The sequence below is a fragment of the Streptomyces sp. NRRL S-31 genome (assembly GCF_000718775.1).
Lineage (GTDB): Bacteria > Actinomycetota > Actinomycetes > Streptomycetales > Streptomycetaceae > Streptomyces.
In genome coordinates this window covers 1-105369 of the sequence record NZ_JOCB01000015.1, presented here as the reverse complement: position 1 = coordinate 105369, position 105369 = coordinate 1, and the positions used below count along the sequence as shown (strand labels likewise).

At 73.5% G+C, this 105369-nt stretch carries 94 protein-coding genes, 1 tRNA gene and 3 pseudogenes; 52 read left to right on the top strand and 46 right to left on the bottom strand.

The features are described from left to right. A pseudogene (locus IF37_RS45220) lies at positions 1 to 558 on the bottom strand (hypothetical protein); the annotation flags it as partial. A gap of 1 nt (position 559) precedes the next feature. After that, positions 560 to 1108, bottom strand: a complete 549-nt coding sequence (locus IF37_RS0109165; protein WP_030739043.1) for a sigma-70 family RNA polymerase sigma factor — start codon at positions 1106 to 1108, stop codon at positions 560 to 562. A 330-nt stretch (positions 1109 to 1438) separates the two neighbouring features. On the opposite strand from IF37_RS0109165, the gene IF37_RS0109160 reads away from it, so the two are divergent. Further along, positions 1439 to 2458 carry an aspartate-semialdehyde dehydrogenase gene (locus IF37_RS0109160; protein WP_030739041.1) on the top strand — a complete coding sequence of 340 codons (1020 nt, stop codon included), beginning with the start codon at positions 1439 to 1441 and terminating at the stop codon, positions 2456 to 2458. A gap of 24 nt (positions 2459 to 2482) precedes the next feature. Here the strand turns inward: IF37_RS0109160 and IF37_RS46575 are convergent, their stop codons facing one another. Beyond that, positions 2483 to 2659: a hypothetical protein gene (locus tag IF37_RS46575; RefSeq protein ID WP_216725834.1), complete on the bottom strand. Its 177-nt coding sequence runs from the start codon at positions 2657 to 2659 to the stop codon at positions 2483 to 2485. A gap of 711 nt (positions 2660 to 3370) precedes the next feature. Between IF37_RS46575 and IF37_RS0109150 the strand changes: the two genes are divergently transcribed. From IF37_RS0109150 to IF37_RS39175, 4 genes and pseudogenes are all read left to right on the top strand, one after another. After that, the gene (locus tag IF37_RS0109150) at positions 3371 to 3610 is read left to right on the top strand and encodes a hypothetical protein (protein ID WP_253915705.1); all 240 of its coding nucleotides are present in this window, start codon (positions 3371 to 3373) and stop codon (positions 3608 to 3610) included. A 188-nt stretch (positions 3611 to 3798) separates the two neighbouring features. Beyond that, on the top strand, positions 3799 to 6378 hold the full coding sequence (gene pepN / locus IF37_RS0109145; RefSeq protein ID WP_030739034.1) for an aminopeptidase N: 2580 nt from the start codon (positions 3799 to 3801) through the stop codon (positions 6376 to 6378). Between the two features lie 144 nt (positions 6379 to 6522). Beyond that, positions 6523 to 7065 (top strand): GntR family transcriptional regulator, encoded by a 543-nt coding sequence (locus IF37_RS0109140; protein ID WP_030739031.1) that lies wholly within the window; start codon positions 6523 to 6525, stop codon positions 7063 to 7065. Then, positions 7062 to 7840 (top strand): annotated as a pseudogene (locus IF37_RS39175) (GntR family transcriptional regulator). The gene IF37_RS0109140 and the pseudogene IF37_RS39175 overlap by 4 nt, the downstream one beginning before the upstream one ends. Positions 7841 to 7932: 92 nt before the next feature. Here the strand turns inward: IF37_RS39175 and IF37_RS0109130 are convergent. Both IF37_RS0109130 and IF37_RS0109125 read right to left on the bottom strand, forming a co-directional pair. Continuing rightward, a complete protein-coding gene (locus tag IF37_RS0109130; protein ID WP_030739028.1) occupies positions 7933 to 8253 on the bottom strand; it encodes a hypothetical protein in 321 nt (106 codons plus the stop codon). Between the two features lie 145 nt (positions 8254 to 8398). Then, entirely contained in the window at positions 8399 to 9367 is a 969-nt protein-coding gene (locus IF37_RS0109125) for an EamA family transporter (protein ID WP_030739025.1), read from the bottom strand. Between the two features lie 148 nt (positions 9368 to 9515). Here IF37_RS0109125 and IF37_RS0109120 point away from each other — a divergent pair, with 148 nt between their 5' ends. Continuing rightward, entirely contained in the window at positions 9516 to 10016 is a 501-nt protein-coding gene (locus IF37_RS0109120) for a MarR family winged helix-turn-helix transcriptional regulator (protein ID WP_030739022.1), read from the top strand. Positions 10017 to 10129: 113 nt separating this feature from the next. Here the strand turns inward: IF37_RS0109120 and IF37_RS0109115 are convergent, their stop codons facing one another. The 3 genes from IF37_RS0109115 to IF37_RS0109105 form a co-directional block, all read right to left on the bottom strand. Further along, positions 10130 to 10411 carry a hypothetical protein gene (locus IF37_RS0109115; RefSeq protein WP_030739019.1) on the bottom strand — a complete coding sequence of 94 codons (282 nt, stop codon included), beginning with the start codon at positions 10409 to 10411 and terminating at the stop codon, positions 10130 to 10132. 124 nt (positions 10412 to 10535) lie between these two features. Continuing rightward, positions 10536 to 12638: a 4-alpha-glucanotransferase gene (gene malQ, locus IF37_RS0109110; protein WP_030739016.1), complete on the bottom strand. Its 2103-nt coding sequence runs from the start codon at positions 12636 to 12638 to the stop codon at positions 10536 to 10538. Next, positions 12639 to 12884, bottom strand: coding sequence for a hypothetical protein (locus IF37_RS0109105; protein WP_030739013.1), 246 nt, complete (start codon positions 12882 to 12884; stop codon positions 12639 to 12641). A gap of 156 nt (positions 12885 to 13040) precedes the next feature. Between IF37_RS0109105 and IF37_RS0109100 the strand changes: the two genes are divergently transcribed. The 5 genes from IF37_RS0109100 to IF37_RS0109080 all read left to right on the top strand — a co-directional run bounded on the left by IF37_RS0109100 (position 13041) and on the right by IF37_RS0109080 (position 17585). Then, the gene (locus IF37_RS0109100) at positions 13041 to 13649 is read left to right on the top strand and encodes an RNA polymerase sigma factor (protein WP_030739010.1); all 609 of its coding nucleotides are present in this window, start codon (positions 13041 to 13043) and stop codon (positions 13647 to 13649) included. Next, entirely contained in the window at positions 13646 to 14575 is a 930-nt protein-coding gene (locus IF37_RS0109095; protein WP_030739007.1) for a zf-HC2 domain-containing protein, read from the top strand. The genes IF37_RS0109100 and IF37_RS0109095 overlap by 4 nt, the downstream gene beginning before the upstream one ends. Positions 14576 to 14872: 297 nt before the next feature. Beyond that, positions 14873 to 15652 carry an ABC transporter ATP-binding protein gene (locus IF37_RS0109090; RefSeq protein ID WP_030739004.1) on the top strand — a complete coding sequence of 260 codons (780 nt, stop codon included), beginning with the start codon at positions 14873 to 14875 and terminating at the stop codon, positions 15650 to 15652. Further along, positions 15649 to 16977, top strand: coding sequence for a hypothetical protein (locus IF37_RS0109085; RefSeq protein ID WP_030739002.1), 1329 nt, complete (start codon positions 15649 to 15651; stop codon positions 16975 to 16977). The genes IF37_RS0109090 and IF37_RS0109085 overlap by 4 nt, the downstream gene beginning before the upstream one ends. Beyond that, positions 16974 to 17585, top strand: a complete 612-nt coding sequence (locus IF37_RS0109080; protein WP_030738999.1) for a hypothetical protein — start codon at positions 16974 to 16976, stop codon at positions 17583 to 17585. Before IF37_RS0109085 ends, IF37_RS0109080 begins: the two co-directional genes overlap by 4 nt. A gap of 60 nt (positions 17586 to 17645) precedes the next feature. Here IF37_RS0109080 and IF37_RS0109075 read toward each other — a convergent pair whose 3' ends face one another. Next, positions 17646 to 18182 carry an HNH endonuclease gene (locus IF37_RS0109075; RefSeq protein ID WP_030738996.1) on the bottom strand — a complete coding sequence of 179 codons (537 nt, stop codon included), beginning with the start codon at positions 18180 to 18182 and terminating at the stop codon, positions 17646 to 17648. A 316-nt stretch (positions 18183 to 18498) separates the two neighbouring features. On the opposite strand from IF37_RS0109075, the gene IF37_RS0109070 reads away from it, so the two are divergent. Both IF37_RS0109070 and IF37_RS0109065 read left to right on the top strand, forming a co-directional pair. Continuing rightward, positions 18499 to 19605 (top strand): mechanosensitive ion channel family protein, encoded by a 1107-nt coding sequence (locus IF37_RS0109070; protein ID WP_030738993.1) that lies wholly within the window; start codon positions 18499 to 18501, stop codon positions 19603 to 19605. Positions 19606 to 19860: 255 nt separating this feature from the next. Continuing rightward, positions 19861 to 20397 carry a Uma2 family endonuclease gene (locus IF37_RS0109065; RefSeq protein ID WP_253915704.1) on the top strand — a complete coding sequence of 179 codons (537 nt, stop codon included), beginning with the start codon at positions 19861 to 19863 and terminating at the stop codon, positions 20395 to 20397. A 17-nt stretch (positions 20398 to 20414) separates the two neighbouring features. On the opposite strand, the gene IF37_RS0109060 is transcribed toward IF37_RS0109065, so the two are convergent. Continuing rightward, the gene (locus tag IF37_RS0109060; protein WP_030738988.1) at positions 20415 to 20981 is read right to left on the bottom strand and encodes a hypothetical protein; all 567 of its coding nucleotides are present in this window, start codon (positions 20979 to 20981) and stop codon (positions 20415 to 20417) included. 392 nt (positions 20982 to 21373) lie between these two features. Here IF37_RS0109060 and IF37_RS0109055 point away from each other — a divergent pair, with 392 nt between their 5' ends. From IF37_RS0109055 to IF37_RS0108985, 14 genes are all read left to right on the top strand, one after another. Continuing rightward, a complete protein-coding gene (locus IF37_RS0109055; protein WP_030738986.1) occupies positions 21374 to 22585 on the top strand; it encodes an ROK family transcriptional regulator in 1212 nt (403 codons plus the stop codon). A gap of 57 nt (positions 22586 to 22642) precedes the next feature. Beyond that, a complete protein-coding gene (locus IF37_RS0109050; protein WP_030738983.1) occupies positions 22643 to 23989 on the top strand; it encodes an ABC transporter substrate-binding protein in 1347 nt (448 codons plus the stop codon). After that, positions 23986 to 24927 (top strand): carbohydrate ABC transporter permease, encoded by a 942-nt coding sequence (locus IF37_RS0109045; RefSeq protein ID WP_030738980.1) that lies wholly within the window; start codon positions 23986 to 23988, stop codon positions 24925 to 24927. Before IF37_RS0109050 ends, IF37_RS0109045 begins: the two co-directional genes overlap by 4 nt. Positions 24928 to 24930: 3 nt before the next feature. Next, a complete protein-coding gene (locus IF37_RS0109040; protein ID WP_030738977.1) occupies positions 24931 to 25824 on the top strand; it encodes a carbohydrate ABC transporter permease in 894 nt (297 codons plus the stop codon). Between the two features lie 7 nt (positions 25825 to 25831). Then, positions 25832 to 27097, top strand: a complete 1266-nt coding sequence (locus tag IF37_RS0109035; RefSeq protein ID WP_030738974.1) for a 6-phospho-beta-glucosidase — start codon at positions 25832 to 25834, stop codon at positions 27095 to 27097. Beyond that, positions 27088 to 28059: an N-acetylglucosamine kinase gene (locus tag IF37_RS0109030; protein WP_030738971.1), complete on the top strand. Its 972-nt coding sequence runs from the start codon at positions 27088 to 27090 to the stop codon at positions 28057 to 28059. The genes IF37_RS0109035 and IF37_RS0109030 overlap by 10 nt, the downstream gene beginning before the upstream one ends. A gap of 33 nt (positions 28060 to 28092) precedes the next feature. Then, entirely contained in the window at positions 28093 to 28365 is a 273-nt protein-coding gene (locus IF37_RS0109025) for a DUF6185 family protein (RefSeq protein WP_030738968.1), read from the top strand. Between the two features lie 332 nt (positions 28366 to 28697). Further along, positions 28698 to 30023: a hypothetical protein gene (locus tag IF37_RS0109020; protein ID WP_037856071.1), complete on the top strand. Its 1326-nt coding sequence runs from the start codon at positions 28698 to 28700 to the stop codon at positions 30021 to 30023. A gap of 14 nt (positions 30024 to 30037) precedes the next feature. Next, on the top strand, positions 30038 to 31069 hold the full coding sequence (locus IF37_RS0109015) for a glutamate ABC transporter substrate-binding protein (RefSeq protein WP_030738950.1): 1032 nt from the start codon (positions 30038 to 30040) through the stop codon (positions 31067 to 31069). A gap of 41 nt (positions 31070 to 31110) precedes the next feature. Further along, positions 31111 to 32388: a hypothetical protein gene (locus IF37_RS0109010; RefSeq protein WP_030738940.1), complete on the top strand. Its 1278-nt coding sequence runs from the start codon at positions 31111 to 31113 to the stop codon at positions 32386 to 32388. Beyond that, positions 32385 to 34862 carry a serine/threonine-protein kinase gene (locus IF37_RS0109000; protein WP_106981734.1) on the top strand — a complete coding sequence of 826 codons (2478 nt, stop codon included), beginning with the start codon at positions 32385 to 32387 and terminating at the stop codon, positions 34860 to 34862. The genes IF37_RS0109010 and IF37_RS0109000 overlap by 4 nt, the downstream gene beginning before the upstream one ends. A 4-nt stretch (positions 34863 to 34866) precedes the next feature. Beyond that, positions 34867 to 36216 (top strand): PP2C family serine/threonine-protein phosphatase, encoded by a 1350-nt coding sequence (locus IF37_RS0108995; RefSeq protein WP_030738911.1) that lies wholly within the window; start codon positions 34867 to 34869, stop codon positions 36214 to 36216. Positions 36217 to 36328: 112 nt separating this feature from the next. After that, positions 36329 to 37678, top strand: coding sequence for a VWA domain-containing protein (locus tag IF37_RS0108990; RefSeq protein WP_030738908.1), 1350 nt, complete (start codon positions 36329 to 36331; stop codon positions 37676 to 37678). Positions 37679 to 37731: 53 nt separating this feature from the next. Continuing rightward, a complete protein-coding gene (locus IF37_RS0108985; RefSeq protein WP_030738905.1) occupies positions 37732 to 39255 on the top strand; it encodes an FHA domain-containing protein in 1524 nt (507 codons plus the stop codon). 6 nt (positions 39256 to 39261) lie between these two features. Here IF37_RS0108985 and IF37_RS0108980 read toward each other — a convergent pair whose 3' ends face one another. Beyond that, positions 39262 to 40257 carry a methyltransferase domain-containing protein gene (locus IF37_RS0108980; RefSeq protein WP_030738902.1) on the bottom strand — a complete coding sequence of 332 codons (996 nt, stop codon included), beginning with the start codon at positions 40255 to 40257 and terminating at the stop codon, positions 39262 to 39264. A 77-nt stretch (positions 40258 to 40334) separates the two neighbouring features. On the opposite strand from IF37_RS0108980, the gene IF37_RS0108975 reads away from it, so the two are divergent. After that, entirely contained in the window at positions 40335 to 40739 is a 405-nt protein-coding gene (locus tag IF37_RS0108975) for a globin (protein ID WP_030738899.1), read from the top strand. Between the two features lie 232 nt (positions 40740 to 40971). Here IF37_RS0108975 and IF37_RS0108970 read toward each other — a convergent pair whose 3' ends face one another. From IF37_RS0108970 to ettA, 3 genes are read right to left on the bottom strand one after another with little or no spacing between them, the layout of a single operon-like run. Further along, positions 40972 to 41649, bottom strand: coding sequence for a hypothetical protein (locus IF37_RS0108970; protein ID WP_030738897.1), 678 nt, complete (start codon positions 41647 to 41649; stop codon positions 40972 to 40974). Further along, positions 41646 to 42083, bottom strand: coding sequence for a thioesterase family protein (locus tag IF37_RS0108965; protein ID WP_030738894.1), 438 nt, complete (start codon positions 42081 to 42083; stop codon positions 41646 to 41648). The genes IF37_RS0108970 and IF37_RS0108965 overlap by 4 nt, the downstream gene beginning before the upstream one ends. A 6-nt stretch (positions 42084 to 42089) precedes the next feature. After that, positions 42090 to 43754 (bottom strand): energy-dependent translational throttle protein EttA, encoded by a 1665-nt coding sequence (gene ettA / locus IF37_RS0108960; RefSeq protein WP_030738891.1) that lies wholly within the window; start codon positions 43752 to 43754, stop codon positions 42090 to 42092. 460 nt (positions 43755 to 44214) lie between these two features. Between ettA and IF37_RS39165 the strand changes: the two genes are divergently transcribed. Then, entirely contained in the window at positions 44215 to 44460 is a 246-nt protein-coding gene (locus IF37_RS39165; protein WP_052845050.1) for a hypothetical protein, read from the top strand. Positions 44461 to 44672: 212 nt separating this feature from the next. On the opposite strand, the gene IF37_RS0108950 is transcribed toward IF37_RS39165, so the two are convergent. The 3 genes from IF37_RS0108950 to IF37_RS0108940 form a co-directional block, all read right to left on the bottom strand. After that, a complete protein-coding gene (locus tag IF37_RS0108950; RefSeq protein WP_052845051.1) occupies positions 44673 to 45440 on the bottom strand; it encodes a DUF2182 domain-containing protein in 768 nt (255 codons plus the stop codon). Then, complete coding sequence (locus IF37_RS0108945) at positions 45437 to 46051, bottom strand: DUF1326 domain-containing protein (protein WP_030738883.1); 615 nt, start codon at positions 46049 to 46051, stop codon at positions 45437 to 45439. Before IF37_RS0108945 ends, IF37_RS0108950 begins: the two co-directional genes overlap by 4 nt. Positions 46052 to 46316: 265 nt before the next feature. Beyond that, positions 46317 to 47357, bottom strand: coding sequence for a hypothetical protein (locus tag IF37_RS0108940; RefSeq protein WP_052845049.1), 1041 nt, complete (start codon positions 47355 to 47357; stop codon positions 46317 to 46319). Between the two features lie 255 nt (positions 47358 to 47612). Here IF37_RS0108940 and IF37_RS0108935 point away from each other — a divergent pair, with 255 nt between their 5' ends. Next, positions 47613 to 48287, top strand: coding sequence for a lytic polysaccharide monooxygenase (locus tag IF37_RS0108935; RefSeq protein ID WP_030738876.1), 675 nt, complete (start codon positions 47613 to 47615; stop codon positions 48285 to 48287). A 310-nt stretch (positions 48288 to 48597) separates the two neighbouring features. On the opposite strand, the gene IF37_RS0108930 is transcribed toward IF37_RS0108935, so the two are convergent. The 4 genes from IF37_RS0108930 to IF37_RS0108910 all read right to left on the bottom strand — a co-directional run bounded on the left by IF37_RS0108930 (position 48598) and on the right by IF37_RS0108910 (position 55431). Continuing rightward, positions 48598 to 49926, bottom strand: coding sequence for a Cys-Gln thioester bond-forming surface protein (locus IF37_RS0108930; protein ID WP_173456757.1), 1329 nt, complete (start codon positions 49924 to 49926; stop codon positions 48598 to 48600). Between the two features lie 330 nt (positions 49927 to 50256). Next, on the bottom strand, positions 50257 to 50838 hold the full coding sequence (locus IF37_RS0108925) for a single-stranded DNA-binding protein (protein ID WP_079165627.1): 582 nt from the start codon (positions 50836 to 50838) through the stop codon (positions 50257 to 50259). 438 nt (positions 50839 to 51276) lie between these two features. Continuing rightward, on the bottom strand, positions 51277 to 53820 hold the full coding sequence (locus tag IF37_RS0108915; protein WP_030738868.1) for a YfjP family GTPase: 2544 nt from the start codon (positions 53818 to 53820) through the stop codon (positions 51277 to 51279). Positions 53821 to 53823: 3 nt separating this feature from the next. Further along, positions 53824 to 55431 carry a dynamin family protein gene (locus tag IF37_RS0108910; RefSeq protein WP_030738864.1) on the bottom strand — a complete coding sequence of 536 codons (1608 nt, stop codon included), beginning with the start codon at positions 55429 to 55431 and terminating at the stop codon, positions 53824 to 53826. A gap of 320 nt (positions 55432 to 55751) precedes the next feature. Here IF37_RS0108910 and IF37_RS0108905 point away from each other — a divergent pair. Then, a tRNA-Arg gene (locus tag IF37_RS0108905) sits at positions 55752 to 55827 on the top strand. A gap of 87 nt (positions 55828 to 55914) precedes the next feature. Here IF37_RS0108905 and IF37_RS45605 read toward each other — a convergent pair. Next, a complete protein-coding gene (locus IF37_RS45605) occupies positions 55915 to 56133 on the bottom strand; it encodes a hypothetical protein (protein ID WP_253915703.1) in 219 nt (72 codons plus the stop codon). Between the two features lie 670 nt (positions 56134 to 56803). After that, positions 56804 to 57430 (bottom strand): hypothetical protein, encoded by a 627-nt coding sequence (locus tag IF37_RS44405; RefSeq protein WP_158727313.1) that lies wholly within the window; start codon positions 57428 to 57430, stop codon positions 56804 to 56806. A 240-nt stretch (positions 57431 to 57670) separates the two neighbouring features. On the opposite strand from IF37_RS44405, the gene IF37_RS0108885 reads away from it, so the two are divergent. Together IF37_RS0108885 and IF37_RS0108880 are read left to right on the top strand one after the other, a co-directional pair. Beyond that, on the top strand, positions 57671 to 57859 hold the full coding sequence (locus IF37_RS0108885; protein WP_253915702.1) for a hypothetical protein: 189 nt from the start codon (positions 57671 to 57673) through the stop codon (positions 57857 to 57859). A 91-nt stretch (positions 57860 to 57950) separates the two neighbouring features. Continuing rightward, positions 57951 to 58442, top strand: coding sequence for an HNH endonuclease (locus tag IF37_RS0108880; protein ID WP_030738855.1), 492 nt, complete (start codon positions 57951 to 57953; stop codon positions 58440 to 58442). Positions 58443 to 58475: 33 nt separating this feature from the next. On the opposite strand, the gene IF37_RS0108875 is transcribed toward IF37_RS0108880, so the two are convergent. Then, complete coding sequence (locus IF37_RS0108875; protein ID WP_030738853.1) at positions 58476 to 58931, bottom strand: hypothetical protein; 456 nt, start codon at positions 58929 to 58931, stop codon at positions 58476 to 58478. A 374-nt stretch (positions 58932 to 59305) separates the two neighbouring features. Here IF37_RS0108875 and IF37_RS0108870 point away from each other — a divergent pair, with 374 nt between their 5' ends. Together IF37_RS0108870 and IF37_RS0108865 are read left to right on the top strand one after the other, a co-directional pair. Further along, the gene (locus IF37_RS0108870) at positions 59306 to 60265 is read left to right on the top strand and encodes a D-2-hydroxyacid dehydrogenase family protein (RefSeq protein WP_030738852.1); all 960 of its coding nucleotides are present in this window, start codon (positions 59306 to 59308) and stop codon (positions 60263 to 60265) included. Between the two features lie 165 nt (positions 60266 to 60430). Then, positions 60431 to 60733 (top strand): chaplin, encoded by a 303-nt coding sequence (locus IF37_RS0108865; RefSeq protein WP_030738850.1) that lies wholly within the window; start codon positions 60431 to 60433, stop codon positions 60731 to 60733. Between the two features lie 79 nt (positions 60734 to 60812). On the opposite strand, the gene IF37_RS0108860 is transcribed toward IF37_RS0108865, so the two are convergent. The 7 genes from IF37_RS0108860 to IF37_RS0108830 all read right to left on the bottom strand — a co-directional run bounded on the left by IF37_RS0108860 (position 60813) and on the right by IF37_RS0108830 (position 65189). Continuing rightward, positions 60813 to 61679 (bottom strand): tyrosinase family protein, encoded by an 867-nt coding sequence (locus IF37_RS0108860; RefSeq protein WP_030738848.1) that lies wholly within the window; start codon positions 61677 to 61679, stop codon positions 60813 to 60815. Further along, positions 61663 to 62151, bottom strand: a complete 489-nt coding sequence (locus IF37_RS0108855) for a tyrosinase family oxidase copper chaperone (protein WP_030738846.1) — start codon at positions 62149 to 62151, stop codon at positions 61663 to 61665. Before IF37_RS0108855 ends, IF37_RS0108860 begins: the two co-directional genes overlap by 17 nt. A 164-nt stretch (positions 62152 to 62315) precedes the next feature. After that, the gene (locus IF37_RS0108850; RefSeq protein ID WP_030738843.1) at positions 62316 to 62831 is read right to left on the bottom strand and encodes a hypothetical protein; all 516 of its coding nucleotides are present in this window, start codon (positions 62829 to 62831) and stop codon (positions 62316 to 62318) included. Positions 62832 to 63018: 187 nt separating this feature from the next. Further along, positions 63019 to 63510, bottom strand: a complete 492-nt coding sequence (locus IF37_RS0108845; RefSeq protein WP_030738841.1) for a DUF5949 family protein — start codon at positions 63508 to 63510, stop codon at positions 63019 to 63021. A 153-nt stretch (positions 63511 to 63663) separates the two neighbouring features. After that, complete coding sequence (locus tag IF37_RS0108840; protein ID WP_030738838.1) at positions 63664 to 63954, bottom strand: hypothetical protein; 291 nt, start codon at positions 63952 to 63954, stop codon at positions 63664 to 63666. Positions 63955 to 64095: 141 nt separating this feature from the next. Beyond that, the gene (locus IF37_RS45600) at positions 64096 to 64785 is read right to left on the bottom strand and encodes a hypothetical protein (protein WP_253915701.1); all 690 of its coding nucleotides are present in this window, start codon (positions 64783 to 64785) and stop codon (positions 64096 to 64098) included. 164 nt (positions 64786 to 64949) lie between these two features. Then, positions 64950 to 65189: a chaplin gene (locus tag IF37_RS0108830; RefSeq protein ID WP_030738832.1), complete on the bottom strand. Its 240-nt coding sequence runs from the start codon at positions 65187 to 65189 to the stop codon at positions 64950 to 64952. Positions 65190 to 65699: 510 nt separating this feature from the next. On the opposite strand from IF37_RS0108830, the gene IF37_RS39155 reads away from it, so the two are divergent. The 8 genes from IF37_RS39155 to IF37_RS0108790 all read left to right on the top strand — a co-directional run bounded on the left by IF37_RS39155 (position 65700) and on the right by IF37_RS0108790 (position 75465). Then, positions 65700 to 66932, top strand: coding sequence for a glycosyltransferase (locus IF37_RS39155; protein ID WP_030738828.1), 1233 nt, complete (start codon positions 65700 to 65702; stop codon positions 66930 to 66932). Beyond that, the gene (locus tag IF37_RS0108820; RefSeq protein WP_253915700.1) at positions 66929 to 68479 is read left to right on the top strand and encodes a sugar transferase; all 1551 of its coding nucleotides are present in this window, start codon (positions 66929 to 66931) and stop codon (positions 68477 to 68479) included. The genes IF37_RS39155 and IF37_RS0108820 overlap by 4 nt, the downstream gene beginning before the upstream one ends. Before the next feature lie 3 nt (positions 68480 to 68482). Next, on the top strand, positions 68483 to 69928 hold the full coding sequence (locus IF37_RS0108815) for an O-antigen ligase (protein WP_079165626.1): 1446 nt from the start codon (positions 68483 to 68485) through the stop codon (positions 69926 to 69928). Between the two features lie 70 nt (positions 69929 to 69998). Continuing rightward, complete coding sequence (gene murJ, locus IF37_RS0108810) at positions 69999 to 71783, top strand: murein biosynthesis integral membrane protein MurJ (RefSeq protein ID WP_253915699.1); 1785 nt, start codon at positions 69999 to 70001, stop codon at positions 71781 to 71783. After that, positions 71767 to 72528: a polysaccharide deacetylase family protein gene (locus IF37_RS0108805; RefSeq protein WP_030738818.1), complete on the top strand. Its 762-nt coding sequence runs from the start codon at positions 71767 to 71769 to the stop codon at positions 72526 to 72528. Before murJ ends, IF37_RS0108805 begins: the two co-directional genes overlap by 17 nt. Beyond that, positions 72525 to 73682 carry a glycosyltransferase gene (locus tag IF37_RS0108800; protein ID WP_030738815.1) on the top strand — a complete coding sequence of 386 codons (1158 nt, stop codon included), beginning with the start codon at positions 72525 to 72527 and terminating at the stop codon, positions 73680 to 73682. Before IF37_RS0108805 ends, IF37_RS0108800 begins: the two co-directional genes overlap by 4 nt. Beyond that, the gene (locus IF37_RS0108795) at positions 73679 to 74335 is read left to right on the top strand and encodes a hypothetical protein (RefSeq protein WP_030738812.1); all 657 of its coding nucleotides are present in this window, start codon (positions 73679 to 73681) and stop codon (positions 74333 to 74335) included. The genes IF37_RS0108800 and IF37_RS0108795 overlap by 4 nt, the downstream gene beginning before the upstream one ends. Continuing rightward, positions 74332 to 75465, top strand: a complete 1134-nt coding sequence (locus IF37_RS0108790; protein ID WP_030738809.1) for a GNAT family N-acetyltransferase — start codon at positions 74332 to 74334, stop codon at positions 75463 to 75465. The genes IF37_RS0108795 and IF37_RS0108790 overlap by 4 nt, the downstream gene beginning before the upstream one ends. On the opposite strand, the gene IF37_RS0108785 is transcribed toward IF37_RS0108790, so the two are convergent. The 4 genes from IF37_RS0108785 to IF37_RS0108770 form a co-directional block, all read right to left on the bottom strand. Next, positions 75462 to 76673: a glycoside hydrolase family 26 protein gene (locus tag IF37_RS0108785; RefSeq protein ID WP_030738806.1), complete on the bottom strand. Its 1212-nt coding sequence runs from the start codon at positions 76671 to 76673 to the stop codon at positions 75462 to 75464. The two genes, IF37_RS0108790 and IF37_RS0108785, sit on opposite strands and share 4 nt — an antisense overlap. Positions 76674 to 76904: 231 nt before the next feature. Next, entirely contained in the window at positions 76905 to 77780 is an 876-nt protein-coding gene (locus IF37_RS0108780; protein WP_030738803.1) for a chaplin family protein, read from the bottom strand. A gap of 125 nt (positions 77781 to 77905) precedes the next feature. Further along, the gene (locus IF37_RS0108775) at positions 77906 to 78133 is read right to left on the bottom strand and encodes a chaplin (protein ID WP_030738800.1); all 228 of its coding nucleotides are present in this window, start codon (positions 78131 to 78133) and stop codon (positions 77906 to 77908) included. A 310-nt stretch (positions 78134 to 78443) separates the two neighbouring features. Beyond that, the gene (locus IF37_RS0108770; RefSeq protein WP_030738797.1) at positions 78444 to 78854 is read right to left on the bottom strand and encodes a rodlin; all 411 of its coding nucleotides are present in this window, start codon (positions 78852 to 78854) and stop codon (positions 78444 to 78446) included. Positions 78855 to 79104: 250 nt separating this feature from the next. On the opposite strand from IF37_RS0108770, the gene IF37_RS0108765 reads away from it, so the two are divergent. Both IF37_RS0108765 and IF37_RS0108760 read left to right on the top strand, forming a co-directional pair. Then, entirely contained in the window at positions 79105 to 79515 is a 411-nt protein-coding gene (locus IF37_RS0108765) for a rodlin (RefSeq protein WP_030738794.1), read from the top strand. A gap of 227 nt (positions 79516 to 79742) precedes the next feature. Further along, on the top strand, positions 79743 to 80150 hold the full coding sequence (locus IF37_RS0108760) for a rodlin (protein ID WP_030738793.1): 408 nt from the start codon (positions 79743 to 79745) through the stop codon (positions 80148 to 80150). Between the two features lie 181 nt (positions 80151 to 80331). On the opposite strand, the gene IF37_RS0108750 is transcribed toward IF37_RS0108760, so the two are convergent. The 3 genes from IF37_RS0108750 to IF37_RS0108740 all read right to left on the bottom strand — a co-directional run bounded on the left by IF37_RS0108750 (position 80332) and on the right by IF37_RS0108740 (position 85357). After that, positions 80332 to 81186: an ABC transporter permease gene (locus IF37_RS0108750; protein ID WP_030738791.1), complete on the bottom strand. Its 855-nt coding sequence runs from the start codon at positions 81184 to 81186 to the stop codon at positions 80332 to 80334. After that, a complete protein-coding gene (locus IF37_RS0108745) occupies positions 81183 to 83837 on the bottom strand; it encodes a CocE/NonD family hydrolase (protein WP_030738789.1) in 2655 nt (884 codons plus the stop codon). Before IF37_RS0108745 ends, IF37_RS0108750 begins: the two co-directional genes overlap by 4 nt. A 128-nt stretch (positions 83838 to 83965) precedes the next feature. Further along, positions 83966 to 85357 carry an APC family permease gene (locus IF37_RS0108740; RefSeq protein ID WP_030738787.1) on the bottom strand — a complete coding sequence of 464 codons (1392 nt, stop codon included), beginning with the start codon at positions 85355 to 85357 and terminating at the stop codon, positions 83966 to 83968. A gap of 429 nt (positions 85358 to 85786) precedes the next feature. On the opposite strand from IF37_RS0108740, the gene IF37_RS0108735 reads away from it, so the two are divergent. Further along, positions 85787 to 86617, top strand: a complete 831-nt coding sequence (locus IF37_RS0108735; protein ID WP_030738785.1) for a hypothetical protein — start codon at positions 85787 to 85789, stop codon at positions 86615 to 86617. A gap of 55 nt (positions 86618 to 86672) precedes the next feature. Here IF37_RS0108735 and mmsA read toward each other — a convergent pair whose 3' ends face one another. The 5 genes from mmsA to iolC form a co-directional block, all read right to left on the bottom strand. Further along, positions 86673 to 88175, bottom strand: coding sequence for a CoA-acylating methylmalonate-semialdehyde dehydrogenase (gene mmsA / locus IF37_RS0108730; protein ID WP_030738783.1), 1503 nt, complete (start codon positions 88173 to 88175; stop codon positions 86673 to 86675). A 16-nt stretch (positions 88176 to 88191) separates the two neighbouring features. After that, complete coding sequence (gene iolD / locus IF37_RS0108725) at positions 88192 to 90072, bottom strand: 3D-(3,5/4)-trihydroxycyclohexane-1,2-dione acylhydrolase (decyclizing) (protein ID WP_030738782.1); 1881 nt, start codon at positions 90070 to 90072, stop codon at positions 88192 to 88194. Continuing rightward, positions 90069 to 90893: a 5-deoxy-glucuronate isomerase gene (gene iolB, locus IF37_RS0108720; protein WP_030738780.1), complete on the bottom strand. Its 825-nt coding sequence runs from the start codon at positions 90891 to 90893 to the stop codon at positions 90069 to 90071. The genes iolD and iolB overlap by 4 nt, the downstream gene beginning before the upstream one ends. A gap of 7 nt (positions 90894 to 90900) precedes the next feature. Then, complete coding sequence (locus tag IF37_RS0108715) at positions 90901 to 91779, bottom strand: hypothetical protein (RefSeq protein ID WP_030738778.1); 879 nt, start codon at positions 91777 to 91779, stop codon at positions 90901 to 90903. Between the two features lie 65 nt (positions 91780 to 91844). After that, entirely contained in the window at positions 91845 to 92795 is a 951-nt protein-coding gene (gene iolC, locus IF37_RS0108710) for a 5-dehydro-2-deoxygluconokinase (RefSeq protein WP_030738777.1), read from the bottom strand. A 343-nt stretch (positions 92796 to 93138) separates the two neighbouring features. Between iolC and IF37_RS0108705 the strand changes: the two genes are divergently transcribed. Continuing rightward, complete coding sequence (locus IF37_RS0108705; protein WP_030738775.1) at positions 93139 to 93339, top strand: AlpA family transcriptional regulator; 201 nt, start codon at positions 93139 to 93141, stop codon at positions 93337 to 93339. A 59-nt stretch (positions 93340 to 93398) separates the two neighbouring features. Here the strand turns inward: IF37_RS0108705 and IF37_RS0108700 are convergent, their stop codons facing one another. Next, positions 93399 to 94442 carry a zinc-dependent alcohol dehydrogenase family protein gene (locus IF37_RS0108700; protein ID WP_030738773.1) on the bottom strand — a complete coding sequence of 348 codons (1044 nt, stop codon included), beginning with the start codon at positions 94440 to 94442 and terminating at the stop codon, positions 93399 to 93401. Positions 94443 to 94639: 197 nt separating this feature from the next. On the opposite strand from IF37_RS0108700, the pseudogene IF37_RS39150 reads away from it, so the two are divergent. Next, positions 94640 to 94789 (top strand): annotated as a pseudogene (locus tag IF37_RS39150) (heavy-metal-associated domain-containing protein); the annotation flags it as partial. A 274-nt stretch (positions 94790 to 95063) separates the two neighbouring features. After that, complete coding sequence (locus tag IF37_RS0108690; protein WP_030738771.1) at positions 95064 to 97361, top strand: cation-translocating P-type ATPase; 2298 nt, start codon at positions 95064 to 95066, stop codon at positions 97359 to 97361. 611 nt (positions 97362 to 97972) lie between these two features. Here IF37_RS0108690 and IF37_RS0108685 read toward each other — a convergent pair. Further along, positions 97973 to 99262: a citrate synthase gene (locus tag IF37_RS0108685; RefSeq protein ID WP_030738769.1), complete on the bottom strand. Its 1290-nt coding sequence runs from the start codon at positions 99260 to 99262 to the stop codon at positions 97973 to 97975. Between the two features lie 197 nt (positions 99263 to 99459). Beyond that, entirely contained in the window at positions 99460 to 101715 is a 2256-nt protein-coding gene (locus IF37_RS0108680; protein ID WP_030738767.1) for an ATP-dependent RecD-like DNA helicase, read from the bottom strand. 1184 nt (positions 101716 to 102899) lie between these two features. Between IF37_RS0108680 and IF37_RS0108665 the strand changes: the two genes are divergently transcribed. The 3 genes from IF37_RS0108665 to IF37_RS45590 all read left to right on the top strand — a co-directional run bounded on the left by IF37_RS0108665 (position 102900) and on the right by IF37_RS45590 (position 105171). After that, a complete protein-coding gene (locus IF37_RS0108665; RefSeq protein ID WP_030738759.1) occupies positions 102900 to 103646 on the top strand; it encodes a GntR family transcriptional regulator in 747 nt (248 codons plus the stop codon). Positions 103647 to 103920: 274 nt separating this feature from the next. Then, on the top strand, positions 103921 to 104793 hold the full coding sequence (locus tag IF37_RS0108660; protein ID WP_030738756.1) for a hypothetical protein: 873 nt from the start codon (positions 103921 to 103923) through the stop codon (positions 104791 to 104793). Positions 104794 to 105018: 225 nt separating this feature from the next. Beyond that, positions 105019 to 105171, top strand: a complete 153-nt coding sequence (locus IF37_RS45590; RefSeq protein ID WP_253915698.1) for a hypothetical protein — start codon at positions 105019 to 105021, stop codon at positions 105169 to 105171. Positions 105172 to 105369 lie beyond the last annotated feature (198 nt).

Sequence of the window (105369 nt, the reverse complement as noted above, 5' to 3'; positions counted from 1 at the left end):
GGCCCGCACCGCCCGGCCGCGCCCGCCCGGCCGGCCCGGTCCGCCCGGGCGGGTGCGGCTCCGGGAGCGACGTCCGGCGCCCACCGCCTCCCGGCCGCCTCCCGCGTCCGCCGCCCGGGAGGAACCCGTCCCCCCGGCCTGTGACGACGAAGTCCCCGCCGTCCCGGCGGCCTCCGTCCGCCCAGCGGTCCCGGTCCTCCCGGCCGCCGGCTCCCCGGGCCCCGCGTCCCCGGGTGCCTTCCCCGCGGGTGGCTGCTCTCCCGTCAGGACCTCTGCCAACAAGGCCAGTTGATCGCGGAGCACCGCCAGATCGGCCTCGGCCGCGCGGTGTTCGGCGCGGAAGCCGGGGTCCCGGCGGGCCTCGTCGGGCAGGGGTTCGCCGGTGATCGCGGCCATCAGGGCGTCCATCCCGCCGTACTCCCCGCCTTCTCCGTGCTCCCCATGCTTCGCGTACTCCCCGTGCTCCCGGTACTCCCCCTGTTCTTTCCCGCGCCTGCCGGCCTCCCCGGGCTCCCCGGGCTCCGTGTGCGCCCCCGTGCCGTCATGGTCGGCGGTCATGTCACACCACCTCGTCCTCGTGCAGCCGGTCGCGCAGCGCGCGGACCGCCGTGTGCAGCCTGCTCTTGACCGTGCCCTCCGGAATGCCCAGCTCCTCGGCGATCCCCCGCACCGGCAGGTCGGCGAAGAAGCGCAGCACGACCACCTGCCGCTGGGCGGCCGGCAAGGCGTCCAGGCCCCGGGCGACGGCGAGGGAGAGCAGGCTGGTCTCCTCGCCGGAGGGGTGCGCGGGCTCGCGTAGCGCGGCCAGCCGCTCCCCCAGCCGTTCCCGGCGCCGCTTGGCCCGGTGCCAGTCCATGGCCAGGTTGGAGGCGACCACCGCGGCCCACGCCGACACGTCCCGCGGCGCCTCGCGACCGCTCGCGGCCCGCTCCAGCAGCCGCAGCCGTACCTGCTGCACCCCGTCCGGCAGGTCCGCCTGCGGCACCCCGCCGAGGGCGAGCACCGCCCGCACCCGCCGTTCCTGCGCCGCGTCCAGCGGATCGTCGCCGGGCCGGTCCGTACCGGCGGCGGACGGTCCCTGGTCGCGGCGCGCCTTTCCGCGCAGCACAAGCCACCCCCTCACGCGTTTGCCCCTACGACGCAGCGGCGGGCCGAAACGTTCGGTCCGCCCCGGCCTGCCGCAGAGGCGTACGTCACACCTTCGTATGGCCGCGGAGCGGACGGGCAGGGACGGGACAGCACAGCTTCCGGCCAGGGTGTGCCACGGAGGGATTTCTTCCAGCTCGGCGCGGTGTCCGGCGGACGTACGGAACCGTCCGCCGGGCGATCGTGTCCCACTCCTCGGGCACGCCCGGCAAAGGATTGGACAGGTGGACCGGGGTCGGCCGCATGATGGAAACGCCCCGGTCGGGCAAGAGAGACAGAAGAGGGAGTCGCTGTGAGGATCGGAATCGTCGGAGCCACCGGTCAGGTCGGCACGGTCATGCGCAGGATCCTCGCGGAGCGCGACTTCCCGGTCACGGAGCTGCGCCTGTTCGCCTCGACCCGCTCGGCCGGCACCGTGCTGGACGGCGTGACGGTGGAGGACGCGGCGACCGCCGACTACACCGGCCTGGACATCGTGCTCTTCTCCGCGGGCGGCGCGACCTCCAAGGCGCTGGCCGAGAAGGTCGCCGCGCAGGGCGCCGTCGTGATCGACAACTCCTCGGCGTGGCGCAAGGACCCCGAGGTCCCGCTGGTCGTCTCCGAGGTGAACCCGCACGCGATCGCCGACCGCCCCAAGGGCATCATCGCCAACCCGAACTGCACCACGATGGCCGCGATGCCGGTGCTCAGGCCGCTGCACGAGGAGGCCGGTCTGGAGGCGCTGGTCGTCGCCACCTACCAGGCGGTGTCCGGCTCGGGTCTGGCGGGCGTGGCCGAGCTGCACGGGCAGGTGCAGAAGGTGGCGGCCGAGGCCGACAAGCTCACCCACGACGGCCGGGCGGTCGACTTCCCCGAGCCGCAGGTCTACCAGCGCACCATCGCCTTCAACGTGGTCCCGCTGGCGGGTTCGGTCGTCGACGACGGCCTGAACGAGACGGACGAGGAGCAGAAGCTGCGCAACGAGTCCCGCAAGATCCTGGAGATCCCCGGGCTGAAGGTCTCCGGCACCTGCGTGCGCGTCCCGGTCTTCTCCGGCCACTCCCTCCAGATCAACGCCCGGTTCGCGCGCCCGCTCTCCGCGGAGCGCGCCACCGAGCTGCTGGCGAAGGCGCCGGGCGTCGCCCTCTCCGACATCCCGACCCCGCTCCAGGCGGCCGGCCAGGACCCGTCGTACGTCGGCCGCATCCGCCGCGACGAGACGGTGGACAACGGTCTCGCCCTGTTCGTCTCCAACGACAACCTCCGCAAGGGGGCCGCGCTGAACGCGGTGCAGATCGCGGAGCTGGTGGCGGCGGAGCTGTCCGCGAAGTAGGCCACGCGCACGGCACGGGGGCGGTCACGGTCGCGTGGCCGCCCCCGCCGTGTCCACGGCCGCCGCGAGCGGCGCGAGCGGTGCGAGCGGCGCGCCCGTGACCAGGACGGCGGCCGGGCCCGGTCCGTCCGCCAGCCGCCCGCCGGCCGGCACGCCGAGCGCGATGGCGGCGTCGAACACCCCGGCGAACAGGGCGGACACGGCCTCCGGGGCCGCGGGCGCGGCGGCCGACAGGGCTCGCCGGCTCGCTGGGCGGACACGGACACACCGCCGTAGGCCAGTCCCCGCACCAGCAGCAGCGCGCCCGGCACGGCCGCGGGGCCGGCGGCGGGGGCCGGCTGCACGGGCCGTCCGCCGGGCGGGCCACCGCCCTCGTCCTCGGTGGGATCGCGGTGGCCTCGGTGCTCGGCGTGCCCGCTGAGCCGCCCCACGACTGCCCAGCACCACCGCGAGGACTCACGTACGTCCCCGTGGACGGCCTGCCGGACTCCGTGCCGGGCCTGGTCCGGCTGCGGGAGACGGAGACGGTCCGACGGTTCGCGGCTTGCGGGTTTCGAGCCTGCGGGCTCGCGGATTTCGGGGCCCGCGGGACCCCCGCTCACCATCCCCGCGCCCCCGCTCCGCTCCCGCTCCGCCCCGGCGGACCCCCCGCTCGCCGCTCCCCGTGCGCCCGTTGCCGAGATGCCGAGACATCGCTGGGCCGTTAGCGTGTTGGAGGCGGCCCGTGATCGGACGGTGTGTCCGCCGGCAGCGAGCGTCCCGGCCACCGGGGCGCGCAGCGCGAGGGCCGCCGCGGGCCGTGCCCCGGCCCCTCGCGACACCACCTACCGCGCCGTGCCCGTTCGCACCGCGGTAGCGGCCTTCGCCCCCGTACCGGAAACCGCCACGAGGGCGTGGAAGGAAGGTAGGCCCATGAAAGCACAACGCGTGAGGCGTCTCTTCGCGGCATCCGCGGCCGGTGTCCTCCTGGCCACCGGCGCCGCGATCAGCACGGCGGGCACGGCTTCCGCAGCCACCGTGGACCAGGTCACCACCAACCGCGGTTGCGGCGGCTGGTGGGGCGGCTGCGGCGGCTTCCGCAACGACTTCTTCGGCAACGGCTTCCGCAGCGGCTTCGGCGGCACCGGTGTCGTGGTGATCGTGGTGCGCTGACCGCCACCGCGGACCACCGGGTACGACCGAGTCCGCCACGCCCCGGCCGGACGGGCCCCGCGGCCCGTCCGGCCTCGGTCTGTCCCGGTGCGCGGTCCGCGCCCGCGGCCCGCGCACCCCGGACATCGCGTTCCGTGTGGATCCCATGGAAGGATGGCGCAACCGACACATAACGAGGAGATGACCGCGTGCCTGGCACAAACCTGACTCGCGAAGAGGCGCAAGCGCGGGCCGAGCTGCTCACTGTTGACTCGTACGAGATCGATCTCGACCTCTCCGGCGCGCAAGAGGGCGGTACCTACCGGTCCGTGACCACGGTGCGCTTCGACGTGGCCCGCGGCGGCACCGATTCCTTCATCGACCTGGTGGCCCCGGCCGTCCACGAGGTGGTCCTCAACGGTGACCACCTGGACCCGGCCGAGCTGTTCGAGGACTCCCGGATCGCGCTGCCCGGACTGCTGGAGGGCCGCAACGTCCTGCGGGTCGTCGCGGACTGCGCGTACACCAACACCGGTGAGGGCCTGCACCGCTTCGTCGACCCGGTGGACGAGCAGGCGTACCTGTACACGCAGTTCGAGGTGCCGGACGCCCGCCGCGTCTTCGCCTCCTTCGAGCAGCCGGACCTGAAGGCCACCTTCCAGTTCACCGTGCGCGCGCCCGAGGGCTGGACCGTCATCTCCAACTCGCCGACGCCGGAGGCGAAGGACAACGTCTGGTCCTTCGAGCCGACCCCGCGGATCTCGACGTACGTCACCGCGCTGATCGTCGGCCCGTACCACTCGGTGCACAGCGTGTACGAGAAGGACGGGCAGTCCGTGCCGCTCGGCATCTACTGCCGGCCCTCGCTGGCGGAGTTCCTGGACTCGGACGCGATCTTCGAGGTGACCCGGCAGGGCTTCGACTGGTTCCAGGAGAAGTTCGACTACGCCTACCCCTTCGCCAAGTACGACCAGCTGTTCGTGCCCGAGTTCAACGCGGGCGCGATGGAGAACGCGGGCGCGGTGACCATCCGCGACCAGTACGTCTTCCGGTCCAAGGTCACCGACGCGGCGTACGAGGTGCGGGCGGAGACCATCCTGCACGAGCTGGCCCACATGTGGTTCGGCGACCTGGTCACCATGGAGTGGTGGAACGACCTGTGGCTGAACGAGTCGTTCGCCACCTACACCTCCATCGCCTGCCAGGCCGCCGCGCCCGGCTCGAAGTGGCCGCACTCGTGGACCACGTTCGCCAACTCGATGAAGACCTGGGCGTACCGGCAGGACCAGCTGCCGTCCACGCACCCGATCATGGCGGACATCCGCGACCTGGACGACGTGCTCGTCAACTTCGACGGCATCACCTACGCCAAGGGCGCGAGCGTGCTCAAGCAGCTCGTGGCGTACGTCGGCGAGGACGAGTTCTTCCAGGGCGTGCAGGCGTACTTCAAGCGGCACGCGTTCGGCAACACCCGCCTGTCCGACCTGCTGGGCGCGCTGGAGGAGACCTCCGGCCGGGACCTGAAGACCTGGTCGAAGAAGTGGCTGGAGACGGCCGGCATCAACGTCCTGCGCCCGCAGGTGGAGACGGACGCCGAGGGGGTCATCACCTCCTTCGCCGTCCGCCAGGAGGCCCCGGCGCTGCCCGCCGGCGCCCAGGGCGAGCCGACGCTGCGCCCGCACCGCGTCGCGATCGGCCTGTACGACCTGGACGCCGGCTCCGGCAAGCTGGTGCGCACCGACCGGATCGAGCTGGACGTCGACGGCGAACTGACCGCCGTGCCGCAGCTGACCGGCAGGCGCCGCCCGGCCGTGATCCTGCTCAACGACGACGACCTGTCGTACGCGAAGGTCCGCCTGGACGAGGACTCGCTGAAGGTGGTCACCGAGCACCTGGGCGACTTCGCCGAGTCCCTGCCGCGCGCCCTGTGCTGGGCGTCGGCCTGGGACATGACGCGGGACGCGGAGCTGGCCACCCGCGACTACCTCTCCCTGGTCCTGTCCGGCATCGGCAAGGAGTCGGACATCGGTGTGGTGCAGTCCCTGCACCGGCAGGTCAAGCTGGCCATCGATCTGTACGCCGACCCGGCCGCCCGCGAGCCGCTGCTGACCCGGTGGACCGACGCCACGCTGGCCCACCTGCGGGCGGCCGAGGCGGGCGGCGACCACCAGCTGGCCTGGGCCCGGGCGTTCGCGGCGACCGCGCGCACCCCCGAGCAGCTGGACCTGCTGGAGGCGCTGCTGGACGGCACGCAGACCATCGAGGGCCTGGCCGTCGACACCGAGCTGCGCTGGGCGTTCGTTGAGCGGCTCGCGGCGGTGGGCCGCTTCGACGAGGCGGAGATCGCCGGCGAGTACGAGCGGGACCGGACGGCGGCCGGTGAGCGGCACGCGGCGACCGCCCGCGCGGCCCGTCCGACGGCGGAGGCGAAGGCGGAGGCGTGGGCCTCGGTCATCGACTCCGGCCAGTTGCCGAACGCCGTGCAGGAGGCCGTGATCGGCGGCTTCGTGCAGACGGACCAGCGGGAGCTGCTGGCGCCCTACACGGACAAGTACTTCGAGGTCGTCAAGGGCATCTGGGAGACGCGCTCGCACGAGATCGCCCAGCAGGTCGCGGTCGGCCTGTACCCGGCCGTGCAGGTCTCGCGGGACACCCTGGCGAAGACCGACGCCTGGCTGTCCTCGGCCGACCCGAACGCGGCCCTGCGCCGCCTGGTCTCGGAGTCCCGCGCGGGCGTCGAGCGGGCCCTGAGGGCCCAGGCGGCGGACGCGGCGGGCTCCGCCGAGTAGCCCCGGATACGGCGATAGGGGCGCCCGGTGCCCGCACCGGGCGCCCCTACGCTTGCGTCAGCTTTTCAGCGCGGGGCCGCGAGGACGCGGCGCGGCCGTGCGGGATCCGGACGGCGAGGTCGGCGACCGACACAGGAGGACAGCGTGAGCGACAGCGCATGGGTCAGCACCTCGATGCCGTACCTGACACCACCGGAGCAGGGGCAGTCCGACGCCTGGAGAGCCGAGGCCGCGGCGCACGGCGGCAAGGGCACCCAGCGCGTCGTGCGGGCCGGTGAAGTGCCCGCGCCGGAAGATGTCGCCGCCCTCCTCGGGGTGCCCGTGGGAGAGACGGTCGTGGTGCGTCGGCGCGTGATTCAGCTCGACGACGAACCCTGCGAGTTGACGGACACGTATTATCCCGCCGAGATCGCCCGTGGAACCCGTCTCGCCGAGAGAGGCAAGATCCCTGGCGGAGCGGTGACCCTCCTCGCGGAACTCGGCTACGTCGGCAGGCGTGTGCGTGAGGACGTGACCGCTCGCTTGCCCAGCGCGGAGGAGCGCGATGCTTTGCGCCTGGAGCCGGACGAGCCGGTCCTCAAGCTCAGCAGGGTCACGCTGGACGGCGGCGACCGGCCCATTCAAGTCGACATGATGGTCATGCCGGCGCACAGACAGCGGTTGCGTTACGAGATGCGGATCGGATGACCGTGGCCACCACCGACAGCGGCACCGAGGACCGGCGGTCCTTGCACGAGCGGATCGCCGCCGACCTCCGGGACGACATCATGAGCGGCGACCTGGCACCCGGCGCCGCCCTGCCCTCCACCGCTCGGTCAAGGCGAGGTTCGACGCCTCCAATGCCACCATCCAGAAGGCGCTTCAACTCCTCAAGGACGAGCGGCTCGTGATCGGACGGGCCGGAGCGTCCGTCACCGTCCGCGAGCATCGCCGGCGCACCATGCGCCCCGCGTCGTACATGGCGCCGGCCGAGCCGGGACAGCCCTACCGCTGGCTGACCGAGGCCGGGAAGCTCGGCTCGGAGGCTCGCAGCACCCTGCTGGACGTGAGCGAGGTCAGGCCTCCCGCCGACGTCTCGGCGGCGCTGGGCATCGCTGACGACGAGACGGTCTTCCTACGGCACCAGATGCTGTCCGTCGACGGAGAGCCGGTCGAACTGGTCAAGTCGTACTACCCCGCGGCCATAGCCAGGGGGACGGCTCTCACGGAGAAGCGGAGGATCAAGGGAGGCACCCCGGCCCTGCTCGCCGGACTCGGTCTGCCGCCTCGCTTGAGCGTGGACCGCGTCTCCGCGCGCGTCCCCACACAGGAGCAGTATCAGGCGTTGCGGCTGCCCAGTGACCTTCCGGTGCTCCGTACTCTGCGCGTGGTCTACAGCGACGACGACCGGCCCGTCGAAGCCACCGTCATGGTCAAGGCAGGTCACCTTTACGAGCTTCAGTACGAGTTCTCGCCGGAGTGAGGTGTTCAGCAGTGGGCCCATGCCGATGCCGGACGGGCTGGGGCCCGTCCGGCATCGGCGTCAGGTTCAGCGGTTCGGGACCGGGTCGGCTCTCAGTTGACGACCACCACCGTGACGCCCCCGCCGAAGCCGGGGACGAAGCCCGGGCCGAAGAAGCCGTCGCGGAAGCCGCCGTTGTCGAAGAAGCCGTCGCGGAAGCCGCCGTTGTCGAAGAAGCCGTCGCGGAAGCCGTTGTGGAACCCGTTGCCGAAGCAGTCGTTCCCGAAGCCGCGGTCGAAGCAGCCGCGGTCGGTCGTGACCTGGTGCGGGGCGGCCGCCGAGGCCGTACCCGCCGTACCGATCGCGGCACCACCCGCCAGGAGGACGCCGGCGGCGGATACCGCGAAGAGACGCCGCGCGCTACGTGCTGTCATGGCTACCTTCCTTCCACGCCCCGGCGGGGTTCCGGTCCCGGGGACGATGGCCGCGGCCGCGGTGCGAACGTGGCAGGGCGCGGTCACAGGTGCTACCGCGAGGGACGAGCGCGGACACGCGGACACACCCCTGATCGACGCCTTTTTATTTCACGCTAACCGGCCCGCGGTGAGTCGGCATCTCGGGCGGCGTCGGAGCGTGATCGCCCGGCCGCCGCCGGTTCCGTCCGGGGAACGGTTCTCGCCCGCCGCCGAGCTGCCCCGCCAGCGTCGCGCCGAACGCCAGCGCCATGCCCGCGGTCTGGACCGGTGTGAGCGCCTGGCCGAGGGCCGCCCAGCCGACGACCGCCGCGGTCAGCGGGGACAGCGGGCCGAGGAAGCCGGCCTGGGTGGCGGTGAGCCGGCCGATGCCGCGGAACCACAGCCAGTAGGCGACGGCCGTGTTGGCCAGGGCGAGGTAGAGGTAGCCGCCGACGGCGGGGGCGTCGAGGGCGGGCGGGGCGCCCTCGACGAGGAGCGCGAGCGGGGCGATGAGCAGGCCGCCGGCGGTGAGCTGCCAGCCGGTGAGCGCCAGCGGGCCCACCCCGGCGGGGCGGCCCCAGCGCTCGGTGAGCACGGTGCCGGCGGCCATGGCGGCGGTGGAGGCGAGGGCCGCGAGGACGCCGACGGGGTCGAGCGCGCCGGCTCCCTTCAGTACGACGAGGCTGACGCCGCAGGCGGCGGCCAGCCCGGTGAGGAGGGTGCGTACGGCCGGCCGCCGGCCGAGGAGCGGCAGGGAGAGGCCGACGACGAAGAGGGGTCCGGCCGAGCCGACGACCGCGGCCATCCCGCCGGGCAGCCGGTACGCCGCGACGAACAGCAGCGGGAAGAACGCGCCGATGTTCAGCGCCCCGAGGACGGCCGCCTTGGCCCACCAGAGGCCGCGTGGCAGTACCCGGGTGGCGGCGAGCAGCAGCAGGCCGGCGGGCAGGGCCCGCAGCAGGGCGGTGAAAAGGGGGCGGTCCGGTGGCAGGAACTCGCTGGTGACGGCGTAGGTGGTGCCCCAGGAGACCGGAGCGAGCGCGGTGACGGCGATGACGGCGGCGGGGGTCGCGCCTGCGGAACGGCCGGCCATGGGGCACCTTCCAGGGGGTCGAGATCGCTCGGATTGGACCGCTTACAGCTAGGTCGATGACAAGTAGCTTAGCTCTAAGCTACTTGTCCGCAAGAGGCTTGGGGGTGACTTTCTTGCGGGCAAGCGGATCTCGGCCGATACTCGGCGCATGCAGTCACAGCCGGCGGACGCCGTGGACACGATCATCGAGCAGTGGGCGCGGGTACGGCCCGACCTGGACACCCGGGCGATGGAGGTCTTCGGCCGGATCTTCCGGCTCGCGCGCGCGATGGGCGACCGGATGGAGCAGGCGTACCGGCCCTACGGCATCTCCCGCGGCGAGTTCGACGTCCTCGCCACCCTGCGCCGCTCCGGCGAACCCCACACCCTCTCACCGCGCGAGCTGTCGGCCGCCCTCATGCTGACCACCGGCGGCATGACCGGCCGTCTGGACAAGCTGGAGCGCGCCGGGCTGCTGCGCCGCTCCCCCGACCCGCACGACCGGCGCGGCCTCCAGGTGACCCTCACCGAGGAGGGGCTGCGGCTGATCGACGAGGCGGTGGGCGCCGGTCTCGCGGAGGAGAGCGCCGCGCTGGCCGGCCTGGACGCCGAACAGGCCGGCCAATTGGCCGGCCTGCTGCGCGAGCTGCTCGACGCGACGACCGGATAGCCGCCGACGGGATCAGACCGAAAGACACCACGGGCGCCGGCCCCGCCCGGGTACGGCGTGCGCGCGTACCGACGGCGGGAGCGGCGCCCCGGGCGAACGGACCGGTTCCGCGGTCAGGCCTTGGCCTGGGCGTCGGACCTGACGTTGATGTTGGACGAGGTGGTGTCCTTCTTGGCCCGGGACCTGTCCAGCACCATGACCAGGCCGGCGATCACCAGGAACAGGACCACCGGGGCAACGACGTACAGGCCCAGCGTCTCGATGACGCTCAGGCCCGTGCCGGGGTCGTCGCCGTCGTCGCGGGTCAGCGCGAGCGCGGGGGACGACATGAGCAGCATCATCAGCGTCGTACCGGCGGCCAGGGCGCCGGCGCGCAGGGCGTTCTTCTTGTCCACGGTCTCAAGTTAGCGAACCGGGCCGGAGGCCGCGCGCCCGGGGTGCCTTACCGGCGCCCGGGGGCCGGTCCGCGGGTGCCCGGGGCCGCCGCCCCGGCACCCGCCGCCCCGGCGGTCCCCGTCCTCACCCGCCGGACGTGCCGTCTCCCCCGAGCACCTCCAGCAGCCCGCGCAGCCGCGGCGAGACCACCAGTTCCTCCAGCGGCACCGGCCGGCCCTCGCGGTCCGCGATCGGCAGCCGCCAGTTGGGATACTCGTCCCAGGTGCCCGGCAGGTTCTGCGGACGACGGTCGCCGGTGCCGTCGGGCAGCCAGACGCCGGTCAGCCGGGCGGGGGTGCGCCGCAGGAAGCGGTGGACGGCGCGGATCTCCTCCTCCTCGTCGGAGCCCGGCGGTCCGGCGGCCGGACTGTCCAGCAGGCCGAGGCTGCCGAGCAGGGCGAGCCACTCGGCGACGTCGGCGGTCGCCTCCGCGCGCTCCTCGGCCGCCGAACGGGTGAGCAGGCCGAGGCGGTCGCGCAGGTCGACGTGGTCGCCGGTGAGCCGGGCGGCGGTCGGCGGCAGGTCATGGGTGGTGGCGGTGGCCAGGCAGTCGGCGCGCCAGCGCTCGGGCGGCAGCGGACGGCCGTCGCCCTCCCAGTCCCGTTCGAACCAGAGCACCGAGGTGCCGAGCACCCCGCGCCGCCGCAGGGCCTCACGCACCCCGGGCTCGACGGTGCCCAGGTCCTCGCCGATGACCAGCGCACCGGCGCGGGCGGCCTCCAGGGCGAGGACCGCGAGCATGGCGTCGGCGTCGTAGCGGACGTAGGTGCCCTCGGTGGGCGGACTGCCCTCGGGCACCCACCAGAGCCGGAACAGGCCCATGACGTGGTCGATGCGCAGCGCGCCGGCATAGCGGAACAGGGCGCGCAGCAGGTCGCGGTAGGGGGCGTACCCGGTGGCGGCGAGCCGGTCGGGGCGCCAGGGCGGCAGGCCCCAGTCCTGGCCGCGGGCGTTGAAGGCGTCCGGCGGGGCGCCGACCGACATCCCGGCGGCGAACACGTCCTGCTGGGCCCAGGCGTCCGCGCCGGCCGGGTGCACGCCGACGGCGAGGTCGTGCACGATCCCGACGGACATGCCGGCCTCGCGGGCGGCGCGCTGGGCGGCCCGCAGCTGGCCGTCGGTGAGCCAGGCGAGCCGGGCGTGGAACTCCACCCGGCCGGCGAGTGCGGCGCGGGCGCGGGCGGTGGCGGCCGAGCGTGGGTCGCGCAGCCCGTCCGGCCAGCGGTGCCAGTCGGGGCCGTGCACCTCGGCGAGGGCGTACCAGGTGGCGTGGTCGTCGAGGGCCCGGCCGTGGGCGGCGCGGAAGGCGTCGTAGGCGGCCTGCCGGCCCGGGCCCAGCGGGACGGCCAGGACCAGCTCCAGGGCCTCCCGCTTCAGTTCCCACACGGCGTCCCGGTCGATGAGGGCGCCCTTGTCCAGGACGGCGGCGCGCAGCCGCGCGGCCCGCTCCAGCAGCCCGTTCAGCCGCTCGCGGTCCTCGGCGTAGGCGAACTCGGGCACGTCCTCGACGCGCAGGTGGACGGGGTCGGGGAAGCGGCGGGAGGAGGGGCGGTACGGGGAGGGGTCGGTGGGGGCGCCGGGTACGGCCGCGTGCAGCGGGTTGACCTGGACGAAGCCGGTGCCGGCGGTGCGTCCGGCCCAGCCGGCCAGCTCGGCGAGGTCGGTGAGGTCACCCATGCCCCAGGAGCGGTGGGAGAGCAGGGAGTACAGCTGGACGAGGAGGCCGTGCGAGCGGCCGGGCGGCGCGGGCAGCCGGTCCGGGGCGACGACGAGGTGCGCCCGGCCGGTGCGTCCGTCCGGGGCGGTCGCGGTCAGCCGGTGGACGCCGGGCGGGAGTGCGTCGGCCGTCGCGCGGACCTCGCCGTCCTCCGTCTCGACGTGCAGCCGGGTGCCGGCGGGCAGCGCGGCGAGGGCGGCGGGCGGCTCCGCGCCGGCCCAGTGGACCAGCGTCGGCGGGAGCAGGCGGTCGCGGAGGGCGCGTTCCCGGTCGGCGAGGGCGGCGCGTACGGCTTCCGGACCGGTCGCGTCGACACCGAGGGCGGCGAGGGCGGCGGTCACGGCGGAGGCGGGGACCTCGACGGTGCGGTCCGGGGCGGGCCGGTAGGAGGTGGCGACCCCGTGCAGCTCGGCGAGCCGGGCGAGGTCGGCGGAGTGGGTGCCGGGCAACTCGTCGGGCGCCGCGGCCATCTACAGCCCCGGCGTGCGGGAGCCCGGGAACGGGTCGGACTCGCTGGTCAGCCAGGTGGCCTCGGCGAGCGGCGGTTCACTGGTCAGCGGCTCGGCGGCGGGCAGCGGCGGCTCACTGGTCAGCGGCGCCTGCGCGCACGCGCCCTCCGCGCTGAGGACGCACAGCGGCGCCTCGCCGGTCTCGGCGGACGGGTCCGCCTCGGGTTTCCACTGGGCCGGGACGGTGAGACGAGCCGGTGCGGCCACGGGGGCCTCCTGTTCGGTGTGCCGGATGCTGCGGCTTTGGACGGGTTACGGCAGGCCTACCCCGTGAGCTGCGGCCCACGCGCGGCAAAACCGGTGCCCCGGTGATCCGGCGCCGGGCCGGCGGCCGATAGAGGGGGTGTGAGACTGTTCCGCCCCGTGGGGGGCCAGCGGGAGAAGGACGACGGGGCCGGCGGGGACGCCGCCCTGTTGCGGGCGGTGGCGCGGGGTGACGCGACCGCGATGGGCACCCTGTACGACCGGCACGCCGGGTGGCTGCACGCGCGGCTGACCCGGCGGTGCGCCGATGCCGAGCTGGTGCGGGAGGTGCTCCAGGACACGTTCGTCACGGTGTGGCGGTCGGCGGCCGGGCACCGCGGCCAGGAGGCGGGCGGCTGGCTGTGGACGATCGCCGCGCGCCGGCTGGTCGACGCGCGGCGGGCGCAGGAGCGGTCCGCGCGGGGCGTGGAGCCGCTGCCGGAATCCGGCCGGCCCGGCCGCTTCGAGCCCGCCGCCGCGCCGTCCGCGGAGGACCGGGTGCTGGCGGGACTGGAGTACGGCGACGTCGGCACCGCGCTGGACCGGATCTCGCCGGAGCTGCGCGAGGTGCTGCGGGCGACGGTGATCGACGGGCTGACCACCCGGGAGGCCGCCCGGCTGCTCGGCATACCGGAGGGCACGGTCAAGTCCCGGGCCCGCCGCGCCCGCGCGGAACTGCGCGAGGCACTGGACCGGCTGGCCCCGTCCCCGCTGGGAGGCACGGCATGACGAAGCCCGACGGGCGGCACTGGCACGCCCCTGACGACCTCGTCACCCGCTATGCGGACGGCACACTGCCGGAGGCGGAGGCGTGGTCCGTGGAGACACATGTGGAGGGCTGCACGGGCTGCGCGTCCCGGGTGTCGGCCGCGGTGCGCGGTACGGCGGCGGGGGCGGTGCTGGCGGGGGTACGGGAGGCGGTGCTGGCACCGGGCGCGGTACCGGAGCCGGTCACGGTGCCGGCACCGGGCGCGGTACCGGAGCCGGTCGTGCCGGTACGGCCGGGGCCCACCCGGGTGTCCGGTCCGTCCCGGGCCGCCCGGCTGCTGTGGGCGGCCGGGCCCGCCGTGCGCGGGGCCTGGCTGCCGGCCGTGCTGGGCGTGGCGGTGGCCGCGCCGGTCCTGTCGTACGGGGCCGGTTTCCCGGGCGCGCGGGCGCTGCTGCTGGCCGTCGCCCCCGTGGTGCCGGTCGCCGGGGTCGCCCTGTCCTACGGTCCGCACGCCGACCCGCTGCACGAGGTGACCGCGGCCACGCCGGGCGGCGGGCTGCGGCTGGCGCTCGTCCGTACGGTCGCCGTGCTCGCGGTGAGCCTGCCGCTGCTGACCCTCACCGGGCTGCTGCTGCCCGCCTCGGGTGCCCCCGCCGCGGCGGCCTGGCTGCTGCCCGGGCTGGCACTGGCGCTGGCCACGCTCGCCCTGGCGTCCCTCGTCGGCTGCCGGGCGGCGGCCGGGCTGACCGGGGGCGGCTGGCTGGCCGCCGTGGCGGCAGCGGTGGCCGTCGCACCGGGCGGGGCGGTGACCACACGGCTGGCCGGGCAGCTCTCCCACTGGCTGGACGGCGCGGCGGCGCAGAGCGCGTGGGCGACGGCGGCCGTCCTGAGCGCCGCCCTGCTGACCGCCCGCCGCCCGGCGTACGACCGGCCGCTGCGTCCTTAGCCCGCGGGAGTCCTGCGGGAGCACCGCGGGAGTCCTGCGGGAGCACCGCGGGTGTCCGCGGGTGTCCGCGGGTGTCCGCGGGTGTCCGCGTGTGTGCGCAGGGGTCCGCGGGTGTCCGCGGGGCGCACGCCCGCCGTGCACCGCGTGGCCCCGCACGGGCACCGCGCCCCCGGGTACCGCCCGCCCGCGCAGCCGTACACGTGCCCCTCCGCAGGCCGTGCGCCCCGCCCCGCCCGCCCCGGCGATCCGATCCGGGACCGCGACCACCGTGGTTCCACCCCCCTGACGTGGAGAGACATGAGTTCGATACGCGTGACCGGCCTGCGGGTCCGGCACCGCAAGACCCTCGCCCTCGACTCGCTCGACCTGACGCTCGGCACCGGTGTGCACGGGCTGCTCGGGCCGAACGGGGCCGGGAAGACCTCGCTGATCCGGGTGCTGGCCACGGTGGCGCGGCCGGACGCCGGCCGGGTGGAGCTGCTCGGCGAGGACACCGCCGGCCACCGCGGGCTGGCCGGGGTGCGGCGCAGGCTCGGCTATCTGCCGCAGGAGTTCGGCTACTACCCGGGTTTCACCGTGCGGGAGTTCGTGGCGTACATGGCCTGGCTGAAGGAGGTGCCGGCCGCGCGGGTGCCGGCGGCCGTGGAACGGGCGGTGACCCGGGTGGGCCTGGCGGACCGCGTCGACGCGAAGGTGCGGACGCTGTCCGGCGGTATGGTGCGCCGGGTCGGCATCGCGCAGGCCGTCGTGAACGACCCCGAGGTGCTGCTGCTGGACGAGCCGACCGCCGGTCTCGACCCGGAGCAGCGGGTGGAGTTCCGTGAGTTGCTGCGCGAGCTGGGCGCCTCGGCGACCGTGGTGGTCTCCACCCACCTGGTGGAGGACGTGGCCGCCGCCTGCACGGAGGTCACCCTGCTGGACGGGGGCCGGATCGCGTACCGGGGCACACCCGGGGCGCTCTCGCTGCTCGGCGAGACGGCGGGCGGTCCGGGCGACCATCCGATCGAGCGCGGGTACACGGCGGCGCTGCGGGCGCACCGCGAGCCGGAGCCGGGCGCGCGGGGGGCGGCGCGATGACCCTCCTGAACGGTGCGCGGGCGTCCGCGCGGGCGCCGCACCCGCTGCGCGCGGAGTGGCTGCGCGGCTTCGCGCCCTGGGCCGGGGCCGCGGTGCCGCTGACCTTGGGCGGGACACTGTGGGCGACGGCGGACCGCTGGCAGGGCGGCTGGTCGGAGACCGCCGTCCAGAGCCACACCGGGATGCTGATCGTGCTGCCGCTGGCCGCCGCGGCGGGCTGCTGGCAGGGCGGCCGGGAGCGGCGGCGCGGCACCGAGGAACTGTGGGCGACGACCGTACGGCCGCCGCTGGCCCGGCTGCTGGCCGCGGCGCTGCCCGGCGCGCTGTACACGGCCGTCGGCTACCTGGTCACGGTCGCCCTGGCCCTGCTCGCCACCTGGCCGTACGCATACGGCGACCGGCCGCACCCGGAGCTGCTCCCGGGGGACGCGGTCGCCGTCGCGGCGGGTGCGCTGGCCGGGCACGTGCTGGGGCGGATCGTGCCCACGCGGCTGGCGGCCCCGCTGCTGGCGATGGCCGGGTACCTCGGGCTCGGGATCGTGGCGGCCGACGCCCCGGAGTACGCCCGCCCACTCAGTCCCGCCGCCCTGGCCCGGGCCGGTGAGCTGCCGGTGTGGTGGCAGCCGTGGGCGATGGCGGTGTGGACCGGCGGTCTCGCGGTCGCCGCCGTGCTGGCGTACGCGGCCCGGCGCCGGGTGACGGCGCTGCTGCCGCTGGCGGCGGCGGTGGCAGCGGGCACCCTGCTCGCGCAGACAGGGGACGGCCTGTGGCGCACCGACCCGCTCACCAGCCGTCAGGTGTGCGACACCTCCACCGTCCCGGCGGTCTGTGTGAACGCCCGGTACGCCGGAATGCTGCCGCAGGTCAGCGCGGCTCTGTCAGGTGTCACGGACAGGCTGGAAGGGGTGCGGAACCTGCCGGCGCGGTGGGCGGACCGCGACGGTGCCCCGCGCGGCGACGAGGCGCGGCTGCCGGGCCTGACGCCGCTGGGCTGGTCGACCGTACGGGGGCGGCTGACGGACCGGCGGCAGTTCGCCTGGGAGGCAGTCGCCGCGCTGTCGGGGCGCGGCGACTGCCCCGAAGACGCCGGGGCCGCGGTCACCGCCCGTGTGCTCGTGGCGGACGACGCCGTGGAGTCCTACCTCGCACCAAACAAGTCGCGTGAGGACGCCGCGGTGCCCGGCGGCGACACCGCCGAGGACCGCCGGCGCCGCGCCGCCCGGACCAGGCTGGCCCGTATGGGTGAGCACGAGCGCCGGGAGTGGCTGTCGGCCTACTTCGCGGCCCGGTCGGGCTGCGACGCGAAGGAGGTTCCCGCACTGTGACGCCGACCCGTGGTCCCCTGCTGTACGCCCGCTCCCGGGCGCTGCCCGGCACGCTGGCCGCGCTCGTCGGCACGGCCGCCTTCGCGCTGTGGGCGGCCGGCCGGCTGGACGCCTACCTCGACCCCGACCGCCGGGTGCCGATCGTCGCGCTGGCGCCGCTGCTGGCGTCGGCGGTGATCGGGACGAGCCTGTACAGCGCCTCGGACGAGCTGGACCGCACCGCCGTACGACCGTGGTGGCCGCGTCGGCTGACGCAGCTGGCGGGGCTGACCGCGCTGGCCGCGCTGCTGGTGGCGCCGTCCGTGCTCGGGCACCCGGAGACCTTCGGACCGCCCACGGTGCTGCGCAACACGCTGGGCTGCACGGGTGTCACCGCGGCGGCCGCCGTGCTGCTGGGCGCCCGGCTGAGCTGGCTCCCCGCGTTCGGCTACGTGACCGCGGTCTATCTGGGCTCCGCCGGCGCACAGGGCCGCGCGGCCGCGATATGGGCATGGCCGATGCAGCCGGGCGGGCAGCCGGGCGCGTGGGCGGCGGCCCTCACGGCGTTCGCCGTGGGCACCGCCGCGTACACGGTGCGCGGCGCCCGCCCGGAGGGCCCTCGCGGCTGACCTCCCGGGCGGCACGGCCACCGGCCCCGCGGCCGGGCGCGGGAACGACAGGGCCCGGACCTAGGCGGATATGCCGTCGATCCGGGCCATGGCGTCGTCCGCGCCGTACGGCTGCAAGTACGGCAACCAGCGCGGGTCCCTGTGTCCCGTGCCGATGATGCGCCAGGCCAGCCCTGTCGGCGGGGCCGGTTTGTGCCGCAGCCGCCAGCCGAGTTCGACGAGGTGGCGGTCGGCCTTGACGTGGTTGCAGCGGCGGCAGGAGGCCACCACGTTGTCCCAGGCGTGCAGGCCCCCGCGGCTGCGCGGGATGACGTGGTCGACGCTGGTTGCGACGCCACCGCAGTACATGCACCGGCCCCCGTCTCGCGCGAACAGCGCACGGCGGGTGAGCGGGACGGGCCCCCGGTAGGGGACCCGGACGAATCGCTTGAGCCGGACCACGCTGGGTGCGGGGAGGGTGACGGTTGCGCTGTGCAGATAGGCGCCGGATTCCTCCAGGGAGACGGCCTTGTTCTCCAGGACGAGGACGAGCGCGCGGCGGAGCGGTACGACGCCGAGCGGCTCGTACGACGCGTTGAGGACCAGGACATGCGGCACGGGTGCCTCCTTGGGCGTCGGCGGCGCGTGGCTCGCGCCGGGACGATCTGTGGCCAGTCTCCCCTCATGCCTGGTGGAAGCGCCACCATGTCCCGGTAACGGGCTGGGAGTGTTTTCGACCACACCTGATGCATCCCCCGGAACACGGTCCGTTCAAGCGCGCGTGAGCCGTGTCTCTCCTGTGCGTCCGCCGGGCGGATCGGCCCGGGGCAGCCGCCTCGTCCCGTTAATGTGGTGGTCCTGTCCGTTCGGTGATCTTTTCGTGACCTTGACCGCCCGCCGGTACGGACCGCGCAGCACCTTGGAGGTACCTGCCGTGTCGACCCTGCCCGCCGTCCTCCTGGCCGTCGGCGCGTCGCCGTCCCCGTCGCCCTCGGGATCGACGGCCCCGGCCGTTCCGACCCTGAAAGACGCCCAGGAGAGCGCGACGAACGCGGCGAGCTGGGTCGAGCAGAACTGGTCGACCTGGCTCGCGATGGGCTTGCAGATCCTGCTGATCGTGTTCGTGGCGGTGGCGCTGCGGGCGGTGGTGCGGCGGGCGATCACCAAGCTGATCGACCGGATGGGCCGTACCGCGCAGGCCGTGGACGGCACCGCGCTGGGCGGGCTGCTGGTCAACGCCGAGCGGCGCCGGCAGCGATCGGCGGCGATCGGCTCGGTGCTGCGCTCGGTGGCGAGCTTCCTCATCCTCGGCACGGCCGCGCTGATGGTGCTCTCCACCTTCAAGATCAATCTGGCGCCGCTGCTGGCGTCGGCCGGTGTCGCGGGTGTGGCGATCGGTTTCGGCGCGCGCAACCTGGTCACCGACTTCCTGTCCGGCGTGTTCATGATCCTGGAGGACCAGTACGGCGTCGGTGACGTGATCGACGCGGGTGTGGCCACCGGCGAGGTGATCGAGGTCGGGCTGCGCGTGACGAAGCTGCGCGGCGACAGCGGGGAGATCTGGTACGTCCGCAACGGCGAGGTCAAGCGGATCGGCAACCTGTCGCAGGGCTGGGCGACGGCCGGGGTCGACGTGACCGTCCGGGCGAGCGAGGACCTGGACCGGGTCAGGGCGACGCTGACCGAGGTCGCCGGGAAGATGAGCCGGGAAGAGCCCTGGAACGAGCTGCTGTGGGGCCCGGTGGAGGTCCTCGGCCTGGACTCGGTCCTGATCGACTCCATGGTGGTGCGGGTCTCTGCGAAGACGATGCCGGGCAAGTCCGTGACGGTGGAGCGGGAGCTGCGCTGGCGGATCAAGCGGGCGTTCGACGCGGCGAGCATCCGCATCGTGGGCGGCGCGACGGCGGTCGAGGACGCCGAGGCCGCCCCGGACCCGACGGCGGCGGTGGCGGCCCCGTCGGCGTTCTCCAACGCGGACTCGCCGCAGTCGGCGGCGGCGTCACCGATCGTCCAGCAGCGCCCGGCGCCACCGGCGAAGTAGCGGAAAAGCAGGGGGCAGTGAAAAGCAGGGGGCAGTGAATCGGTTCAGCACACTCGTTCGAGTGAACAGGTGGGGCATTCCGGCGCCGGGAGCGCACGGGGTGCCCCATCGTTCTGCCGGGGCGCCCGACAGGGGCTTAGCCTGGCATCAGCGTGATGAGGAGGACCAGGGATGAGCGCCGAACCGATCTTGGAGCCGGTGATGACGCAGGTAGACCCTGCCGACCTGTTGAACGCGATCGAAGAGGCGTCACCGATGCCGATTCGACCCGAGTATGTCGAGGGGACGGTCATCGCGCCGCCGCGACCGGACGAGCATCACAACGACGGCGCCCTGGAGCTGGCCTTCCAGTTCCGCACGGCCGGATTCCGTCTCGTGGGCATGGGAAACGGTTACAGGGCGGCGGACAAGGACGGCCATACCCTGGGCCTCCTCATCCCTGACTTCTATGTACGGCGCCGCAAGGCGTCCGAGCTGGACGAGAAATACCGCAGGGCCAATAAGAGCTGGTATCCAGCCGACATGATCGCGCTGGTCGGCGAGATCACTTCGTCGAACCACTGGGCCGACACCGGCCCCAAACTCCGCGCCTACGCCGCCGCCGGTGTCCCCGTCTACGTCCTGGTCGACCGCCACTCCAGGACGGCCCACTGCTACACGAACCCGGTGCTGCCCGACGAAGACCCCACCGAGGCGTACTACACCGACGACACCAAGGTCGCCCTCGGTGAGCCCCTGCCGCTGCCCGCTCCCTACCCCGTCCTCGACACGGCCCCGTTCCTCACCGACTGAGCGGTTCGCGGACCGGCTCACCACGGGCGCCGCGGCCCGACGCGCCCCTGCCCTTCCTCCCCCAGCCGCGCTATCTCGCACAGCGCGACGAAGGCGCCGGCCCGGCGCTGCCCCGGCATGTTCGTCAGCCCCTCGTCCGCGTGCAGCCGGACCCGGACCCCGCCCGACGCCTCGTCCACGGTCAGCGCCCCGGTGACGGCGTGCCCGCCGCGGAACGGACGCCAGCGGAACTCCAGCGCGTCCTCGCCGTCCGTCACGTCGAACGCCCGCGCGGAACCGACGAGCCCCGCCCGCAGCCGCCGCGCCGCCCGAGCCGGGAAGACGCGCTCCTGGGTTGCCGCGAGGGCGTCCGCGGTGACCGGGATGCCGGTGCCACGGGCCCTGCGCGTCAGGGCGGCGTACACGTACAGGGCGGCGAGCAGACTGAAGAGGGCCCAGACGACCGGAGCGAGGACGAGGTCGGCGACCAGCGACCGGGACAGCCCGTCGTCCAGCGCGTCCCGCAGGCACACGACCGCAAGCAGGGGCAGAAAGCCGGACATCGTGGCCGGCCACAGCTTCCACAGCAGATTCCGGTCGGGCATCCTCCACCCTCCGCTCGCCACCGGCCGACCCGTCCCGGCCAGTCGACCGCGGGGTGGCGAGCCGTATATGTAGCCGCCCTGAACAGGGGAAACCATCCAAGTGACGGTCGCGTGCCGTGCCGCGCGGCGCGCCCCTCCCCGGTGACCACGCGACGGCGCGACGGGCCCCGGCACCACCCCCGCACGGACACGCCCCCGAGGTAACGACTCCGTTGCCTCCGGGGCGTTGTCCATTGACGCCTATTGACGCCCCCTTCGTCCTCGGCTTACGTTCCTCCCACCCCAATAGGAAAGTTTCCTAACAGTGATCTCCCGGCGGCCGGTGATCAAGGCTGGACGCCACGCCCGGGTCACTGAAAAACTGGGCGGCTGGAAAGGCAGGTGTCGACCCCATGGCAGGAACCGCCGGTACGCCGGGCACCCCGCGCGTCCTGCGCGCCATGAACGACCGCGCCGCCCTGGACCTGCTGCTGGAGCACGGCCCGCTGTCCCGCACCCGGATCGGCAAGCTCACCGGACTGTCCAAGCCCACCGCCTCCCAGCTGCTGGCCCGCCTGGAGGCGGCCGGACTGGTCCGGGTCACCGGCACCAGCGAGGGCCGGCCGGGGCCCAACGCCCAGCTGTACGCGGTCGACCCGACGGCCGGCTACGCCGCCGGGCTCGACGTCACCCCGGTCCGCGTCCGGGCCGCCGTCGCCGACATCACCGGCCGCACGGTCGGCGAGCACGAGCTGCCCACCCCCGGCCGGCACCCGGCGCAGCCGGTCGTCCAGCAGGTCACCGACGCCCTCGACGGCGCCGTCAAGGCCGCCGGTCTCGCCCGGTCCGACGTGCACCGGCTGGTCATCGGCACACCCGGCGCCTTCGACCCCAACACCGGGCGGCTGCGCTACGCCTCCCACCTGCCCGGCTGGCACTCCCCCACACTGCTCGACGAACTCGCGGCGGCGCTGCCGATGCCGGTGGAGTACGAGAACGACGTCAACCTCGCGGCCATCGCCGAGCAGCGGCTCGGCGCGGCCCGCGGACACGCGGACTTCGTCCTGCTGTGGAACGAGGAGGGCCTCGGCGCCGCCCTGGTCCTCGGCGGACGGCTGCACCGCGGCTGGACCGGCGGCGCCGGCGAGGTCGGCTTCCTGCCGGTGCCGGGCACTCCGCTGGTGCGGCAGGTCACCAAGGCCAACAGCGGCGGCTACCAGGAGCTGGCCGGCTCCCAGGCGCTGCCCGCACTGGCCCGCGAACTCGGCATAGCCGACGTGCCCCAGGGGCCGCACGCCGAAGCCGCCGCCGCGCTGCTGGCCCGCGCCGCCGACCACGCCGACGGCCCGCACCGGGAGCTGCTGCGGACCTACGCCACCCGGCTGGCCACCGGTCTCGCCTCGCTCGTCTCCGTCCTCGACCCCGAACTCGTCGTCCTCAGCGGCTCCGCGCTGACGGCCGGCGGCGAGGTGCTGCGCGCCCTCGTCCAGGCCGAGCTGGAGGAACTGGCCGCCGCCCGGCCCCGGCTGGTCGTCGGGGACGTCCGGGAGCACCCCGTCCTGCGCGGCGCGCTGGAGTCCGCGCTCGCCGCCACCCGCGACGAGGTCTTCGACACCTCGCGCTGAACCCGCCGTACCCCCGCACGCACCGGTAGCACCCACCCGCCCCTGGGAGACCTCGCCATGCCCGAAGTCATACCGTCCGTTGCCCGAAAAACGGCTTTTGCCCTGACCGTGTCCCTGGCCCTGCTCACCACCGCCTGTACCGGCCAGTCCTCCTCGGGCGCCTCGGACGACCCGTCCCGGGAGACGACCCTCAACTTCTGGCATGCCTGGAGCGCGCCGAACGAGGTGAAGGCGGTCAAGTCGCTGGTCGCCGGGTTCGAGCGGGCGCACCCCAACATCCACGTGAACGTCGTCGGCAACATGACCGACGACAAGATCAACCAGGCGCTGCGGGCCGGCGGCGACCAGGCCCCGGACGTGGTCTCCTCCTTCACCACCAACAACGTGGGCAAGTTCTGCTCCTCGGGCGCGCTGGTGGACCTGAACCCGTTCTTCGAGAAGTCGGGCATCGACCCGGAGGCCACGTTCCCGAAGCCGATGAACGAGTACACCACGTTCGACGGCGACCGCTGCGCGGTGCCGCTGCTCGGGGACGCGTACGGGCTCTACTACAACAAGACGGCGTTCGCGAAGGCCGGCATCGACCAGCCGCCGAGGACCTGGTCGGAATTCACCGCCGACGCCCGGAAGTTGACGGTCCGCCGGGGCGACGGCTACGAACGGCTCGGGTTCATGCCGAACTACCACGGCTGGGAGTCCACCACCGAGCACTACCTAGGCCAGTTCTCGCCGACGTACTTCGACCGGGACGGCAAGTCGAACCTCGCCGGGGACCCCGCCTTCGAGAAGGGCTTCACGCTCCAGAAGAAGCTGGTGGACACGCTCGGCGGCTACCGGAGGCTGGAGAAGTACCGGGCCACGCTCGGTGACGAGTGGGGCCCCAAGCACCCCTTCCACACCGGCCAGGTCGCCATGCAGCTCGACGGCGAGTGGCGGCTGGGCATGGCCGAGCAGGCGGACCCCGACTTCGAGATCGGGGTGGCCCCGCTGCCCGTCCCGGACGACCAGGCCGACCAGTACGGCAAGGGCTACATCACCGGCACCATCGCCGGGATCGCCGCCACCAGCCACAAGCAGAACGCGGCCTGGGAACTGGTGAAGTACATGACGACGGACACGGACGCCGTCGTCGGCTTCGCCAACGACATCCACAACGTGCCCTCCACGCTCGCCGCGCTGAAGTCCCCGAAGCTGAAGTACGACCCGCGGTTCAAGACCTTCCTGGACATCGCCGCCAACCCGCACTCCACCACCACGCCCGCCTCGGTCAACGGCGGGGTGTACCTGGTGACGATCCAGCAGTTCGGCTACGACTACGAGAGCGGCAGGGCCGGCGACCTGAAGGCGGGGCTGCGGAAGGCGGCCGCGCAGATCGACACGGACATCGAGCAGGCGCGCGGATGAGCGCGGTCACCCTCGCGTCGAAACGCCGGCGCTCGGCCCTGCGCACGCTCGCCTTCATGGCGCCGTGGCTGATCGGCTTCGCGGTCTTCTTCGCCTACCCGCTGGCCTCCACCGTCTACTTCTCCTTCATGCACTACGACGGCTTCCGGCCGCCGACATGGACCGGCGGGAAGAACTGGGCGTACGTCTTCGAGCACTACCCGCTGTTCTGGCCCGCCCTGCGCAACACGCTGTGGCTGGTGCTGGTCATGGTGACGCTGCGGGTGGTCTTCGGACTGGGCGTCGGTCTGCTCATCACCAAGGTCAAGACCGGTACGGGCGTCTTCCGCACCCTGTTCTACCTGCCCTACCTCGCCCCGCCGGTCGCGGCGACCATGGCGTTCGCGTTCCTGCTCAACCCCGGTACCGGGCCGGTCGACTCGCTGCTGGAGCGGGTGGGACTCCCGGCGCCGGGCTGGTTCAACGACCCCGCCTGGTCCAAGCCGGCGCTGACCCTGCTGGCGCTGTGGGGCGTCGGCGACCTGATGGTCATCTTCATGGCCGCGCTGCTCGACGTGCCGACGGAGCAGTACGAGGCGGCGGAGCTGGACGGCGCCTCGGCGTGGCAGCGCTTCCGTTACGTGACCCTGCCGAACATCTCGCCCATCGTGATGTTCGCGGTCGTCACGGGCGTGATCCAGACCATGCAGTACTACACCCAGCCGCTGGTCGCCGGGAAGGTCGCCTCCGGGGTGATCCAGGGCGCCGGCACCCAGTTCGAGCCCGGCTACCCCGACAAGTCCACGCTCACCCTCCCCCAACTCGTCTACAACCTCGGCTTCCAGCGCTTCGACTACGGCTCGGCCTGCGTGGTGGCGCTGGTGCTGTTCGCCCTGTCGATGGCGTTCACCGCGCTGCTGATGCGGCGCCGGGGCGGCCTGATCCAGGCAGGTGACTGACCCATGACCCGAGTTCTGGAGCAGCCGGTGACGCCGGTGCCGCTCGTCTCCGGGGCCGAACGCACCGCCCGCCGCAGGGCGGCGCTGGAGTGGATCGCGGTCCACGCCCTCGGTGTCGCGGCCGCCCTGTTCTTCACCCTGCCGTTCGTGTTCGTGGCTCTGACCTCGCTGATGAGCGACAGTCAGGCGCTGAGCCGGGACCTGGTCCCGCACACCTGGGAGTGGGCCAACTACCGCAAGGTCTTCGACACCCCCGGCTTCCTCACCTGGTGGCGCAACACCCTGCTCTACGCCGGCCTGGGCACCGCCCTGACCGTGGTGTCCTCGGTGCCGGTGGCGTACGCGCTGGCCAAGTTCCGCTTCCGGGGGCGCGATCTCTCCCTGATGCTGGTGATCTCGATGATGATGCTGCCCCCACAGGTGGTCGTCATCCCGATGTACCTGTTCTGGGCGAAGCAGCTGGACCTGTCCGGCACGCTGTGGCCGCTGATCGTCCCGATGGCGTTCGGGGACGCCTTCTCCATCTTCCTGCTGCGCCAGTTCCTGATGACGATCCCGAACGAGTACCTGGACGCGGCGAAGGTGGACGGCTGCGGCGACCTGCGCACCCTGCTGCGGGTCGTCCTGCCCATGGCGAAGCCGGGCATCGCCGCGGTGGCCCTCTTCCAGTTCTTCTACGCCTGGAACGACTACTTCGGCCCGCAGATCTACGCGTCCGAGAACCCCGGCGCCTGGACCCTGTCCTACGGACTGGAGTCCTTCAAGGGCGCCCACCACACCGACTGGAACCTCACGATGGCCGCGACCGTGCTGGTCATGGCCCCCGTGATCCTCGTGTTCTTCTTCGCCCAGAAGGCGTTCGTCGAAGGCGTGACGCTCACTGGAGTAAAGGGTTGATCTGGCTATGAAACTCACCGTGGTCGGCGGCGGTTCGACCTACACGCCGGAACTCATCGACGGCTTCGCGCGCCTGCGGGACACGCTGCCCATCGAGGAACTCGTCCTCGTGGACCCGGCCGCGGAACGCCTGGAACTGGTCGGCGGCCTCGCCCGCCGGATCTTCGCCAGACAGGGCCACGACGGCCGCATCGTCACCACCTCGGACCTGGACGCGGGCGTCGACGGCGCGGACGCCGTCCTGCTCCAGCTGCGCGTCGGCGGCCAGGCGGCCCGCCGGCAGGACGAGACATGGCCGCTGGAGTGCGGCTGCGTCGGCCAGGAGACCACCGGGGCGGGCGGTCTGGCCAAGGCCCTGCGCACCGTCCCGGTCGTCCTCGACATCGCCGAGCGGGTCCGCCGCGCCAACCCGCGCGCGTGGATCATCGACTTCACCAACCCGGTCGGCATCGTCACCCGGGCCCTGCTCCAGGCCGGGCACCGGGCGGTCGGCCTGTGCAACGTGGCGATCGGCTTCCAGCGGAAGTTCGCGGCCCTGCTGGGCGCGACCCCGGCGGATGTGCACCTGGGCCATGTGGGCCTGAACCACCTCACCTGGGAGACCAGTGTGCGTCTGGGGGGTCCGGAGGGCGCGGACGTCCTCCCCAAGCTCCTGGCCGAGCACGGCGGGGCCATCGCCGACGACCTCCACCTCCCCCGCACCCTCCTGGACCGGCTGGGTGTGGTCCCCTCCTACTACCTGCGCTACTACTACGCGCACGACGAGGTCGTGCGCGAACTGCGCACCAAGCCCTCCCGGGCCGCCGAGGTGGCCGCGATGGAGCGGGAGCTGCTGGCGATGTACGGCGACCCGGCCCTGGACGAGAAGCCCGCGCTGCTCGCCAAGCGGGGCGGCGCCTTCTACTCGGAGGCGGCCGTGGACCTGGCGGCGGCCCTGCTGGGCGGAGGGGGCAGCCCCTACCAGGTGGTGAACACGGTCAACCGGGGCACGCTGCCCTTCCTGCCCGACGACGCGGTGATCGAGGTGCAGGCGGCGGTCGGCCCGGCGGGCCCGGTCCCGCTGCCGGTGCCCCGGCCGGACCCGCTCTTCGCGGGCCTGATCGCGAACGTGACGGCGTACGAGGAGCTGGCCCTGGAGGCGGCGCTGCGCGGCGGCCGGGACCGCGTCTTCCGCGCGCTGCTGGCGCACCCGCTGATCGGCCAGTACGCGTACGCGGACGCCCTCACCGACCAGTTGGTCGCACACAACCGGGAGCACCTGGCGTGGGCCTGACCTCGACCGTGCTCGCGATCGACGCGGGCAACAGCAAGACCGACGTGGCCGTGGTCAGCGCCGCCGGGGAGGTGCTGGCCACGGCCCGCGGCGGCGGCTTCCGCCCGCCCGCGGTGGGGGTGCCGGCGGCGCTGGAGGCGCTGGCCGAACCGGTCGCCCGGGCCTTCGCGGACGCGCGGGTGGCGTCCGTCTCCCACGTGTCGGCGTGCCTGGCCAACGCCGACCTGCCGGTGGAGGAGGAACGGCTGGCGGCGGCACTGCACGCGCGCGCGTGGGGCACCTCGGTGGAGGTCCGCAACGACACCTTCGCGGTGCTGCGCGCGGGCGTCGCCGAGCCGCGCGGGGTGGCGGTGGTGTGCGGGGCGGGCATCAACTGCGCGGGCATGCGCCCCGACGGGCGCACCGCCCGGTTCCCGGCCGTCGGCCGCATCTCCGGTGACTGGGGCGGCGGCTGGGGCCTGGCCGAGGAGGCCCTGTGGCACGCGGCGCGCGCGGAGGACGGCCGCGGCGGGCCGACCTCGCTCGCCCGGACCCTGCCCGCGCACTTCGGGCTGCCCACGATGTACGCGCTGATCGAGGCACTGCACCTGGAGCACGTCGACCCCGGCCGCCGGCACGAGCTGACCCCGGTCCTGTTCGCCACCGCGGCCGACGGCGACCCGGTGGCCCGCGGGCTCGTCACCCGGCTCGCGGAGGAGGTCACGGTGATGGCGACGGTCGCGCTGACCCGGCTGGACCTGCTGGACGAGGAGACACCGGTGCTGCTGGGCGGCAGCGTCCTCACGGCCGGCCATCCGCTGCTCGACGACACCGTCCACGGCCTCCTCGCGGCCCGCGCCCCCAAGGCCGAGGTCCGCGTGGTGACGGAGAGTCCGGTCCTGGGCGCGGCCCTGCTGGGCCTGGACCGGCTGGGCGCGGAGCCGGCGGCGGCCCGGCGGGCGCGGGGGTACTGGGAGCGGTAGCCGGGGCCGGCGGAGCCGGCCGGAGCGGCCCGGATGTTCAGGGAGAGCCGCTCGGAGCCGCGCCGCCTCGGCCAGGGGCAGGCCAGGGACACCGCGCGCACCCGGCGGGCGTACGAGTCCCGCCCGCTCGGCCCGCACCGCTGGAGGGCGCCGTCCGGCACCGCCGACCGACCGGCTGCCCGGCCGCCCGTCGGCATCACCGTCGTCGACGCCGCGCTCGCGCTCGGCCCGCACGACACGTGGTGGGCCGACGGCCGGCCCGCCGCCCGGGCGCGGGGCTCGCCGGCCCGCCCGCGACCGCGCTGATCGGGTGGGCGGCAGGACCCGGCCCTCTACGCCGTGTCCATGCCCCTCGGCCCGACCGGCCGCCGGAACCGAACACCCGCGCCCGGCGTTTACATGGGCGGGACCCGCCGCGATCCGATCAAGATCGCGTGAAGGCCGGTGCGGATGCCGGTCCGGACGGAGATACTGGGCGGCGAACGGATGACCATGGGGGAGGTCGAGTGACACACCCGCCGAAGAGCAGCGCGGCGCCGCCGTCGGCCGGTCCCGCCGGCCCCTTCGGTTTCCCCGGTGTCCCCGGCGTGCCCGGCATCCCCGCCCAGCCCGGACCGCCCGTGCCGCCCGTGCCGGCCGTGCCGCCCGCGCGGCGCACCGCCTTCGCCGAGGGGGCCGAGCGGCTGCGGGCCGCCGCGACCACCGAGCCGGGGCGGCTGCGGATCATCGGTGCGGTGCTGGCGCTGCTGGTCGTCTCGTTCGGGGCGGTCACCGCCTGGCAGACCAGCACGCGCTCGGCCGCCGCCGACGACGTGCTGCGCCGCAGCCAGCCGCTCAGCTCCGGGGCGGCCGGCATCTACCGCTCGCTGGCCGACGCCAACGCGGCCGCGTCCAGCGGGTTCCTGGCCGGCGGCCAGGAGAACGCCGGCTCCCGCGACCGGTACGAGAAGGACGTCCGGGCCGCCGCGACGGGGCTCGTCACCGCCGCCGCCAACGCCGAACCGGGATCGGACTCCGAGACGACCATCGCCAGGCTGAACGAACTGCTGCCCGAGTACAAGGGCCTGATCGAGCGGGCCCGGACGTACAACCGGCAGGGCTACCCGGTGGGCGGCGCCTATCTGCGGTACGCCAACGAGAAGATGCAGAAGGAGATGCTCCCGGCGGCGGAGGACCTCCACACCACGGAGAACCGGCGGCTCGACGCCGACTACGCGGACGCGACGCCCTACCCGTGGGCGGCGATCGGGCTCGGGGTGCTCGCCCTGGCCGCGCTCGGCTGGGCCCAGCACCGCACGTACCGGCGCACCCACCGCGTCCTCAACCACGGTCTGGTCGCCGCCACCGCCGCGACCACCGCCGCCCTGCTGTGGCTGGTCGTGGGGCACGCGGTCGCCCGCTCCGGACTCGAGGGCTCCTACCAGCACGGCATCAGGTCGCTCAACGTGCTGCACGACGCCCGGATCGCCTCGCTGAAGGCGCGCGGGAACGAGAACCTGAGCCTGGTGGCGCGGGGCGCGGAGACCATCACCGTCGACGGGACCACGTACGACGCCTACTACCACCACTTCGACGAGGACATGGTCGTACTCGGCGAGCGCCTGGCCGCGGCGGCGCGGCTCGCCGACGACCGGGCGGGAGCCGCCCCGGTCGAGGCGGCCGAGGACGACATGGCGGCATGGAAGCGGCGCCACGCCTCGGCCCGCGCCGAGGACGAGAACGGCAACTACCAGCAGGCCCTGGACAAGGTGATCGGTGCGAAGGGCGCGACCGGCGAGTGCTTCGACGGCGTCGACCGCGGTCTCGCCCGGGCCATCGCCCACGAGCGGGCCCGGTTCCAGCAGGCGGCCTCGGACGGACGGGACGCCATGACCGGGCTGCCGGCCGGCGCCGTCGTCCTCACGGTGCTCGGCGCGGCCGGCGCCGTCGCCGGCATCGGCCGCAGACTTTCGGAGTACCGGTGACGAGGGACAGGGCGATGTACGTGAGCCGTGCACGGGTCCGCCTGCGGGGCTGGGGCGGGGTCGCCGCGATGGCGGTGCTGTGCGCGCTGGCGCTGGCCTTCGTCCTGCTGCTGCCGTGCACCCAGACGGCGCCGGGCGCGCCCGGCCGGGCCGGGCAGCGGACCGCCGCGGGCACCCAGGCCCGGCTCGACGACTGCGTGGACGCCGAGGCGCACCGGCGGACGCTCGCCCCGTCCGGCGCCGACGGCCCGACGATCGACGCCATCAAGGCCCGGCCGGGCGCCAGGCGCAAGCTGGTCGTCGGCGTCGACCAGAACAGCTACCGCTGGGGGTACCGCAACCCCAACACCGAGGGCGCCCGGCTGGAGGGCTTCGACATCGACCTCGTGCACCGGATAGCGCAGGACATCCTCGGCGACCCGGACGCGGTGCAGTTCAAGGCGATCCCGACCAGCCAGCGCATCCCGGCGATCCAGGACGGGCGCGTGGACATGGTCGTCCGGACCATGACGATCACCTGTGACCGGCTGCGGCACGTGGCCTTCTCCGCGCCGTACTTCAAGACCGGGCAGCAGGTCCTCGCGCCCAAGTCATCCCCCGTCACGGGCTACGACGGCTCGCTGGCGCACAAGAAGGTGTGCACGGCGACCGGTTCGACCGCGTACGCCAAGCTGGACGCCGACCGGAAGGCCGGCCGGCTGCCCGCCTCCACCGACATCTCCGCCACCGTCCCGAACCAGCTGGACTGCCTGGTCCGGCTGCAACTCGGCGAGGTGGACGCGGTGGTGACCGACGGCGCCCTCGCCGCGAGCCAGGCCGCCCAGGACCCGACCGTCGAACTGAAGGGCGAGGCGTTCACGACCGAGTACTACGGCGTGGCGATGAAGCAGGACGCCGACGATCTGGTACGCCGGGTCAACCGCGTCCTGGTGGACTATCGCGCGCACGGCTGGCAGTCGTCGTACGACGACTGGCTGTCGGCGACACTGGGCAGGGATCCGGCGCCGTCGGAACCGCCCGCGCCGCGGTACCTGCGCGGCAGTTGAACCGCGGCCGACCGGAACAGACAGCGAGCGAGAGGTGATCGATGGGCGTCACGGACCCCGCCGGGCCGGTGATGGACCGGGACGAGGTGGACCGTGCGCTGGCGCGGCTCGGCCAGGAGCACGAGGCGATCGAGACCTCGCTGCTGGCCCTCCAGGACCACGCGGGCCGCAGACTCCTCGAAGGCGCCGAACTGACCGGTGTCACCCGGGAACGCTGGCGGGCCGCGGAGGAGCGGATCACCCGGCTGTGGACGTACTTCGACGCCTACACGGCCGCCCTGCGCGACGCCCGCGAGATCCGCGCCCGGCGCCGCTGGTCCAGCCGTGAGGACCTCGCGGAGCTGACCGGGCTGCTGCGCGGCGCGTGCGTGACCCTCCCCGGGGGCGCGAACGGCCGGCTGAGCGAGACGTTCTCGCTGTCGGCGCTGGTCGACCGGATGAACGAGCTGTACGCGACCAGCCTGGACCTGGTCGTCGCCGCCGACGCGGTGTGGTCGGCGCTGCCCGCGCGGATCGATCTGCTCGCCGCGGAACTCCAGCGCACCCGGGGCCTCGCGCACTCCGTCGGCGTGCGTCCCGGCGAGCACCCGGCCGGTGACGACCTGGAGCGGATCACCCGCACGCTGACCCGGCTGCGCGAGGACGTCGTCTCCGACCCGCTCGCCTTCTGGGTGCCGGCCGAGGGCAGTTCGGCGCCCGGCGGCGGACGCCCGGACACGACGGTGTACGACCGCGAGGCGCGCGCCCTGGAGGACGTGCGCCGGGAGATCGACGCCGTGCTGACGGTCCGCCAGGACGCGGAGGCGCGGCTGATCCGGCTGCGGGACGTCCTCTCGCGCGCGGATCGCACCCTCGCCGAGGCCCGGACCGCGCGCGGCGAGGTGCTGGCGAAGATCGCCGCGACCGAGGTGCCGGTGGTGAGCGGGCCGCCGACCGTGCTCCAGGAGCAGCTGGCGACCGCCGCCGAGTACCGCAGGCAGGCCCAGTGGCACCGGCTCTCCCCGCTGCTGGAGTCCCTGGAACGCAAGGCGGAGGACGAACTGCTGCGCGCCCGCGAGTCGTTGAGCGAGGTCACCGCTCCGCTCGCGGTCCGCGCCGAGCTGCGCGGCCGGCTCGACGCCTACCGGGCGAAGGTCGCCCGGCACGGCCTCGCCGAGGACCCGCTGCTGATCGAGCGGTACGACGCGGCCCGCCGCATGCTGTGGAGCGCGCCCTGCGACCTGCGGGTGGCCGAGCAGGCCGTGCTGCGCTACCAGCGGGCGGCGGCCGAGCTGCTCGGCGGCGGGGGCGCGCCGCAGGACCACGAGGGGGACCGGTGAAGGGTCGGCCGGGGCAGACCTGCCAGCGACCGGGCTGCGGGGGCGGCTACGAGGACGTCGGCGGCGGCGAGCTGTACTGCGGCACGTGCGGTCTGGCGCCGGTGGTGTCCGCGAACGGGACGGTGGCCTCGCCGGCCACCGGGATCACCGGGAGCCCGGGGGGCGGCGGCTCCGGCACGTCGTCGTCGGTGTCGAGGTCGCGCCGCTCGGTCTCCGGGCGGCTGTCCCGGTCGGTGTCGGGGAAGCCCACGGGCCGCTCGGTGTCGGTGCGCGGCTCGGGTGCCTCGTCCGGCGCCTCCACGCGCGGCCGGCTGGGCGCCGGGCTGGTCTCCGTGCCGCAGGTGCCGCGGCCCGACCCGCGGGCGATGGTGCTCGCCGACCCGGAGGTGCCCGAGCGCAGGCGGTTCTGCTCGCGGGCGGACTGCGGGGTGCCGGTGGGCCGGGCCCGGGGCGACCGGCCGGGCCGTACGGAGGGCTTCTGCACCAAGTGCGGGCACCCCTACTCCTTCGTGCCCAAGCTGAAGGCCGGGGACATCGTGCACGGCCAGTACGAGGTCGCGGGCTGCCTCGCGCACGGCGGACTGGGGTGGATCTACCTCGCCGTGGACCGGGCCGTCTCCGACCGCTGGGTGGTGCTCAAGGGCCTGCTGGACACCGGCGACCAGGACGCGATGGCGGCGGCGATCTCCGAGCGGCGCTTCCTCGCGGAGATCGAGCACGCCAACATCGTGCGGATCTACAACTTCGTGGAACACCTGGACCAGCGCACCGGCTCCCTCGACGGCTACATCGTCATGGAGTACGTCGGCGGCAAGTCGCTGAAGGAGATCGCCAACGCCCGGCGGGCGCCGGACGGCCGGCGTGACCCGCTGCCGGTGGAACAGGCGTGCGCGTACGGCATCGAGGCCCTGGAGGCGCTCGGCCACCTGCACAGCCGGAACCTGCTGTACTGCGACTTCAAGGTCGACAACGCCATCCAGAGCGAGGACCAGCTCAAGCTGATCGACATGGGTGCCGTGCGCCGGACGGACGACGAGGAGTCGGCCATCTACGGCACGATCGGCTACCAGGCGCCGGAGGTCGCCGAGACCGGCCCGTCGGTCGCCAGCGACCTGTACACGGTGGGCCGCACCCTCGCGGTGCTCACCTTCGACTTCCAGGGCTACACGACCGTCTACGCCGACTCCCTGCCCGACCCCGACACCATCGAGGTCTTCCGCCGCTACGAGTCCTTCTACCGGCTCCTGGTGCGCGCCACCGAGCCGGACCCAGCCCGTCGGTTCGCCTCCGCGCAGGAGATGGCCGAGCAGCTGACGGGGGTGCTGCGCGAGGTCGTCTCGCTCCGGACCGGGCAGGCGCGGCCCGCGCTGTCGACGCTGTTCGGGCCCGAGGTGCGGGTGACCGACACCGAGCTGTTCCCGCGGCTGACCGGGGACGTGTCCCGGCTGGGGGCACGACCGGCCGGGAAGGCGAGGAAGGCCGGGAAGGCGGGAGAGACGGGGAGCGCCGTCGCCGCGCCTGCCCCGGCGGCGCTCGTCGAGCCCGTCGGCATCGCGTCCGCCGCGCTCGCCCTGCCGGTCCCGCTGGTCGACCCGGCCGACCCCGATGCCGGTTTCCTGGCGGGCCTGCCGGCCTCCGCGCCGGCCGAGCTGATCGGCGCGCTGGCCGCGGCGCCCGAGCAGACCGTGGAGACCCGGCTGCGGCAGGTCCGCGCCCGGTTGGAGGCCGGCGACCACCGGGGCGCGCTGAGGGGCATGGCCCGGCTGGACGAGGAGCGGCCCGACGACTGGCGCGTGGTGTGGCACCGGGGCGTGACCGCCCTGGTCACCGGCGACTTCGAGGGCGCCGCGTCGGCCTTCGACGCGATCTACGACGCCTTCCCCGGCGAGACCGCGCCCAAGCTGGCGCTCGGCCTGTGCGCCGAGGTGCTGGGCCAGCCGGACAACGCGGCCGAGTACTACCGGCTGGTGTGGACGACCGACCCGGGCTTCGTCAGCGCCGCGTTCGCCCTGGCCCGGGTGCGGCTCGCGGCCGGGGACCGGCGGGGTGCCGTGGCGGTGCTGGAGTCGGTGCCGGAGACGTCGATCCACTACACGGCCGCCCGGGTCGCCGCCGTCCGGGCCCGGCTCAGACAGCGCACGGCGAGCCCCGGGGACGTACCGTTCCTGGACGACCTGACGGCCGCCGCCGGTCAGATCGAAGCGCTCCAGGCGTACGGTCTGGACCCGGTCCGGCACGAGCGGTTGTCGGCGGAAGTGCTCGGCGGCGCGCTGGACTGGATACTCTCCGGGGGTCAGGACACCGGTCCCGCCGCCGGAGGCCGGGTGCTGCTGGGCAGCGGACTGGACGAGCGGGGGCTGCGCTTCGGACTGGAGCGCGCCTACCGCGCGCTGGCCCGGCTGGCGCCCGGCGGTCAGGAGAGGATCGAGCTGGTGGAACGGGCCAACCGTTACCGCCCCCGGACGTGGGTGTAAGTCGATGTCGCAGATTCCCCGGCAGTCCGCACTGCCGAAGTGCCCGAGCTGCGCGGAGCCCGTGGAGCCGGGTGACCTGTTCTGCGGAGCGTGCGGATACGACCTCTCGGCGGTGTCCGTACCGCCGCGGGACCATCCGACGCTCCCCATGACCGGCTCCGGCCCGCCCGGCTCCGGCGCGGACTGGCCCGCCCCGGAACCGGCCGGTTCCGGCGCCCCGCCCGGGGTGCACCTGCCGACGGACCTGCCGGGCACCGACTCGGGCGACACGCCGCTGCACGGGCACCAGCCCGGGGCCGGGCAGACCGCCGGTTCCGGGGTGCGGTTCGACCGGCCGCAGGTACCCGACGAATACCCGCTCCAGGCACCGGACCCGGCCCAGGCACCGGACCCGCGCCTGGCCGCCGGCGCCACCGCTCCTGCCGCCCCGGCCGATCCGGCGCGGCTGTGCGTGGCCTGCCGGGCGGGCCGGGTGGACGGCGACGGCTACTGCGAGAACTGCGGGCACGCCCAGCCCCGCGAACGCGACCACCTGGAGCGGGAGTCGGGTCCGGTCGCCGCCGTCAGCGACCGCGGACTGCGCCACCACCGCAACGAGGACGCGTTCGCCGTCGGCCACACCACGCTGCCCGACGGCACCCCGGTGGCGATGGCGATCGTCTGCGACGGCGTGTCCTCCGCGACCCGCCCCGACGACGCCTCCCTGGCCGCCTCCCGGGCGGCCGGTGACACGCTGCTGGCCGCGCTGCCGCGCGGCACCCACCCGCAGACGGCGATGCACGAGGCGATCGTCGCCGCCGCGCGGGCGGTCGACGCGCTCGCCGGGGAGCCCGCCACGGCCCGCGAGCAGGCCCCGCACCAGAACGCCCCGGCCTGCACCATCGTCGGCGCGGTGGTCACCCCCGGGCTGCTGGTCGTCGGCTGGGTCGGCGACAGCCGCGTCTACTGGGTGCCCACCGACCGCGGCGCGCCCTCCGCCCGGCTGACCGAGGACGACTCGTGGGCCGCGCAGATGGTCGCCGCCGGCCTGATGAGCGAGGCCGAGGCGTACGCCGACGAGCGTGCCCACGCGATCACCGGCTGGCTCGGCGCGGACGCCTACGAACTGGAACCGCACACCGCGTCGTTCAAGCCGGACCGGCCCGGCGCGGTGGTGGTGTGCACCGACGGGCTGTGGAACTACGCCGAGACGGCCGAGGAGATGGCCGAGGTGCTCCCGGCGGACGCGGCGGCCCGCCCGCTGCACAGCGCCCGGGTGCTGGTCGGGCACGCCCTGGACGGCGGGGGCCACGACAACGTAACAGTGGCGGTCCTGCCGTTCCCGGCGCCGCCGCCGGGGGCAGGATCGGCCTGAGGGCCGTAGGGCCCGCGGAGCACGGCACGGGGAAGCCGGGGCGGACCGGAGGGGACCGGTCCGCCCACAGTGACCGCCCCGCGCGCGGGGTGTGAGGGGGATGCGATCCAGCATGGCCGATTTCGCGAAGTCGAACGTGCCGCGGTTCTCGGTGGACGTCTACCAGAACGCGTACCTGCCCGAGGGCGGCACCGAGGTCGACGCCATCGTCACGGTGACCGCGACCGGCGGCGGCACCACCGGCCGCGCGGTCCCCGCGTCCGGGTACGCGCCGGACGGGCGGCCGTCCGCCGCCGTGGCGCTCATGGTCGACTGCTCCGGCTCCATGGACCACCCGGCGGCCAAGATGCGCAGCGCCCGGGAGGCCACGGCCGCCGCGATCGACACCCTGCGCGACGGCACGCACTTCGCGGTGATCGACGGCACGCACCTGGCCAAGGAGGTCTACCCGGGCGGTGGGCGGCTGGCGGTCGCCGACGCGGTCACCCGTGACCAGGCCAAGCGGGCGCTGCGCCGGCTGCGCGCTGGCGGCGGCACGGCCATCGGAACCTGGCTGCGGCTGGCCGACCGGCTGCTGTCCACCGCGGACGTCACCATCCGGCACGGCATCCTGCTCACCGACGGCCGCAACGAGCACGAGTCGCCGCAGGACCTGAGGGCCACGCTGGAGGCGTGCGCCGGCCGGTTCACCTGTGACGCGCGCGGTGTGGGCACCGACTGGGACGTGAAAGAAGTCACAGCCGTGGCCACCGCGCTGCTCGGCACCGCCGACATCGTCGCCGATCCGGCGGACCTCGCCGCCGACTTCACGCGGATGATGGAGACGGCGATGGGCAAGGAGGTCGCCGGCGTCTCCCTGCGGGTGTGGACGCCGGCGGGCGCGACGATCCGGTTCGTCAAGCAAGTCGCGCCGAGCGTGGCGGACCTGACCGCCCGCCGTGTCGATGCCGGGGCGCGCGCCGGGGACTACCCGACCGGGTCCTGGGGCGACGAGTCCCGCGACTACCACCTGGGCCTGACGGTCCCGCCGGCCGGGCTCGGCCGGGAGATGCTGGCCGCGCGGGTCTCCCTGGTGGTGCCGCAGCCCGGGGACACCACCGGCACGCCGCACCCCGGCACGCAGGGGCTGGTACGGGCGGTGTGGACCGACGACATGGCGGCCTCCACCGCGATCAGCCCCCAAGTCGCCCACTACACCGGGCAGGCCGAACTGGCACAGGTCATCCGGAAAGGGCTGGATCTCCGCAAAGTCGGTGACCTCGATGGAGCAACGGCCAAACTGGGGCGCGCTGTTCAGCTCGCGAACGCGTCGGGGAACGCGGATACTGCGAAACTGCTTGCGAAGGTGGTGGACGTGGTCGACGCGGCGACAGGTACTGTGCGGTTGAAGACGAGGGTCGCGGAGGTCGACGAGATGACTCTGGAGACCCGGTCCACCAAGACTGTTCGTGTAAAGAAGTGACCCTGGAAGCGAACCGAGCGATCCAGACCGACCCTTAGGAGAAGGGCACCGACATGCCGACCTGCCCGAACGGACACCAGTCGGGCTCCGACGACTGGTGCGAGGTCTGCGGTCACCGCATGGCCGGTGCCGTACCCCCGCCCCCGCCGCCCCCGCCCGCCGGCGGCTACGGCTTTCCCCCGCCCGCCGGCCCGGGCGGGCCCGGCGGACAGCCCGGCGCGGGACGCCCGCACCAGGGCGCCGGACCGGAGCTGTGCCCGCAGTGCCGCACGCCCCGCGAGGGCGGCGCCCCCTTCTGCGAGGAGTGCCGGTGGAACTTCCTGACCAACACGGCGACCTCCTACACCCCGGCCGCCCCGCGCACGCCGCAGCCGCGGTTCCAGCCGCCGGGCTCGACGTACGGCGACGGTGACGGGTTCGAGTACCAGGGCTCGCGGCCCTCGCAGGTGAACCGGCCCGCCGAACCGATCCCGTCCTTCGGCAGCGAGCCGTCGGGGCCGACGCCGTTCGGCGGCAACCGCGCCCCGTCCGGCCCGCCGACCTCCCCCGGCCCCTCGGGCCCGCCGTCCTTCGGCGGCGGCAACCAGCGCCCGCAGGGCTTCGGCGGGGGCCCCGGCCAGGGCCCGGGTCAGGGACAGGGTCAGGGTCCGAACTCCGGCGGCCCGTCCGGTCACCCCGGCTTCGGCGGGGGCCCCGGTCAGGGTCAGGGCACCGGTGGTCCGTCCGGATTCGGCGGTCCCGGTCAGGGCCCGGGTCAGGGTCCCGGCTTCGGCGGCCGGGGACAGGGGCCCGGCGGCCCGGCCGGCGTGCCGCCCTTCGGGCGGGAGCCCTCGGGTCCCGGCGCGCCCGGCCCCTCCGGCTTCGGCGCCGACCCCTCGCGCCCGGCGCCCGTCGGTCCCGGCGGTGCCCCGCAGGCGTTCCAGCAGTCCGGTGCGCCGGCGCCGCCCGCGTTCCCGCGCGAGACCGGCCGGCCCCCGGCCGGCGGCCCCTCCTTCGGCGGCGGTGACGACTGGGTGATCTCCCCTCCGTCGTCCCCCGGACCCGCCGGACCGGGCCAGGTCCCGGGTCAGGGTCAGGGCCCCGGCGGCGGGTACGGCTACCCGCCGCCCGGCGCCGCCCAGGCCCCGTCCGGACCCGGCGGCTTCCCGCAGGCGCCGGGCGGCCCGCGGAACACCACCTGGACCGCGACCATCGGCCCGGACCGCGAGTACTTCATGGCGATGATGCAGCGCTCCGGACCCGAGGCCGCGGGCCTGAACCTGCCCGCGTACTCCCCCGAGCAGCAGCGCGCGCTCACCGGCAACCAGATCACCATCGGGCGCCGCCGGCACTCCACCGGCGACACCCCGGACATCGACCTGGCGGTGCCGCCGGAGGACCCGGGCGTCTCGCACCAGCACGCGGTGCTGGTCCAGCAGCCGGACGGGAGCTGGGCGGTGGTCGACCAGAACTCGACCAACGGCACCACGGTCAACATGTCCGAGGAGCCGATCCAGCCGTTCGTGCCGGTCCCGCTCCAGGACGGCGACCGGGTGCACGTGGGCGCCTGGACGACGATCACCGTCCGCCGGGGCTGACGGCGGTCAGGGCAGGGGCCAGACATACGGCCCGGCGGGGTCGTCCAGCCACGCCCGGACCCGCCCGCCGTCGACCGTGACGCCGTACCGCCCGCGGCCCGGCTCGCCCTCGCGCCGCCACAGCGCGTACGCCTCCCGCGGATCGAGGGCGCCCCGACTCAGCGCGAGCAGGAAGCGGAACGGCTCCTGCTCCCGGGCCCGGCCGGGCAGTCCGGCCGGGACGGCGCCCCCGGGCCCCGGCCCGTCCCCGCCGCGCGACGGCACGTCACCGCGCAGCGGCACGAAGAAGGCCGGGGTGGACAGGAAGCGGCCCTCGGCGTGCTCCCCGTCCCGCACGGTCAGGGCGAGCAGCCCGGTGGCGAGCGGGGTGAGGACGCGTCCGCCGGGACGGCACTGGGCGAGCCAGGCGCGCGGCACCGTGGGCAGCTCGCAGGTGGCGATGATCCGGTCGAAGGGGGCCCGTTCGGGCACCCCGCGGGCCCCGTCTCCGGTGACGACGACGGGACGGTGGCCGGCCGCCGCGAGGTGCCGGCGGGCCGACTCGGTGATCTCCGGTTCCAGGTCGACCGTGGTGACCAGGTCGTCCGCGCCGAGCCGGTGGGCGAGCAGGGCCGCGTTGTAGCCGGTGCCGGCGCCCACCTCCAGGACCCGGTCGCCGTCCGTCACGCGCAGCGCGACCAGCATCCGCGCCATCAGGGAGGGCTGGCTGCTGGAGGAGAGCAGTTCGCCGTCGCGCAGCCGGGTGGCCAGCGGCGCGTCCGCGTAGGCGCCGCGCACCCAGCGTTCCCGGGCCTCGGGGTCGGGGCTCTCGCCCCAGCGGCGCTCGTAGCCGCGCTCGCCGACGACGTGGTAGTACGGCACGAACAGGTGCCGGGGAACCGCCGCGAACGCCTCCCGCCACACCGGGTCCCCGTCCCAGACCCGCTCGGCGTCGATCTCCCGCACCAGCGCCGCCCGCGCCGCGGCGGCGAGAGCCTCGATCCCGGTGTCGTGGACGCCCATGGGACCACAGTAGGGGCGGCCGGGGGTCCGGTCCTACGTCCTGAGTCCTGGGTCGCCGCGTCTGAGACCATGGAGCCGTGAATGAGATTCGGCGCGGCACGCTTCAGGAGCAGACCTTCTACGAGCAGGTCGGCGGGGAGGAGACCTTCCGTCGGCTCGTCCACCGTTTCTACGAGGGCGTCGCGGACGACCCCGAGCTGAGGGCGATGTACCCGGAGGAGGACCTGGGCCCGGCCGAGGAGCGGCTGGTGCTGTTCCTGATGCAGTACTGGGGCGGTCCCACCACCTACAGCGAGAACCGCGGCCACCCCCGGCTGCGGATGCGGCACGCCCCGTTCGCCGTGGACCGGGCGGCCCACGACGCCTGGCTGCGGCACATGCGGGTGGCCGTGGACGAGCTGAAGCTGTCCGAGGAGCACGAGCGGACGCTGTGGAACTACCTGACGTACGCCGCCGCCTCCATGGTGAACACCCCGGGCTGACCGGCACGGCCCGGCTCCGGACGGCCGCGCGGACCTTCGAGGCGTTCCGCACGGCCGACGAGACGGCCCTGGGCACCACGCCCGTGATCGTCACCCACGACCGGGCGGCGGCGATCCGGGACGGCCACGGCGGGACGGCGAGACGGCGAGACGGCGAGACGGCGAGACGGCGAGACGGCCGGCGAGGATGCCACGCGGTGCGTGCACGCGGTGCCGCAGGCCACGGTACGGCTCAGCGCACGCTGAGCCCGAAGTCGCCGAGCCCCGACCGGCGCACGGCCACCGATCCGTACGGCGTGCGCAGCCGCAGCCAGGCCCCGGAGGAGAACAGCCCGATGTCCCCGGGTCCGGTGCCCGGCCGCAGGAAGCCCAGGGACTGGGCGGCGTGCACCGCCCGCACCGGCAGCCGGGTGTCCCCGATCCGCCGCGACCAGATGTCCCGCCCGATCCGGTCCAGCTCGGCGCGGGTACGTTCCCCGGGGGCCAGTTCCTCGGTCCGGGAGCGGAATTCGGCCACTACGGCGGCGACCGTGGCGCGCAGCGCGTCCGGCGCGGGCAGTCCGGGCTCGGGCCGCCAGCCGGCGCGCGGCGGCAGCACACCGGCCCAGGGCGGTCCGGTGACCGCGCCCGGGACGGCGGCGGTGGCCGCCCGCTCGTCCACGGACTCCAGCAGCTCACCGGCGGAGACGGTCATGTCCAGGGTGACGTCCAGCCCGTCCTCGTACGGCTTCGCCAGCCGTACCGCGCGGACGGCCAGCACCTCGAAGGACGGCGGCCGGCCGAAGACGGCGAGGGCGGTGCCGGCCGCCTGGAGTCGCACCGCGGCCCCACGGTCGTAGTGGAGCAGCCGGGAGAGGAAGGCGGCGAGGTCCGCCGCCTCCGTCTCGTCGGCCAGGTGCAGCTCGGTCATGCGGCGACGGCCTCCCCCTCGGAGTCGGCCGCCGCGGTGTCCTCGGGCTCGTCCGTGTACTCGCGGAGGAACTCACGCTCCTCCGCGGTGATCCGCCGCGGACGCTGGCCCTCGAAGTCGAACGGGACGATGACCGTCGACGCCCGGACGTAGACGAGATCGCCGTCCTTCACCTCGTAGGCGAGGGTGAAGGAGGCGGCCCTGATCTCGGTGACCCACAGCTCGATGTCCACCGGCTCGTGCCGGTGGACGAGCTGCCGCTTGTAGTCGATCTCGTGGCGCGCCACCACGGATCCCTGCTGGAAGTCCTTGTCCGGGCGGAACAGGAAGTCGATCCGCGCCTCCTCCAGGTAGCGGAGGAACACCACGTTGTTGACGTGGCCGTACGCGTCCATGTCCGCCCAGCGCAGCGGGCAGCGGTAGAGGTGGCGCAAGACCGATCAGCCCCGGGTCAGCTTCTTGTAGGTGGCGCGGTGCGGACGCGCGGCGTCCGGGCCGAGCCGCTCGACCTTGTTCTTCTCGTACGACTCGAAGTTGCCCTCGAACCAGAACCACTTCGACTCACCCTCGTAGGCGAGGATGTGCGTCGCGACCCGGTCCAGGAACCACCGGTCGTGGGAGACCACGACGGCGCAGCCGGGGAAGTCCAGCAGGGCGTTCTCCAGGCTGGACAGCGTCTCGACGTCGAGGTCGTTGGTGGGCTCGTCGAGGAGCAGCAGGTTGCCGCCCTGCTTCAGGGTCAGCGCCAGGTTGAGGCGGTTGCGCTCACCGCCGGAGAGCACGCCGGTCGGCTTCTGCTGGTCCGGGCCCTTGAAGCCGAACGCGGACACGTACGCCCGGCTCGGCATCTCGACCTGGCCGACGTTGATGTAGTCGAGTCCGTCGGACACGACCTCCCACAGCGTCTTCTTCGGGTCGAGGTTCTCGCGGCTCTGGTCGACGTAGGAGATCTTGACGGTCTCGCCGACCTTGATGTCACCGGAGTCCGGGGTCTCCAGACCCTGGATCATCTTGAACAGCGTGGTCTTGCCGGCGCCGTTCGGGCCGATGACGCCCACGATGCCGTTGCGCGGCAGCGTGAAGCTGAGGCCGTCCACGAGGACCTTCTCGCCGAAGGACTTGCTGAGCTTGTCGACCTCGACGACGACGTTGCCCAGGCGCGGGCCCGGCGGGATCTGGATCTCCTCGAAGTCCAGCTTCCGCATCTTGTCGGCCTCGGCGGCCATCTCCTCGTACCGCGCGAGACGGGCCTTGGACTTGGCCTGGCGTCCCTTGGCGTTGGAGCGGACCCACTCCAGCTCTTCCTTGAGCCGCTTCTGCCGCTTGGCGTCCTTCTGGCCCTCGACCTTGAGGCGGGCGGCCTTGGTCTCCAGGTACTTGGAGTAGTTGCCCTCGTAGCCGTGCAGGCGGCCGCGGTCGACCTCGCAGATCCAGCCGGCGACGTTGTCCAGGAAGTACCGGTCGTGGGTGACGGCCACGACGGTGCCCGGGTACTTGGCCAGGTGCTGCTCCAGCCAGTTCACCGACTCGGCGTCGAGGTGGTTGGTGGGCTCGTCGAGGAGCAGCAGGTCGGGCTGCTCCAGCAGCAGCTTGCAGAGCGCGACGCGGCGCTTCTCACCACCGGAGAGGTTGGTGACCGGCCAGTCGCCCGGAGGGCACCCGAGGGCGTCCATCGCCTGCTCCAGCTGGGCGTCGAGGTCCCAGGCGTTGGCGTGGTCCAGCTCCTCCTGGAGCTTGCCCATCTCGTCGAGCAGCGCGTCGGAGTAGTCGGTCGCCATCAGCTCGGCGATCTCGTTGAACCGGTCGAGCTTGCCCTTGATCTCGGCGACACCGTCCTGGACGTTCTCCAGGACGGTCTTCCCCTCGTCCAGCGGGGGCTCCTGGAGCAGGATGCCGACCGTGTAGCCGGGAGACAGGAAGGCGTCGCCGTTGGACGGCTGCTCGAGGCCCGCCATGATCTTCAGCACGGTCGACTTGCCGGCACCGTTCGGACCGACGACGCCGATCTTGGCACCCGGCAGGAAGTTCAGGGTGACGTCGTCGAGGATCACCTTGTCGCCGTGCGCTTTGCGCGCCTTGCGCATGGTGTAAATGAACTCAGCCAAGAGAAACCGTCCGGCAGCTTGAAATCTGGCAGTGGGCAGATACACCCCATCTTGCCGTACGGCCACCCCTGTGCGGAAACCCGTCTCGCCCGGCGACGCCGACCTGGGCTTCCCCGCTGCCGGTCGCGGCTCGCCCGGCGGTGATCCGCCGCGTCCGCGGCCGGCCGGCCAGGGGTCGCGGGCCACGTATACCCCGCCGGCTCGGACCGCGGAAACCGGGGCGTCCGTCCGCGGGGAAGTGTTCACCCGGTCGCACGCTCGGCGGCCGGGAGCGGAGGCGGGAACCAGGAGGGCTGCCGACAGTGGACAGTACCCATTCCCGATCAGGAGAGGAGCACGAGATGGCCACGGAAACGGACCGGCCTCCGGAGAACGGCGGCGAGCCGAAGGGTGAGATGGGTGAGGACGGCACGCACGAGTTCTTCGTCGTGAACGTCACCACCGGCCCCTCGACGGCAAGGTGTACTGGGAGGGCGGCGGAGGCCAGGCCGCGATCGAGGTGAAGGGCCTCCAGCCGGGCCAGGCGTCACCGCTCAAGGGCTTCGATCCGCAGAGCGGAAAAGTGGACTGGTGGAAGTGGTCCGAGCGCGGCGGCTGGCACCAGCTCAACATCTACGGCGGCGACCGCTACGTAGCCGTCACGCTCAGCAACTACGGCATCGGCGTGCTTCCGACCGCCACGTCTCCCGACACGTGGAAGTGGTGAGAGCCCTCAGCGTGCCAGCGGTCGGTTGGGCGACAACCGATCAAGGACGGTCATGACCCGCTGCCGAGCTGTCGGTGCCGGTGACCGTTGAGCGCCCTTCCATGGCTCAGGACGGATGGCCCGGAAGGGCGCTCGTGCATTCGCGGGAGTCGGGGCCCACACTCTCGCCGAGCGAGTCGGCGTTCCGCTCCGCTCCGGGCGGCGGGCCGGGGTCAGGCGAGGCCGAGGCTCATGCCGGTCATGTCGCCGCCGGTGAGGTTGGGCGCCAGCCGGGGCAGCCAGAGGACGGCGACCGCGAGCGCCAGTGAGGCGAGGCCGGTGACGCGGGCGAGGAGACGGCCCCGGGGCAGGCGTTTCTCTGCGGTGATGACCGCTGCCAGGCCCACCATGGCCCAGAGGTTCATCACGCCGAACGCGGTGAACAGCAGCATCAGGGACCAGCAGCAGCCCAGGCAGAACGCTCCGTGATGGGCTCCGGCCCGCACGTGGCGCGAGGGACCTTTGTACGACGCGTACCGCAGCAGCAGACCGATCGGTGAACGGCATCTGGTGAGACAGAGGTCCTTGAGGGGGGTGAGCTGGTAGACGCCGTTCAGGGCGAAGACGGCGGCGGCCACCGCCGTTCCCGCCGCCGGATACCCTGTCGCGACCCGTGTCGCCCCGGTGGCCAGGGCGTACGCCGGCAGTCCGGCCGCCGCCCAGACCAGCACGTAACCGGCGCTGAACGCGATCACGCGCGGTGTCCGGTGTCCGGGGGCCGTCCGCGCGTACAGCGAGGCGACCGGTGCCGTGGCCGGCAGCATCATCGCCGCCATCATGACCGTCCACGCGCCCAGGAAGGCGGGCAGCGCCCCGGTCATGGTCCCGGACCCCATGTCGTCCCGGCGCAGTACCAGCCAGGTCCAGGCCGCGGCCGTCGCGAGCAGCGGCAGCGCGGTGGAGGTCCCGGGGTGGCGGGCCGTGATCGCCGTTCGTGTCACGCCGACCACGAGAACGGCGCCGAGTGTGCGTTGCGGCCGGTGAAGTCCCAGGAGCGGCCGTGCACGTCGTGCCCGACGGCCCGTGTCGACCGGGCGACCGTGAGCGTGCTGTTCGCCGGGTGGAACATGCCGGACAGTTTCATCACGGGGCCGCCCTCGCCGTACTGCGGGGCCACCTGGTCCTCGATCTCGATGTCGATGGCGTCCCCCACCCGTACGGTGTGGCGGCGGCCGTCGTCGCGGAAGTCGACGGGGAGGCGCTCCACACCGAGCACCTCGCCGATGAGGGGGACGAGCGCGGCCATCGGTCCGCCCGCCTGCCCGGAGAAGACCTTGCCCAGCGCGTCCGCCTGGCTGTCGTCGGCCGAGGCGTCGACGTACAGCGCCACCTGCCAGCCGCCGTCGGCCATCACGCGCGGCGCGTCGGCGAAGACGACCACGTTGCGGTCCGACACGTCCAAGCCGTCCACCTCGCCCTGTGCGACGTGGAACGCGAGGGTCAACTGGCAGCGCTCGTTGTCGGCGGGCGCGGTCAGGCCCGAGGTGGTGCACGGGCACACGGTGTCGCAGTTGCAGCTTTCGAGGTAGGTACCGGTCACGTTCCACGCCATCTTCGTACTCCTGCCTGGCTCACCCTCCGCCGGCGGTGCGACGCGGTGCCCGGCCGACCGGAGCGCGAGGCCCGACGCGGGCGCCGACCTGTGCGGCGCCTCTGCCCTGGGGGTGGGAATCGGGGCCGCCGACGCGTCTCACACGTCCACGCGTGCGCCGGCCGCAGGAATCGACGTCGGGACACGTTCTCGGCCCGAACGGCCGCCCGACCACCTTCCAGGCTAGTCCCGTGCCCGCACACCTCGCCCGTCGCGCGCGCCGGCGTCACTCCCTGGCGGAGCCGCTCGGCTCCGCTCCGCCCAGGTTGACGTTCTCCAGCACCCGGCGCCCCTGCTTGTCGACGGTACGCGTCACCGATTCCTGGAGGATTCCGAAGGCTATGGCCCAGGCGATGATCTGGGACGAGGTGTCGAGGCTGGTCAGGCCCGGGAAGAAGCGGCCGCTTATCAGCAGGACGCCGAGGAGCGCGGAGAGCGCGCCCACGGGCAGGCGCAGCACCAGCAGGCAGACCCCGACGTGGTAGGGGCCCGAACTCGCCTGCATCTTCCTGAGGGACAGGGCTCCCGCCAGCGCCGCCGAGACCATGCCGCTGAAGGCGATGGCGAGTACGTCCAGACTGCCCGGGCTCCCTCCGAGCGGGCACACCTGCTGCCCGGTGGAAGGGGTGGAGCAGAAGCGCGCCGCCACCTGCCGGTCGAGCGACCCCCACAGCACGAACGCGGCGGCCAGCACCAGCATGATGACCGTGGCGGCGGTGACGATGTAGCTGAAACTGCGGATCCTCGCCCGCTCCTGGTCCTCGGCCTGGTAGGCGGCATGCAGGGTGATGGCCGCCAGCTCCCTCATCCTCGGCGTCAGCACCTGGTTGTTCTGCCGGAGATGGCGGTCCAGCAGGCGGTACCGCCGGTCGTCGGCGTCCAGATGGCGCCGGGCCAGCTCCAGGACGGTGATTCCCTTGAACTTCAGGTCGGCCTCGGGCAGCAGGCGGAGCAACTGGACCTCCGCCTCGTGCATGTTCGAGATCGCCCGGTCGATCGACCTGCCGGTGACGCTCCTCCAAAGGTGCACCCCCGGAGCGTTGATGGACGCCCGCACCGCTCTGAGCTGCGCGCCGATCTTCTCCGCCATCACCTGCCGGGCGGGCGGCAGTCCGGTCTGGATGCCGTTCAACTGGGCTTGCAGCTCGGCGACGTGCGCGCCGATGCGGGCGCTCCAGGAGGAGGTACGCAGACCTGCCACATCGCCGTCGGCGTCCGGCTGTCCGGAACGCGGGCGACCACTGCGCTTCTTGAAGAGGCCGGCCATCTGTAGCCCTCCGCACGGTGCGGACCCCTCCGTCCATGCTGGATCACCAGCCCCCCGACGGCAATCGGAGGGCCACGGCACCGCTCGTCGTCCCCGTCGGGCTCGCTCCGCACCCGCTCCGCACCGGCTTTGGCGCAAACAAGCAGTTGCCGCCGTGTCGCGCGCCCCGCAGCCTGGGAGGGGCGGGAGCGCTCCCACACGATCTCGTCCGCACCCCCTCACACGATCCGGCACCCCCACAGGAAGAACCTCACAATGGATTGTCATGAGCATGCACTATCCGCCACCCCTCGCCGTCTGACGCTCGTCCTCGGCACGCTCGTCGCGGTGCTGGTCAGCCTGATCACCTGGGGCGGCACGGCCTCCGCGCACGGCTCGGTGATCGACCCCGCCTCCCGCAACTACGGCTGCTGGCTGCGCTGGGGCAGCGACTTCCAGAACCCGGCGATGGCCCAGCAGGACCCCATGTGCTGGCAGGCATGGCAGGCCAACCCCAATGCCATGTGGAACTGGAACGGCCTGTACCGCAACGGTTCCGCCGGCAACTTCCCGGCCGTCGTCCCCGACGGCCAGTTGTGCAGCGGCGGCCGGACCGAGAGCGGCCGCTACAACTCCCTGGACACCGTCGGCCCGTGGAAGACCACGGACATCGGCGCCAACTTCACCGTGCAGCTGTACGACCAGGCCAGCCACGGCGCGGACTACTTCCTCGTCTACGTCACCCGGCAGGGCTTCGACCCCACCACCCAGCCGCTGACGTGGAAGGACCTGGAACTGGTCACCCGGACCGGAAAGTACGCGCCCAGCCAGAACTACTCGATCCCCGTGAGCACCTCCGGCTACAGCGGCCGCCACGTCGTCTACACGATTTGGCAGGCGTCGCACATGGACCAGACGTACTTCCTGTGCAGTGACGTGAACTTCCGCTAGCCACACAGCGGCCGTCACGGGGCCGCATCCGACGGTCGCGGGAACGCATCCGACGGTCGCGGGTGTGCCGCTCGCGAGTGCGCCGTTCGCGGTATCGCCGTCGCCGGCGGGGCGCCCTGTGGCTCGGCTGGGAGAGTCCGCCCTGTGGCTCGGCCGGGAGAGTCATGGAACGGGCGCGTCCGGGGCCCGGGCGGTCACCGCCCGGACCTCGGGCAACGTCAGGACACGCCGGTCACCGATCGGGGTCCGGGCAGCGCCCGGGGTTCCGTCCGTGTGGTCTGCCTCGGGCGGTGCCGTCGTCCGCGTTCCGTCACGCGCCGGGGGGCGTGTCCTTCCTGCGCAGCACGATCAGGACCGCTCCGCCGATCACGACCAGACCGATGGCCACGCCCGTGATCACGGGAGTGATGGCGGAGCCGCCGGTCGCGGCCAGGTCGGTGGTGTCCGAGGCGCTGCCGCCGATCGGGACCGGGCTGGGCTCGCCGCGGAGCTGGGTCGTCTGCGTCGTGAGCGCGCCCTGGGTCTCGCAGTCCAGGACCCCGGTGAAGCGGCGGCTGAAGCCGTGCGGTCCGGTGATCGTGACGTCGTAGGCCTGGTCCTCCGGGAGCGGCACGGTCACCGTGCGGGACGCGCCCGCGGGGATCGTGTACGCGGCGCCCATCAGCTGATAGGTGAACGGCTGGTCGCCCTTGTTGACCGCGGTGACGTCCACGCCGCCCTTGGCGCAGTTCTCCCGGGCCGACACCGCCGGTATGGAGCCCTCGGCGGCCCAGTCGGCGGTCGCCGTCGCGGAGACGGTCGACTCGCTGGAGCCGGCCAGGATCTGTGTCTGGCTACGGCTGTCGGAGGCGAAGGCCCGGCCCACCGGAACCGTCGTGGACGCCTGCACGGTCAGCTCCGCCGTTCCGTCCGCGGCGTCCTCGGGGACGTCGAAGAACAGCCGGCTGCCGTTCTTCGCCGAGGTCACCACCTTGCCGGTCCTGTCGGTGATCCGGATCCCGCTGGTGACCGCGTCCGCGGGCGGGCTGACCGTGACCGCGCCGGCGTTGGTGTGCACGGTCACCGGTCCGAGCGGGTCGCCCGGCCGCCCGGAGACCGCGGGCGGGTCCAGGGTGAGCGAGGCCTGCGGTTCGGCGGCGCTCCGGGCGCTCTTCTCCAGGTAGTCGGCGAGCTTCTCCGCCTGCGGGTCGACGGCGTCGACGTCGGCGCCGTCGGAGTAGCGCCAGATGGCGACCTGGGTGCCGGCCGCCGCGTCCTGCTCGGTCAGCCCGCCGGCTCCCGCCTGCCGCGCGAGTGCGGCCAGGTCGTTGACCTGGGGGTAGGAGTGGTCCAGGATCCAGCGGATCCGGCCCGCGTTCTTGTTGGTGCCCAGCGAGGTGCCGCTCCAGGACGCCTCCTGGTATCTGGCGTCCCGCTGGGTCGGGTTGCGCAGGTCGACGCAGTACGTCTGGAGGGTGCCGCCGCCGTCCACGGACATCTCGAACAGGCCCGCGGACACCCGCTGGTCGTCGCCGTTCTCGTGGATCACGGCCTCGCCGTAGGTCTTCAGGCCGTTGAGGGTGGCCGTCGCCCCGCCCTGGGTCCGGGGTGCCTCGTCGGCCACGGCCGTACCGGCGCCGGACAGCACTCCGGCCGCCATGAGACCGGACACCGTGGTGGCGGCGGCCAGGCGGGCGGTTCCGGTGGACCGGCACAACCCAGAGAACGCAGCAAGCACAGAATTCCCCTTCGAGCAGGACCCGTTGGACGTGGGGGACGGTCCCACCAGCAGAATCGGCAGCCCCAAGGGGCATGCCGGGCATCCTATGGATCACCCGAAGCACGACCCGCCGGTCGGATCATGCGATGGCCGATCCGATCCGCAATCGTTATCGCCGAAGCCGTCCGCGAGCTGGCCGTATCGACAAATCCACTGGTTTCTATGGCATGTTCAGCCACCGTGGCCGACGGATGGCGCGTTGTGCCGACGTCACGTCATCGCCGCTTTCTTCCGGCCCTGTTGACGCGCCCGGCCGCCCGGCGAGTGCACCGGCACGTCCTGTGGTTCCACCGGCGTGTCCTGTAGGTGCACCGGCGTGTCCCGAGGGTCTGCCGCAGATTCCTGTGGGTCCGCCGGTGTTTCCTGTGGGTCCGCCGGGCGCGGTGTCTCCCAGTCCGGCTCCGGCCGGGCGGTCGGAAGTGGTCCCTCCGGCCGGGCCGCGCGCTGGAAGAGCGCCGTACCGCGCGACAGGTCGTGGCCCAGCGCCACGGCGTCGATGTCGGCGGAGGCCCACTGCTGCTGGCCCTCCCGCGTCTCCGTGCGCACCTTGAGCCGGCCCTGGACGACCACCGGCTGGCCCACCTCCACGCACGCGGCCACGTTGACCGCGAGCTGGCGGTTGGCCCAGACCGTGAAGAAGTTGGTGTGCCCGTCCGTCCACGCGTTCTTCTCCCGGTCCCAGTAGCGCGCGGTCACCGCCAGCCGGAACCGGGCCGACGGTCCCGCCGCCGACTCGCGGTAGACCGGCTGGGTCGCCACGTTGCCCACCACACAGACGATGGTCTCGTTCATGTCCTCGCTCCCCTCCCCGCCCGTCCCGTCCCGGCCGGGCGGACACACGTACGGGCCCGTCCCGTACGGCTGCGTCTGCCGTGCCGGCGCGTACGACTCCCGTACGCGTCCGCACGTCCCGCCGACCGCCCGTACCGACCGCCGTGTCCCCGGCCGGCCCGTCGAGCGATCGCCGTGGCCTCAGACTGCCTCCGCCGGGCCGGGCCCGCCGAGCGCTGTGCGCACCCGCCCGCCTGTGGATAACTCCGCCACCCACACGGGTGAACCCCACTCCCGAATCCCCCGGCCCATCCCCATCCCCGTCCCCATCCCCCTCCCGAACCCGTCCACCCCGCAGACGACGGCCCCGCACACGACCGCTCCGCACACGACCGCTCCGCACACGACCGTCTCGCCGGTGCCCCGCTGCTCACATCACCCCGCTCGCGCCGCTCCCCCTCACACCACCGCGGCCCGGGCCCGTACGACCCTCCCGTACTGCTCCCGGACCTCCCGGTACCGCAGCAGCTCCGCCGCCACCGGGTCGAGCACGCGTGCCCGGCCGCAGCTCGCCGCCGCCTCCCGCAGCCGCCGTTCCGCCTCCTGGCCGTAGCGCCGTGCGGGCCCCCGGGCCGCCATCCGGCAGCCCCACTCCACCAGCGGCCCACCGACGATGCCGCACACCATCAGAAGCACCGGAACCCCCAGATTGGGCGCCATGACCCCGGCGATCTGCCCCGCCAGCCAGCCGCCGCCCACGATCTGCAACAGGGTCATCGCCGCCTGCACCAGCACCGCCACCGGCCACCAGCCCGGCCGCGGCGGGCGGCCCGGCGGCAGCCCGGCCCGGGCCGCCAGGTCGTCCAGCGCCTCGGACAATCCCTGGGAGCCGCGTACGGCCGCCTCGCGCACCGCCTGCGCCCACGGCGCGGGCAGCCCGGCCGACGCCCGGTCGGAGACCGTCCGCACGGCCTGTTCCACCCGCTGGCGGGCCGTGGCCTCCTCGTCCGCCTGGGTCCGTACCGGGATGCGGCCGGTAGTGGACTCGCCACGACCCTGGTACCAGCGCCACAGCCGCAGCCAAGGCGTACCGCAGGCCCGGTTGGCGTTGCGCAGCCAGGCGCGCTCGGCGGCCTCGCCCGCCGCGGTGGCGCCCACCGCGTCCGCGAGCCGGGCGGCGAACTCCTCGCGCGCCTCCTCGCTGAGGCCGGCCCGCCGCCCGGTGGCGTACACGGGCCGCAGTTCGGCCGCCGCGGCGTCCACGTCGGCCGACACGCGGCGGGAGGCCGCGCCGCGCTCGGCCACGAACTCGCCGAGCGACTCCCGCAGTTCGGCGACGCCGTCGCCGGTGAGCGCGGACAGCGCGAGCACGGTGGCGCCCGGTTCCCCGTGTTCGCCGAGCGCGATGCCGTCCTCGTCCAGCAGTCGTCGCAGGTCGTCCAGGACCTGGTCGGCGGCGTCCCCGGGCAGCCGGTCGACCTGGTTGAGGACGATGAACATGATCTCCGCATGGCCGGCCATCGGCCGCAGATAGCGCTCGTGCAGCATGACGTCGGCGTACTTCTCGGGGTCGACCACCCAGATGACCGCGTCGACCAGCTTCAGGATGCGGTCGACCTGTTCGCGGTGCTGTACGGCGGCGGAGTCGTGATCGGGCAGATCGACCAGGACCAGCCCGCGCAACTGTCCCTCGTTGTCCGGGCTGTGCATCGGGCGGCGGCGCAGTCGGCCCGGGATGCCCAGCCGGTCGATGAGGGCCGCCCCGCCGTCGCTCCAGCTGCACGCGATGGGCGCGGCCGTGGTCGGGCGGCGTACGCCGGTCTCCGAGATGGCCACTCCGGCGAGCGCGTTGAACAGCTGGGACTTTCCGCTGCCGGTCGCACCGGCCAGGGCGACGACGGTGTGCCGGCCGGAGAGCTTGCGGCGGGCGGCGGCCTCGTCCAGGACACGGCCCGCCTCGGCGAGCGTGTGGCTGTCCAGCCGGGCCCGGGAGAGGCCGACGAGCTCGCGCAGGGCGTCCAGCCGGGAGCGCAGCGGGCCGTCGTACGCCAGCGGCGCCGGGACATGGCCTCCCGGCCCGCGGTGTGCGGGCTCCCCTGCGGAGGCGCGTTCGGCGGCGAGGGCGGCGGCGGTGGCCTCGGTGACGCGCCGCGCGATGAGTCCGTCGTCCCAGGTCTCCGAGGACCCGGCGTCGGCGTCCTTTCCGGTGCCGGTCGCTCGGGGTGCGGCGGCCGTCTCGGCGGGGCCGGTCGCGGAGCCGGAGGCGGTGGCGGCAGGGGCCGTGCCGGTGACGGGGGTGGTGCGGGTGACGGGTGTGGTGCCAGTGACGGCGGTGGTGCCAGTGACGGCGGTGGTGCCGGTGACAGGGGCGGTGGCCGTCCTGGCGGCTGTGGCACCGGGAGCGGGGCGGGACTTCGGGGGGAGGGACTTCGCGGGGAGGGGGTGCGGCCGGGGTACCGAAACGCCTTCCTCGGCACCGCGCCCACGCGCGGGACGCTCCCTTACGACGTCACGGTCCGCTACGACGTCACGGTCCCGTACGACGTCACGGTCCCGTACGACGTCACGCTCACGCACGACATCGCGATCGCGGTCGGCATGCCCGCCCCCCGTCTGGTCCCGGCCGGCGTCCTGCACGCGCGCGTGCAGGACACTGATGTGGTCTCCCTCTCCCTCTCGGCCTCGGTCTCCCTCACCGCTCTTCGCAGCCCCGTCCCCGGCCGCGTCCACCCCGTCAGCCCCGCTCTGACGTCCCCCGCCCTGGGACTCACCCTCCTGGTCCTGGCCCTGGCTGTCGGAGCGGCCGGGGCCGCCGTCGCCGGCCTCCTCCTTCACCCGGCTCAGGCTGACGTGCGCGGAACCGTCGACGCGCTCGGCGCCGTCCGTGCCTCCCGGACCGGTGTGCCCTCTGTGCGCCATGGACCCGGTGTCGCCGCTGCCGCTGTCGGTGCGCCTCATGTGGTCGGTGTGCTCCGTGTGGTCCTGGTCAGTGACGGCGGTCACCGGTCACCTCTCTTTCTGTAGTACGGACAGCGCGGCGATGAGTTCGGCCTGGGGCTCCGGGTGGACGTCCAGGGCGTCGAGCGGGGCGAGGCGCCGCTCGCGTTCGGCCTGCACGACGCGGTCCACGTGTTCGGCGAGCAGTCGTCCGGCCCGGTCGCGCAGCCGCAGCACGCCGTGCGCGCCGAGCCGCTCGGCGAGCCCCTCACCGGCGGTGCGCGCCCGGCGCCCGCCCAGCACCGCCGTGGCGACCAGGGCGGCGACCACCTCCGGATCGGGTGCGCCGGTGCGTTCCAGGATCCGTACCTCCTCCTCGGCGTACTCCTCCAGCTCGCGGCGCCAGCGACGGGCCGCGAGCCCGATGCGGTGCTCGGCGCTCTCCAGGGAGGTGTCACGGCGGGCCAGCTCCGGGGCGCCTGCGGCGGGCTCGCGCCGCCAGGCGTCGTCGACGCGCTCGTCGGCGGCGGTGACGGCGCACAGCAGCAGGGCGGCCAGGCTCTCCACGAGGGCGTCGAGGAGTTCCCCGGCGGTGCAGTCCAGCGGGAACGCGCGCCAGCGTTTGAGGGCGTCCCCGGCGAGCACGGCACCCGACTGGAGGCGGCTGCGTACGCGCGCGTGCTCACTGTCGTAGGCGGCTTCCACGGCGGAGGTGAGCCGGAGGGCCGCCGCGTACTGGGCGGCGGCGGCACCGGCCAGCTCGGACATGCGGGGCTTCAGCGAGTCGAGCAGGCCGTGCGCCGTACGTGCCATGACGTGCTGCCGGGCGGCGGGGTCCTGGGCATGGTGGATCAGCCAGCCCCTCAGGGACGCGACGGCGGTGGCGGGCAGCAGACCGGCACCCCAGGCGGACTCCGGCAGCTCGGGCACGGTGAACCGGGGTACGTCACCGAGCCCCGCCTTGGTGAGCAGGGCGCCGTACTGCCGGGAGACCTCGGAGACGACCTGGTGGGGCACCCGGTCCAGGACGGTGACGAGGGTCGCGTCGTACTCCTTGGCGGTGCGCAGCAGGTGCCAGGGCACGGCGTCGGCGTAACGGGCGGCCGTGGTGACCATGATCCATACGTCGGCGGCGCAGATCAGTTCCGCGGCGAGGACGCGGTTGTCCGCGACCAGGGAGTCGACGTCGGGGGCGTCGAGGAGGGCGAGCCCGCGCGGGAGGGTGTCGGCCGTCTCGACGCGCAGCACGCGCGCGTGCTCGTCATCGGGGGCGAGGAACTCGTCGGCGGGATCCCGGTGGGGCGTCCACACGCGGTTCAGGTCGGGGAGCACGCGCATGCCGCTGAACCAGTGATGATCCTCCGGATGGCAGACGAGGACCGGTGTCCGGGTGGTCGGCCGGAGCACTCCCGCCTCGCTCACCCGCCGGCCGACGAGCGAGTTGACCAGCGTCGACTTGCCCGCGCCGGTGGAGCCGCCGACGACGGCCAGCAGCGGCGCCTCGGGGTGTCGCAACCGGGGTACGAGATAGTCGTCGAGCTGCGCGAGGAGTTCGTCGCGGTTGGCACGCGCGCGTGGGGCCCCGGCCAGGGGCAGCGGAAAGCGTGCGGCGGCGACACGGTCGCGCAGTGCGGAGAGAGTGTCGAGCAGCTGAGGCCGTACGTCCAAGGTCACCACATGTGAAGAATGCCCAATTTTAGGGGAATTCTGAAGCATATGGACATGTCTGCGCGCCGACGGGACGAAAAGGGCGGAAGGGATGACTGGGGCACCGGCACTGGTCAGGCATAACGAGTGCACAACACCCGGTGCGCCAGGAGGCAAAAGCGATGCACGATTCGTACCCGCCTGCGATTATCAGGATCGCTTCACCGAACCTCCACATTGAGCCACGGAGGCGAAGCGACAGGGTCAAGGAACCGGGAGCCCTATCCTTGTCCCCGGCAACGTCACGGATCCGCCCCCACCAGGGCACCAGGCACGGAGCCACCCACCCGGCCCCCGTAGCTCAGTGGATAGAGCAGGCGCCTTCTAAGCGCTTGGCCGCAGGTTCGAGTCCTGCCGGGGGCGCCAGTATCCGCCCTCCCCTTCGGGAGGGCTTTTCGCTGGTCAGAGCCGGTGCCGGCCGATGCGACGAAGCCCCGGAAGCCCCTTTGGTGATCAAGGGGGCTTCCAGGGCCGGCCGGCCCTCACCGGGTTCTCGCGGGTGGCCGTGTCGAACGCGTGCCGACGTTCTCGACCGGTGGAAGATCGGCCCGCGCCCGGCACCTCCGCCTCCGCCTCCGCCTCCGCCTCCGGGAGGTTCCCCGTGGCCTCCAGTCGCCGCTTGAGTTCCGGCAGCTGTCCGTCGACGCACCGGGCGTAGATCATCAGGAGCACGACGACGCTGCTTCCGGCCCACTCGGCCACCTGGGGCGGGCGGGGTGCCGTCGTTCAGCCCCTTTCACCCGCGCCGCGCCACGCCGGCGGATGACCGAGCCGGCGAGGATGCCGCCGGACTCACCCTGGAAGAGCAGATCACGGAAGATGGCGAGCCACCCGGAATCACGGTGAGAGTATCCGCTTCATCGAAGCCGCACCCGGCCGCTCAAGCAGGTCAGCACGCAGACTGCGAGGTCGCAGGTACATCGGAGGCCCCTACCCCTAATCCTCGTCCCAGGCGAACGGCTCCTCGCCGTGGATCACGTTCACGGAAACTTCAGCGGCCATCGGGCAGCCCATGTACTGACCCGCGTGCACCGGCTCGCCCGATGCCGTCGGCTATGCGCCCTGCCCTGTGTAAGCAAGGTGCCCCAGGCTGGACGCCCAGGCCGAAGACGGACCAAGGGGAGGGGCAGGAGCCGTGGGCGAGTGGAAGCAGGGGAAGTGTGGTTGGCCGACGGACCGCGGCAGCTGCCGCAACAAGACGATGAAGGGAACGTCGCGTTGCTACCTCCATCAAGGTGACTGGACAAAGCGCGGCCAGGCCGAACTGACGAAGAGGGCGGGCAAGCGCCGCAAGAAGTGAGCGGACTGGGGGGCTCTGACTGCGTGACGACGCCGAGAGTGTTCATGTGGGCGAAGGGACCCCGAGCGTGTCGGCCGCGACCCTCATGTATTCGGCGTATGGATCGCCCAGCACGTCCACAGCCTGGTTGTACTCACGTAGGAGGTGCTCGCAATCCTGGTCCGACGCCACCGCGTCCCGCCAGCGGACCAGGACGTCAAAGGCCCGATTGGCGCTGCGTCGCAAGTCCTTCGCAACGGCCACGATCTCTGGCGGCCCCCAGAGGCGGAGATCAAAGACGGCGATCTGCAAATCGATCACCGCGCGATTGGTGAGTGCCTGCCGTTCGGCGGCTAGATCCCGTTGGCCCTGGCTGAGAGCATCTGCACAAGCTCGGAGATTATGTAGTACTTCGACGTACAGGTGACTGGTACGTGTGTAGGCCTGCCGACGCTGCTCACGCACCCAATGCCTGTGCTCGGCTTGAGCCTGGTCCTCCACTTGCAGACGCGCGGCTTCGACGGCCTTCAAGGCGCCCAGTCGTGCACCACGCACCCCTGCCATGGCTCCGGCTAAGGCACCCATGGTTCCGGCGAGTCCAGCTACCACAGCCGCCACACCTTGATCCATGGAGCCATCGTGCCGTACAGCCAGGGCGTCTGGGATGGAGTTCTCGTCGGGCGTCGCCATCGTCGGACCTTGTCCGAGAGAAGTCGTTCGTGTCAGTCCACGTTCCGGATCGCCCCGGCCCGGGCGGCGGTTGCGGAGGCTCGGGGACAGCACGGTGCGGAGGGGCAGGGGGCGTGAACCGGCCGCGCTCGTCACGCACCAGGTCGGCTCATGCCGGTGTGCCAAGTAGGGTCGCCAGGTGTGACAACTTCTCCTGATCACGTCGGCAGCAGAGAAGACCTGGCAGCCTTCGTCCGTTCCTTGCGCCGCAGCCACGCGGACGAAGGAAGCTCATGGGAGACCGCGGACCTTCCGAGCTTCCTGGAGGCCCTGGCCGCCTGGATCGACGACGCGGACGGCTGGTATGGCAACACCGGTCGCGAGTTGCCGCCCGGCGGTGACTGGGCGTTCTTCGCCCGAGCTCTGCGAGCGGCGGCCGTGTACGAGTAGGCACCGATCCGGTGCCGCCCGCCTCTCCTGCCGTAGCCGTGCCCACAGGGCTACGGTGGGCCCGCCCGTCAGTGTGGAGCAGGAGGCACCGGTGAGTGAGGCGGACGTGCCCGCGTCGCGGCGCAGTGCGGCCAGGCGGGCCCAGGACCGGCGCCGCCGTGAGCGTATGCGTGGTGGCGGGGGCGGGGAGCGCTACACGGTGGACGGGATCGGCGAGCGGGACGGCTGGATCTGCGGTCTGTGCCAGGACCCGGTGAGCAAGGGCTACCGGCACCCGGACCCCCGGTCACCGAGCATCGACCACGTCCGGGCCGTCGCGGCCGGCGGCACCGACACGCGGGACAACGTGCGCCTCACGCACTGGGGCTGCAACCACGAACGCAACGACAGCACCCCGCTGAGGACCGTCGGGGAAGCCGAGGCGCAGCGTGCCGTCCTGCTCCGGATACCCGGCCTGCGGGAGTACGCGGAGAGCATCACGGCGCAGGACATGGTCCGCCGCTCCCAGGCGCGCCACTCACCCGAGAGGTACCGGGCCAGGCTGGCGCGTCGGGTGGAACGCTACGAGCGCGAGGGACGTTGATCGGGTGGCTCGTGGCCTTCATGTGACCGAGGGTCAGTTCTCGCCCCGGTTCAGCTTGCGCAGCGTCTCCCTGCTCCAGCCGGAGATACGGGCCAGGTCCGCCTGGCGGACGCCGCCCGTGGCCGCGTCGCGGAGCGAGGACTGGAGCGCCTCGGTCGCCTCCTCCAGCCGGGCGAGGGCCTCCCGGCGCCGGCCGGTGTCCCTGCGCACCTTGTGTTCCAGGACGCTCCGCAGGGAGAAGACCGCGGGCCGGCCACCGGCCCCCTGCACCCGGACCAGGATGCGCAGGGCGTGCGCGTCCGGGGCGACCAGTGTCTCCACGCTCTGCCTGTAGTGGGTGACGTAGCGGTCGAACGCCTGCACCGCCGCGTCGGCCGCGTGGAACCCGTAGAACCAGCTCGGGGTGACGGCTTGCGCGTACCAGTCCTCCTGACCCCGCCGCTGGACCTCGACGGTGAACGCCGACCGCTGCGGACGCGAATCTTCCACGGTGCCCCCTCGACTGTCGCTTCTTCTCACGATGGGTCACACGCGGTCGGCCGCACAGTGACGCATCCGGCCTGAGCGGGGAGAGCGCGGCCCGGTCACGGCCCTTCAGGGCGTTCTCGCAGGTCAGCTGTGTGCACCCAGGAAATCGGGAGTTGTTCCCGTGGCCTCCTCGTGGAGTGAGCCGTGCGGCGGGGGTGCCTGTCGTGACTGGCGCGGAGGGTGAGGGAGGGGATCGCGGACGGTGAGGAAAGGGGATCGCGGACGGTGAGTGCGGTGACGGCCGCCTCGCCGTCCGGGTGAGTCGTCACCCGGCCCGCCTCTCCTCCGGCGCTTTCCAGTTGATCGCTAGAGTCGCCCCGGGGAAGGGAGATGACGTGCGACTTCGTTGTGTGGTGCTGGACGACTTCCAGAGTGTGGCGGTCGAGTCGGCCGACTGGTCGGTGCTCGGGGATCAGGTGGAGGTCGTCGCGCTGCGCGAGCACCTCGACGGTGAGGACGCCCTCGCCACGGCCCTCGCCGACTACGACATCGTCGTCACCCTGCGCGAGCGCGTCCCCTTCCCGGGCTCCCTGATCGCCCGCCTCCCCCGGCTGAAACTGCTCATCGCCTCCGGGATGCGCAACGGCGTCATCGACTACGCCGCCGCCCAGGCGCACGGTGTCACCGTGTGCGGTACGGCGAGTTCGGGCACCCCGCCGGTCGAGCTGACCTGGGCGCTGCTGCTCGGTCTCGCCCGCGGGATCGTCCGGGAGAACAACGCCCTGCGCGGGAACGGCCCCTGGCAGTCGACCGTCGGTGCCGATCTGCACGACCGCCGGCTGGGGCTGCTCGGGCTCGGCCGGATCGGCAGCCGGGTGGCCCGGGTCGGGCTCGCCTTCGGTATGCGGGTGAGCGCGTGGAGTCAGCACCTGACCCGGGAACGTGCCGAGGAGGTGGGCGTCGAACTGGCCGTGTCCAAGGAACAGTTGCTCGCCGACAGCGACTTCGTCTCCGTCCACCTGGCCCTCGGCGACCGCACCCGCGGCCTCGTCGGCGCCGCCGAACTCGCCCTGATGAAGCCGACCGCCTACCTGGTGAACACCTCCCGTGCGGCCATCGTCGACCAGGACGCGCTGCTCGCCGCGCTGCACGAGGGCCGGATCGCCGGTGCCGGCGTCGATGTCTTCGACGTCGAGCCGCTGCCCGCCGGGCATCCCCTGCGCAGCGCGCCCCGCCTCCTCGCCACCCCCCACCTCGGTTACGTCTCCCGCGCCAACTACACGACGTACTACGGCCAGGCCGTCGAGAACATCCGGGCCTACCTGGCGGGCTCCCCCGTACGGCGGCTGCCCTGAGCATGCTCCGACCAGGCCCCGAGAACGCCCGCTGAGAGATCCCCTGCGCCGTTGAAAGGGTGATCCCCGGCTGATCACCGTGACCCGCCCCGTGCGGCGCCGTTGAACGGGAAGTGCGGCGGCTGGCCTGTCGCCGCGCTTCCCGAGCTACAAGAGGAGAACGTGATGTCTCGCATCGCGAAGGCAGCCGCTGTCGCTCTCGGCAGCGGTGCCGTGGTGGTCGGCGGGGCCGGGCTGGCCCTGGCCGACGCGGGTGCTCATGGCGTGGCCGCCGAGTCACCCGGTGTGGTGTCCGGCAACCTGCTCCAGGTCCCGGTGGAGGTCCCGGTCAACGCCTGCGGGAACACCGTCGACGTGGTCGGCCTGCTGAACCCGGCCTTCGGCGACCCCTGCGTCAACGCCGGCCACCACGACGCGCCCGGCAACCCCGGCACCGACTACGGCGACGACGACGGCTACGGCGACTGAGCCCACCGGCACGCACCATCGGGCGAGAGCCCCGGCACTCCGAGCGCCGGGGCTCTCGCCACGTCCGCGGCTCCCGCCCTCACGCGTACCGGTAGATCCGGCTCATGTCCTCCAACTGGTCCGGGGTCTCGTCCCACGGCGGGAGCTTCCGGTGCCGGGCGACGACCCGGCCGTGCTGGGCGTCACCGGCTCCGGGCGGTTCGGCCGGCAGGTAGCGGTGGCTGCGGTGGGCCCGCTGCCAGCGGTCCCACTGGAGGTCGACGAAGGCGTGGTGCAGCCAGAACACCGGGTCGTTGACGGACGCCCCGCCGAGCATGGCGCCGCCGATCCAGCGGTGCACCCGGTTGTGGTTGTGCCAGGAAGCGCTGCCGCTGCCGCTCCCCCACCCCTCCAGCTTGTTGCGGAAGCCCTTGCGGACGGTGGAGTCCCACGGCCACGCGTCGTAGACGGGGTCGTCGAGCGCCCACTTCAGGTCGCTCCCGGCGGGCAACTGGAGGGGGGCGGCCGAGCGGCCGAGGTCCCGGGTGAGGAACCGGACGTCGGTGACGCCCTCCTTGAGGGTCCAGTGGCCCGCCGCGTAGGCGAACGGGCCGGTCGTCACCTGCCGGTCCGAGCGCCGCCCGTTGCCGCCGAGCAGGTCCTTCGTCCATGGCACCGAGGTCGTCGTACGGTCCCGGGTCCAGTCCCAGTACGGCACCGTCACCGAGGAGTCGACACGGCGCAGGGCCTGCTCCAGCTCCAGCAGGAACCTGCGGTGCCAGGGCAGGAAGGAGGGCGCCATGTGGGCGGTGCGCAGCCCGTGTTCGCCGTCGGCGGTGTAGTAGTCGATGTGCATCCGCACGAACTCGTCGTACTCGCCGCGCCGTTTCAGCTCCAGCAGCGCGTTCACGAACCGCCGCCGCTCCGTCGCGGTGAGCGTGCTGACGTCCTTACGCACGTACGCCATGCTCTCCCCCCAGGTGCGCGCCGTGGTGTACGCCGTCGAGCCGGCCGGGCGCCAGGTCGCGCAGCCGCCGGCCGGGCCCGATCTCGTCCACGGCCGCCCGGGTCGCCTCCAGCGGCGTCCGGTACGACGTGTAGTGGTCGACCATGCTCAGCCAGGTGCCGTCGGCCCGGCGCATCAGGTGCAGCGGGCGGCCGTCGATGGTGATCCGCCACTCGCCCCCGGCTGCCGCGCGCTCCGCCGAGGGCACCAGCACCCCCTGGATGCGGCGGCCCCGGTAGGTCTCGTCGAAGAAGCCGCCGTCGGCTCCCTGGGCCCCGGGCAGCGGCCGGGAAGCGGCGACGACCGGGGTCAGCGCCAGTGCGGCGGCGGAGGCCAGCAGCCCCCGCGCCACCTCTCTGCGGGGCGGCCCGGCCGCCCCCGCCGATGCCTGCTGCTCCACGTCCGCCACCGCTGCGTCGACATCGACGACCATGCTCGCTCCTCGTCCGGGTACGCCTGTCCGTACCGGCTAACCGCTCGAGGGCGCGCGGGGTCACCACGGAGAAGCCATACGGCGGGTACGGCGGGTACGGCAGAAGCCGCGGCGACGGCAACGGCGGCCACGGGATACGGCGGACGGATGCGGCGGTGCCGTGGCTACCGTCCCGAGCGCATGCCCAGATCGGCGTCGGCGACGGTCCGGAGGGCGGGGGCGAGGACGCCGGCTTCGGGCAGCTTCGGGCCCGGGAGACCGAAGTTGTCCGGGCCGGGCGGGGTCAGCGGGGCGTCCACGCTCAGGCCGGGGGTCAGGGCGCGCAGGTCGGAGGCGGGGGCCTCGACGCCGATGCGGTCGGACCGGTCGCCGAGGGGGCGCGGCAGGGGCGCCCGCAGGTCCGCGCCGGGCAGCGCGCCCGCGACCGGCAGCCGGGGCACGGTGCGGTCGGGCAGCAGGCGCCCGGTGACGTGGCGCGGTCCCTCGGGCGTGCCCGGTGTCAGCAGCGGCAGGTCCAGGTGTGCCTCGGGCACCTCCGTGCCCAGGGACCGGGAGACGCCGTCCAGCGGTACGGGCACCGGGACCGTGCCGACCGCTGCGGCGGGGGTGGCCGCAGCTCCCATGGCGGCCGTGACGCCCGTGAGGACGGCGGCGAGGGTTCCTCGGGTGGTCGAATTCATGTCAGGTACGGCCCCTTCCAGGGTGCGGGATGCGACGTCCGTACCGGGTAACGAGCCGGAAAACGCCACCAGCGCACAATTCGCCCGACTGCCGTAATAATCACGCGGATCACGCTGATCACGCTGATCAAACGGACCACACCGATCACCAGGATTACGGCGTTCGGGCCGGTCAGGGCCCGGGGTGTCAGCCGCGCAGGCTGGTGACCGGCAGCAGGACGTGCGCGGCGGCCTTCAGGGTCTCCTCGGCACCGGCGAACTCGGCCAGGGCGGCCGGATCGACGACCTTGCCGGGCAGGCCCTCGGGCCAGGCGCGGGTGGTGAAGACGAGGTAGGCGTAGCCGCGTTCACGGACGGCGGCGAGCCACTCCGGCGGCGCGCCGGCCTGGGCGATCAGCGGCGGCATCCGGAGGACGGCCTGGCCGGCCTCCACCAGCAGGCTGACCGGGAGGCTGGGCCGGCCGGTGCCGTCGACCAGATCGCCGCCGACCGGCAGTCCGCCCCGCGCGAGCAGCCGCTCGACCGCGGCGGCCGTCGCCTCCGGGCCGCCGTCGGTGTCACCGAGGGAGTAGGCCAGCAGGTACGGCATGTCGGGGCCGTCGGGGGTCTCGCCGCTCCAGGCCAGGACGACGAGCGTGCCCAGCTCGGCGGGACGGTTCTCGGTTGAGGTTGAGGTCACCGCGCGACCATACCGACGCCCTCACGCGCCGCCGGGCGGCTTCTCACCCTTCCGGACCAGTGCCCGGGGTTGCTCCACACGAATGAGGGAAGCGGCCTCGAACACGCCGGAGGCCGGCGCCGCGGGTGCGGTACCGGCCCCCTGCCCGGGGTGTCAGCTCTGGAGCGGCAGACCGCCGAGGAGCGGGTTGTGCTGGTTCAGCGCGGCGGTGGCGCCCTTCACCGTGTGGAGCAGGGAATCCTTGTTCTCGCTGTCGAGCGCGTGCGACTGGTGCTGGAGCGGCATCGCGTCCTGGAGGGTGAGGGGCCTGCTGGTGAGCTGGTTGACGGCGCCGTTGAGGCTGGTCGGCGCGAGGTCGGAGGTGTTGGCGGCGAACGCGGGCGCGGTGACGCCGGCGAGGGCCACGGAACCGGCAACGACGGCGGCGGCCTTGAGGGACTTCATCGTGTTCCTTTCTTCGGCAACTCACGTCACCCCAGGGAATCGGACGCCGTGTCCAACGATTCCCGGCCGGGCCGGAAACCCCGCGCGCGGAAGACATATGAGATCCCCGAGAACCCCGAAGCGCAGCGGGAGTTCCCCGCGTCAGCCGGTCGTCGGGGGCAGACTCGGTACGGCGGGTACGGCGGGTACGGCGGGTACGGCGGGTACGGCGGCCTGCGTGGCCGCCGGGGAAAGCGCGGTCAGGGCGGGCGTCTGGGTGGCCGTCGTCGCGGTGGCCGTCGTCTGGGCGGTGCCGAGGGTGTCCGTCAGCAGGTCTACGAGGCCGGACACCACGTCGTCGGCGGACGACGGGAGCTGGTCGAGACCGTCGGTGACCGCCTTCACCAGGTTGTCGATCGCGGTGTCCAGGGCGCTGAGCGCGTCGTCGAGGAGCTCGCGGGAGATCGGGACGCCGGCACGCGCGTGCCGTGCGCCCATCGGCGCGGTGTGGCCAACCGGGACCGCGGAACCCCTGGGCGCGGCCAGGTCGGCGGGGGCGGGGGGCTTCGCCGTCGGCGCCGTGGGCTTCGCCGCCGCCGTCGCCGGTGCCACGAGGGCCGCCTCGGCTGCCGCCTCCGCCGGGGCGGCGACGGACCTGGCGACCGCCTCCTTCGCCGCCTCACCCAGCCTCCTGGCCTCGTCGGCGGGGAGCGTGCCCTGCTCCAGCGACCGGTCGAGCAGGTCGAGGACCGGGGTCAGCGCGGGGTTCGTGTCGCCCAGCGCTCCGACCTGAGCGAGCAGCCTCTCCTTCCCCGCCGCGGGAACAGGCGCCCGGGCGGGCAGAGCGCGCATGGGGGTTCCTTTCGGTGAACTGCGGGACTGTCCCACCGTCAGTTCGCCGATCGCACGGCGCAACCGCTCATCCACTCGCTGTGATCCGTACAAGGGAGCGAAAACGGCCGTCCGCCCCGCGGTGCGTGCGGGGCGGACGGCCGGCAAAAGGGGTGCGTCCGACGTCAGTCGTTGACGCAGGTGTCGCCGAAGGCCGGGTTCAGGAGGCCGATGATGTCAACGGTGTCGCCGCAGACGTTGATCGGCACGTGGACCGGGACCTGGACTTCGTTGCCCGACACGACACCGGGCGAGTGGGCGGCGACGCCGCCCGCGCCGGCATCGGCGGTGGCCACGCCGGCGCCGCCGGCGACGGCCGCGACGGCGGCGGAGGTCAGGACCAGACCCTTCGCGATACGCGACATGGAGAGGTGCTCCTTGTAATCGACACAAACATCCGGGCGGATACCCGGCTCTGTAGTCAACGCGCGGTGCTGCCCGGAGTTGTGCCGCCAATGGGGTGATGTGCGGCGGCTCCCCGTGGACGCCGCACGGGCACGCGCCGCCCCCCGCCGCACGGTCACGCGCCGCCCCCACCGCACGGGCACGCGCCGTCGCCTCCGCCCCCGGCGTACGCCGGTCGCGCCGGGCGGCCCGGCCGATCCCCCGGACGACGTACCGCGCCCCACGATCACCGCACCGGGTGACGTACCGACCGGGGAGGTGCCGGTCTACGCCGGTGCGTCCGGCCGTGGCCACCCCCTGTCCGATCTCCGCTCAGCCCGGCGGCGCGGCGGTGACCAGCGGGGCTTCCGGCTCGTTGGCACACGGACGCGAGCACGGGCCGGCGCGCACTCCGCCGACGTGGGCGCCCGGCACCCGCGGGCGCGTTCACCACCGCCGTCCCGAGCCCCCGTCAGCGAGGTAACCCGCGCATGCACCAGTCAGCACCCGCCTTCCGGCCCCGGGTCCTGCACCTCGCGCAACCCGTCGACGGCGGTGTCGCCCGGGTCGTGCTCGACCTGGCACGGGCCCAGCTCGCGGCCGGCCTGCGGGTCACCGTCGCCTGTCCGGACGGCACGCTCGCGGCAGACCTGCGCGCACCGGGCGCCGACGTCCGGCACTGGCGGGCGGGCCGGTCCCCGGGCCCCGGTCTGCCGGGCGAAGTGCGGCGGCTCGCACGGCTGATCGACGAGGTACGGCCCGAACTGGTGCACGCGCACAGCGCCAAGGCCGGGCTGGCCGCGCGGCTCGCCGTACGCGGGCGTGTGGCGACCGTGTTCCAGCCGCACGCCTGGTCCTTCGAAGCGGTCGGCGGGCTCACCGCCTCGCTCGCCCTGCACTGGGAGCGGTGGGGGGCGCGCTGGGCGGACCGGGTGGTGTGCGTCAGCGAGGCAGAGCGCGCGACCGGTCTGCGCGCCGGGGTGCGCGCCGCGTACACGGTCGTACCGAACGGCATCGACACCACCCGTTTCTCCCCGGCCCCCGTCTCACCCCACGCGTCACCGCACGCGTCGTCCCCCACGCTCCTGCCCGCGCCGCTCCCCGTGCCCGGACCGCGAGCCGCCGCCGGGGCACCGCTCGTCGTCTGCGTGGGCCGCCTGTGCCGGCAGAAGGGCCAGGACGTGCTGCTGCGCGCCTGGGAGACCGTCCTCGACGCGCTGCCCGGGGCCCGGCTCGCGCTGGTCGGTGACGGCCCGGACCGCGAGGTGTTGCGCCGGCGGGCGCACCATGCCGTGGAGTTCGCCGGAGCCGTCGCCGACGTCGTGCCCTGGTACCGGGCCGCCGACCTGGTGGTACTGCCGTCGCGCTGGGAGGGCATGGCGCTCGCCCCGCTGGAGGCGCTCGGCTGCGGACGGGCCGTCGTGCTCAGCGACGTCGACGGCGCCCGGGAGAGCCTGCCGCCCGCGTTCGCCGCGCGCTGCCTGGTGCCCCCGGAGGACCCCGTGGCGCTGGCCGGGGCGATCACCGGGCTGCTGTCCGATCCGCCGCTGCGCGCGGCCCTCGGCGAGCAGGGGCGCCGGCACGTCGTCGCCCGGCACGACGTTCGGCACACCGCCGACCGGATCACGGCCGTCTACCGCGAACTCCTCGGCCGCGCCGCGGCGGAGACCACCGGAACGGGCCGGCTCGTGCCCTCCGAGCGCAGGGAGTCCATCCACTCGTGACCGCGGAAACCACCGTCTCCTCGCCCGGCGCGCAACCGTGGGACCGGACGGGCCCGACCGCCACGCGACCGGCCGGCCACGGAGCACCGACCAGCACGCGCCCGACCGACCACGGACTCCCCGCCACCCCCGTCATCCCCGCCGTCCCCACAGCCACCACGCCGCAGCCGGCCGGCCCCGGACCGGCGCCCACCACGGGAACGCTCGCCCACCGACTCCCACCCGCCGCCCGACCGGCCGACCACGCCCCGTCGCCGCCACCCTCGCCGCCACTGCTCGCCGCCGACCTGCTCGCCGCGCTGGTGGGCGCGGCGGCGCTGGACGGTGTCACCGGCCGGCCGGTGCTGGTCGCCGCGCTCGTCTCCGGGACGCTGCTGCTGCGTCCGCGCTCCGTCCGCGCGGTGCCCGGAGTGCTCGACGAACTGCCCCTGGTGTGCGGCCGGATCGCGGTGACCTGGCTGGGCCTGGCCGCGCTGCTCGCCGCGTACGACCCCGGGCACGCCCTGACCGCCCGCACCCTGCTGCTGGGCTGCGCGCTGCACACGGCGGCGGCCGGTGCGGGCCGGGCCGCGGCACACTGGCGGCGCCGCACGGCACTGCTGCGGCACCCGCGTACCGCCCTGGTGATCGGACCCGCCGCGACCGCACAGCGGGTGGCCGCCGCACTGCTGCGCCACCCCCGCTGCGGGGTACGGCCGGTGGGCTTGGTCGCGGAGCATCCGGAGGGCGGCGACGGGCTGCCGGTCCTCACCACCGGCGAGGAGGTGGAACGGGCGCTGGTACGGGACGCGGTGCGGGTCGTCCTCACCGTCCACCCGGCCGTGCGCACCGAGCGGGCACCGCTGCTGCGGACCCTCGCCGAGGCGGGCTGCGCGGTGTGGGAGGTGGACGCGGACTCACCGGCGTACGGGATGCGCGACCATCTCGCCGGGTTCGCCGTGCGCCGGCTGGACCTGGGCGCGCGGCGGCGCGGCGGTGCCGTCAAGCGGCTGCTGGACGTGGTGGTGTCCGGGGCGCTGCTGCTGCCGGCCGGTCCGGTGCTGCTGGTGTGCGCGACGGCACTGCGGCTGATCGACGGGCCCGGGGTGGTGTTCCGGCAGGAGCGCGTCGGCAAGGACGGCCGCCCCTTCACCCTGCTGAAGTTCCGCACCCACCGCCCGGCCGACGCGCAGGAGGCCGCCACCCGGTGGAGCGTGGCCGGCGAACCGGAGATGCACGCCTTCTGCCGGTTCCTGCGGCAGACCTCGCTGGACGAGCTGCCGCAGTTGTGGAACGTCTTCCGGGGCGACATGAGCCTGGTCGGTCCGCGGCCCGAACGGCCGTACTTCGTGGACCGGTTCAGCCGGCTCCACCCGGGCTACGCGGCCCGCCACCGGATGCGGGCCGGCGTCACCGGGCTGGCGCAGGTCAGCGGGTTGCGCGGGGACACCTCCATCGAGGACCGGGCCCGCTTCGACAACGCCTACATCGACAACTGGTCGCTGTGGCAGGACGTCTGCATCCTGCTGCGCACCGCCGCCGAGCTCGTGCGTTCCACGGGGAGCTGACCGATGACCCTCGCCCTGCCCATCCGCCGCCCCGCGCGGCTGTCCCCGGTGCTGCCGGCGGCGGCCGTCGTCGCGGCTCTCGCGCTGCCGGTCGCACCCGGCGCGGACGGCGGCGCGGGTCCCGCCGACGTGGTGTCGGCGCTGGTCGTCGTCTGCTGCGCGATACGGCTGCTGCGGGCGCGCCGGCGCCCGCTCGCCCCGGCCGCCGCGGTGGTCCTCGGCCTGCCGGTGGCCGGTCTGGTGCCGGCCGCGCTGCACGCGGCGTCGGCCGGCGCCGGCATCACCGGCCTGGGCCGTTACCTCCAGGTCTTCGTGCTGGTGCCGGCCGCCGTGCTGCTCCTGATCCGCGGCCGGGCCGATCTCCGGCTGCTGGCCTGGTCGTTCGTGGCTCTCGCGGGGTGGCAGGGGGCGGTCGGCGTGCACCAGTACGTCACCGGGACCGGGGCCTCCTACCAGGGCGAGGACGTCCGGGCGGTGGGCACCTTCGGGACGGCGGACGTGATGGGCATGGCGACGGTGGTGTCCTTCGGGCTGGTCTGCGCGGTGGGTCTGGCGCTGGGGCACACGTCGGCGCGGGAGCGTACGGCCGCCGTCGCGTGCGCGCTCGCCCTGACGGTTCCGCTGGCCCTGTCCTTCAGCCGGGGTGCCTGGATCGCGACCGCGGTCACCCTCGTCGTGCAGCTGGTGCTGTCCGGGCCGCGCCGGGCGCTGACGGCCGGTGCGGTCGTGGTGGCCGCGGGCGTGGTGCTGGCCGGCGGGCCGGGGGTGGGTACGGCGATGCTCCAGGAGCGGATCGACAGCATCGCCCGGGTCGCCGACGCGCCCGACCAGTCGGTCACCGACCGCTACACGATGTGGGCCGCCGCCGCCGACATGTGGCGGGACCGGCCGCTGACCGGCGTCGGTCTGAAGGGCTTCCCCGAGTACCGCGACGCGCACGCCTCGCTCGCGCTGTCCTCGGGCAGCGACACCGGGGGCGCGGGCGCGGCCTTCCGGCGGCAGCCGCTGCTCTCCCCGCACAACATGTATCTGCTGGTCCTGGCCGAACAGGGGCTGATCGGGCTGCTCTGCCTCGCGGGCGGCTGGCTGGCGCTGCTGGTGTGCGCCCTGCGCGGCCTGCGGCGGACCCGCGCCTTGGGCGGCCGGGACCTGGACTGCGCGTTGGTGGCGTGCGGGCTGCTGGTGTGGCAGCTCGTGGACTTCGGGTACGCCGACATCGGCGGCCCGTCGACCGTGCTGACGGCGGTGTGCTTCGGCCTGGTCGCCTGGTGGGCCCTGGTGGGCGGTGACCGGCCGGCCTGCGACGAGCCGGGTGACGTACCGGCCGGGCCGGGTGACGTACCGGCCGGGCCGGGTGACGTACCGGCCGGGCCGGGTGACGTACCGGCCGGGCGGGGTGACGTACCGGCCGGGCGGGGTGCCGTACCGGGAGAGGTGGCCCCGCGGTGACGGCGGCGGCGACCGGCGGCCCCGGCACACCCCGCACGTGTCCCGCGGCTCCGCGGCACCGGAGGCGCACGTGACGACGAGCCCCGGCACCGACGGCACACCGGGGCCGGAGACCGGAACCGGCAGCTGCACCGGAAGCGGTACGAAGACCGATACCCAGACACATGCGGATACCGGCACCAGCGGAGTCATCCCCGCGGCCCGCCCCGCACCACCGCGCTCCACCCCGACGGGCCCGTCCCCCGCTCGTGAAGCCCCCGAAGCCCCCGCGACCCCCGAACACCCCTCGCCCACCGACCGTTTCCTCGCCAGGGCCACCCTGCTCACCGCCTCCCTCACGGTCGCGGCGGCGTTGCTCGGGCTGGTGCGGGACCAGTCGTTGGCGCGGTTGTTCGGGGCCGGGCGGGACACCGACGCCTTCCTGATCGCCTGGACGGTCCCCGAGTTCGCCACCACGCTGCTCATCGAGGACGGACTGGCCTTCGCGCTGATCCCGGCGTTCAGCGCGGCCATGGCCCGCCGCGCCCGGGGCGCGCCCGGGGAACCGGTGCGGGCGCTGGTGGCCGGCACCCTGCCCCGGCTGGCGCTGGCCTTCGCGGCGGTCGGGGCGCTGCTCGCGCTGGCCGCGCCGCGGTTCGTCGCGGTGCTGGCGCCGGGCCTGCCCGATCCGGCCCTCGCCGTGGACTGCACCCGGATCACCGCGAGCTGTGTGCTGAGCTTCGGCCTCGCCGGGTACGCCAGCGCGGCGCTCCGGGCGCACCACCGCTTCCTGGCACCCGCCGCGATCTACGTCGTGCACAACGTCGGTGTCATCGCGGCGATGTACGCGCTCGGCGGGCGCTGGGGCGTGCGGTCGGCGGCGTTCGGGGTCGCGGCGGGCGGCTGTCTGATGGTGGCCGTGCAACTGCCGTCCCTGGTGCGCGAGCTGCGCCGCCGGGCCGACGGGACACGGGCCGTCGCCGTCACCGTCGCCCCGGTGCCGCCGCTGGACGTGCCGCTGCTCGCCACCGTGCTGCTGTTCGCGCTGTGCCGGCAGTCCCAGGTGCTCATCGAGCGGTTCCTCGGCTCCGGCCTGCCCGCCGGGGCCATCTCACACCTGAACTACGCGCAGAAGGTCGCGCAGATCCCGATGACGCTGTCGACGATGCTGTGCACGGTCACCTTCCCGGTGGTGGCGCGGGCACTGGCCGACGGCGACACCGAGCGGGCCCGCGGCCGGGTGGAGCGGGACCTGGCGCTGGCGGCCCGTCTGGTGCTGCTCGGCACGGCCGGGGTCGTGGCCTGCGCCCCGCAGCTGATCGGGCTGCTGTTCCAGCGGGGCGCGTTCACGGCCGGGGACACCGCGGCGACCGCCGGCGTGATGCGTGTCTACGCGCTCGGACTGCTCGGCCAGACCCTGACCGGCGTGCTGGTGCGCTCGTACTTCTCGGCGGGCCGGGCCACCTGGTACCCGGTGGCCGCGATGACCGCGGGGATCGCCGCGACCTGGGGGATCGGCGCCTGGACGGCCGGTTCCCGGGGTGCCGCCGGGATCGCCGCCGCCAACGCCGCCGGCATCACCCTCACCGCCGTCCTGCTGCTCGCCGGCACGGGCCGGCGCGGCGTGCCCCTGCGGACCGGCTCCGTGCTGCGCGGGCTGGGCCGTCCGCTGCGGGCGGCGGCGGTGGCGGTCCCGGCCGGCGGGTTCGCCGCGGGTCCGCCGTCGTCTCCGCTCGCCGGGCTCGTCGCCGGCGGCGCCACGGTGACCGTCGTCTTCCTCCTGCTCGGCGGGGTCCCGGGAGCCCGGGACCACGTGCCCGCGCTCCGTTCCCTCCGCACCCTCATCCGAAGGCTCGCCCATGTCCTCTTCCGTTGAGTCCCCGGCACCCGCCGGGGCGCTCCCCCGCGGCCCGGTGCCGTGGATCGCCATGTACCACTCGGTCGGCGACTGCTCCGACGACCCCTACCGCGTCACGGTCACCCCGGACCGGCTGGCGCGGCAGCTGGGCTGGCTGCGCCGGCGGGGGCTGCGCGGGGTGTCGGTGGCCGAGCTGCTGGCCGCCCTCGCCCGTGGCGCGGGCCGGAACCTGGTGGGGCTCACCTTCGACGACGGGTACGCCGACTTCCTCGCGGACGCCCTGCCGGTGCTGGACCGCTGGGAGTGTTCGGCCACCCTGTTCGTCCTGCCCGGCCGGCTCGGCGGCGACAACGCCTGGGACCCGCTGGGCCCGCGCAAGCCGCTGCTGACCGCCGACGGCGTCCGGCGGGCCGCCGCCGCGGGCGTGGAGATCGGCTCGCACGGCCTCACCCACGTCGACCTCACCCGCGCCGACGACGGCCGACTGGCGGCGGAGACCGCCGGGAGCCGGGCCGCGCTGGAGGAGCTGACCGGTGCTCCGCCCGCCGGCTTCTGCTACCCGTACGGCACGGTCGACCGGCGTGTCCTGGAGGCGGTGCGGGCGGCCGGTTACGACTACGCCTGCGCCATCGACCCGGGCGGGCTGACCGGCCCGCACGCCCTGCCGCGGGTGCACATCGGGCAGCACGACACCGCCGTGCGCCTGTTCCTGAAGCGCCGGCTGCACCGGCTGCGCCGACGGCCCGTCGAGGGGCTGCGATGAGGGTGCTGCACATCATCACCGGGCTCGGGGTGGGCGGCGCCGAGCAGCAACTGCGGTTGTTGCTGCGCCACTTGCCGGTCGAGTGCGAGGTGGTCACGCTGACCGACCCGGGGCCGGTCGCCGACGGGCTCAGGGCCGACGGGGTGCGGGTGACCCACCTCGGCATGAGCGGCAACCGCGATCTGAGCGCGCTGCCCCGGCTGGCCCGCGTCATCCGGCGCGGCCGGTACGACCTGGTGCACACCCACCTCTACCGGGCCTGCCTGTACGGCCGGATCGCCGCCCGGCTGGCCGGGGTGCGCACGGTCGTCGCCACCGAGCACTCCCTGGGCGACACGCAGACGGAGGGCCGGCCGCTCGGCGCCGGGGTGCGCGCACTGTATCTGCTGGGCGAACGGCTGGGCCGGTCCACGGTCGCCGTCTCCCCGGCCGTCGCCGCCCGGCTGGCCCGCTGGGGCGTGCCCCGGCCGCGGATCGCGGTCGTGCCCAACGGTATCGACCTGGCGCGGTTCGCCTTCGACCCGGAGGCCCGCCGCGGTACCCGTGCCGCGCTCGGGCTGCCCGAGGACGCCTTCGTGATCGGCGGCATCGGCCGGCTCGTCCCCGGCAAACGCTTCGACGTCCTGGTCCGGGCGCTGGCCGACCTGCCCGCGGACTGCCGGCTGCTGCTGGTCGGCGGCGGCCCGCAGGAATCCGTCCTGCGGCTGGCCGCGCGGCGGGCGGGGGTCGCGGACCGGGTGCTGTTCGCCGGGGAGCGGCCGTACCTGCCCGACGGCTCGCCCGGTCCCGCCCTGCCCGCGCTGGCCTCGGCGATGGACGTACTCGCCGCCCCCTCCCCCGAGGAGGCGTTCGGGCTCGCGGTGGTGGAGGCGCTCGCGGCCGGGCTGCCGGTGCGCTACACCTCCTGCCCGGCCCTGGAGGACCTGCCGCCCCGGGCCGCCCCGGCCGCGGCACGCGTCCCGTGCGACGCCGCCGCCTACGCCCGTGCGCTCGCCGCGGTCCGCGCCGCCGGCCCCGGCGAGCGCACCGCCTGCGAGGCCGCCCGCCACTACCGCATCACCCGCAGCGCCGCCCGGCTGATGGACGTCTACGCGGCGGCGCTCGCCCACCCGGCCCCGACGTCCCGTTCCCCGCAGAAAGTCGGCTCCGCATGACCGAGAACCAGACCCGGCACCACCGCACTTCCCGCCTCTCCCGGCTCCGCGCGCTGCCGCCCTGGTCGCTGGTGGCGGCCGGGGTCCTCACGGGCGGACTGCTGGGCGGCGGGTACGGCGTGCTGCGACCCGCCCAGTACACGGCGACCGCCTATGTGGTCGCCGTCCCCGGCGAGCGGGCCGACACCGCCACCGCGCTCGGCTTCGCGCAGGCCTACGGCCGGGTCGCCACGCAGATCGCGGTGCTCGGCGACGCCCAGGCGCGGGCCGGGGTGCCGGTGGCCACCCTGCGGGCCGCCGTGCGCACCGCGACCTCGCCGGACGCCCCCATGGTCGCCGTCTCCGCCACCTCCGCCCGCCCGGCCCGGGCCGCCGCCATGGCCAACGCGGTCGCCGGCGCGCTCACCCGGCACGCCGACGCCGCCCGCGCCGACACCCACGTCGGGCTGCGGGAGTTCAGTCCGGCGGTGCGGCCGGCCGAGCCCGCCTCGCCCTCCGCCGGGGTGACCGGGCTGGTCGGGGCGGGCGCGGGCGGACTGCTCGGCGCCCTCGCGCTGCTGGTGCGGCCCGGGCGGCGGCCGGAGGAGGGGATCGTCCGTCCGGCCACGGTGCCCGGTCCGGCCGTCGCCGCCGACGCGCACGGCCGGCTGTGACCGCCACCGCCACGGCGCGCGCCGCGAGCCCCGCCCTCACCGTCGACCTCGTCACCGACGGGCCCGCCTTCGCCGCGCTGGCCCCGGCCTGGGGACGGCTGTTCGGGCGGTGCGCCGCCGCGACCCCGTTCCAGAGCCACGCCTGGCTGCACTCGTGGTGGCTGTCGTACGGCCGGCCCGGACGGCTCCGGCTGCTGGTGGTACGGGCCGGCCGTGACCTGGTGGCCGCCGCGCCGCTGACGCTGGTCGGCCGGCCGCTGCCCGCGCTGGTGCCCCTCGGCGGGGGGATCTCCGACTACGCGGACGTCCTGCTGGACGACACCGACGACGGGCGGGCGGCCGGAGCGCTCGCCGGGGCACTCGCGGACGTGGCCCGCACGGCGCTGGTCGACTTCCGTGAGGTGCGCCCGGGCGGCGCGGTGGAGCGGGTGTACGACCGCTGGCGCGGGCCGCGCCGTACGGTGGACGACTCGCCGTGCCTGGAGCTGCCGGCCGTGCCGATGGACGAGCTGATCGCCCGGCTGCCGTCGGGCAAGTCCGGCCAGCGGGCACGGGCCCAGTTGCGCCGGCTGACCGCGCTGGGCGTGCGGCGGCGGACGGTGGGCCCGGAGGAGGTGGACGCGGCGCTCGGCCGGCTGCTGGAGCTGCACCGGATGCAGTGGCAGGGGCGGAAGGTGACGAGCGAGCACCTGCGGCCCCGGTTCCGGGCGCACCTGGTGCGTGCGGTGGGCCCGATGGTGCGGGCGGGGAACGCGGTGGTCACCGAGTTCCGGATCGGCGACGACGTGGTGGCCGTCGACCTGACCCTGCTCTCGGGAAGTCTGGCCGGCGGCTACCTCTACGGCGCCCATCCGGGGCTCAGGGAACGCAAGGCGGACGTGGCGGTGATGCTGCTGGACGCCTGCGCGAGGCACACCGCCGACGGTGCGCGCGGCACGCTGAGCCTGCTGCGCGGTGACGAGCCGTACAAGCACCACTGGCGGCCCGAGCGGGTCGTCAACCGGCGGCTGCTCATGGCCCGCCGGGCCACCGCCCCGCTGCTGACGGCAGCACTGTGCGGCGCGACCACCCGGCAGCGGGGCAGGGAGGTACGGCACCGGTGGCGGGAACGCGGCGCCGAAACGTCCTAGCCTCCGGTCAGCCACCAGTCGAGGCCCGGGCAGGGCTGCCGGCCGAGCCAGTACTCCGCCCAGCCGCCCGGGTCCGGCGGCGCGCACGGTGCCGGGGACCCGGGGCCGGGCGCGGGCACCGGTGACGGGGTGGGGGACGGAGGCGGGGTGGTCGCCGGGGACGGGGTCGGCTCGGGGGGCGGTGCGGGCTGCTCGCCGCGGCCGTACAGGGCGGTGCGGTAGGCGAGCGACGCGGCGGGGTTGTCCGGGCACTGCCAGACGCCGTGCGGGCAGTAGTCGGTGAGCGTGTTGTACAGCGGCCGGTGCTCCTCGAACCAGGCGAGCATGCGCCGCATGTACTCCGGGTCGTCCCCGTTGCGGAAGAGTCCCCACTCCGGGTACGAGAGCGGCTTGCCGTGGGCGCGTGCGAACTCCACGTGCTGCCGGAGGCCGTAGGGCTCTTCCACCTGTTCGTCGAAGGACATTCCGGCCGGCTGGTCGTAGGAGTCCATGCCGACGATGTCGACCGTGTCGTCCCCCGGGTAGCACTCGGTCCAGGGAACGGCGTCCCGGCCGCGGCTCGGCGCGAAGTCGAACCGGAACCGCTGTCCGGGCACCGCGCGCATGGCGGTGACGATCCTGTTCCAGTACGCCTTCCAGGCGAGCGGGTCCGGTCCGCAGCGATGGGTGTAGGTGACGCCGTTCATCTCCCAGCCGAGCACGATCACCGTGTCCGGCACCCGCAACCGCACCAGCCGCTCGGCCAGGGTCCGGAAGTGCCGGTCGAACGCGCCGTCCGCGGCCTGCCGCAACAGCGAGCGCACCTCCGCGTCCGGCACGTCGTCCTCGTTGTGTTCCTGCATCGGCACGTTGAGGACGAGCGTCCGGTCCGTCTCCTGGCGCCGCCAGTGCGCCCAGGTCTCCAGGAAGCCGGGCGGGCCCTCGATGTCCTGCCAGGTGCCGCCGGGCAGATAGGTGTGGGCGACCTTCGGCTCGGTCCCGCCGAGCCAGCGACGCAGTCCGGCGACGCGCGCGACCCCGCGGGGCCCGGAGCCGAGGAACGCCCCGAACGGCGGGACGGTCCGCTCGGGCGCGGGGGGCGCCGCGTCCGCGGGGGGCGCCGGGTCCGGGGCCAGGCGGGGGCCGACCGCCAGGGCGGCCGACATGACCGCCACCGCCGCGATCAGGGCCGGACGCCGACGCGGGGCGCCGCGCTGCCGTGAGGCCATGCCCGCTCCTTCCAACAACCACGAGACGACCGGGACATCGAACGGTGCGGGGGGACGGTGCGGGGGTTGAACGGCGGGAGGGCGGCGGTGCGCGGGTCCGACCGGACGGCGGGTCACCATCGGACGGCGTGGCGAGGTGCCGGAGCCGGTCCGGCCCTGAAGGATGCTCCACGGCGCGGGAGCACGCCGTGCGCCGCGGGGTGCCGGACACCCGGTCCGGCACCCGGCGCGTCACCGACGGGAGGCTGCCCGGCCTCGCCGGTACAGGATCGTCCCGGCCGCGATCAGCGCGGCACCGGCGGCCGAGGTCGCGACCATGGCCCGGGCCTCACCACCGGTGTGCGGCAACGAGGGAGGCGAACCGGGGTGGTCCTCGTCGCCGTAGGGGGGCGGAGTGGTCTCGTCGTCGTCGCCGTACGAGGGCGGGGTCGTCTCATCGTCGCCATACGAGGGCGGGGTCGTCTCATCGTCGCCGTACGAAGGCGGAGTCGTCTCGTCATCGCCGTACGAAGGCGGAGTCGTCTCGTCATCGCCGTACGAAGGCGGAGTCGTCTCGCCGCCGTGGTGGGGCGGCGGGGTGGTCTCGTCGTCGCCGTAGGCGGGCGGGGTGGTCGTGCCCCCGTGGGGAGGCGGGGTCGTCTCGCCGCCGTGGTGGGGCGGCGGAGTCGTCTCGTCGTCGCCGTAGGCGGGTGGCGTGGTCTCGGCACCGCCATACGGGGGCGTGGAGTGGCTGCTGCCACCGTGGTCGTCCGAGTCGCCGTAGCCGCCGTGGTCGTCCGAGTGGCCGTAGCCGCCCTCGTCGCCGTAGCCGCCGTGGTCGCCGTGGCCGCCGTCGTGCCGGCCGTCACCCTGCTCCTTCGAACCCCGCTCATTGACGCAGGAGTTGCCGAACGCCGGGTTCAACGCTGCGACGGCGTCGATGGAGTTGCCGCAGATGTTGACCGGGACGTGCACCGGGACCTGGACGTTGTTCCCGGACAGCACCCCGGGGGAGCCCTGGGCACTGCCGTGCGCGTGGGTGTCGGCGAGCGCGGAGCCGCCGTACAGGGACAGCATGCCGGTCGCGGCGGCGGCCACGACCATGCCCTTGCTGAGGGTCTGTCGCAATCTCGTGGTCTTCCTGCTCGAAGAAGTGGGAAGGCCGGCCCCGGAACGAAGAATCGACGGATCGACGGTCCGGGGCCGGCCGGTACGCAGCCGGTGGGGCTGGTGGGTGTCGCTCTGACGGAAAGTCAGTCGTTGACGCAGGCGTCGCCCAGCGCCGGGTTCAGCAGGCCGATGATGTCCACCGTGTTGCCGCACAGGTTGATCGGCACGTGCAGCGGGACCTCGACGTTGTTGCCGGACAGGACGCCGGGGGAACCGACGGCCGCGCCCGAGGCGCCCGCGTCGGCGAAAGCCGGGGCGGCTCCGCCCAGGGCCAGGATGGCGCCGGCGACGACAGCAGCGCTCTTCTTCATGGACTGTTCCCTTCTCCGCGGTCATGCCCTGTGGCGGCCGAAGCCGAGCGAGCACAGCTGGAACGGCTCGCACCATGACCGGCAGGCTGTAGAACGAGGAATAGACAGCCGGAGAAACTGTGGAACGCGAGCAGTCCCCTAATTCACTCGAACGCCTTCATAGAATTGACACGTTGGCGGATCACGGGCGCGCCTTGGGGAGAAACGCTTTTCCATAAACGCCCGGACACAAGGCGCCGGACATGAAGCCGCTCGGGCGGTGGCGCGGATGGTCCGGCACACCGCCCGAGCGGTTCTGGGGCTCTTCCGGTCAGCTGATCGCGGACCCGTTTCCGGCGAGGACGGAGATGTCGTCCGCGACGTGCGACAGCGGCTCGTCGTCCTTGGACTGGGTGGAGTTCTCGGCGCACTGCTGGGTCTGCGGCGAGGACAGCACCGGGATGTCCTGCACGCCGACGTTGACCAGGGCCAGGATGTTCTGGACGTCCGCCTTGGCCGGCAGGCCGACGCAGAGCTTGTTGAGCGAGCTCTGCACCAGTGTGGCCTGCGGGCTCATGGCGCCCCCGGTCACGGAGTTGCCGAACGACTCGGCGGCGTCGTTGCCGCTGAGCGACGTGGTGCCGCGGTCGTTGCCGATGGCAAGCGCCTGGGGGGCTGCCGCCGCCGACACACCGAGGACGGACGCGGCGACCGCCGCCGCGGCCATTGCCTTCTTCAGCATTTCGCATTCCTTTCCTGGCTCTCGCCAAGACGCACGTTCCTGCGCTGCCATCAACCGGCGCGGGGGCGATTGGTTGCGGGGCGTCACCCGTTCGGCTCGTCCCGCGCGGCGGAGCCGGGGCAATGCGTCCTCGCGCGGCGACGACGTGCCGTTCGCTACGCCATCGGAGTGAATGGCAGCAACCCGTCGACCGGCTCGGCAGTTGATCCGGGCGCTCCGGTGGACGGGGTTTCTCAGAAGGGAATTTCACGTGATCAAGAAGGTTCTGGCTTCCACCGCGGTCCTGGCTTCCGCGGTCGGAGTCTCCGCCGCCGCGGCGGCGCCGGCCCTGGCCATCGGCAACGACCACGGCACCACGTCCTTCAGCGGCAACGGTGCCGACCAGGTGTTCGGCAACTCCGCCACGTACGGCAACATGAGCCCGCAGATGGCCCTCATCCAGGGTTCGTTCAACAAGCCCTGCATCGGACTGCCGGCCAAGGCCGACATCCAGAACATCGTCGGTCTGCTCAACGTCGGCGTGCAGGACATCCCGATCCTGTCCTCGCCGCAGACCCAGCAGTGCACCGAGAACTCCACCCAGGCCAAGGGCGACGAGGCGCTCTCGCACATCCTGGACGACATCTCGGCCCTGTCCGGCAACGGTGCCGCCGGCAGCTGAGTCTCGCCGGGTCCGCACGGGACCGCGACGGGCCGCCGATCGGATTCGGCGGTCCGTTCGCCGTTTCCGGCCCCCGCCGCGCCGGAGTGCGGCGCCGGACGGGGTGTTCATGCACTGATCGGACTGCGCTCCGCCGAACGGGGCACAGGCCGCAACCCGGGCTCGCTCCGGGGCGTTGTCGATCACACAGCTCCTCCCCGGAGTCCGCCTCTCGAAAGGGAACGAAGATGAAGAAGCTGTGGGCAACCGCGGCTGTCGCCGCCTCCGTCGTCGGCCTCGCCGGCGCCGCGGCACCGCAGGCCCTCGCCATCGGCAACGACCAGGGCACCACGTCGCTCAGCGGCAACGGCGCCGACCAGGTGTTCGGCAACTCCGCCACGCTCGGCGACCAGAGCCCGCAGCTCTCGCTGGTGCAGGGCTCGCTGAACAAGCCCTGCGTCGGGCTGCCGGTCAAGGCCGATGTCCAGAACATCGTCGGCCTGGTCAACGTGGGCGTGCAGGACATCCCGGTCCTGTCCTCGCCGCAGACCCAGCAGTGCACCGAGAACTCCACCCAGGCCAAGGGCGACGAGCCGCTGTCGCACATCCTGGACGACATCTCGGCCCTGTCCGGCAACGGCTCCGTCGGCAGCTGAGCGATTCCTCCGCGGCGGCGGGTCACCGGTTCTCCCGGTGGCCCGCCGCCGTTTCGCGTGGGTCACTCGCGGTACAGCGCCTCGATCTCGGCGGCGTACGCGGCCGTCACCGCATGCCGCCTGACCTTCAGCAAGGGGGTCAGCAACCCGTTCTCCTCGGTGAACTCCCCCTCGATCAGCGCTAGGAGACGACGTCCTTGCGGGCGAAGCCGCGGAACGCCAGCACGAACAGCACCAGGGCGTAGGTCAGGGAGATCGCCGATCCCTGGATCATGCCCGACCACTCGGGTTGCGGCTGGACGGCGTCCGCCCAGGCGAACTGCCAGTGCGCGGGCAGGAAGTCGCGCCAGTGGCCGAGGGCGGTGACGGCGTCCAGGACGTTGCCGACGATGGTCAGGCCGACCGCGCCGCCGACCGCGCCGAGCGGGGCGTCCGTCCGGGTCGACAGCCAGAACGCGAGGCCCGCGGTGACCAGCTGGGACACGAAGATGTACGCCACGGCCACCAGGAGCCGCTGGGCCGCCGTGCCGGTGTCCAGCGCGCCGCCGGTGGGGATCTCCAGCGGGCCCCAGCCGTAGGCGGCGGTACCGGCGGCCAGCGCCACCAGCGGCAGCAGCACCATCGCGGCGAGGCTCAGCCCGAGCGCCACGACGAGCTTGGACCACAGCAGCCGGGCGCGCGGCACCGGCGCGGCGAGCAGATAGCGCAGCGAGGACCAGCTCGCCTCCGAGGCGACCGTGTCCCCGCAGAACAGGGCGACCGGGATGACCAGCAGGAAGCCCGCCGACACGAACAGGTTCACGGCGGCGAAGTTGGCGCCGGAGGCGGTGGCCGTGTCCATCAGCGTGATCCGGCCGTTCCGGCCGCCCGGGTCGCCGCCGACCGCGAAGGCGATCAGCAGCACGAACGGCAGCACGGCCAGGACCCCGCCCATGAGCAGGGTGCGGCGCCGTTTGAGCTGGCGGGCCAGCTCCACCCGCAGCGGCAGGGTGCGCCCCGCCTGGTAGCCGGAGGCCACCTCGGTGAGCGTGCTCATGCGGAACCTCCGATCAGGGTGAGGAAGGCGTCTTCCAGGCGGCGGTGCGGGCCGACCGAGGCGACCGGCACCTCCAGCCGCACCAGCTCCACGACCAGCCGCTCGGCCGTGCCGCCGGGTTCCAGCCGGATCAGCAGCCCGTCGTCGGTGCGCACCGCGGAGGCCACCTCGTCCAGCGCGGCCACCTTCTCCACCACCGGTTCCTCCACCGGGGTGGCGGTGCCGACCAGCACGGTGTCGCCGGAGCCGATGATCTCCCGCACCGGGCCCGCCTGCACCAGCCGGCCGCGGTCCATCACCACCAGGTGGGTGCAGGACTGCTCCACCTCGGCGAGCAGATGGCTGGAGACGATCACCGTGCGTCCGCCGGACGCGTAGCGGATCATCACCTCGCGCATCTCGCGGATCTGGGGCGGATCCAGGCCGTTGGTGGGCTCGTCCAGGATGAGCAGGTCGGGCAGGCCCAGCATGGCCTGGGCGATGGCGAGGCGCTGGCGCATGCCCTGGGAGTAGGTGCGCACCGCGCGGGCGAGGGCGTCGCCGAGCCCGGCGATCTCCAGCGCCTCGTCCAGGTGGGCGTCCTCGGGCGGGCGGCCGGTGGCCCGCCAGTACAGCTCCAGGTTCTCCCGGCCGGACAGGTGGGGCAGGAAGCCGGCGCCCTCGACGAACGCGCCGACCCGGGAGAGCACCGGGGCGCCGGGGCGGATCGCGTGGCCGAAGACGCGGATCTCGCCGTCGTCCGGTGTGATCAGGCCCATCAGCATGCGCAGGGTGGTGGTCTTGCCCGCGCCGTTCGGTCCGAGCAGGCCGAGCACCTGGCCGCTCTCCACCCGGAAGGAGAGGCCGCGGACGGCGTACCGGTCGATGGACTTCGCGTACCGCTTGCCCAGGTTCTCGATCACCAGCGGGACGCCGGCCAGCTCCGGGTCGGGGGCCGGGGCGGCCGTGCGGCGGCGGGCGGTGAGCAGCAGGGCGAGGGCGGCGAGGGCGCCGGCGGCGGGCAGCCACCAGACCCAGGCGGGCAGGGGCACGGCGGCGCTGGTGACCGCGGGGGCCGTGGGCACCTCGAGGTCTCCCCTGAGGGAGACGGTGTAGCCGGCCGGGGCGGCCGGTGAGGCGTAGCCGAGGTCGGTGGAGGCGAGGACCAGGCGGAGCCGGTGGCCCTTGCGCACCTCGTGGTCGACGGCCGGGAGCGTGAGGGTGACGTCCTTGCCCGCCTTGGCGCCGGTCACCCGGACGGGGGTCACGAGCCGGGCGGGCAGCACCGGCCGGGTGCCGCCGGGGCCGACGTCGTAGACCTTGGCGAACAGGACGGCGTCGTCGCGGGTGGAGGTGATGTGGACGGTGGCCGTCGGGGTTCCGGTGACGCGCAGGTCGCGGGTGAGCGGTGCCGAGTCGAACCCGGCGTACTGGCCGGGGAAGTCCAGGGAGACGCCGAGGCCGAGCGCGGACAGCCGGGCGAGGCCGCCGCCGGAGCCGCCGAGGCCGGGCAGCGCGGAGACGGCGGGCGGGCTGCCGCCGGCCGGGTTGGCGACGTGCTGTTCGCCGCCGGTGAGGGCGACGGCGCGCCGGTGGTCGCGCAGGCCCGGGTAGGCGTCGGCGCTCGCGCCGCGCAGCAGGGTCGTGCCGTCGGTGGAGTCGACGCCTCCGGTGCGGGTGATCCGGAAGGCCGGGCCGGTGTCGGCGCCCTCGTCGTCCTTCAGGTACCGGTCGAACCAGGCCCGCACGCGTGCCTCGACGCGGTCGGTCTCCATGTCGCCGCCGTCGTGTCCGCCGGCGATCCAGTCGACGGCGACGGGGGCGCCGTTGGCGCGGATCGCCCGCTCGGCCGCGTCGGCCTGGTCGAGGGTGAACAGGGAGTCCGTCTGCCCCTGCACCAGCAGCGTGGGCACCTTGATCCGGTCTCCGACGGCGGACGGCGAGCGCTCCTCCAGCAGCTTCCGGGCGGCCGGGTCCGGTACGCCGGAGCCGGCGACCCGGTCGTACATCCGGCAGAGCGCGGGCTCGAACGCGGCGCAGCCGCCGCCGCCGTTCACGAAGACGCCGGCCCACAGCTTCTTGAACACGCCGTCGGGGAACAGGGCGTCCGCGAGGTTCCAGTAGGTGATCTCCGGGGCGATGGCGTCGACCCGGCGGTCGTGTCCGGCGGCGAGCAGCGCGATGGCGCCGCCGTAGGAGCCGCCGGCCACGCCGACGCGCGGGTCGCCGGGCTTGTCGAGCCGCACCTGGGGCTGTTTCGCCAGCCAGTCGATGAGCCGGGAGACGTCGGCGACCTCGCCGTCGGGGGCGTTCAGCCCGATCTTCCCGGTGGACCGGCCGAAGCCGCGCGCGGACCAGGTCAGGACCGCGTACCCGTCCCGGGCGAGGTCCTCGGCCTGGCGGCGCATGTCGTCCTTGCTGCCGCCGAAGCCGTGCCCGAGCAGCACGGCGGGGTGCCGGCCGCCGTCGGCCGGGGTGAAGTACGAGGTGTCCAGGCGGGCCCCGTCGACGGCCATGACCCGCTCGCTGACGCGCACGGCCGGGGTGTCGTCGGAGGCGACGGCCGCCGTCCACGTACCGGCGCCGGCGAGCACCACGACGGCGGCCACGGCGGCGGTGAGCCGGCCGGGCCGCCGTGCCGCCCGGCGCAGCGCGGACAGTCGAAGATCCATGCGTCAACGGTACGGGGCGGGACCGACAGCCGCCGTAGACCCCGGGGGGACCGGGCCGCCCTCCGCGGGGAGTACGGGGGCGCCCCGCCGTACCGCGTCCGTGGTACGGCGGGGCGCGGCGGGGGCGGTCAGGCCCGGGCGTCCTCCGGGATCGACACCAGCCAGTGGGTGTCGCGGCGGGGGCGCAGGTACAGGGCCCAGTAGAGGGTGGCCACGGCGGTGATGCCGCCGGTCCACAGCAGGTAGGTGACCTCCTGCTGGACCAGGATGTAGGCCAGGACGGCGATGAGCAGGACCGGCACCGCGGGCCACAGCGGCATCCGCCAGGCGGGCGTGTGCTTGTGGGAGCCGCGGCGGGCGAGCAGGGCGGCGACCGCGACCAGCAGGTACATGGCGGTCACCGAGACGCCCGTGACGCCGTAGAGGGTGTCCAGGTTGACGAAGCAGAGCAGGGCGCCGGGGACGCCGACCGCGAGGGTGGCCACCCAGGGGGAGCCGAAGCGGCCGAGCCGGGAGAAGACCGTGTTGACCGGGCCGGGCCAGGCCTTGTCGCGGGCGGAGGCGAACAGGACGCGGGAGTTCTGGATGACCATGACGATGCCCGCGTTGATGATGGCGAGGGCCACGCAGAGGCTGACGAAGGTGCCGACCGCGGAGTTGGACCAGGCGGTGACCATGGAGCTGATGTCGCCGCCGGTCAGCTCCTTGAGGTCGGAGGCGCCCATGGTGATGGCGGCGACCGGCACCAGGATGACCACGGTGGAGATGGCGAGGGTGGCGAGGACCGTGCGGGCGACGTTGCGGCGCGGGTCCTCCAGTTCCTCGGAGAGGTAGACGGCGGTCGAGAAGCCCTGGGTGATGAAGAGGGCGATGGCGAGTCCGGAGACCACCAGCATCGCGGTGACGGTGTCCGCGTGGCCGTGGGCGCCGGCCACCTGCATCGAGACCAGGCTGCCGGCCCCGCGGTGGCTGTGCGAGAAGCCCAGCAGGGCGACGACCCCGGCGGCGATGACCTCCAGGACCAGGAAGATGCCGGTGATCCAGGCGTTGGCGCGCAGGTCGAGCAGGCCGGCGAGGGTGGCGAGCAGCATCACGCCGGCGCCGGTCATGGACGGGTCGAGGTGGACGAGCGGGGCGAGGTAGTCCGCCGTGCCCATCGCGATCACCGGTGGCACGATCATGACGACCAGCAGGGAGAGGACGAAGACGAGCCAGCCGGCGAGCCGTCCGGCCATCGTCGACACCATGGCGTACTCGCCGCCCGCGCTGGGGATGAGGGTGCCCAGCTCGGAGTAGCAGAACGCCACGGCGATACAGAGGAGCGAGCCGATGGCGATCGTCAGGGCGGTGGCGGTGCCGAGGGAACCGAACAGGTCCGGGACCACGACGAAGAGCGTGGAGGCGGGCGTGACGCACGACAGCGTCAGCAGGGTGCCGCCCACGACACCGATGGAGCGCTTCAGCCCCTGCGCGGGGGCTGGAGCGGTGTCGACCACGGACTTCTGGAGCGTGTCGGTCATGCGGCGGTTCCGATCGACTCGTGACTGAGGTGGGGGTCGGGAGCGCTATCGCCTCCGGCGGATCGTCGTACGTTCGTCTCGTCCGCTCCCGGCGTGCATAGGGAACCCGGCGAGAACCCCCACGTCAATGGCCGTTCACCTTCGGAATCCGTAGTTCCGTTTAACTGGAGGCCGCATCACTTTCCCAGGCTGTAACACTTGGTGGTTGCATCCAATAAGCCCAGACCTAGTGTGACCTTGCTTTCAAAGGTCACCTTGCGGCAACCCCTTCGTCACCCGTTTCGTCCGCAGTGCACGGGAACCGCAGCCGACGTCTCAAAAAAATGTCAGCCGTCCGCTATCCGGACCGGCATTCCGGGCGCGGTCATGTCACAGGTGGCCGATAGAGTGCGCCCCTCACGACGGACACGGGGTTTTTGGGGTGGGGACATGACGAAGCGGCACACCGCCGCCTGGATGGCGGTCACGGCGGCGGCGCTGGTGGCCGCCACCGGCTGCGGCACGGAGAGCGCCAGGACGGCCGTGAAGGCGGTCGGCAAGGCCGACGCGGCGATGGCCGCGCTGGCCAGGGCCACGGACCGGACGCAGCAGCTGGGCTCGGCCGAGGTGCGGATGTCGACCGACTTCGGCACCGGCACCCCGGTCGCCATGGAGGGCACCTACTCCTGGGGCGACGGGTACGCCTTCGACGTCCTGATGGACACCGACACCGCCCGTATGCAGGCGGTGAACCACGCCCGGAAGACGCACGTCCTGTTCGTCGACGGCGTCTACTACTACGACGTCGACCCCTTCCGCTCCGGCCCGTACCAGGGCAAGGACTGGATCAAGGTCGACGGTTCGGCCGTGTTCGGAAAGAAGGGCGCCCAGGCCCTCGCCGGTGACAACGGCAGCCCCTCGGCCTCCATGATGGGCCTGAAGCACGCCAAGGACGTCTCGGACCTCGGCACGCAGACCGTGGACGGGCACCGCACCACGCACTACCGCGGCGTGGTCGACCAGGACCACATGGGCAGGCTCAAGGACGCGTACGGCGAGGGCAGCCCGCTGAGCGCGGCGACCGGAGCGACCTCGATCACCATGGACGTGTGGGTCGGCTCCGACGGCCTCCCGGTGCGGCTGAAGCAGAAGATGGGCACCATGACGGTGACCATGGACTTCGAGAGGTTCGGCCGGTCCGTCGCCGTCAAGGCGCCGGCCGCGTCGCGCACCGCCGACCTCACCGAAGTGATCAGGAACCAGCAGCGGCGGCAGGGCTGACCGCGACGGTGCCCCGTCCTCCCGTGCGGAGGGCGGGGCACCGTGGCGTCAGGGCTCAGTGGTTGCGCGGGAAGCCCAGGTCCACACCGGCCGGGGCGTCGGCCGGGTCGGGCCAGCGGGTGGTGACGACCTTGCCGCGGGTGTAGAAGTGCGTGCCGTCGTTGCCGTAGACGTGGTGGTCGCCGAAGAGCGAGTCCTTCCAGCCGCCGAAGGAGTGGTAGCCCACCGGCACCGGGATCGGCACGTTCACGCCGACCATGCCGGCCTCGACCTCCAGCTGGAAGCGGCGGGCGGCGCCGCCGTCCCGGGTGAAGATCGCGGTGCCGTTGCCGAACGGCGAGGCGTTGATGAGCGCCACGCCCTCCTCGTAGGTCTCGGCGCGCAGCACGCACAGCACCGGGCCGAAGATCTCGTCCTGGTACGCCTTCGCGGTGGTCGGCACCCGGTCCAGCAGGGAGATGCCGATCCAGTGGCCGTCCTCGTGGCCCTCGACGGTGTAGCCGGTGCCGTCGAGCACGACCTCGGCGCCCTCGGCGGCGGCGCCCGACACGTACGCGGCCACCTTGTCGCGGTGGGCGGCCGTGATCAGCGGGCCCATCTCGGAGGCCGGGTCGTCGCCCGGACCGATCTTGATCTTCTCGGCGCGCTCGCGGATCTTCTCCACCAGCGTGTCGCCGATCGCGCCGACCGCCACGACGGCCGAGATGGCCATGCAGCGCTCGCCGGCGGAGCCGTAGGCCGCGGAGACGGCCGCGTCGGCCGCCGCGTCCAGGTCGGCGTCGGGCAGGACCAGCATGTGGTTCTTGGCGCCGCCGAGCGCCTGCACCCGCTTGCCGTTGGCGGAGGCGGTGGCGTGGATGTGGCGGGCGATCGGGGTCGAGCCCACGAAGGAGACGGCCTTGACGTCCGGGTGCTCCAGCAGGCGGTCGACGGCCGCCTTGTCGCCGTGCACGACGTTGAACACGCCGTCGGGCAGACCGGCCTCGGACAGCAGCTCGGCGATCCGGACCGACGCCGACGGGTCCTTCTCGCTCGGCTTCAGCACGAAGGTGTTGCCGCACGCGATGGCGATCGGGAACATCCACATCGGGACCATCGCCGGGAAGTTGAACGGCGTGATGCCCGCGACGACACCGAGCGGCTGGCGGATCGAGGCCACGTCGACCCGGCTGGCGACCTGCGTGGACAGCTCGCCCTTGAGCTGGACGCTGATGCCGCAGGCAAGGTCCACGATCTCCAGGCCGCGGGCCACCTCACCGAGCGCGTCCGAGTGCACCTTGCCGTGCTCGGCGGTGATCAGCCCGGCGATCTCGTCGCGGTGGGCGTCGAGCAGCGCGCGGAACCGGAACAGGATGCCCGTGCGCTGGGCGAGCGAGGACTGGCCCCAGGCGGTGAAGGCGTCCTTGGCCGCCGCGACGGCCGCGTCCACCTCCTCGGCCGACGCGAACGCGACCTTCGTGGTCACCGCGCCGGTCGCCGGGTCGGTGACCGGCCCGTGGTTGCCCGAGGCGCCTTCGACGGTCTTTCCGCCGATCCAGTGGTTGACGATCTTCGTCATGCCCAGAGACTCCTTCTCACAGATGGCGGCGTCGGGTCGAGACGTGCCGTTCGTACAGCTCACGTGCCTTGACCGCCGACGGTCGGGTCGCGGTCTCGGCCACGGGAACATCCCACCAGGCGTGCGCTTCGGGCGCGCCCGACACAGTGTCGGACGTTTCGGTCTCCACGTAGACACATGTGGGAGTCCGGGCGTCCCGGGCCTCGGCGAGCGCCGCGCGCAGCTCCCCCACGGTCCGCGCGCGCAGCACCCGCATGCCGAGGCTGGCCGCGTTGGCGGCGAGGTCGACGGGCAGCGGGGCGCCCGTGTACCGGCCCGCCCCGGCCGGGAACCGGTAGGCGGTGCCGAACCGCTCGCCGCCCACCGCCTCCGACAGGCCGCCGATCGAGGCGTACCCGTGGTTCTGCACCAGCAGCAGCTTGATCGCGACGCCCTCCTGCACGGCGGTCACGATCTCCGTCGGCATCATCAGGTAGGTGCCGTCGCCGACCAGGGCCCACACGTTCCGCTCCGGCGCGGCGAGCTTCACGCCGAGCGCGGCCGGGATCTCGTAGCCCATGCAGGAGTAGCCGTATTCCAGGTGGTACTGGTCGCGGGACCGCGCCCGCCACAGCCTGTGCAGGTCGCCGGGGAGCGAGCCGGCCGCGCCCACGATGATGTCCGACTCGTCCACCAGGGCGTCCAGGGCGCCGATGACCTGCGGCTGGGTCGGCCGGGCGGTGGGCTCACCGGCCGCGAGGCAGGCGTCGACGCGCCGCTCCCAGCGCTCCTTGCCCGCCGTGTACTCGGTGACGTACGCGTCGGCCGCCCGGTGCCCGTGCGTCACCAGGGCCTCGGTCAGCTCGCCCAGGCCGCTGCGGGCGTCCGCGACCAGCGGGAGTCCGGCCAGCTTGTGGCCGTCGAAGGGCGCGATGTTGAGGTTCAGGAAGCGGACGTCCGGGTGCTCGAAGAGGGTGCCGGAGGCGGTGGTGAAGTCGGTGTACCGGGTGCCGACGCCGATCACCAGGTCCGCGGTGCGGGCCAGTCCGTCGGCGGTCGCGGTGCCGGTGTGGCCGATCCCGCCGACGTCCTGCGGGTGGTCGTACCGCAGTGCTCCCTTCCCGGCCTGGGTGGCGGCGACCGGGATGCGGGTGGCCGTCGCGAACTCGGCGAGGGCCTCCTCTGCGCGGCTGTGCCGCACTCCGCCGCCGGCGACGACCAGGGGCCGCCGCGCCTGACGGATCGCCCGGACCGCCTCCGCCAGCTCGGTCGGGTCCGCGCCCGGCCGCCGTACCGTCCACACGCGCTCGGCGAAGAACTCCTCCGGCCAGTCGTACGCCTCCGCCTGGACGTCCTGCGGCAGGGCGAGGGTGACCGCGCCGGTCTCCACCGGGTCGGTCAGGACCCGCATCGCCTGGAGCGCGGCCGGGATCAGCGCCTCCGGCCGGGTGACGCGGTCGAAGTACCTCGACACCGGGCGCAGGGTGTCGTTGACCGAGACGTCGCCGGCGTACGGCACCTCCAATTGCTGGAGGACCGGGTCGGCGGGGCGGGTGGCGAAGACGTCGCCGGGCAGCAGCAGGACCGGGAGGTGGTTGATCGTGGCGAGGGCGGCGCCCGTGACCAGGTTGGTCGCGCCCGGGCCGATCGAGGTCGTCACCGCGTGGGTGGACAGCCGGTTCGACTGGCGGGCGTAGCCGACGGCCGCGTGCACCATGGCCTGTTCGTTGCGGCCCTGGTGGTACGGCATGGCGTCGGCGTACTCGACGAGCGCCTGGCCGATCCCGGCGACGTTGCCGTGCCCGAGGATGCCCCAGGTGGCGCCGATCAGCCGGCGGCGCGTGCCGTCCCGCTCGGTGTGCTGGGCGGCGAGGAAGCGGACGAGCGCCTGGGCGACGGTCAGCCGGGTCGTCGTCATCGGTACCCCCCGGTGGTCCGCGCGTGGTCGGGGTGGAAGCGGATGCGCCACTCCCGTGTCCCGCCCGGACCCGCCATGACGTTCAGGTAGTACATGTCGTGTCCGGGCTGGGCGATGGACGGGCCGTGCCAGCCGTCGGGGACCAGGACCGTGTCGCCGGAGCGCACCTCGGCGAGGACGTCGGAGCCGCCGGGGCGCGAGGGGGACACGCGCTGGTAGCCGAGACCGTTCGGGCCGTCGATCTCGAAGTAGTAGATCTCCTCCAGTACGGACTCCTCGCCCGGCCGGTACTCGTCGTGCTTGTGCGGCGGGTACGACGACCAGTTGCCGCCCGGGGTGATCACCTCCACGGCGATCAGCCGGTCGCAGGCGAAGGCGTCCGCGGCGGCGAAGTTGCGCACCCGGCGGGCGCAGCCGCCGCTGCCGCGCTCCTCGACGGGGACCTCCGGCGCGGGGCCGTAGCGGGCGGGGAGTCGTCGCTCGCACTTCGCTCCTGCCAGGGCGAAGCGGCCTCCCGCGCCGGAGGCGATCTGGACCCGGGCGCCCCGGGGGGCGTACGCGAAGTCGGAGACGTCCGCGAACACGCTTTCCCGGCCCAGGAGTTGGAACTCGTCGTGCTCAATTTGTACGGTACATCCGCCTTCCAGCGGAAGCACGATCCACTCGCTGTCCCCGGTGGTGAACGTATGCGTACCGCCGGGTGCCAGCTCCGCGACGCGCAGGCTGCTGTGCGCCCATCCGGCCCGCTCGGGGCCGATGTCGACGGCGTACCAGGCGTTCGCGGCCGCGCCCTTCGGCAGGTGCAGGTCGGTACCGGTCATGCGCCCCTCACAGCAGTCCTACGGCGGTGTCGACGGCGGCGGCCACATCGCCGTCCGCCGGGTACAGCAGCGAGCGGCCGGCCACCAGGCCGCGCACGGTGGGCAGGCGGAGCGCGGCGCGCCACTTCTCGTGGGCGGTGCCGCGCGGTCCGGACGGGTCGCCGACGTCCCCGCCGAGCAGCACGGTGGGCAGCGTGGAGGTCTCCAGCACCCGGGCCATGTCGTCGGGGTCCTCGGTGACCGGCAGCTTGAGCCAGGTGTAGGCCGAGCTGCCGCCGAGGCCGGAGGCGATGGCGATGGACCGGGTGACCGCCTCGGCGGACAGGTCGTTCACCACTCGCCCGCCGGGGCCGCGGCGGCTGATGAACGGCTCCACGAACACCGGCAGCCGGCGCGCGGCCATGGCGTCGACGGCGCGGGCGGCGGACTCCAGGGTGGTGAGGGAGCCGGGGTCGGCGTAGTCGACGCGCAGCAGCAGTTTGCCCGCGTCGAAGCCGAGCCGTTCGATGTCCTCGGGGCGGTGGCCGGTGAACCGGTCATCCAGCTCGAAGCTGGCTCCGTGCAGCCCGCCGCGGTTCATCGAGCCCATCACGACCTTGTGGTCCAGGGCGCCGAGGAGGAGCAGGTCGTCCAGGATGTCGGCGGTGGCGAGGACGCCGTCGACACCGGGCCGGCCGAGCGCCAGGCAGAGGCGTCTCAGCAGGTCGGCCCGGTTGGCCATGGCGAGCCCGCGGTCGCCGACGCCGAGCGCGCCGCGGGCCGGGTGGTCGGCGGCGACGATCATCAGCCGGCCGTCGTCGTCCAGCAGGGGCCTGCGGGCCCGGCGGGCGGCGGCCTCGGCGATCGCCTCGGGGTGGCGGGTGCGGATGCGGACCAGTTCGGCCACGTCGACCGGGTGGCGCCGGGCGGCGTCCCCGCCGCCGGTGTGGGTGCCCGCGACCCGGCCGGCCCTCACCGCACCGCTCCGGCGTCGAGCACGGCGGCCACCTCGTCGGGGGTCGGCATCGCGGAGGAGCACTCCAGCCGGGAGGCGACGATGGCGCCGGCCGCATTGGCGTGCCGCATGACCGTCTCCAGGTCCCGGCCGGCCAGCAGGCCGTGGCAGAGGGAGCCGCCGAAGGCGTCGCCGGCGCCGAGTCCGTTGAGGACGGTGACGGGCAGCGGCGGGACCTCGGCGCACTCCCCGCTCCGGCTGACGGCGAGGACGCCCTTGGGTCCCTGTTTGACGACGGCCAGTTCGGCTCCGGCGTCCAGCAGGGCGCGGGCGGCGGCGTGCGGCTCGCGCACACCGGTGGCGACCTCGACCTCGTCCAGGTTGCCGACGGCGACGGTGGCGTGGCGCAGGGCCTCGGCGTAGTGGGGGCGGGCCTGGCCGGGGTCGCGCCAGAACATGGGACGCCAGTCCAGGTCGAAGACGGTGATGCCCGCCCGGGCCCGGTGGGCGAGGGCGGCGAGGGTGGCCGTGCGGCTCGGTTCCTCGCTGAGGCCGGTGCCGGTGACCCAGAGGATGCCGGCCGCGCGCAGGGCGTCCAGGTCCAGCTCGTGGGTGTGGATCTCCAGGTCGGGCGCCTTGGGCTGCCGGTAGAAGTAGAGCGGGAAGTCGTCCGGCGGGAAGACCTCGCAGAAGGTGACCGGGGTCGGCAGTCCGGGGACGGGGGTGACCCAGCGGTCGTCGACGCCGAAGCCGCGCAGGGCCTCGTGGAGGTAGGTGCCGAACGGGTCGTCGCCGGTGCGGGTGATCACGGCGGTGCGCCGGCCGAGCCGGGCCGCGGCGACCGCCACGTTGGCCGCCGACCCGCCGAGGAACTTGCCGAAGGACGACACCCGGGCGAGCGGGAGACCGCTCTGGAGCGGGTAGAGGTCCACTCCGATACGCCCCATGGTGATCAGGTCGTAGGCCATCGGCTTCCCTTCGTCATCCCTCTCCCCGGCTTTCTAGCCCCGCACGCCCACCCTGTCAATGTTTTGTCCGGACATTCGGACCAGCGTAGACGTCGGCCCCGCCTACCGCCCGGTACCCCTCGCCGCATGGGTGCCCTGTGTGGCAGTCGTGTCACAAATACCGTCCTTCCGTCACACATGTCGCGCGTACGCGGCCCTTGGGTCACACCCGGTCGACAGCCGCCCACCGCCGGTCACTCTGCGTCGTTCACCGGGCACAGGCTTGATGATCGCCAGCGCAGCGCCCGGTCCCCCCGGCGGCCGTACCGGCCGCCGCCGCGGCGCGCGCGGGGAGGTGCGGCACATGACCGACCGAAGGCTCTGGTCCTACAAGGAGATCGCGGCGCACATCAGCGTGCAGCCGGACACCGTACGGTCCTACCGCAAGCACGGACTGCTGCCCCCGCCCGACCACGTCGAGGGCGGCAAGCCGTACTGGTACGCCGACACGGTCCGCGCCTGGGTCGCCGCACGCCCCGGCAACCGGGGCCGCGGGAACGGCTGACCGGCACGGCGGAAGCGGTACGGCGTACGACGCGGCGACGGGGGGCGGGGCCGGCCGGGTCAGCTCCAGGGGTCGATGACCGTGACCCCCGCGCCCGGCGCCGTGTCCATCGCGGCGAGCGCCGCCGGGGCCGCGTCGAGGGAGATGGTCCGGGTCACCAGCAGATCGGGGCGCAGAACGCCGGAGCGGACCAGCCCGAGCATGCCGGGGTAGGCGTGCGCGGCCATGCCATGGCTGCCGAGGAGTTCCAGTTCCAGGGCGATCGCGCGGGCCAGCGGCACCGGGGTGGTGCCGTCGGCCGAGGGCAGCAGGCCGACCTGGACGTGCCGGCCGCGGCGGCGCAGGGAGCCGACCGAGGCGGCACAGGTGGCGGGCGACCCGAGGGCGTCCAGCGAGAGGTGGGCGCCGCCCTGCGTCAGGGCGAGGACGGCCGCCGCGGTGTCGGGTTCCCGGGCGGCGTCCACCGTGTGGACCGCGCCGAACCGCTCCGCGAGCGCGAGCGCCTCCGGGGACACGTCGACGGCGACGACCCGGGCGCCCGAGGCCGCCGCGATCATCACCGCCGACAGACCGACCCCGCCGCAGCCGTGCACCGCGACCCAGTCCCCGGCCGCCACCCGGCCCTGCTGGACGACGGCCCGGAAGGCGGTGGCGAAGCGGCAGCCGAGGGCGGCGGCGGTGGCGTACGGCATGCCGTCCGGCAGCGCGACCAGGTTGACGTCGGCGTGGCCGAGCGCGACGTACTCGGCGAAGGAGCCCCAGTGGGAGAAGCCGGGCTGGGTCTGGCGTTCGCACACCTGCTGGTCGCCCGCCGCACAGGACGGACAGCCGCCGCAGGCGCAGACGAACGGCACCGTGACCCGGTCGCCGGGCCGCCACCGGGTCACCCGGCCGCCCACCGCCTCGACCACCCCGGCGAGTTCGTGCCCCGGCACATGCGGCAGCGTGATGTCCGGGTCGTGCCCCTGCCAGCCGTGCCAGTCGCTGCGGCACAGGCCGGTCGCCGCCACCCGCACGACCACCCCGTGCTCCGCGGGCTCCGGCTCGGGCACCTCCCGCACCTCGGCCGGCCTGCCGTACTCCTCGAACACCACGGCGCGCATGCGCACTCCTTCCGGGAACCTGCGCGCAGGCTAGACGAGACCGGGCTCCCGGGGGCCGGGGCCGGACGTGCCGCGGCGCACCGCCGGGCGGGCGGGTCCGCCTTGGAAAATACCCCCTAGGGGTATAGAGTCGGAGGTACGGGGTACTCCTCCGTGTACCCCGCCGGCCCCACACGCCTCGACGAGGAGTAACGAACATGACCGCCCAGACCGGCTCCGTCACCACCGTCTACCAGGTCACCGGCATGAGCTGCGGCCACTGCGAGGGCTCCGTCTCCGGCGAGATCTCCCAGCTCCCGGGCGTCAGCTCGGTGAAGGCCGTCGCGTCGACCGGTGAGGTCACCGTCGCACGCTCCCCCACTGCCTTAAGGGCGTGGGAGGTGCCCCCACTCGCCGCACCGGGCCCCGACCCAAGTACGTCCAGTACGAGGGACGGGGCCCGGCACGCCGAGAGCACGCACCTGACGCCGCGAGGCCCGCCCTCCGGGCGGACGGCGGGAGCTTGACGGCAGGACCTAGCACGGCCGTCCGAGGAAAGACTCTCCCCTTTACCCCGACCGGGCCGTGCCGACCAGCTGATACTGGATCCGTACGGCCCGGTCCGATGTCTGGAGTCCGGACATGACCAGCACCACCGCCAAGCCGGCGACCGGCACGAAGGCCGGAACGCCCGAAACGGCGACCACGACCGCCGGCACCGACCGGGTCGAGCTGCTCATCGGCGGGATGACCTGCGCCTCCTGCGCCGCCCGGGTGGAGAAGAAGCTCAACCGGATGGAGGGCGTGAGCGCCACCGTCAACTACGCCACCGAGAAGGCCAAGGTCACCGTCCCCGACGGCATCCGGGTCGCCGACCTGATCGCCACCGTGGAGAAGATGGGCTACACCGCCGAGGAGCCCGAGCCGCCACGGCCCGCCCCCGAGTCCGAGTCCTCGGCGTCCTCGGCCCCGCCCCCGGAGCGGGACGCCGAACTCGGCGCCCTCCGGCACCGCCTGCTCGTCTCCGTGCTGCTCGCCGCCCCCGTCGTCCTGCTCGCGATGATCCCCGCGCTCCAGTTCGACAACTGGCAGTGGCTCTCGCTCACCCTGGCCGCGCCCGTCGTCGTCTGGGGCGGGGCCCCCTTCCACCGGGCCGCCTGGACCAACCTCCGGCACGGCGCCGCCACCATGGACACCCTCGTCTCGGTGGGCACGCTGGCCGCGTTCGGCTGGTCGCTGTGGGCGCTGTTCCTCGGTGACGCGGGGCTGGCCGGCATGCACGACGAGTTCCGCCTCACGGCCCGGATGGACGGCGCCTCCACCATCTACCTGGAGGTCGCCGCCGGGGTCGTCGCGCTGATCCTGCTCGGCCGCTATCTGGAGGCCCGCTCCAAGCGGCGCGCCGGGGCCGCCCTGCGCGCCCTGATGGAGCTGGGCGCCAAGGACGTGGCGGTTCTGCGGGGCGGCCGTGAGGTGCGCGTGCCGGTGTCCTCCCTGGCGGTCGGCGACCGGTTCGTCGTACGGCCCGGCGAGAAGATCGCCACCGACGGCACGGTGGCGGAGGGCGTCTCCGCGGTGGACGCCTCCATGCTGACCGGCGAGTCGGTGCCGGTGGACGTCGGCCCCGGCGACCGCGTCACCGGCGCCACGGTCAACGCGGGCGGCCGGCTGGTCGTGGAGGCCACCCGGGTCGGCGGGGACACCCAGCTCGCCCGGATGGCGAAGCTGGTCGAGGACGCGCAGAACGGCAAGGCCGAGGTGCAGCGGCTCGCCGACCGGGTCTCCGCGGTCTTCGTGCCCGTGGTCATCCTGATCGCGCTCGGCACCTTCGGCGTCTGGCTGGGCGTCACCGGGGACACCGCCGCCGCGTTCACGGCGGCCGTCGCCGTGCTGATCATCGCCTGCCCCTGCGCGCTGGGCCTCGCGACCCCGACCGCCCTCATGGTCGGCACCGGGCGCGGTGCCCAGCTCGGCATCCTCATCAAGGGCCCCGAGGTACTGGAGTCCACCCGCCGGGTGGACACGGTGGTCCTGGACAAGACCGGCACCGTCACCACCGGCCGGATGAGCCTCCAGGCCGTGTACTCCGCCGACGGCGAGGACGAGAAGGAGCTGCTGCGGCTCGCGGGCGCCCTGGAGCACGCCTCGGAGCACCCGGTGGCCCGCGCGATCGCCGCCGGCGCCGAGGAGCGCGCCGGAACGCTGCCGACGGTCGAGCACTTCGAGAACGTGCCCGGGCGGGGCGTGCGCGGGCGCGTGGACGGCCGTGAGGTGGCCGTGGGGCGCCTCTACGACGAGCTGCCCGAGGAGCTGGCCCGCGCGACCCGTGAGGCCGAGCGGCAGGGCCGTACGGCCGTCGTGGCCGGCTGGGACGGGCGGGCCCGCGGGGTGCTCGCCGTCGCCGACGCGGTGAAGGGCACGAGTGCCGAGGCGATCGGCGAGCTGCGCCGGCTGGGACTGACGCCGGTCCTGCTCACCGGGGACAACCGCACGGTCGCCGAGGCGGTCGCGGAGGCCGTCGGCATCGACGCCGGGAACGTGTACGCGGAGGTGCTGCCCGAGGACAAGGTGGATGTCGTACGGCGGCTCCAGCGGGAGGGGCGGGCCGTGGCGATGGTCGGCGACGGCGTGAACGACGCCGCCGCGCTCGCCACCGCCGACCTGGGCCTGGCGATGGGCACCGGCACGGACGCGGCGATCGAGGCGGGCGACCTGACCCTGGTGCGCGGGGACCTGCGGGTGGCCGTCGACGCGATCCGGCTGTCCCGCCGGACGCTGGCCACCATCAAGGGGAACCTGGTGTGGGCCTTCGGCTACAACGTCGCCGCGCTGCCGCTGGCCGCCGCCGGGCTGCTCAACCCGATGATCGCCGGGGCGGCGATGGCCTTCTCCTCGGTCTTCGTGGTCACGAACAGTCTGCGGTTGCGTACCTTCCGCTGAACCGGCGGTTATTGTCCGGACCGATCTCCCGGTCCCCCTGGAGTCCGGCGCGAGCCTCACATAAGCTCTTCACAAGGCTCGCGCTTCTTCCTTACGCAAGGGCCCTGATTGCCATATCGGGGCTCTTGCGCATTAAAAGGACATATGCAAGAGACGCGAATCACAGTGACGCGAACGTAACCATCGAAGGGGTTCGAAGGTCTAAGTTTGGCGATGTCAGTACGGCGTCTTGGGGGGCGTCGACTGGCATCTGGGGATGTCTTGGGGGACTTCCTCAGAGATGCGTTGCCGGGGCACGTACACCGGGAAGCTTTGAGCGGCCCTCCCTGCGTGCGCTGTCCCGGCAGATCGCACCGCGTCACCGGAGTACGGCGGGTTGGTCCCGTCGTGCTCAGACAGCGATTCAGGCGCTGTCCTCTCCGAGCGCCCGGCCGGATCCCGTGGGGGGAATCCGCACCGGGACATGGGAAGGCGCCCTGGTCGCCGGCCCGTGGGGGGACCGGCGTCACAGGGCGCCTTCTACTTTTGCGCGGCCCGGACCGCGCTCTCGCGCGGTCCGGGTCACCTCGCTCCAGGGCCCGCCCGGCGGGCGGACCCTGTCACTCGACGGTTCAGCGCTCCTCGACCGGCACGAAGTCGCGCTCGACCACGCCCGTGTAGATCTGGCGCGGGCGGCCGATGCGGGAACCCGGCTCCTTGATCATCTCGGTCCACTGGGCGATCCAGCCCGGCAGCCGGCCGAGGGCGAACAGGACCGTGAACATCTCGGTCGGGAAGCCCATGGCCCGGTAGATCAGACCGGTGTAGAAGTCGACGTTCGGGTAGAGCTTGCGCTCGACGAAGTAGTCGTCCGAGAGGGCGTGCTCCTCCAGCTTGAGGGCGATGTCGAGGAGCTCGTCCTCCTTGCCCAGCGCGGACAGCACGTCGTGCGCGGCGGCCTTGATGATCTTGGCGCGCGGGTCGAAGTTCTTGTAGACCCGGTGGCCGAAGCCCATCAGGCGGACGCCGTCCTCCTTGTTCTTCACCTTGCGGATGAAGGTGTCGACGTCGGAGCCGGAGTCGCGGATGCCCTCCAGCATCTCCAGCACCGACTGGTTGGCGCCGCCGTGCAGCGGGCCCCACAGCGCGTTGATGCCGGCCGAGATCGACGCGAACATGTTGGCCTGCGAGGAACCGACCAGGCGGACCGTGGAGGTCGAACAGTTCTGCTCGTGGTCGGCGTGCAGGATGAGCAGCTTGTCCAGCGCCGCCACCACGACCGGGTCCAGGTCGTAGTCGTCCGCCGGCACCGAGAAGGTCATGCGCAGGAAGTTCTCGACGTAGCCGAGGTCGTTGCGCGGGTAGACGAACGGGTGGCCGATCGACTTCTTGTACGCGTACGCGGCGATCGTCGGGAGCTTGGCGAGCAGCCGGATCGTCGAGAGGTCGCGCTGCTTCTCGTCGAACGGGTTGTGGCTGTCCTGGTAGAAGGTGGACAGCGCCGAGACGACCGAGGACAGCATCGCCATCGGGTGCGCGTCGCGCGGGAAGCCCCTGTAGAAGTTCTTGACGTCCTCGTGCAGCAGCGTGTGCCGCGTGATGTCGTTCTTGAACGTCGTCAGCTGGTCGACGGTGGGCAGCTCGCCGTTGATCAGCAGGTACGCCACCTCAAGGAAGGTGGAGCGCTCGGCCAGCTGCTCGATGGGGTAGCCGCGGTAGCGCAGGATGCCCGACTCGCCGTCGAGGTAGGTGATCGCGGATTTATAGGCGGCGGTGTTGCCGTACCCGCTGTCCAGGGTCACCAGACCGGTCTGGCCGCGGAGCTTCCCGATGTCGAAGCCCTTGTCGCCGACGGTGCTGTCGACCACCGGGTAGGTGTACTCGCCGTCGCCGTACCGCAGTACTACAGAGTTGTCGCTCACGTCTTCCCTCACCGACGTAGTGCCTCATCTTCGAGGTGCCCTGACTGTCTCTACCATCCCCCATTTGGCTCAGGAGAGTGCACTCGGGGTCGACCATTGGGCCTATCGGCGGCACTCAGTGCCGCCAACCTGCTCATCCTGCCCCCTCGGAGGGACATCCGGTAGTGCTGTGTGACCTTCCCGACTCGTTTGATCGATCATTTCCTGCCGAGCCTGAAGTCGAGGGCCGTGCAACGGCGTCCGGCCGACACCGTGCGCACCGCCTGCCCGATCGCCCTGCGTGAACCGACGAGGACGACCAGCCTCCGGGCCCGGGTGACCGCCGTGTACAGCAGGTTCCGCTGGAGCATCATCCACGCTCCCGTGGTGACGGGAATCACCACCGCCGGGTACTCGCTTCCCTGCGAGCGGTGGATGGTCACCGCGTAGGCGTGGGCCAGTTCGTCCAGTTCGTCGAATTCGTACGGGACCTCCTCGTCCTCGTCCGTCAGCACCGTCAGACGCTGGTCGACCGGATCGAGCGAGGTGACGACGCCCACGGTGCCGTTGAAGACACCGTTCTCCCCTTTCTCGTAATTGTTACGGATCTGGGTGACCTTGTCGCCGACGCGGAACACCCGGCCGCCGAACCGCTTCTCCGGCAGATCCGGCCGGCCGGGCGTGATGGCCTGCTGGAGCAGCCCGTTGAGCGTGCCCGCGCCGGCCGGCCCGCGGTGCATCGGGGCGAGCACCTGCACGTCCCGGCGCGGGTCCAGTCCGAACTTGGCCGGGATGCGCCGCGCGGCCACGTCGACGGTGAGCCGGCCGGCCTCCTCGGTGTCGTCCTCGACGAAGAGGAAGAAGTCCTTCAGCCCGTCGGTGAGCGGGTGCCGCCCCGCGTTGATCCGGTGCGCGTTGGTGACCACACCGGACTGCTGGGCCTGCCGGAAGACCCGGGTGAGCCGGACGGCCGGGACGGGGCCGCCGTCGGCGAGCAGGTCGCGCAGCACCTCCCCGGCACCGACGCTGGGCAACTGGTCCACGTCGCCGACGAAGAGCAGGTGGGCCCCGGGGGGCACGGCCTTCACCAGTTTGTTGGCGAGCAGCAGGTCCAGCATGGACGCCTCGTCCACGACCACCAGGTCGGCGTCGAGCGGTCGGTCACGGTCGTAGGCCGCGTCACCGCCGGGCTTCAGCTCCAGCAGCCGGTGCACGGTGGACGCCTCGGCTCCGGTCAGCTCGGACAGCCGCTTGGCCGCGCGGCCGGTCGGGGCGGCCAGCAGCACCTTGGCGCGCCGGGCCCGGGCCAGTTCCACGATCGAGCGGACGGTGAACGACTTGCCGCAGCCGGGTCCGCCGGTCAGCACGGCCACCTTCTCGGTCAGCGCGAGCCGGACGGCGGCCTCCTGCTCGGGCGCGAGGTCGGCGCCGGTGCGCGTCCTCAGCCAGCCGAGCGCCTTGCCCCAGTCCACGTCCCGGAACCCGGGCATCCGGTCCTCCCCGGCCCGCAGCAGCCGCAGCAACTGGGCGGAGAGGGACAGTTCGGCTCGGTGGAAGGGCACCAGGTAGACCGCGCTGACGGGCTCCGCGTCACCCTCGGGTCCCGGCACCTTCTCCCGTACGACGCCCGGATCGGCCCCCTCCTCCGGGGGCTCGGACAGCTCGGCGAGGCACTCGATGACGAGCCCGATGTCGACCTGGAGGAGTTTGACCGCGTCGGCGATCAGCCGCTCCTCCGGCAGGAAGCAGTTCCCCTGGTCGGCGGATTGCGACAGCGCGTACTGGAGACCGGCCTTCACCCGCGCGGGGCTGTCGTGCGGGATGCCGACCGACTGGGCGATCTTGTCGGCGGTGAGGAAGCCGATGCCCCAGACGTCGGCGGCGAGCCGGTACGGCTCCTCCTTCACCACCGCGATCGACGCGTCCCCGTACTTCTTGTAGATCCGCACGGCGATCGAGGTCGACACCTCGACGGTCTGGAGGAAGAGCATGACCTCCTTGATGGCCTTCTGCTCCTCCCAGGCTTCGGCTATCTTCTTCGTCCGCTTCGGCCCGAGCCCCGGCACCTCGATCAGCCGCCCGGGCTCCTCCTCGATGACCCGGAGCGTGTCCACCCCGAAGTGCTGGGTGATGCGGTCGGCGAAGACCGGCCCGATCCCCTTGACCAGCCCCGACCCCAGATAGCGGCGGATGCCCTGGACGGTGGCCGGCAGCACGGTCGTGTAGTTCTCGACGTGGAACTGCTTGCCGTACTGCGCGTGCGACCCCCAGCGGCCCTCCATCCGCAGGGACTCCCCCACCTGGGCACCGAGCAGCGCGCCGACGACCGTGAGCAGATCCCCGGCGCCCCTGCCGGTGTCGACCCGGGCGACCGTGTAGCCGTTCTCCTCGTTGGCGTACGTGATGCGCTCCAGCACGCCCTCGAGTACGGCGAGACGCCGCTCACCCGTGGGGTTCCCCGCCTGTCGGTCCATGATCCGACGGTACCGGTGGGGTGTGACAGCGGGAGCGGGGCGTGGGGCCCGGTGCGGCTGCCCTCGCGGGACGACGAGCGGCAACCACCTGACGGTGGTCCCGACCGATCCGTACCGTGGCCTATCCGGTATGGGATGCGGCTGGGGCCGACAGTGCACCATCACCCCAGCTCAGGACGGGACAGGGACCACAGCAAAAGCCCCGCCCGACGCGTCACAGGGGGAACGCACGGGCGGGGCGGGTGGCCGGCTGTGGGGCGGCTACCGGCTGCGCGGGCCGTTCCCGGTCCGGCAACGGGGACAGCGGCACGAAGGCCAGTCGATCGGGACCGTAAGCCGTTCCGGGTCCGGGTAGCGGGTGAAGCTGCTCTGGGAGGTCGCGCCGACCCGTTCGCCGCCCGGCCCGACTTGGTAGACGACCAGCGTCAAGCGGTGAGGCTTGCCCGGCTCAGGCGGGATTCCGACGTTCACCGCTCGCCCCCCGCAACAGGCCTGTGACAGGTGCACAGGCAGCGACGTACCAGCAGCAGACCCGCGCTGTGGGGCAAGGGCACGTCCCTGATCTGGCGGCACTCTCGGTGCAGGTCCTGGTACCCCTGCCGCCGCGCCAGCGTGCATTCCGCCGACAGCCCGGCATCCATGGTGGTCGGGGTCATCAGGCCATCGCCTCAGAGCCGGTCACGAGCTGGTCGAGGTCGATACCGAAGTCCGTTGCCAGAACGAGCGCGATACGGCGTCGGCGGCGGTGTGCGCGTTCTTGTTCCATCGCGATGACGTAAGGGCGGACCATAGCTGCCGCTTCGCCGTCGAGGTGTTCGTGAAGCCCGTACGGCGACCGGGCGACGGGAGGTTGTGCGGCAGCCGGACGGGGCGGGTCCGACCGCCGTACGGGGCTCGCCGGAGGCTGGCGGGAACCCGCTCGCCGCTTGCCCGTGCCGGGGACGAACAACCGCCGAAGCCAAGCGGCGACACAGCGGATAAGGTCGTGCATGTTGGCGCTCCTAGTCAGCGTCAGCCACGCCCCCGGACCTTGCCCGTCGCGGGGGTTTGGCGTGTGTGTCCTAGGTCAGAACGTAGCGTGTCCTAGGACAGTGGCGCCAGGGGGATCGCGCAGTCTCCCCCGTACGGATTACCTGTGTCCTAGTACAGTCGACAGTGCTCTAGGACAGCCCACAGGAGACGCCATGCCGGACACCCATCACCCCTACATGCAGGTCGCGGAACGCATCCGCCGCCGCATCCTTGACGGCGCACTGAAGGAAGGCGAGAAGCTCCCGCCGGTGAGGGAACTGGCCAAGCGAGAGGGCGTATCCGTCGCTACCCTCGGCCGCTCCCTGGACCAGCTCCAAGTCGAGGGCTACATCACCACGTCACGGCGGGGAACCTTCGTCGCCAATGCCCCCGAGGTCGCCCCCTCCGGCTACGACCGCATCACCCGAGTCCTGCGCACCGGGTCCGTGCTCGCCGAGGGCGAGACGATGATCGTCACGAATGCGGAGCTGATCAAGCCGCCTCAGTACGTTACCGAGATCTTCGACCTGGAGGACGGCGCTCAGGTCGTACGCCGCCAGTGGCACACCGGCAAGGGGCAGCAACGCACCGGCCTGTTCGTGACCTGGTATCCGGCCCACTTCGCCGCGGCTGTCCCGGAGTTGCTGTCCACGTCGCGAGCATCGTCCCCCGGACTGCTGTTGAAGATCCAGCGTGCCACCGGCAGGCGAGTGGTGGCAGGGCGCGATGACATTCACGGCCGCGACGCCGACGCGCGGGAGGCGAACTACCTCGGCCTGCGTGTCGGCTCTCCCATCCTGGCCGGCGCCCACCGGCTGTGGGACGACGAGGGCGTGATCGAGTATGGGGAATGGTGCCTGCCCTACCGGCTGACCGTCGGTTACGAGTACAGCGTCGAGGCCGCCCCGAACGCTTCCTGACTCAGATGACGACGTGCGGCCTTCCATCTCCCATGGTGGGGGGCCGTCGTAACGCATGCCCGCCCCACGGGCCTTCGGCACTCGGCCGTCACCAGGCAGGTGGACGAGACAGCAATCTGACATACACGCCCTGATCTGCGCTGACTACGTTTCCCGAAGGCGCGCAGCACTGGGGCTGGCAGCCGTCGGCCCGGTTCGGGGACCAGGGCAAGTACGTGTGGTGCGAACTTCCGGCGGCCCAGCTCGTTGATCACGTCGTACGAAAGGAGAGCTGATGGTCGGCTCGTCGCACGAAGCGCTGCACCGGATCTTCCAGAAGGACCCGGCGCTGCTGACGCGGGCGTTACAGCGGGTGCTGCACATCCCGTTCCCCGAACCGAAGGAGATCGCGGCACTGAACGTGGACCTGACGGAGATCGAGCCGGTCGAGCGTCGGGTGGACACACTGCTGCGGGCGGAGACGGAGGAGGGGACGTACCTCCTCGTGGTCGAGTCGCAGGGGAAGGCGGACGACCGTAAACGGGGAAGCTGGCCCTACTACCTGTCGTACTTGTACGAGAAGTACCGTTGCGAGCCTGTGCTCATCGTCATCACCCAGAGCAGCGCCACGGCGAAGTGGGCCTCACGGCCCATCAGGCTCGGCTTCCCCGGCTGGGACTCCCTGACCGTGCGTCCGCTGGTGCTGGGCCCGGACAACGTGCCGGTGATCGCGGACGAGCGGCAGGCCGAACGGGACGTACCCCTCGCGGTGCTGTCGGCCATGACACACGGGCGTGGCCCCCAGGCCCCCGCCATACTGGAATCCCTGGCAGCCGCCCTGCGGACCATCGACCCCGACAGCGCCGCGGTCTTCGTGCAGTTCGTCGACTCATGCCTGGCCGACCCCCAGGCGAAGCAGATGTGGAGGGACCTGATGACGGCGATCCAGTACTTCTGGCGACACCCACTGGCCGAACAGGTACGGGCAGAAGGCCGAGCCGAGGGCAAGGCCGAGATGATCATCCAAATCCTCGAATGGCGCGACATCCCCGTCCCCGACACCGTCCGAGAACGCGTGAACGCCTGCACCGACCTCGACCAACTGGAGGTTTGGGCCCAGCGTGCCGTCCACGCCACCGACGCGGCGGAACTGTTCGCCGCGGAGTGAACCACGACCTTCGCACGGCACGTCGGCCCACACCCGGCCGGCCCCCAGGCGAAGCGGATGCGAAGGGACCCCATGACGGGCATTCAGTACTTCTGGCGACACCCTCTCGCCGAGCAGGTACGCGCGGAAGGACGCGCCGCAGGACGCGCCGCAGGACGCGCCGCAGGACGCGCCGCAGGACGCGAACAAGGTCGACAGGAGGGCCGTGTCGAAGGTCTCCGGCAGATGATCGTCGAGATGCTGGAGTGGCGGAGCATCCCCGTCCCCGACACCGTCCGAGAACGCGTGAACACCTGCACCGACCTCGACCAGCTGAAGGTCTGGACCCAGCGAGCCGTCCACGCCACCGACGCGGCGGAACTGTTCGCCGCGAAGTGAGCAGCTGACGCGGAGCCGCTGACGGCCTGCCCGGCGGATGGTGCCGGCCAGGCCGGGCTCCTGCTCCCAAGGTGGCCTCAGCGCTTGAGCGTGAGGGCGGAGTCGGCCCGCGCCGCGAGGCGGACCGACACGAGCCCCGGCCACCCGCCTCGCCGGAAGCCGCCGGGGCCCCGGCGCCCTCACCCCGCCACCCGCCAC

Coding starts and splice junctions, on each gene's coding strand:
- IF37_RS0109130 (WP_030739028.1), bottom strand. CDS start 8,253: ATGACAGCACGTAGCGCGCGGCGTCTCTTCGCGGTATCCGCCGCCGGC.
- IF37_RS0108745 (WP_030738789.1), bottom strand. CDS start 83,837: ATGGATCTTCGACTGTCCGCGCTGCGCCGGGCGGCACGGCGGCCCGGC.
- IF37_RS0109065 (WP_253915704.1), top strand. CDS start 19,861: ATGCCGATTCGACCCGAGTATGTCGAGGGGACGGTCATCGCGCCGCCG.
- IF37_RS0108770 (WP_030738797.1), bottom strand. CDS start 78,854: ATGCTGAAGAAGGCAATGGCCGCGGCGGCGGTCGCCGCGTCCGTCCTC.
- IF37_RS44405 (WP_158727313.1), bottom strand. CDS start 57,430: ATGGCGACGCCCGACGAGAACTCCATCCCAGACGCCCTGGCTGTACGG.
- iolD (WP_030738782.1), bottom strand. CDS start 90,072: ATGACGACGACCCGGCTGACCGTCGCCCAGGCGCTCGTCCGCTTCCTC.
- IF37_RS0108750 (WP_030738791.1), bottom strand. CDS start 81,186: ATGAGCACGCTCACCGAGGTGGCCTCCGGCTACCAGGCGGGGCGCACC.
- iolC (WP_030738777.1), bottom strand. CDS start 92,795: ATGGCCTACGACCTGATCACCATGGGGCGTATCGGAGTGGACCTCTAC.
- IF37_RS0109125 (WP_030739025.1), bottom strand. CDS start 9,367: ATGGCCGGCCGTTCCGCAGGCGCGACCCCCGCCGCCGTCATCGCCGTC.
- IF37_RS0108805 (WP_030738818.1), top strand. CDS start 71,767: ATGTCCTCTTCCGTTGAGTCCCCGGCACCCGCCGGGGCGCTCCCCCGC.
- IF37_RS0108860 (WP_030738848.1), bottom strand. CDS start 61,679: ATGGCGTACGTGCGTAAGGACGTCAGCACGCTCACCGCGACGGAGCGG.
- iolB (WP_030738780.1), bottom strand. CDS start 90,893: ATGACCGGTACCGACCTGCACCTGCCGAAGGGCGCGGCCGCGAACGCC.
- IF37_RS39155 (WP_030738828.1), top strand. CDS start 65,700: ATGCACCAGTCAGCACCCGCCTTCCGGCCCCGGGTCCTGCACCTCGCG.
- malQ (WP_030739016.1), bottom strand. CDS start 12,638: ATGGCCGCGGCGCCCGACGAGTTGCCCGGCACCCACTCCGCCGACCTC.
- IF37_RS0108735 (WP_030738785.1), top strand. CDS start 85,787: ATGACGAAGCGGCACACCGCCGCCTGGATGGCGGTCACGGCGGCGGCG.
- IF37_RS0108980 (WP_030738902.1), bottom strand. CDS start 40,257: ATGGGCGTCCACGACACCGGGATCGAGGCTCTCGCCGCCGCGGCGCGG.
- IF37_RS45600 (WP_253915701.1), bottom strand. CDS start 64,785: ATGCGCGCTCTGCCCGCCCGGGCGCCTGTTCCCGCGGCGGGGAAGGAG.
- IF37_RS0109060 (WP_030738988.1), bottom strand. CDS start 20,981: ATGCCCGACCGGAATCTGCTGTGGAAGCTGTGGCCGGCCACGATGTCC.
- IF37_RS0108775 (WP_030738800.1), bottom strand. CDS start 78,133: ATGAAGAAGAGCGCTGCTGTCGTCGCCGGCGCCATCCTGGCCCTGGGC.
- IF37_RS0109035 (WP_030738974.1), top strand. CDS start 25,832: ATGAAACTCACCGTGGTCGGCGGCGGTTCGACCTACACGCCGGAACTC.
- IF37_RS0108800 (WP_030738815.1), top strand. CDS start 72,525: ATGAGGGTGCTGCACATCATCACCGGGCTCGGGGTGGGCGGCGCCGAG.
- IF37_RS0109055 (WP_030738986.1), top strand. CDS start 21,374: ATGGCAGGAACCGCCGGTACGCCGGGCACCCCGCGCGTCCTGCGCGCC.
- IF37_RS0108815 (WP_079165626.1), top strand. CDS start 68,483: ATGACCCTCGCCCTGCCCATCCGCCGCCCCGCGCGGCTGTCCCCGGTG.
- IF37_RS0109085 (WP_030739002.1), top strand. CDS start 15,649: ATGACCCTCCTGAACGGTGCGCGGGCGTCCGCGCGGGCGCCGCACCCG.
- IF37_RS0109015 (WP_030738950.1), top strand. CDS start 30,038: ATGTACGTGAGCCGTGCACGGGTCCGCCTGCGGGGCTGGGGCGGGGTC.
- mmsA (WP_030738783.1), bottom strand. CDS start 88,175: ATGACGAAGATCGTCAACCACTGGATCGGCGGAAAGACCGTCGAAGGC.
- IF37_RS0109090 (WP_030739004.1), top strand. CDS start 14,873: ATGAGTTCGATACGCGTGACCGGCCTGCGGGTCCGGCACCGCAAGACC.
- IF37_RS0108855 (WP_030738846.1), bottom strand. CDS start 62,151: ATGGTCGTCGATGTCGACGCAGCGGTGGCGGACGTGGAGCAGCAGGCA.
- IF37_RS0108925 (WP_079165627.1), bottom strand. CDS start 50,838: ATGAACGAGACCATCGTCTGTGTGGTGGGCAACGTGGCGACCCAGCCG.
- IF37_RS0108830 (WP_030738832.1), bottom strand. CDS start 65,189: ATGTCGCGTATCGCGAAGGGTCTGGTCCTGACCTCCGCCGCCGTCGCG.
- IF37_RS0108865 (WP_030738850.1), top strand. CDS start 60,431: ATGTCTCGCATCGCGAAGGCAGCCGCTGTCGCTCTCGGCAGCGGTGCC.
- IF37_RS0109120 (WP_030739022.1), top strand. CDS start 9,516: ATGCAGTCACAGCCGGCGGACGCCGTGGACACGATCATCGAGCAGTGG.
- IF37_RS0109095 (WP_030739007.1), top strand. CDS start 13,646: ATGACGAAGCCCGACGGGCGGCACTGGCACGCCCCTGACGACCTCGTC.
- IF37_RS0108665 (WP_030738759.1), top strand. CDS start 102,900: ATGCCGGACACCCATCACCCCTACATGCAGGTCGCGGAACGCATCCGC.
- IF37_RS0108945 (WP_030738883.1), bottom strand. CDS start 46,051: ATGGCGTGGAACGTGACCGGTACCTACCTCGAAAGCTGCAACTGCGAC.
- IF37_RS0109010 (WP_030738940.1), top strand. CDS start 31,111: ATGGGCGTCACGGACCCCGCCGGGCCGGTGATGGACCGGGACGAGGTG.
- IF37_RS0108840 (WP_030738838.1), bottom strand. CDS start 63,954: ATGAAGTCCCTCAAGGCCGCCGCCGTCGTTGCCGGTTCCGTGGCCCTC.
- IF37_RS0108785 (WP_030738806.1), bottom strand. CDS start 76,673: ATGGCCTCACGGCAGCGCGGCGCCCCGCGTCGGCGTCCGGCCCTGATC.
- IF37_RS0108795 (WP_030738812.1), top strand. CDS start 73,679: ATGACCGAGAACCAGACCCGGCACCACCGCACTTCCCGCCTCTCCCGG.
- IF37_RS0108680 (WP_030738767.1), bottom strand. CDS start 101,715: ATGGACCGACAGGCGGGGAACCCCACGGGTGAGCGGCGTCTCGCCGTA.
- IF37_RS0108995 (WP_030738911.1), top strand. CDS start 34,867: ATGTCGCAGATTCCCCGGCAGTCCGCACTGCCGAAGTGCCCGAGCTGC.
- IF37_RS0108930 (WP_173456757.1), bottom strand. CDS start 49,926: ATGGCGGCCGGAGTGCTGTCCGGCGCCGGTACGGCCGTGGCCGACGAG.
- IF37_RS0108940 (WP_052845049.1), bottom strand. CDS start 47,357: ATGGCCGGCCTCTTCAAGAAGCGCAGTGGTCGCCCGCGTTCCGGACAG.
- IF37_RS0108990 (WP_030738908.1), top strand. CDS start 36,329: ATGGCCGATTTCGCGAAGTCGAACGTGCCGCGGTTCTCGGTGGACGTC.
- IF37_RS0109150 (WP_253915705.1), top strand. CDS start 3,371: ATGAAAGCACAACGCGTGAGGCGTCTCTTCGCGGCATCCGCGGCCGGT.
- IF37_RS0108970 (WP_030738897.1), bottom strand. CDS start 41,649: ATGACCGAGCTGCACCTGGCCGACGAGACGGAGGCGGCGGACCTCGCC.
- IF37_RS0108705 (WP_030738775.1), top strand. CDS start 93,139: ATGACCGACCGAAGGCTCTGGTCCTACAAGGAGATCGCGGCGCACATC.
- IF37_RS0108700 (WP_030738773.1), bottom strand. CDS start 94,442: ATGCGCGCCGTGGTGTTCGAGGAGTACGGCAGGCCGGCCGAGGTGCGG.
- IF37_RS0108690 (WP_030738771.1), top strand. CDS start 95,064: ATGACCAGCACCACCGCCAAGCCGGCGACCGGCACGAAGGCCGGAACG.
- IF37_RS0109050 (WP_030738983.1), top strand. CDS start 22,643: ATGCCCGAAGTCATACCGTCCGTTGCCCGAAAAACGGCTTTTGCCCTG.
- IF37_RS0109040 (WP_030738977.1), top strand. CDS start 24,931: ATGACCCGAGTTCTGGAGCAGCCGGTGACGCCGGTGCCGCTCGTCTCC.
- IF37_RS0108985 (WP_030738905.1), top strand. CDS start 37,732: ATGCCGACCTGCCCGAACGGACACCAGTCGGGCTCCGACGACTGGTGC.
- IF37_RS0108760 (WP_030738793.1), top strand. CDS start 79,743: ATGAAGAAGCTGTGGGCAACCGCGGCTGTCGCCGCCTCCGTCGTCGGC.
- IF37_RS0108850 (WP_030738843.1), bottom strand. CDS start 62,831: ATGAATTCGACCACCCGAGGAACCCTCGCCGCCGTCCTCACGGGCGTC.
- IF37_RS0108740 (WP_030738787.1), bottom strand. CDS start 85,357: ATGACCGACACGCTCCAGAAGTCCGTGGTCGACACCGCTCCAGCCCCC.
- IF37_RS0108660 (WP_030738756.1), top strand. CDS start 103,921: ATGGTCGGCTCGTCGCACGAAGCGCTGCACCGGATCTTCCAGAAGGAC.
- IF37_RS45590 (WP_253915698.1), top strand. CDS start 105,019: ATGATCGTCGAGATGCTGGAGTGGCGGAGCATCCCCGTCCCCGACACC.
- IF37_RS0108935 (WP_030738876.1), top strand. CDS start 47,613: ATGGATTGTCATGAGCATGCACTATCCGCCACCCCTCGCCGTCTGACG.
- IF37_RS0109045 (WP_030738980.1), top strand. CDS start 23,986: ATGAGCGCGGTCACCCTCGCGTCGAAACGCCGGCGCTCGGCCCTGCGC.
- IF37_RS0109025 (WP_030738968.1), top strand. CDS start 28,093: ATGTTCAGGGAGAGCCGCTCGGAGCCGCGCCGCCTCGGCCAGGGGCAG.